The organism is Massilia sp. YIM B02763, from assembly GCF_030412015.1.
In the GTDB taxonomy this organism is placed as follows: domain Bacteria; phylum Pseudomonadota; class Gammaproteobacteria; order Burkholderiales; family Burkholderiaceae_D; genus Telluria.
Genome location: NZ_JASNRD010000001.1, coordinates 1 through 114190, shown reverse-complemented (window position 1 = coordinate 114190; position 114190 = coordinate 1). Strand labels below are relative to the sequence as shown.

General features: G+C 68.1%; 98 protein-coding genes and 1 pseudogene (1 of these 99 cut by a window edge). 53 read left to right on the top strand and 46 right to left on the bottom strand.

All coding sequences use genetic code 11. From position 1 onward, the window contains the following. Positions 1 to 144, top strand: partial view of a phosphoethanolamine transferase gene (locus QPK32_RS00500; protein ID WP_290410824.1) — the 3' end only. It extends 1584 nt beyond the left edge of the window; the window shows 144 of its 1728 coding nt (coding positions 1585–1728); its start codon lies beyond the left edge, outside the window; it ends in the stop codon at positions 142 to 144. A gap of 77 nt (positions 145 to 221) precedes the next feature. Here the strand turns inward: QPK32_RS00500 and QPK32_RS00495 are convergent, their stop codons facing one another. Further along, on the bottom strand, positions 222 to 827 hold the full coding sequence (locus tag QPK32_RS00495) for a response regulator transcription factor (RefSeq protein WP_290410823.1): 606 nt from the start codon (positions 825 to 827) through the stop codon (positions 222 to 224). A gap of 202 nt (positions 828 to 1029) precedes the next feature. Here QPK32_RS00495 and QPK32_RS00490 point away from each other — a divergent pair, with 202 nt between their 5' ends. Further along, positions 1030 to 1422 carry a hypothetical protein gene (locus tag QPK32_RS00490; protein WP_290410822.1) on the top strand — a complete coding sequence of 131 codons (393 nt, stop codon included), beginning with the start codon at positions 1030 to 1032 and terminating at the stop codon, positions 1420 to 1422. Between the two features lie 97 nt (positions 1423 to 1519). Here QPK32_RS00490 and QPK32_RS00485 read toward each other — a convergent pair whose 3' ends face one another. The 3 genes from QPK32_RS00485 to QPK32_RS26625 all read right to left on the bottom strand — a co-directional run bounded on the left by QPK32_RS00485 (position 1520) and on the right by QPK32_RS26625 (position 3908). Beyond that, complete coding sequence (locus QPK32_RS00485) at positions 1520 to 2152, bottom strand: response regulator transcription factor (RefSeq protein ID WP_290410821.1); 633 nt, start codon at positions 2150 to 2152, stop codon at positions 1520 to 1522. Beyond that, positions 2145 to 2927, bottom strand: coding sequence for a sensor histidine kinase (locus QPK32_RS00480; RefSeq protein ID WP_290410820.1), 783 nt, complete (start codon positions 2925 to 2927; stop codon positions 2145 to 2147). The genes QPK32_RS00485 and QPK32_RS00480 overlap by 8 nt, the downstream gene beginning before the upstream one ends. Positions 2928 to 3125: 198 nt before the next feature. Further along, complete coding sequence (locus tag QPK32_RS26625) at positions 3126 to 3908, bottom strand: VPLPA-CTERM sorting domain-containing protein (RefSeq protein ID WP_290410819.1); 783 nt, start codon at positions 3906 to 3908, stop codon at positions 3126 to 3128. Positions 3909 to 4146: 238 nt separating this feature from the next. On the opposite strand from QPK32_RS26625, the gene prsT reads away from it, so the two are divergent. From prsT to QPK32_RS00455, 4 genes are all read left to right on the top strand, one after another. Further along, a complete protein-coding gene (gene prsT / locus QPK32_RS00470) occupies positions 4147 to 6930 on the top strand; it encodes an XrtA/PEP-CTERM system TPR-repeat protein PrsT (protein ID WP_290410818.1) in 2784 nt (927 codons plus the stop codon). Positions 6931 to 7063: 133 nt separating this feature from the next. Next, complete coding sequence (locus QPK32_RS00465) at positions 7064 to 7576, top strand: hypothetical protein (RefSeq protein ID WP_290410817.1); 513 nt, start codon at positions 7064 to 7066, stop codon at positions 7574 to 7576. A 267-nt stretch (positions 7577 to 7843) separates the two neighbouring features. Then, the gene (locus QPK32_RS00460; protein WP_290410816.1) at positions 7844 to 8284 is read left to right on the top strand and encodes a hypothetical protein; all 441 of its coding nucleotides are present in this window, start codon (positions 7844 to 7846) and stop codon (positions 8282 to 8284) included. Between the two features lie 709 nt (positions 8285 to 8993). Then, complete coding sequence (locus QPK32_RS00455) at positions 8994 to 9293, top strand: hypothetical protein (RefSeq protein WP_290410815.1); 300 nt, start codon at positions 8994 to 8996, stop codon at positions 9291 to 9293. A gap of 419 nt (positions 9294 to 9712) precedes the next feature. On the opposite strand, the gene QPK32_RS00445 is transcribed toward QPK32_RS00455, so the two are convergent. Next, a complete protein-coding gene (locus QPK32_RS00445; protein ID WP_290411397.1) occupies positions 9713 to 10273 on the bottom strand; it encodes a hypothetical protein in 561 nt (186 codons plus the stop codon). A gap of 151 nt (positions 10274 to 10424) precedes the next feature. On the opposite strand from QPK32_RS00445, the gene QPK32_RS00440 reads away from it, so the two are divergent. Beyond that, the gene (locus QPK32_RS00440; protein ID WP_290410814.1) at positions 10425 to 12002 is read left to right on the top strand and encodes an FAD-dependent monooxygenase; all 1578 of its coding nucleotides are present in this window, start codon (positions 10425 to 10427) and stop codon (positions 12000 to 12002) included. On the opposite strand, the gene QPK32_RS00435 is transcribed toward QPK32_RS00440, so the two are convergent. From QPK32_RS00435 to metE, 5 genes are all read right to left on the bottom strand, one after another. Continuing rightward, the gene (locus tag QPK32_RS00435) at positions 11979 to 12356 is read right to left on the bottom strand and encodes an ATP-binding cassette domain-containing protein (protein WP_290410813.1); all 378 of its coding nucleotides are present in this window, start codon (positions 12354 to 12356) and stop codon (positions 11979 to 11981) included. The genes QPK32_RS00440 and QPK32_RS00435 overlap by 24 nt on opposite strands. Beyond that, a complete protein-coding gene (locus QPK32_RS00430) occupies positions 12353 to 13453 on the bottom strand; it encodes an acyl-CoA dehydrogenase family protein (protein WP_290410812.1) in 1101 nt (366 codons plus the stop codon). Before QPK32_RS00430 ends, QPK32_RS00435 begins: the two co-directional genes overlap by 4 nt. Then, complete coding sequence (locus QPK32_RS00425; RefSeq protein WP_290410811.1) at positions 13453 to 14007, bottom strand: carboxymuconolactone decarboxylase family protein; 555 nt, start codon at positions 14005 to 14007, stop codon at positions 13453 to 13455. Before QPK32_RS00425 ends, QPK32_RS00430 begins: the two co-directional genes overlap by 1 nt. 31 nt (positions 14008 to 14038) lie before the next feature. Continuing rightward, entirely contained in the window at positions 14039 to 15073 is a 1035-nt protein-coding gene (locus QPK32_RS00420) for an AraC family transcriptional regulator (protein WP_290410810.1), read from the bottom strand. A 69-nt stretch (positions 15074 to 15142) separates the two neighbouring features. Next, positions 15143 to 17485 (bottom strand): 5-methyltetrahydropteroyltriglutamate--homocysteine S-methyltransferase, encoded by a 2343-nt coding sequence (metE, locus tag QPK32_RS00415; protein WP_290410809.1) that lies wholly within the window; start codon positions 17483 to 17485, stop codon positions 15143 to 15145. 96 nt (positions 17486 to 17581) lie between these two features. On the opposite strand from metE, the pseudogene QPK32_RS00410 reads away from it, so the two are divergent. From QPK32_RS00410 to QPK32_RS00400, 3 genes and pseudogenes are all read left to right on the top strand, one after another. After that, positions 17582 to 18508: pseudogene (locus tag QPK32_RS00410) on the top strand (LysR family transcriptional regulator). Between the two features lie 82 nt (positions 18509 to 18590). Beyond that, the gene (locus QPK32_RS00405; RefSeq protein ID WP_290410808.1) at positions 18591 to 19487 is read left to right on the top strand and encodes a protein phosphatase 2C domain-containing protein; all 897 of its coding nucleotides are present in this window, start codon (positions 18591 to 18593) and stop codon (positions 19485 to 19487) included. Further along, the gene (locus QPK32_RS00400) at positions 19484 to 19867 is read left to right on the top strand and encodes a nuclear transport factor 2 family protein (RefSeq protein WP_290410807.1); all 384 of its coding nucleotides are present in this window, start codon (positions 19484 to 19486) and stop codon (positions 19865 to 19867) included. Before QPK32_RS00405 ends, QPK32_RS00400 begins: the two co-directional genes overlap by 4 nt. On the opposite strand, the gene QPK32_RS00395 is transcribed toward QPK32_RS00400, so the two are convergent. Further along, the gene (locus QPK32_RS00395; protein WP_290410806.1) at positions 19802 to 22744 is read right to left on the bottom strand and encodes a PAS domain-containing protein; all 2943 of its coding nucleotides are present in this window, start codon (positions 22742 to 22744) and stop codon (positions 19802 to 19804) included. The genes QPK32_RS00400 and QPK32_RS00395 overlap by 66 nt on opposite strands. 234 nt (positions 22745 to 22978) lie before the next feature. Here QPK32_RS00395 and QPK32_RS00390 point away from each other — a divergent pair, with 234 nt between their 5' ends. Continuing rightward, entirely contained in the window at positions 22979 to 23137 is a 159-nt protein-coding gene (locus QPK32_RS00390) for a hypothetical protein (RefSeq protein ID WP_290410805.1), read from the top strand. A 135-nt stretch (positions 23138 to 23272) separates the two neighbouring features. On the opposite strand, the gene QPK32_RS00385 is transcribed toward QPK32_RS00390, so the two are convergent. The 6 genes from QPK32_RS00385 to QPK32_RS00360 all read right to left on the bottom strand — a co-directional run bounded on the left by QPK32_RS00385 (position 23273) and on the right by QPK32_RS00360 (position 29222). Next, positions 23273 to 23818 (bottom strand): hypothetical protein, encoded by a 546-nt coding sequence (locus QPK32_RS00385; protein ID WP_290410804.1) that lies wholly within the window; start codon positions 23816 to 23818, stop codon positions 23273 to 23275. 162 nt (positions 23819 to 23980) lie between these two features. Next, complete coding sequence (locus QPK32_RS00380) at positions 23981 to 24472, bottom strand: MSHA biogenesis protein MshP (RefSeq protein WP_290410803.1); 492 nt, start codon at positions 24470 to 24472, stop codon at positions 23981 to 23983. After that, on the bottom strand, positions 24469 to 25320 hold the full coding sequence (locus QPK32_RS00375) for a type II secretion system protein (RefSeq protein WP_290410802.1): 852 nt from the start codon (positions 25318 to 25320) through the stop codon (positions 24469 to 24471). The genes QPK32_RS00380 and QPK32_RS00375 overlap by 4 nt, the downstream gene beginning before the upstream one ends. Beyond that, the gene (locus tag QPK32_RS00370) at positions 25317 to 25802 is read right to left on the bottom strand and encodes a prepilin-type N-terminal cleavage/methylation domain-containing protein (protein ID WP_290410801.1); all 486 of its coding nucleotides are present in this window, start codon (positions 25800 to 25802) and stop codon (positions 25317 to 25319) included. Before QPK32_RS00370 ends, QPK32_RS00375 begins: the two co-directional genes overlap by 4 nt. Beyond that, entirely contained in the window at positions 25792 to 26277 is a 486-nt protein-coding gene (locus QPK32_RS00365; RefSeq protein ID WP_290410800.1) for a Tfp pilus assembly protein FimT/FimU, read from the bottom strand. The genes QPK32_RS00370 and QPK32_RS00365 overlap by 11 nt, the downstream gene beginning before the upstream one ends. After that, positions 26274 to 29222, bottom strand: coding sequence for a polymer-forming cytoskeletal protein (locus QPK32_RS00360; protein WP_290410799.1), 2949 nt, complete (start codon positions 29220 to 29222; stop codon positions 26274 to 26276). Before QPK32_RS00360 ends, QPK32_RS00365 begins: the two co-directional genes overlap by 4 nt. Before the next feature lie 173 nt (positions 29223 to 29395). On the opposite strand from QPK32_RS00360, the gene QPK32_RS00355 reads away from it, so the two are divergent. Continuing rightward, positions 29396 to 30079, top strand: a complete 684-nt coding sequence (locus tag QPK32_RS00355; protein WP_290410798.1) for a TetR/AcrR family transcriptional regulator — start codon at positions 29396 to 29398, stop codon at positions 30077 to 30079. A gap of 14 nt (positions 30080 to 30093) precedes the next feature. Here QPK32_RS00355 and QPK32_RS00350 read toward each other — a convergent pair whose 3' ends face one another. After that, complete coding sequence (locus QPK32_RS00350) at positions 30094 to 31533, bottom strand: hypothetical protein (protein WP_290410797.1); 1440 nt, start codon at positions 31531 to 31533, stop codon at positions 30094 to 30096. Between the two features lie 233 nt (positions 31534 to 31766). On the opposite strand from QPK32_RS00350, the gene QPK32_RS00345 reads away from it, so the two are divergent. After that, positions 31767 to 32165, top strand: coding sequence for a hypothetical protein (locus tag QPK32_RS00345; RefSeq protein ID WP_290410796.1), 399 nt, complete (start codon positions 31767 to 31769; stop codon positions 32163 to 32165). A gap of 73 nt (positions 32166 to 32238) precedes the next feature. After that, positions 32239 to 33177 carry an RNA polymerase sigma-70 factor gene (locus tag QPK32_RS00340; RefSeq protein WP_308632406.1) on the top strand — a complete coding sequence of 313 codons (939 nt, stop codon included), beginning with the start codon at positions 32239 to 32241 and terminating at the stop codon, positions 33175 to 33177. 16 nt (positions 33178 to 33193) lie between these two features. Here the strand turns inward: QPK32_RS00340 and QPK32_RS00335 are convergent, their stop codons facing one another. After that, positions 33194 to 34093, bottom strand: a complete 900-nt coding sequence (locus tag QPK32_RS00335; RefSeq protein ID WP_290410795.1) for a LysR family transcriptional regulator — start codon at positions 34091 to 34093, stop codon at positions 33194 to 33196. A 180-nt stretch (positions 34094 to 34273) separates the two neighbouring features. Here QPK32_RS00335 and QPK32_RS00330 point away from each other — a divergent pair, with 180 nt between their 5' ends. Both QPK32_RS00330 and nfsB read left to right on the top strand, forming a co-directional pair. Beyond that, positions 34274 to 35425 carry an L-dopachrome tautomerase-related protein gene (locus QPK32_RS00330; RefSeq protein ID WP_290410794.1) on the top strand — a complete coding sequence of 384 codons (1152 nt, stop codon included), beginning with the start codon at positions 34274 to 34276 and terminating at the stop codon, positions 35423 to 35425. 35 nt (positions 35426 to 35460) lie between these two features. Beyond that, on the top strand, positions 35461 to 36114 hold the full coding sequence (nfsB, locus tag QPK32_RS00325; RefSeq protein WP_290410793.1) for an oxygen-insensitive NAD(P)H nitroreductase: 654 nt from the start codon (positions 35461 to 35463) through the stop codon (positions 36112 to 36114). Positions 36115 to 36243: 129 nt separating this feature from the next. Here nfsB and QPK32_RS00320 read toward each other — a convergent pair whose 3' ends face one another. From QPK32_RS00320 to QPK32_RS00310, 3 genes are read right to left on the bottom strand one after another with little or no spacing between them, the layout of a single operon-like run. Then, a complete protein-coding gene (locus tag QPK32_RS00320; protein WP_290410792.1) occupies positions 36244 to 36609 on the bottom strand; it encodes a DUF3325 domain-containing protein in 366 nt (121 codons plus the stop codon). Beyond that, on the bottom strand, positions 36606 to 38204 hold the full coding sequence (locus tag QPK32_RS00315; protein WP_290410791.1) for a PepSY domain-containing protein: 1599 nt from the start codon (positions 38202 to 38204) through the stop codon (positions 36606 to 36608). Before QPK32_RS00315 ends, QPK32_RS00320 begins: the two co-directional genes overlap by 4 nt. After that, a complete protein-coding gene (locus tag QPK32_RS00310; RefSeq protein ID WP_290410790.1) occupies positions 38201 to 38539 on the bottom strand; it encodes a DUF3649 domain-containing protein in 339 nt (112 codons plus the stop codon). The genes QPK32_RS00315 and QPK32_RS00310 overlap by 4 nt, the downstream gene beginning before the upstream one ends. A gap of 227 nt (positions 38540 to 38766) precedes the next feature. Between QPK32_RS00310 and QPK32_RS00305 the strand changes: the two genes are divergently transcribed. From QPK32_RS00305 to QPK32_RS00295, 3 genes are all read left to right on the top strand, one after another. Then, positions 38767 to 41025 carry a TonB-dependent siderophore receptor gene (locus tag QPK32_RS00305; RefSeq protein ID WP_290410789.1) on the top strand — a complete coding sequence of 753 codons (2259 nt, stop codon included), beginning with the start codon at positions 38767 to 38769 and terminating at the stop codon, positions 41023 to 41025. Between the two features lie 198 nt (positions 41026 to 41223). Continuing rightward, positions 41224 to 42693, top strand: a complete 1470-nt coding sequence (locus tag QPK32_RS00300; protein ID WP_290410788.1) for a sodium:alanine symporter family protein — start codon at positions 41224 to 41226, stop codon at positions 42691 to 42693. A gap of 175 nt (positions 42694 to 42868) precedes the next feature. Continuing rightward, complete coding sequence (locus tag QPK32_RS00295) at positions 42869 to 44200, top strand: diguanylate cyclase (RefSeq protein WP_290410787.1); 1332 nt, start codon at positions 42869 to 42871, stop codon at positions 44198 to 44200. Between the two features lie 12 nt (positions 44201 to 44212). On the opposite strand, the gene QPK32_RS00290 is transcribed toward QPK32_RS00295, so the two are convergent. Then, complete coding sequence (locus QPK32_RS00290) at positions 44213 to 45058, bottom strand: hypothetical protein (RefSeq protein ID WP_290410786.1); 846 nt, start codon at positions 45056 to 45058, stop codon at positions 44213 to 44215. A gap of 167 nt (positions 45059 to 45225) precedes the next feature. Between QPK32_RS00290 and QPK32_RS00285 the strand changes: the two genes are divergently transcribed. Both QPK32_RS00285 and map read left to right on the top strand, forming a co-directional pair. Next, on the top strand, positions 45226 to 45450 hold the full coding sequence (locus QPK32_RS00285) for a ParD-like family protein (RefSeq protein WP_290411372.1): 225 nt from the start codon (positions 45226 to 45228) through the stop codon (positions 45448 to 45450). Further along, entirely contained in the window at positions 45447 to 46214 is a 768-nt protein-coding gene (map, locus tag QPK32_RS00280; RefSeq protein ID WP_290410785.1) for a type I methionyl aminopeptidase, read from the top strand. The genes QPK32_RS00285 and map overlap by 4 nt, the downstream gene beginning before the upstream one ends. Positions 46215 to 46248: 34 nt before the next feature. On the opposite strand, the gene QPK32_RS00275 is transcribed toward map, so the two are convergent. After that, positions 46249 to 46719, bottom strand: coding sequence for an Lrp/AsnC family transcriptional regulator (locus QPK32_RS00275; protein ID WP_290410784.1), 471 nt, complete (start codon positions 46717 to 46719; stop codon positions 46249 to 46251). Positions 46720 to 47021: 302 nt separating this feature from the next. Here QPK32_RS00275 and QPK32_RS00270 point away from each other — a divergent pair, with 302 nt between their 5' ends. Next, positions 47022 to 47888: a DMT family transporter gene (locus QPK32_RS00270; protein WP_290410783.1), complete on the top strand. Its 867-nt coding sequence runs from the start codon at positions 47022 to 47024 to the stop codon at positions 47886 to 47888. A gap of 7 nt (positions 47889 to 47895) precedes the next feature. Here QPK32_RS00270 and QPK32_RS00265 read toward each other — a convergent pair whose 3' ends face one another. After that, positions 47896 to 48897 carry an NADP-dependent oxidoreductase gene (locus QPK32_RS00265; RefSeq protein WP_290410782.1) on the bottom strand — a complete coding sequence of 334 codons (1002 nt, stop codon included), beginning with the start codon at positions 48895 to 48897 and terminating at the stop codon, positions 47896 to 47898. 156 nt (positions 48898 to 49053) lie between these two features. On the opposite strand from QPK32_RS00265, the gene QPK32_RS00260 reads away from it, so the two are divergent. Next, complete coding sequence (locus tag QPK32_RS00260; protein ID WP_290410781.1) at positions 49054 to 49626, top strand: TetR/AcrR family transcriptional regulator; 573 nt, start codon at positions 49054 to 49056, stop codon at positions 49624 to 49626. A gap of 38 nt (positions 49627 to 49664) precedes the next feature. Here QPK32_RS00260 and QPK32_RS00255 read toward each other — a convergent pair whose 3' ends face one another. Next, positions 49665 to 51962, bottom strand: a complete 2298-nt coding sequence (locus QPK32_RS00255; protein WP_290410780.1) for a GH92 family glycosyl hydrolase — start codon at positions 51960 to 51962, stop codon at positions 49665 to 49667. Next, positions 51962 to 54322 (bottom strand): GH92 family glycosyl hydrolase, encoded by a 2361-nt coding sequence (locus QPK32_RS00250; RefSeq protein WP_290410779.1) that lies wholly within the window; start codon positions 54320 to 54322, stop codon positions 51962 to 51964. Before QPK32_RS00250 ends, QPK32_RS00255 begins: the two co-directional genes overlap by 1 nt. Positions 54323 to 54488: 166 nt before the next feature. Here QPK32_RS00250 and QPK32_RS00245 point away from each other — a divergent pair, with 166 nt between their 5' ends. The 7 genes from QPK32_RS00245 (at position 54489) to QPK32_RS00215 (ending at position 63133) form a co-directional block, all read left to right on the top strand. Continuing rightward, positions 54489 to 55004, top strand: a complete 516-nt coding sequence (locus QPK32_RS00245; RefSeq protein WP_290410778.1) for a GNAT family N-acetyltransferase — start codon at positions 54489 to 54491, stop codon at positions 55002 to 55004. Between the two features lie 191 nt (positions 55005 to 55195). Beyond that, a complete protein-coding gene (locus QPK32_RS00240; protein WP_290410777.1) occupies positions 55196 to 55654 on the top strand; it encodes a type IV pilin protein in 459 nt (152 codons plus the stop codon). Beyond that, positions 55642 to 56268, top strand: coding sequence for a GspH/FimT family pseudopilin (locus QPK32_RS00235; RefSeq protein ID WP_290410776.1), 627 nt, complete (start codon positions 55642 to 55644; stop codon positions 56266 to 56268). The genes QPK32_RS00240 and QPK32_RS00235 overlap by 13 nt, the downstream gene beginning before the upstream one ends. Before the next feature lie 83 nt (positions 56269 to 56351). Then, a complete protein-coding gene (locus QPK32_RS00230) occupies positions 56352 to 56705 on the top strand; it encodes a hypothetical protein (protein WP_290410775.1) in 354 nt (117 codons plus the stop codon). Further along, positions 56702 to 57877, top strand: coding sequence for a PilW family protein (locus QPK32_RS00225; protein WP_290410774.1), 1176 nt, complete (start codon positions 56702 to 56704; stop codon positions 57875 to 57877). Before QPK32_RS00230 ends, QPK32_RS00225 begins: the two co-directional genes overlap by 4 nt. After that, on the top strand, positions 57874 to 58479 hold the full coding sequence (locus QPK32_RS00220; RefSeq protein WP_290410773.1) for a hypothetical protein: 606 nt from the start codon (positions 57874 to 57876) through the stop codon (positions 58477 to 58479). Before QPK32_RS00225 ends, QPK32_RS00220 begins: the two co-directional genes overlap by 4 nt. Before the next feature lie 7 nt (positions 58480 to 58486). Continuing rightward, positions 58487 to 63133 carry a pilus assembly protein gene (locus tag QPK32_RS00215; RefSeq protein ID WP_290410772.1) on the top strand — a complete coding sequence of 1549 codons (4647 nt, stop codon included), beginning with the start codon at positions 58487 to 58489 and terminating at the stop codon, positions 63131 to 63133. 5 nt (positions 63134 to 63138) lie between these two features. Here the strand turns inward: QPK32_RS00215 and QPK32_RS26620 are convergent, their stop codons facing one another. Next, positions 63139 to 63783 (bottom strand): DUF3108 domain-containing protein, encoded by a 645-nt coding sequence (locus QPK32_RS26620; RefSeq protein ID WP_374046675.1) that lies wholly within the window; start codon positions 63781 to 63783, stop codon positions 63139 to 63141. Positions 63784 to 64266: 483 nt separating this feature from the next. Here QPK32_RS26620 and QPK32_RS00205 point away from each other — a divergent pair, with 483 nt between their 5' ends. Further along, the gene (locus QPK32_RS00205) at positions 64267 to 64818 is read left to right on the top strand and encodes a flavin reductase family protein (protein ID WP_290410770.1); all 552 of its coding nucleotides are present in this window, start codon (positions 64267 to 64269) and stop codon (positions 64816 to 64818) included. 36 nt (positions 64819 to 64854) lie between these two features. Here the strand turns inward: QPK32_RS00205 and QPK32_RS00200 are convergent, their stop codons facing one another. Then, the gene (locus tag QPK32_RS00200) at positions 64855 to 65310 is read right to left on the bottom strand and encodes a hypothetical protein (RefSeq protein ID WP_290410769.1); all 456 of its coding nucleotides are present in this window, start codon (positions 65308 to 65310) and stop codon (positions 64855 to 64857) included. 333 nt (positions 65311 to 65643) lie between these two features. On the opposite strand from QPK32_RS00200, the gene QPK32_RS00195 reads away from it, so the two are divergent. Beyond that, entirely contained in the window at positions 65644 to 65949 is a 306-nt protein-coding gene (locus QPK32_RS00195) for a putative quinol monooxygenase (RefSeq protein WP_290410768.1), read from the top strand. Positions 65950 to 65957: 8 nt separating this feature from the next. On the opposite strand, the gene QPK32_RS00190 is transcribed toward QPK32_RS00195, so the two are convergent. The 4 genes from QPK32_RS00190 to QPK32_RS00175 all read right to left on the bottom strand — a co-directional run bounded on the left by QPK32_RS00190 (position 65958) and on the right by QPK32_RS00175 (position 68294). Beyond that, on the bottom strand, positions 65958 to 66395 hold the full coding sequence (locus QPK32_RS00190; RefSeq protein ID WP_290410767.1) for a universal stress protein: 438 nt from the start codon (positions 66393 to 66395) through the stop codon (positions 65958 to 65960). Between the two features lie 15 nt (positions 66396 to 66410). Further along, a complete protein-coding gene (locus tag QPK32_RS00185; RefSeq protein WP_290410766.1) occupies positions 66411 to 66872 on the bottom strand; it encodes a universal stress protein in 462 nt (153 codons plus the stop codon). A gap of 25 nt (positions 66873 to 66897) precedes the next feature. Beyond that, complete coding sequence (locus QPK32_RS00180; protein ID WP_290410765.1) at positions 66898 to 67335, bottom strand: universal stress protein; 438 nt, start codon at positions 67333 to 67335, stop codon at positions 66898 to 66900. A 119-nt stretch (positions 67336 to 67454) separates the two neighbouring features. Beyond that, the gene (locus QPK32_RS00175) at positions 67455 to 68294 is read right to left on the bottom strand and encodes a MaoC family dehydratase (RefSeq protein WP_290410764.1); all 840 of its coding nucleotides are present in this window, start codon (positions 68292 to 68294) and stop codon (positions 67455 to 67457) included. A 135-nt stretch (positions 68295 to 68429) separates the two neighbouring features. Between QPK32_RS00175 and QPK32_RS00170 the strand changes: the two genes are divergently transcribed. Beyond that, positions 68430 to 69557: a branched-chain amino acid ABC transporter substrate-binding protein gene (locus QPK32_RS00170; protein ID WP_290410763.1), complete on the top strand. Its 1128-nt coding sequence runs from the start codon at positions 68430 to 68432 to the stop codon at positions 69555 to 69557. Positions 69558 to 69584: 27 nt separating this feature from the next. On the opposite strand, the gene QPK32_RS00165 is transcribed toward QPK32_RS00170, so the two are convergent. Then, positions 69585 to 70226 carry a TetR/AcrR family transcriptional regulator gene (locus QPK32_RS00165; RefSeq protein ID WP_290410762.1) on the bottom strand — a complete coding sequence of 214 codons (642 nt, stop codon included), beginning with the start codon at positions 70224 to 70226 and terminating at the stop codon, positions 69585 to 69587. Positions 70227 to 70584: 358 nt separating this feature from the next. On the opposite strand from QPK32_RS00165, the gene QPK32_RS00160 reads away from it, so the two are divergent. Further along, positions 70585 to 71583 (top strand): diacylglycerol kinase family protein, encoded by a 999-nt coding sequence (locus QPK32_RS00160; protein ID WP_290410761.1) that lies wholly within the window; start codon positions 70585 to 70587, stop codon positions 71581 to 71583. Between the two features lie 7 nt (positions 71584 to 71590). Here the strand turns inward: QPK32_RS00160 and QPK32_RS00155 are convergent, their stop codons facing one another. Further along, a complete protein-coding gene (locus tag QPK32_RS00155; RefSeq protein ID WP_290410760.1) occupies positions 71591 to 74350 on the bottom strand; it encodes an EAL domain-containing protein in 2760 nt (919 codons plus the stop codon). A 171-nt stretch (positions 74351 to 74521) separates the two neighbouring features. Next, positions 74522 to 74827 carry a hypothetical protein gene (locus QPK32_RS00150; RefSeq protein ID WP_290410759.1) on the bottom strand — a complete coding sequence of 102 codons (306 nt, stop codon included), beginning with the start codon at positions 74825 to 74827 and terminating at the stop codon, positions 74522 to 74524. A 203-nt stretch (positions 74828 to 75030) separates the two neighbouring features. Between QPK32_RS00150 and QPK32_RS00145 the strand changes: the two genes are divergently transcribed. The 5 genes from QPK32_RS00145 to QPK32_RS00125 all read left to right on the top strand — a co-directional run bounded on the left by QPK32_RS00145 (position 75031) and on the right by QPK32_RS00125 (position 82378). After that, entirely contained in the window at positions 75031 to 76059 is a 1029-nt protein-coding gene (locus QPK32_RS00145; protein ID WP_290410758.1) for a LacI family DNA-binding transcriptional regulator, read from the top strand. 119 nt (positions 76060 to 76178) lie between these two features. Continuing rightward, positions 76179 to 78926, top strand: a complete 2748-nt coding sequence (locus tag QPK32_RS00140) for a type VI secretion system Vgr family protein (RefSeq protein ID WP_290410757.1) — start codon at positions 76179 to 76181, stop codon at positions 78924 to 78926. Between the two features lie 18 nt (positions 78927 to 78944). Next, positions 78945 to 80693 carry a triacylglycerol lipase gene (locus QPK32_RS00135; protein ID WP_290410756.1) on the top strand — a complete coding sequence of 583 codons (1749 nt, stop codon included), beginning with the start codon at positions 78945 to 78947 and terminating at the stop codon, positions 80691 to 80693. Then, entirely contained in the window at positions 80681 to 82108 is a 1428-nt protein-coding gene (locus QPK32_RS00130; protein WP_290410755.1) for a T6SS immunity protein Tli4 family protein, read from the top strand. The genes QPK32_RS00135 and QPK32_RS00130 overlap by 13 nt, the downstream gene beginning before the upstream one ends. A gap of 3 nt (positions 82109 to 82111) precedes the next feature. Then, positions 82112 to 82378 (top strand): PAAR domain-containing protein, encoded by a 267-nt coding sequence (locus QPK32_RS00125; protein WP_290410754.1) that lies wholly within the window; start codon positions 82112 to 82114, stop codon positions 82376 to 82378. A 23-nt stretch (positions 82379 to 82401) separates the two neighbouring features. Here the strand turns inward: QPK32_RS00125 and QPK32_RS00120 are convergent, their stop codons facing one another. From QPK32_RS00120 to QPK32_RS00110, 3 genes are all read right to left on the bottom strand, one after another. Then, positions 82402 to 84798, bottom strand: coding sequence for a GH36-type glycosyl hydrolase domain-containing protein (locus QPK32_RS00120; RefSeq protein WP_290410753.1), 2397 nt, complete (start codon positions 84796 to 84798; stop codon positions 82402 to 82404). Further along, entirely contained in the window at positions 84795 to 86222 is a 1428-nt protein-coding gene (locus QPK32_RS00115; protein ID WP_290410752.1) for an MFS transporter, read from the bottom strand. The genes QPK32_RS00120 and QPK32_RS00115 overlap by 4 nt, the downstream gene beginning before the upstream one ends. A gap of 117 nt (positions 86223 to 86339) precedes the next feature. Next, entirely contained in the window at positions 86340 to 87323 is a 984-nt protein-coding gene (locus QPK32_RS00110) for a Gfo/Idh/MocA family protein (RefSeq protein WP_290410751.1), read from the bottom strand. Between the two features lie 173 nt (positions 87324 to 87496). On the opposite strand from QPK32_RS00110, the gene wrbA reads away from it, so the two are divergent. From wrbA to mntP, 12 genes are all read left to right on the top strand, one after another. Next, positions 87497 to 88096, top strand: a complete 600-nt coding sequence (gene wrbA / locus QPK32_RS00105; RefSeq protein WP_290410750.1) for an NAD(P)H:quinone oxidoreductase — start codon at positions 87497 to 87499, stop codon at positions 88094 to 88096. Between the two features lie 83 nt (positions 88097 to 88179). Further along, entirely contained in the window at positions 88180 to 88875 is a 696-nt protein-coding gene (gene kdpE, locus QPK32_RS00100; protein ID WP_290410749.1) for a two-component system response regulator KdpE, read from the top strand. Between the two features lie 209 nt (positions 88876 to 89084). Beyond that, on the top strand, positions 89085 to 90329 hold the full coding sequence (locus QPK32_RS00095) for an ABC transporter substrate-binding protein (protein WP_290410748.1): 1245 nt from the start codon (positions 89085 to 89087) through the stop codon (positions 90327 to 90329). A gap of 1 nt (position 90330) precedes the next feature. Further along, complete coding sequence (locus tag QPK32_RS00090; protein ID WP_290410747.1) at positions 90331 to 91218, top strand: carbohydrate ABC transporter permease; 888 nt, start codon at positions 90331 to 90333, stop codon at positions 91216 to 91218. 38 nt (positions 91219 to 91256) lie between these two features. Further along, on the top strand, positions 91257 to 92195 hold the full coding sequence (locus tag QPK32_RS00085; RefSeq protein ID WP_374046674.1) for a carbohydrate ABC transporter permease: 939 nt from the start codon (positions 91257 to 91259) through the stop codon (positions 92193 to 92195). A 5-nt stretch (positions 92196 to 92200) separates the two neighbouring features. After that, positions 92201 to 93271: an ABC transporter ATP-binding protein gene (locus QPK32_RS00080; protein WP_290410746.1), complete on the top strand. Its 1071-nt coding sequence runs from the start codon at positions 92201 to 92203 to the stop codon at positions 93269 to 93271. A 99-nt stretch (positions 93272 to 93370) separates the two neighbouring features. After that, the gene (locus QPK32_RS00075; RefSeq protein ID WP_290410745.1) at positions 93371 to 94399 is read left to right on the top strand and encodes a LacI family DNA-binding transcriptional regulator; all 1029 of its coding nucleotides are present in this window, start codon (positions 93371 to 93373) and stop codon (positions 94397 to 94399) included. A 95-nt stretch (positions 94400 to 94494) separates the two neighbouring features. Then, on the top strand, positions 94495 to 95868 hold the full coding sequence (locus QPK32_RS00070) for a GH1 family beta-glucosidase (RefSeq protein ID WP_290410744.1): 1374 nt from the start codon (positions 94495 to 94497) through the stop codon (positions 95866 to 95868). Positions 95869 to 95954: 86 nt separating this feature from the next. Next, complete coding sequence (locus tag QPK32_RS00065) at positions 95955 to 98510, top strand: glycoside hydrolase family 3 protein (RefSeq protein ID WP_290410743.1); 2556 nt, start codon at positions 95955 to 95957, stop codon at positions 98508 to 98510. Beyond that, a complete protein-coding gene (locus QPK32_RS00060; protein ID WP_290410742.1) occupies positions 98507 to 99496 on the top strand; it encodes a glucokinase in 990 nt (329 codons plus the stop codon). Before QPK32_RS00065 ends, QPK32_RS00060 begins: the two co-directional genes overlap by 4 nt. Before the next feature lie 11 nt (positions 99497 to 99507). After that, the gene (locus tag QPK32_RS00055) at positions 99508 to 100782 is read left to right on the top strand and encodes a sugar MFS transporter (RefSeq protein WP_290410741.1); all 1275 of its coding nucleotides are present in this window, start codon (positions 99508 to 99510) and stop codon (positions 100780 to 100782) included. Between the two features lie 265 nt (positions 100783 to 101047). Then, a complete protein-coding gene (gene mntP / locus QPK32_RS00050; protein WP_290410740.1) occupies positions 101048 to 101617 on the top strand; it encodes a manganese efflux pump MntP in 570 nt (189 codons plus the stop codon). Positions 101618 to 101653: 36 nt separating this feature from the next. On the opposite strand, the gene QPK32_RS00045 is transcribed toward mntP, so the two are convergent. The 7 genes from QPK32_RS00045 to QPK32_RS00015 all read right to left on the bottom strand — a co-directional run bounded on the left by QPK32_RS00045 (position 101654) and on the right by QPK32_RS00015 (position 111623). Continuing rightward, positions 101654 to 102448: a 2OG-Fe(II) oxygenase gene (locus QPK32_RS00045; RefSeq protein WP_290410739.1), complete on the bottom strand. Its 795-nt coding sequence runs from the start codon at positions 102446 to 102448 to the stop codon at positions 101654 to 101656. Positions 102449 to 102501: 53 nt separating this feature from the next. After that, positions 102502 to 103653: an acyltransferase gene (locus QPK32_RS00040; RefSeq protein WP_290410738.1), complete on the bottom strand. Its 1152-nt coding sequence runs from the start codon at positions 103651 to 103653 to the stop codon at positions 102502 to 102504. Next, entirely contained in the window at positions 103650 to 105161 is a 1512-nt protein-coding gene (locus QPK32_RS00035) for a tryptophan halogenase family protein (RefSeq protein ID WP_290410737.1), read from the bottom strand. The genes QPK32_RS00040 and QPK32_RS00035 overlap by 4 nt, the downstream gene beginning before the upstream one ends. Before the next feature lie 19 nt (positions 105162 to 105180). Further along, positions 105181 to 106191, bottom strand: coding sequence for a cupin-like domain-containing protein (locus QPK32_RS00030; protein WP_290410736.1), 1011 nt, complete (start codon positions 106189 to 106191; stop codon positions 105181 to 105183). After that, a complete protein-coding gene (locus QPK32_RS00025; protein WP_290410735.1) occupies positions 106175 to 106930 on the bottom strand; it encodes a SapC family protein in 756 nt (251 codons plus the stop codon). The genes QPK32_RS00030 and QPK32_RS00025 overlap by 17 nt, the downstream gene beginning before the upstream one ends. A 49-nt stretch (positions 106931 to 106979) precedes the next feature. After that, entirely contained in the window at positions 106980 to 108518 is a 1539-nt protein-coding gene (locus tag QPK32_RS00020) for a tryptophan halogenase family protein (RefSeq protein WP_290410734.1), read from the bottom strand. 144 nt (positions 108519 to 108662) lie between these two features. Further along, the gene (locus QPK32_RS00015; protein ID WP_290410733.1) at positions 108663 to 111623 is read right to left on the bottom strand and encodes a TonB-dependent receptor; all 2961 of its coding nucleotides are present in this window, start codon (positions 111621 to 111623) and stop codon (positions 108663 to 108665) included. Between the two features lie 402 nt (positions 111624 to 112025). On the opposite strand from QPK32_RS00015, the gene QPK32_RS00010 reads away from it, so the two are divergent. Both QPK32_RS00010 and QPK32_RS00005 read left to right on the top strand, forming a co-directional pair. After that, the gene (locus tag QPK32_RS00010) at positions 112026 to 112853 is read left to right on the top strand and encodes a polysaccharide deacetylase family protein (RefSeq protein ID WP_290410732.1); all 828 of its coding nucleotides are present in this window, start codon (positions 112026 to 112028) and stop codon (positions 112851 to 112853) included. An 88-nt stretch (positions 112854 to 112941) separates the two neighbouring features. Further along, positions 112942 to 114099 carry a serine hydrolase gene (locus QPK32_RS00005; RefSeq protein WP_290410731.1) on the top strand — a complete coding sequence of 386 codons (1158 nt, stop codon included), beginning with the start codon at positions 112942 to 112944 and terminating at the stop codon, positions 114097 to 114099. Positions 114100 to 114190: the final 91 nt, after the last annotated feature.

Below are 114190 nucleotides of genomic sequence, written 5' to 3'. Positions count from 1 at the left end.
CTCGACCACACGCTGTACGGCCTGCTCGACATCCGGGCGGGCGGCTACCGCGCCGAGGACGACCTGTTGAGTGGCCAGTTCGCCCAGCGGGAGTCGGCATCGCTGGCCCAGCCGCTGGTGCAGGCGGCGGTTCTGCACCGCTGACGCCCGCCGGCCCGCACCGGTCCTTCCCGGGGCCGATCAGCGCCCCGCGCGGGCGCGTCCTGACGGCACTTCGTCCTTCACAGGTCGATGAAGCCGCGCTGCACCGCCAGCTTGACGAGGATGGTACTCATGTGGGTCTTGACCGTGGTCTCGCCGATCGACAGGGCCGTGCCGATCTCGCGGTTCGAGTGTCCGCTGGCGGCCAGGCGCAGCACGTCCAGTTCGCGCGGCGACAGCGCGTCGCCCGCATTGTGGATCGCGACTTCGCGCCGCAGCGCCTGGGACAGCACGTGCGAGCCCTCGTGCACTTCGCGCACGGCAGCCGCCAGGTCGCGCCCTGGCACGTTCTTGAGCAGGTAGGCCGACGCGCCGGCCCGGAGGGCGGCGGCGATGCGGGCGTCGCCGTCATAGGTGGTCAGGACGATCAGGCGCGCCTCGGGGTGGAGGCTGCGGATTGCGCGGATCGCTTCCAGTCCGTCCTTGCCGGGCATTTGCAGGTCGACCAGGGCGACGTCGGGGCGTTGGGCGCAGAAGCAGCGGATCGCCTCGTCGCCGTCCCTGGCCTGGGCGACGATCTCGATGTCGCCATGGGCGGTCAGCGTGGCCGCGATCCCCTCGCGCATCATGGGGTGGTCGTCGGCGATCATCACGCGGATGGGCGTGCCGGAAGTGGCTCTTGTCATGCTAAACAACTTTTCAGGCCATAAACACTGAAAATCATACAACATCCTGACCCTCTCCGCGGACCTGTTTTCGATCCGCCGTGGAAGGGTCCCTGTCCAATGGGATATGCGCGGCGCACGGCGCTTCGCTAGTATCGAAGAAAGTCGCCGTAGATCTTCATCCATCGAACCGGCATCCATCCACCGCCACCGGGAGCCCGCCATGACCATCCAAGCCCTCGCTGCCAGCTGCGCGGCCGAACCGATCGACGTGGTCCGCATCCGCCTGACCCGCTCCACCCGCGCCACGGTCGTGGTAAGCGAGTTCCGCATGGCCAACCGCGTGCTGGCCGACTGGGCCGACCAGGCCGCGCAGGCCGCGCCGGTGGCAGAACGCCAGCGCGACCTGCAGGTCGACTACGAAGTGCTGTTCTACGACGGCTACCGCCTGCGCGGGTGCCACGAGCTGCTGCGCAAGGGGCGCTGCCACGTGTCGCTCAGCCGCGTGGTGCGGCGCCTGTTCAAGTCGATGGCGCAGGGCGCCGCTGCGCTGGCGCCGAACGCCGTGCCGGGGCTGCCGCAGTCGGAGCTGTCGCGCTACCTGGTCGACGGTTGATGCGGCCGGGACGCGCGACTGCGCCGCCGGGCTTCCCGTGCCGCTTGCCGCCCGGCGGACCCGGTCGTGCGGTGCGTGTGGCGCTTGCCGGCGGCCGTCAGTGGTGGTGGATCAGTCCGCGCCGCAGGGCCACGCAGGCCGCCTCGGTGCGGCAGGAGACGTTCAGCTTGGACAGGATGTTGTTGACGTGGTATTTGACGGTGCCCACGCCGATGTTCTCGGCGCGCGCGATCATCTTGTTCGACAGGCCGGAGCTCAGGTGCGTCAGGATTTCCAGCTCGCGCCGCGACAGCCGGTTGGCCGGCACGCGCGCCGCCAGCTTCTCGGCCAGGCCCGGCGCCAGGTAGCGGCGGTTGGCGGCCACCTGGCGCACGCAGTGCACAACCTGTTCCAGCGTCGACTGCTTGAGCAGGTAGGCGCTGGCGCCGGCCAGCAGGCCGCGGTGCACGTCCTCGTCGCCTTCCCAGGTGGTCAGGATCACGATGCGGGCGTCCGGCACGGCCGCCCGCACCCGGCGGATCGCCTCGACCCCGCCGCCGCCCGGCATGTTCAGGTCGATCAGCATCACGTCCGGGCGCAGGCGCAGGTATTGTTCGACGGCGGAGGGGCCGTCGGCGGCCTGGCCGGCCAGCGCGAGGCCGGGCTCCTCGCGGATCATCGCGGCCAGGCCGGCCAGGATCAGCGGGTGGTCGTCGGCGATCAGCAGCGAGATCGGGCGTTCGTCAATCATGGCAGGCCTCCAGGCTAAGGTGGTCGGTGGCGCGCGCGTCGGGACGCGCGGCGCCGCAGGGCAGGGCGAAGCGCGCCGCGCATCCCTGCTCGGGCGCGGCTTCGAGCCAGATGCGGCCGCCGTGCGCCGCGACGATCGCGCGGCAGATCGCCAGTCCCAGGCCCATGCCGTGCGCCTTGGTGCTGAACATGGGGTCGAAGGCACGGCGCGCTTGTTCGGGATCCATGCCGCTGCCCGTGTCCTCGACGGTCACGGCCAGCATGCCGGCGCCGTCCAGCGCCGCGGCGATGCGCAGCCGGCGACGGCCGGCCGGAGCGTCGGCGAGGGCGTCGAGCGCATTGGCCACCAGGTTGCGCAGCAGCTGGCGCAGCTGCACGGGACTGGCCGCCACGCGCCGCGCCGGACGGGCGATCGCGACCTCCACCGTCACGCCCAGGCGTGCGATGGCATCCGCATGCGCGCCCAGCACCTCGTCGACGGCGAGGTCGATGCGGCAGTCGCTGCGCGCGTCCTGCAGCCCGCCCTGGCCGGCCAGCGAACGCATGCTGCGCACGATGTCGCTGGCGCGCGCCGACGCTTCCAGCACCGCGCGCAAGGCATTGCCGACCTGGGCCTGGACCGGCGCCTGCGCACGCTCGATGGCGCGCAGCGCGGCCTGGGCGTGCAGCGCGATCGCCGCCAGCGGCTGGTCGACCTCGTGCGCGACCGAGGCTGCGAACTGGCCGAGCGCCATGGGCGCGGGGGCGGGGACGAAGGGTGTGGAATGGCTGCTCATGTGGGCTCCTCGTGCATTGAAACCGTGTCCGCGCCGGCCGGACGGCCGTATGCGTCATGGTTGCATTGTCGGGAAAGCAGCGTTGACAGTCTAGTTATACAAACGGATAGCGACTCATACCTAAGCATGATGGCGCTGCAAATGACAACGCCCGCGGACCTGGCAGGCCGGCGGGCGTCGTGAGGCAGGAGCCGGGAATCAGCCGCGCCGGCGGCGCATGGCGGCGAAGGAACCGAGGCCCAGCAGCACGAGCGCCAGGCTGGCCGGCTCCGGCACCTTGACCGAGGTGATGCCTTCGATGATGTCGTTCGCGCAGGTCTCGCCCCAGTGCATCGCGAACGAGTCCCAGTTCAGCAGTTCCGAGCCCGACAGGTCGATCTTGAAGGTCAGCGAATCGTCCTTGGCGACGCTCCAGGTGCCGGTCAGCCCGGTCGACTTGACGGTGCTGGAGGCGGTATTGGCTGCCACCGCGGCGCCGTCGCGGTAGGTGCAGTTCCAGTCGAGCGTGCACTTGTTCAGGTAGCTGCTCGGGGTCAGTATGTCGCGCGTGTTGGTGCCGTCCAGCGACAGCAGCTGGAAGGTGCCGCCCTTGTTGTTGTAGCGGTTGTCCAGCGACAGCGCGTAGTCCCAGTTGGTGCCGTTGGACGCCTTGTCGTTCTGGTGGTGGGCATCGCTGCCGTACGGGTTCCACACGTCCGACAGGAACACGTCGCCGTAGCCGATGCCCTTGGTCGAGACGATGCCGGCGTCGGCACCGGCGTGGCCGGCGAAATTCGTGTTGACGACGATCGTCAGGACCGACCCCACGCGCGTGATGGTTGCGCTCTGGATGTCGTAGGTGCTGCTGCCGATGACATCGGCGCCGTAGCCCTTGCCGCCCCAATAGGCGTTGGCGCCGGTGTCTCTGATTTCGCCGGCGCTGGCCTGGCCGATGCCCAGCGCCAGCGCGGCTGCCGCCACAAGCCTGGTGAATGGTTTCACGGGAACCCCTTTTGGACGAATAGTTCTTTTAACTTCTAGTGTTAAGTACTTGTGTTTGCGCGGAATCATGCCATGAATAAACGTAACTTGTAAATCAATTATTTAACCGCAGGTTTCCTGTCGTTTTTTCGTGCGCGTCGTCGGCCTTGGTCGGGAGGCCCGTCCTGTTGGCGACATTCCACTTGCAGATTTGCTATTGCCAACTGAAAATGTCGCATTCCTTTCAGCGATGCGCCTCATGTCCTTCCCGTCCTTCCTGCGTTCCCGTCCCGTCGCCTCGCGCCTCCTTGCCGCCTGCCTGGCCGGGGCGCTGGCCGCCTGCAGCCAGCAATCGCCCGAGGCCGCGCGCGCCCAGGCCGCGGAGATGCAGCGCAAGGGCGAGTTCCGGGAGGCGCTGATCGTGCTGAAGAACGCGGCCCAGGCGGCGCCGGACGATGCGCAGACCCGCTACCTGCTGGCGCGCACCCATCTCGATCTCGGCGACAGCATCACGGCGGAAAAGGAGGCGCGCCAGGCGCTGCGCCTGGGCTACCCGCCGGCCGCCGCCATGCCGCTGCTGGCGGCCAGCCTGGTGCTGCAGGGCCAGCACCAGAAGGCGCTGGACGACACGGTCATGAGCAACCCGCCGCCGGCCTTGCTGGCCGCGCGCGGCGACGCGCTGCTGGCGCTGGGCCGGCGCGACGAGGCGCGGGCCGCCTACCAGGCCGCGCTGCGGGCCGCGCCGGCCCAGGCCGAGGCGACCATCGGCCTGGGCCGCCTGGCCTATGTCCAGGGCGATGCCGCGGCGGCGGCCGAGTACGCGGCGCGCGTGCTGGAGAAGGATCCGCGCAATACCGACGCGTTGATGTTCAAGGCCGACCTGGCCCGCGCCGGCGCCCACCCGGAAGAGTCGCTGGCGCTGTACGACCAGGTGCTCGCGATCAGCCCCCAGCACCGCACCGCGCGGGTCGAGAAAGCCTATCTCGCCATCGGGCTGCGACGGTATGCCGAAGCCCAGGCGGAACTGGACCGGGCGGCCAAGGCCCAGCCGGGCAGCCTGCTGGTGCTGTACACGCAGGCGCTGCTGGACTATTCGCGCAACAAACCGGAAGCCGCGCGCGACGGGCTGTACCGGCTGCTCAAGGCCGCGCCCAACCACATGCCCAGCGTGCTGCTGGCGGGCGCCGTCGACCTGCGCCTGGAGAACTACTACCTGGCCGAGCACCACCTGCGCCACTACCTGGAGCGCAATCCGGACAACCTCCACGCGCGCAAGATGCTGGCGTCTGCGCTGCTGGGCACGGGCCACGCGGACGAGGCGCGCGAAGTCATCGGCGCCCAGCTGGAAGCGGGCAGCGACGACCCGCAGGTGCTGGCGCTGGCGGCCGAGGCGAACATGCGCGCGCGCCGCTTCGCCGAGGCGGCCGACCTGTACGCGAAGGCGAGCGCGCTCGACACCGGTTCCGCCTCGCTGCGTACTGCGCTGGGCCTGTCGCGCCTGCAGACAGGGGCCACCGGTCAGGCGTTGCGCGAACTGGAGGCGGCCGCCGCGCTCGAAAAGACCACGACCGATGCCGGCGAAGCGCTGGTGCGCGCCCAGCTCAAGCTCGGCAACGTGGACGCCGCGATGAAGGCCGTGCAGGACCTGGAGCGGCGCCATGCGGACAATGCGCGCGTCGAGACGCTCAAGGGCCGCGTGCTGGCCGCCGGCGGCAAGGAGGAGGCCGCGCGCGCCGCGTTCGAGCGGGCGCTGGCCCTGGATGCGCGCAGCTTCGAGGCCGCCGCCGGCCTGGTCGACCTGGAACTGCGGGCCGGCCACCAGGACCGCGCGCGCCAGCACATGCTGGACTTTGCCAGCCACAACAAGAACAGCGTGTCGGGCCTGTCGGCGCTGGCCACGCTGGCCGAGCACCAGGGCGACAGCGCCGGCGCCACGCGCTGGCTGGAACAGGCCGCCGCCATCGACCCGCAGGCGATCGGCCCCAACGTCAACCTGAGCGCCCAGTACCTGCGCACGGGCCAGAAGGAAAAGGCGCTGAACCTGGCGAGGAAGCTGCAGGTGGCCCATCCCGACAACATCGACCTGCTCGACCTGCTCGGCAAGGCGCAGCTGGCCAGTGGCGACATGGACGGTGCGCTGGAAAGCTACAAGAGCCTGTCCGCGGCGCTGCCGCGTTCGGCGCAGGCGCTGATGCAGGTGGCGGCGCTGCGCGTGCTGATGAAGAATCCCATTCAGGCCGAGGCCGACCTGAAGGGCGTGCTGGCGATGCAGCCGGACTTCCCCGCGGCCCAGTTGCAACTGGCGGAACTCTACGTGCGCAAGGGGTCGTACGACCTGGCGCTGATGCAGGCCGAGCGCATGCAGCGCCTGCATCCGAAGGGTTCCGCGGGCTACCACCTGCAGGGCGACATCCTGATGGCCAAGCGCCAGCCGGCCGCCGCGCTGGCCGCCTTCGAACGCGCCGCAGCGCTGGCGCCGACGAGCGAACTGGCGATCAAGATCGACCATGCGCTGCGCCTGACGGGCCGCGAGGCCGAGGCGGAGAAGCGCCTGGCGGCCTGGCTGGCTGCCCATCCGGACGACCAGCGGGCGCTGGCCTACCGCGCCCAGACCTGGTCGGCCGCCGGCGACGTCAAGCGCGCCGCCGGCCAGCTGGAGGCGCTGGTCCAGCGCGCGCCCGATAATGTGGTGGCGCTGAACAACCTGGCGCTCGCCTACCAGAAGCTGGGCGACGCGCGCGCGCTGCCGACCGCGGAGGCGGCCTACAAGCTGGCGCAGGCGCAGCCGAACGTGATCGATACGCTGGCCTGGATCCTCGTCGACCAGGGCCAGGCCGCGCGCGCCGTGGGGTTGTTGCGCAAGGCCCAGGCAATGGCGCCGGACGCCCAGGCGATCCGCTACCACCTGGCTGCCGCGCTGGCCGCGTCCGGCCAGCGCGACGCGGCGCGCAAGGAGCTCGATGCGGTGCTGGCGGGCGACATGCAGTTCGCGCAGGCGGAGGAGGCGCGCCGGTTGAGCGACAAGCTGAAAGCGGGGGGCTGAGAATGCCTGAGCGAAGCGTCTAGCTGCTGTGAAGGCAGCAGCCGGTCAAACTGAGCCGTGCTGAACGTCAAGCATCGGCCAAAAGGGGTCGTTGATGAAGTAGGCTGTGCATCATTCGATAAAAGGACAAGCGATGCTGGAACTGAGTAGTCCACGGTGGGGTGAGCTGCGCGATGCGTACGGCAGTGCTGCTAAGATTCCTGATCTTCTTCGGCAGCTCTCGGTCTTACCCGGCGATGATGGTAGTTCCGAACCGTGGTTCAGCCTATGGAGTGCCCTTGCTCATCAAGGCGACGTGTACTCGGCTTCATTCGCAGCGGTTCCACACGTTATCGAGGCCATTGCTAGCTCGCCAGACCGTGTAACCGATGTGTATTTTCATTTCGCTGCGTGGATCGAAATCTGCCGACACAAAAATAGCATCGACGTTCCCGATGAGCTAGCTGCAGGTTACTTCGATGCGTTAAAACGCATTCCCGCACTGGTGACAAGTGCAGCAGAAAAGCAGTGGAACATTGCTTTTACGGCCTGTGCCTTGTCTGCTATCGCCGCCGCAAAGGGTCAGCACGAGTTTGCAGAGGCATTGCTGGAGCTGACCTCGCAGGACACGGTCGGCGAGTTCTTGGAATGGTCCTACGACCGCTAAGGGTCGGTTGCGGCCGATGGTGACACTTCGTTAGTTTTGCTCGACGTCACTCCGCTATGCTTTCGCAAACGGCCGGGTTCGGCCAGCAGCGGTCGGTCGTCGAAAACCCGATCAAACCTAATGCAGCCCCGTGTAGCTCAGCCATCTTTGACCGAAAGAGCAACATTTGGTGAGAGTTGACCGCACCGGTTCGCTATAAAATTTGTCCGCATGCCCGATGCTTACTAGCGTTCGGACACCACAGACAACTCAGCTAAGGATGATGCGATGACAGTCAAAAGTATTCTACTCATTGGGCTTTTTTTAGCTGGTTGTGCTAGCCAGACACCTTCTCCACAAGCTGCAAACAGCCCACAGCAAGTCATATCAATGGCTGCAGAATCAGCACCTCAACCAGTATTCGCAACGGTAGCCCTGCAGGTGCGGGCGGTCGGGAACCAGCATGACGTCACTTATCTCAACTCCGAGTCCGACTACCGCGACCAAAGGAACGTTTCGATTGCGATCTCTCCAGCGGCACGGAGAAAGGTTGAAGCAGTATTTGGTGGAGACCTTTCGAAGGTCGCCACTGGCAAGCATATCTTGGTAAAGGGACGTGCTCAACGGGTGACTATCTGGTTCTTCGATAACAATGGTCAGCGTAGTGATAAGTATTATTATCAGACACAAATTCTCGTATCAGATCCAGCTCAGATCCAGATTATCTAAGTGATGAGGCGATGATCGCCTGCTGTCTCGAGCTAATTCCGGCTCCGGCGCTTAGGGATGGCGGCACTCGGCCAGAAGCGGACGGCTTCTGATGCACGTGCACGAGCCGTCTAATTTCGCAAAGAGATCAGCGACGAGGCCATCAATGCTCCTAGTTTCGCGAAAGCGTCCACAAATCGGTGACGTCATTGAGATTGCTACCTCTCGTGGACTGACGTACGCCCAGTTCACTCACAAACACTCGTTATACGGAGCGCTACTACGAGTTATGCCTGGGTTCCATTCTTCGAGGCCCGAAGACCTGAGCGCAATCATTCTCGCCGAGCCACAGTTCAGTACTTTCTTTCCTCTGGCTACGGCTTGCAGTAAGGGGATTGTGCACGTTGTAGCAAATAAAGCGATTTCTGAATCTTTAAGAATGTTTCCGACGTTTCGAGCATCGGTAAAGGGGCAAGACGGTCGATAGGGCCCGTGGTGGTTATGGGATGGAGAGAAGGAATGGAAGATTGGTGAGCTGCAGCCTGGGATGGAAGCACTGCCGGTGCGTGGAGTCATTAACGATAACTTGCTAGTCGAGCGAATAGTCAGCGGTTGGCGCCATGAGAACTGGTCATAAATAATAATCCGTGGCTCAGTCCTCTCAACGTCTGCTTTGGGTCGATTTCGGTCAACTAGGGCAGCCACATTCACTCACCAGACGAAGAACAAAATGCTCAAGCACGTTAAGCGTCACTGGAATGAGACGCGCGGTGACCAACATGATGGATGGGGTACGTCGTGGTGGTATTTTGAAGTCGCCAACGACGGCCAAGTCGTTCGACATCTTGAACAGTACCAGTCCGGTGAGTTGCTGCACTACGACCTTCAACACGATAGTGATACCTACGGCGGCCTTGCCAAGGACACGTTAGACCTTTCCGAAGCGGCGTACCTCTACATCTCGGCGGAGGAGTTCGAACAAGTATGGGAACGAGCAATACAGGCGAGATGCCGAACATCTCACAGCTGAACGGCGGCAATGGGTCGATAGCTGACGTACACCGCAGTAGTTCGGCAGCCAAATGTTCTTCAAACGTCTGATGCCATGGCCCAAACGCTTTTCCAGTACACGTCTCGTCGCTCGCAGCAGCTCATCTCCCAACGAATCGTAGGTAGACGAACTGCGAACGGCCACTTACGAAATCGCGTCTGGCTGCGCAGTGAATGAATCGCAGTATGTATCGCACGATAGGTATCGAGTCGGATGAAAGGCCCGGCCGATGGTGTTCGGCCGTCGAGCGCACCCTGGTTTGGCTTCAACGCTTTCGCAGATTGCGCATCCGGCAGGAGCGACAAGCACACATCCATCAACGGCTCCATTCGCTTGCCTGCTCGCTCATCTATTGGCGGTACGTCGAATGGCTTTTCCAACCGTTCCAAGCTTCGCAATCAGCCCTGCGGCGTCCACCCCAGCCGCTCCTCGAACACGCGGCGGTACAGTGTGTCGATTTCCTTCGGAATCTTGCGCACGTATTGCTCCGCATGCGCGCGCACTTCGCCCTGCAGCCCGGCCAGGTAGGCGACCGCCTCGTGCGGGCTGGGCGCGCGTTCGCTGACCTTGGCGAACTTGGCAGGCAATGCCGTCCAGACGGCGGCATCGATGCCCCGGTCGGACATCCAGGCGGACACGCGCATGTCGACGGGGCCGTGCGGATTCGGGATGCTGCCGACCCATTGCGGATATTCGAGACGGATCTTCTCGCGCTGGCGCAGCATTTCGCGGGCCGCGTCCAGGTCGGTCGTGTCGAGCAGCGCCCACCAGGTTGGCATGGGCGGCGCCGGTTCGTGCAGCACCAGCGCCAGCTCGTCGCTGTCGTCGCTGTCGCGCACGAACTCGAGCGGCAGCAGTGGTCCGTCCGGCCGCCAGCCGGAGGCAAGCTTCAGCGGACCCGGTTCCCACAGCAGCGAGCCCCAGGCAATACAGGCGATCTTCACGGCGGTTCCTTTCATCGAATTCGGCAATTCCATTCTACAGATCGGCAGGCAAGGCCGCCTTTCCCAAGCGTGCGCCATCAATACGTCGTCTGCGCCATCAATACGCCATGAACTTGGCCCCGCCGCCGCGGTCAACCGGTGGGGCGGCACGACGGGCGAGGCCCGCATGGATGAGACCGAGGTAGTGATCGCGGGCGCCGGCCCGACGGGGCTGGTGCTGGCATTGTGGCTGGCGCGCCAGGGCGTGGCGGTGCGCATCGTCGACCGTAACGCGCAGCCGGGCAGCGGCTCGCGGGCCATGGCGGTGCAGGCGCGCACGCTGGAGCTCTACCGCCAGCTCGGGCTGGCCGACGAGGTGGCAGCGGCGGGGCTGCGGAACCCGGCCCTGAACGTCTGGGTCCGGGGCCGGCGCCGTGCGCGCCTGGCGTTCGGCGATGCCGGCCGCGCGCTGACGCCGTTTCCCTTCGTGCTCATCTATCCTCAGGACCACCACGAGCGCCTGCTGGTCCACCATCTTGAACGGGCCGGCGTGCGCGTCGAGCGCGGCACGGAGCTGATCGGCGTCGAGGCGGGCGACGGGGGCGTGCGCGCCTGCCTGCGCGGACCGGACGGGCGCGAGTGGCCCGTCGACGGCGCCTGGCTGGTCGGATGCGACGGCGCCCATTCGAAGGTGCGCCACTTGCTGGGCACGGACTTCGCGGGCGGCACCTACGACCAGACCTTCTATGTCGCCGACGTCGAGGTGTCCGGGCCGCCTGCGGACGGCGAGATCCACGCCTCGTTCGAACGCGCCGACTTCGTGCTGCTGCTGGCCTACACCCGTCCGGAAGACGGCCGCGCGATGGCGCGCCTGATCGGCGCCGTCAAGCAGGACGGGGCGGCGGAGGCCGTGCCGGAGCACGCGCTGCAGTTCGAGGACGTGCGCCGGCGCGCCATCGAGGCGCTGGGCGTCGAGATCCGCGGCGTCAACTGGTTCTCCACCTACCGCGTGCACCACCGGGTCAGCAGCCGTTACCGGGTCGGACGCGTGCTGCTGGCCGGCGACGCCGCCCACGTGCACAGCCCGGCCGGCGGCCAGGGCATGAACACGGGCATCGGCGACGCCGTCAACCTGGCCTGGAAGCTGGCCGCCGTGGTGCAAGGGCGCGCGCCCGCGGCGCTGCTGGACAGCTATGAACGGGAGCGCATGGCCTTCGCGCGCAAGCTCGTCGAGACCACCGACCGCGTGTTCTCCGTCGTGACGGCCGAGGGCAACCTGGCCGACGTCGTGCGCACCCGGATCGCGCCGCTGGTCGCCGCGCTCGCCTACGGCATCGAGCCGGTGCGCGCGACGCTGTTCCGCGTACTGTCGCAGACCGGCATCCACTACCGCGACAGCATCCTGAGCGAAGGCCAGGCGGGACGCGTGCACGGGGGCGACCGGCTGCCCTGGACCGGGTACGAGGGGCCGGACAACCACGCGACCTTCGACGGCGTCGCCTGGCAGGCGCACGTGTACGGCGAGCCGAAGCCGGGATTCGAGGCCTGGTGCTTCGATGCCGGCGTGATGGCGCGCCGCTTCGACTGGCACGCCGCCTGCGGCGCGGCGGGATTGGCGCGCGACGCCGTCTACCTGGTGCGCCCGGACGGTCACGTGGCGCTGGCCGAGCCGGACGGCGACCCGGCCGCGCTGCAGGCGTATTTCGCCGCGCGCGACATCAAGCCGGCGCCGGTGGCCGCATCAGTCCGGCGCGCGGGCGGGTGATGCGTGCAGCCAGCGGGCATGCAGCCAGCGCGCCAGCCAGTCGAGCGCGTAGCCCACATTGCCGCGCACGTCCAGCCAGGGCAGCAGGCTCGCCTGCTGGAACACGAGGGCGGCGCGCGGATGGGGCGCCGTCGAGGGTTCGCCCAGGAAGCGCACCGTGCCGGCCTGCAGCGGTTCGAGCCCGGCCAGGCCGCGCAGCAGCGTGGACTTGCCGCAGCCGCTGCCGCCCGGCGGGCAGACGACTTCCCGCCTGGCGATGGCGAGGGAGATCCCGTCGACGATCGCGTGGCCGCCGTAGCCGATGGAGAGGTCCTGCGCGGCCAGCGCGCTCGTGTCGGTAGGGACCGCCGTCATGCCGCGCCGAGCTTGTCCAGCGCCGCCTGCAACTGCGTCAGGCTCGGGGTGACGATTGGGATGAACGCCGCTTCGCGCCAGCGCCGCGCGAAACCGCCGCCCTGCTGCTGCAGGTAGGCCTTGCCGCCGCTGGCCTGCAGCTCGAGCATGACGGCTCCCTGCACGCTGGCGGCCAGCGCGATGCGCAGCCGGAACATGTCCGGCGCCGCCGACTTGAAGCGGCCGTCCAGCACGCCCTCGGCGAGCGCCGCCGCCTGGGCTTCCAGCGCGGCGCGCGCCTCTTCGATGCGTGCCGGCAGCGGGCCGCGCACGGTGCCCGCCAGCGCCTGGGCGGCGTCGAGGGAGGCCCTTGCCAGGCCGATCGACAGGCCGCATTGCATGCCGAGGAAGGCGGGGCGCACGCCGGGCAGCCAGGCGCGCGCGTCCGCCGCGATCACGTCGGCATTGTCGATGCGTACGCCGGACAGCTTGATCGCGGCCGTATTGCTGCCGCGTAGGGCCAGCAGGTCGAGGTTCGGGCTGCGCACGGCGCCGGAAGCATCGTGCGTGAACGCGATCACGGCGGGCGGCGCGCCGTCCGGCATGTTCACGGCCGCGGCGGCGATGAAGCCTTCCTTGCGCAGGTTGGTGATCCAGGCCAGGCCGCCGTCCAGGCGCCAGCCATCGTTTTCGCGCTTGTCGTCGCGCACCGCGTCGATCTGCAGCGACTCGATCCCGGACAGGAATTTCATGGCGTTGGACAGGCCCGTCGCCCCGGCCTGGCGGCCCGCCACCAGGTCCGCCGTCCAGCGCGCGCGCAAGGCGTCGTTCTCGCCCTGCAGCAGGTATTCGATGAAGGTGCGCTGGCCCCAGAACACGAAGGCGGCCGTCACCGATCGTTCGGCCACCGCTGCGATGGCCGCGATGGCGTCGACGGCCGTACCGTCCGATCCGCCGTACTGCGCGGGTACGCCGATGCCGAACAGGCCCGCGTCCGCAAGCCGCGGCACGACTTCCGGCGCCAGCGAGGCGTCCGTGTCGAGCCGGTCCGCATGGGTGTCGAGCCAGGCCGCGAGGCTGGCCGGCAGGAGCGCCGTGCCGTCGGCGGCGGCCCTCATCAGATCGCCCCGCTGGCGAACGGTTGCAGCTCCGGGTTGATGGCGCTGCCGGCCAGCGTGTTGGCGAAGTTGCACAGCGTGGCCAGGCTGATGCCCAGCACGACTTCCAGCGCCTGGCGTTCGCCGTAGCCGGCCGCCAGGAAGGCCTGGTAGGCGGCGTCGTCGACGGCGCCGCGGCGCGCGATCACGGCTTCGGCGAAGGCACGCACGGCATCCAGTTTCGCGTCGCCCGTGTCCTTGCCCTGCTGCAGGGCGCGCACGCCCTCGACGGGCAGCTGCGCCTTCTTCAATGCGACGGCCGTGTGGCCGGCGATGCAGAAGTCGCAGCCGTGCTGGCGCGCCGCCGTGATCTGGACGACTTCGCGCTCGGCCAGCGTGAGGCTGGTCTCGGCATTGATGCCGGACACGGTCATATAGGTCTGCAGCGCCTGCGGCGAATTGGCCAGCACGCCGATCAGGTTGGGCAGGAAGCCGTTGTTGGCGATCGCCTTCTCGACGAAGGGACGGGAAGCTTCCGGGGCGCTGTCTTTCGTATGGACGGTGAGGCGGGACATGGTCTTTGCTCGCTGAAGGAATCGATGATCGTTATTGTAGGCGGCTGCCCGCGGATGGTTGGGCTCTCGCGTCTCGATTTTTTGCTCGTTCGTCCAGCTCGCGTACGGCGCCTGCCGGTTCCGGGGCGTTTCGGGCATGGGCCGCGTGGGCGCGCCGGCGGAACGCTCCCGGTTGTTCGCCGATGACCTTCTTGAAGGCCCGAGAGAACGCGGCATACGACCCGTAGCCGACCTGCTCGGCGACGCGCTCCACGGACTCGCCGCCGTGCAGGCGCTGGGCGGCGATGCGCGTGCGCAGCGCCAGCAGGAATTGCGCGGGCGCCTGGCCGCTCGCCTCGCTGAAGTGCTTGTAGAAACTGGAACGCGACATGTGCGCGGTCCGGGCCATCGCCGCCGTCGACCAGTCCTCGCCCGGCGCATGCACCATGCGTTCGACCAGCGGCGCGAATCCGGGCAGGCGCGCGAGCGCGAGCAGGCCCGACGCGATGTCGGCGCGGCGCGCGGCATGGCGCACGACATAGAAGAACATCAGCTCCGCGAGGCGGGCGATCAGCGGGGACGGCGTGTCCGGCGTCGGCGGATGCTCGGCCTGCACCAGGTCGAACAGGCTGGCGACGGCCGCCAGCGCCGGGTCGCCCGCGCGCAGCACGAGGTAGTCGGGAAGCGAGCCCACCACCAGCGACGCCAGCGCGCCGTGGAAGCGGAAGAAGCCGCAGGCCAGGCCCGTGGCCCCGGGGGCAGGATCGCCCAGCGGCGCCATCGCGCTGCCCGGGACGGCGTCGGGAATGGCGTCGGGCCCCAGGCGATGGGGCACGTCGCGCAGCATGAAGACGCCGTCGCGCGCCTCCAGCCGCAGCGGCTGCTGGCCGGCGACGTGCAGCCAGCAGCCGCCGTGCAGCACGAGGTGGAACCCGCCCAGCGCGCGGCCGGCGGTGGAAGCGGTCCAGCGGCCGCAGTACTGGCCGACGTGGAAAGTGGTGGCGTCTAGCTGCACGCCGTCGATCAGCGATTGCACCAGGACGTCGACATCGCCGGACCCGGCAGATGAAGTAACGAGCTTGTTCATGCCGCCATCATCGCCCGGCCGGCGCCGCAGCGACCGAATGAACGGGCATATCGACATGCGCAAACCTTCTTAGGCAGCCTCCGCGCGCAACAGCCTTGCCGCCTCCACCATATTGCGCAGGGCCGCGCGGGTCTCCGGCCAGGCGCGGGTCTTGAGTCCGCAGTCCGGGTTGACCCATAGCTGTCCTGGAGGGATCACGGCGCGCGCCTTGCGCAGCAGGTCCAGCATGGCGCCGGCATCCGGCACGCGCGGCGAGTGGATGTCGTAGACGCCGGGACCGATCCCGTTCGGATAGGCGAAGTCGCCGAAGCCGCGCAGCAGCTCCATGCCCGAGCGGCTGGTCTCGATGGTGATCACGTCGGCGTCCAGCGCGGCGATGGCGGGCAGGATGTCGTTGAATTCGGCGTAGCACATATGCGTGTGCACTTGCGTGTTGTCGGCCACGCCGGCGGCGGCGATGCGGAAGGCGCGGCCGGCCCAGGCCAGGTAGGCGTCCCAGCCCGCGCGCCGCAGGGGCAGGCCTTCGCGCAGCGCGGGCTCGTCGATCTGGATGATGCCGATGCCGGCCGCCTCCAGGTCCAGCACCTCGTCCCGGATCGCGAGCGCGAGCTGGGCGCAGCTGGCGGCGCGCGGCTGGTCGTCGCGCACGAACGACCATTGCAGGATCGTGACGGGGCCCGTCAGCATGCCCTTCAGCGGCCGCCGCGTGAGGCTCTGGGCGTAGGCGGTCCAGGCCACCGTCATCGGCGCGGGTCGGGCGACGTCGCCGTACAGGATCGGTGGCTTGACGCAGCGCGAGCCGTAGGACTGGTTCCAGCCGCCGGCCGTGAACGCGAAGCCGACCAGCTGTTCGCCGAAGTACTCGACCATGTCGTTGCGTTCGGCCTCGCCGTGCACGAGGACGTCGATGCCCAGTTCTTCCTGCTGGCGCACGGCGTGTTCGATCTCGGCGCGCATGACGGCGGCGTAGGCGTTCGCATCCAGTTCGCCGCGCCGGCGGGCGGCGCGCGCGGCGCGGATCGCAGGCGTCTGCGGGAAGGAACCGATCGTCGTCGTCGGGTAGGCCGGCAGTTTCAGGCGCGCCTGCTGGCGTTCGCTGCGGATGGAGAAGGGCGAGGCACGGCGGTCGGCGTCCGCGGACAGGGCCGCGAGGCGCTGCGCGACCTCGGGACGGCGCACGCGCGGGCTGGCGCGGCGGGCGGCCACGGCGGCGCGGGCGGCCGCGAGTTCGGCGGCCACGGCCTGTTCTCCTTCGGCCAGGGCGCGCTGCAGCGTGCGGACCTCGGCCAGCTTTTCGACGGCGCCGGCCAGCCAGGGCCGTACTTCCGGATCGACGGCGCCGTCCTGCGCCAGCGTCAGCGGCACGTGCAGCAGCGAGCAGGACGGCGCGAGCCACAGCGCGCCGGGGCGGCGCGCGAGCAGGGGCGAGAGGCGCGCCAGGCAGGCGTCGAGGTCGGCGCGCCAGACGTTGCGGCCGTCGACGATGCCGACCGACAGCACCTTGTGGTCCGGCAGCCAGTCGGCCACGGGCACCAGCTCCTCGGGGGCGCGCACGGCGTCCACGTGCAGGCCCGCGACGGGCAGCTTGCAGGCCATGCTCAGGTGTTCCTGCAGGGGCGAGAAATAGGTCGCCAGCAGGATCGGCAGGCCGGCCGCGTGCAGCAGGTGGTAGGCGCGTTCGTAGGCCAGCGCCCACGGTGCCGGCAGGTCCAGGCCCAGGATCGGCTCGTCCAGCTGCACCCATTCGGCGCCCGCGTCCTTCAACCGTCCCAGCAGCGTGGCGTAGTGCGGCAGCAGGGCGTCGAGCAGGGACAGCCGGTCGAAGCCCGACGACTGCGCCTTGCCCAGCCACAGGAAGCTCAAGGGGCCGAGCAGCGCCACCTTGACCGGATGCCGCAGCGCGCGGGCCTCGCCCACCTGGCACAGCAGCCGCTCCGGGTCCAGCGCGAAACGGGTGGCGGCATCGAATTCCGGCACCAGGTAGTGATAATTGGTGTCGAACCACTTGGTCATTTCCAGCGCCGGCTCGCCGCTGGCGCTGCCGCTGTGCGCGTGGCCGCAGCCGCAGGCGGCCGCCGTGGCCGCGTCCGCGCCGGCCTCGCTCGCCACGCCGCGCGCCAGCGTGAAGGTGCGCGCGAGCGCCGTCTCGGCGCCGTCGAATCCGAAGCGCGCCGGTGCGCAGCCGAACAGCAGCACGTGGTCGGCGACCTGGTCGTAGAACGAAAAATCGCCCACGCTGATGTAGTCCAGGCCCGCGTCCCGTTGCTCGGCCCAGTGGCGCGCGCGCAGCGTGGCGCCCACGGCTTCCAGCGCGCCGGCGTCGATCTCGCCGCGCCAATGCCGTTCCAGGGCGAACTTGAGTTCGCGCTGGGCGCCGATGCGGGGATAGCCGAGAGTATGAGATTTGATCATGATGATTCTAGTTCTTGATGAAAGATACTTGTAATCATCGGCAGCCATCGTTGATAATTCAAACGAATTATTTTTCTGATCAGATGAATTTTCCTCATGAGCACCTCGATCCTCGAAGTACGGCACCTGCGCACGCTGCTGGCGCTCCAGGAAGCGGGTAGCGTCTCGCGTGCCGCGGCGCTGCTGAACGTGACCCAGTCGGCGCTGTCGCACCAGCTCAAGACGCTGGAAGAGTTCTAAGGCATGACCCTGTTCGAACGCAAGTCGGCGCCGGTGGCGTTTTCCGCCGCGGGACGGCGCCTGCTGGCGCTGGCCGCCGCCACCATCCCGGCCGTGGAGCAGGCCGAGCGCGACGTCGCGCGCCTGGCCGGCCATGGCGGCGGCAAGCTGCGCATCGCCGTCGAATGCCATACCTGCTTCGACTGGCTGATGCCGTCGATGGACGCGCTGCGCCTGCGCTGGCCGGATGTCGAGCAGGACATCGTGTCCGGTTTCCAGTCCGACCCGGTGGGCCTGCTGCACCAGGACCGGGCCGACGTGGCCATCGTGTCCGACGTCGACGAGGACGAGACGGACGTCGTGTTCCACCCGCTGTTCGGCTTCGAGATCGTGGCGATCCTGCCGCGCGGGCACGCGTTGCTGGACAAGCCATACATGGAGGCGCGCGATTTCGCCGGCCACACCCTGATCACCTATCCGGTGCCGGACGAGATGCTCGACCTGGTGCGCCAGGTGCTGCGCCCGGCCGGCGTCGAACCGCCGCGCCGCACGACGGAGCTGACGGTGGCCATGCTGCAGCTGGTGGCGAGCGGGCGCGGGTTCGCGGCGCTGCCGCTGTGGGCCGTGCACACCTACCTGGAACGCGGCTACGTGGCGCGCCAGCGCATCGGCGCCGGCGGCCTGACGGGAAGGCTGTACGCCGCCATCCGCAAGCGCCATGCCGGCGACAGCCATCTCGCCGACTTCGTGCAGGTGATGCGCGAGACGTCGCTGCGCACGCTGCCCGGCATCGACCTGCTGTAGGAATCGGCATTGCGCCGCATCTCGCCACTTTGCGCCGCGCCCGGGTTATAGTAGTCGACGACTTCTCGACAAGGAGGGCGTAGTGCGTTACAGCCTCGTGACATCGGCCGGCAAGGGCCACATCAACGAAGACCTGGTCGCCGTGCACGAACGGCACGGGGTCGTCGACATCATCGTGATGGACGGCGCCACGCCGCTGTCCCCGCAGCGCCACGTGCGCGCCGGCGCCAGCGATCCGTCCTGGTTCGTGCAGCAATTCGCCGCCGACCTGGCGGCCGTGCTGCACCGCGCCGGCAGCCAGGAAAGCCTGGTGGCCCAGGCGCTGGTCGGCACCCGGGCTGCGTACCGCGCGGTGGCGGCCGCGACGAACGTCCCGCCGCACGACTGGCCGGTGGCGACGCTGTCCTGGGTGCGCGTGCGCCAGGGGCGCGTGCAAGCGGAAGGCATGGCACCGGCCCGGCTGGAACTGTACTGCCTGGGGGACAGCAAGCTCCTGCTGCAGGACGGCGACGGCGTGCGCGACCTGGACCCGTTCGACAACCCGGCGGAGCGCGAAGTGCAGGCGGCGGTGGCCGCCCTCGTGGCCGAAGGCGTGACCGACGCCGCCGCGCGCTGGGAGCGGCTGCTGCCGATGCTGCAGGCGCGCCGCCATGCCCAGAACACGGCCGCCCACCCGCAGGTATTGTGCCTGGAGCCGCGCGGCCCGTTCGCGGCGCGCACCAGGACGCTGGACGCGCCGGCGCAGGGCCAGCTGCTCGCCATGACGGACGGCTTCTACCGCCTGGTCGACACCTACGGCCTGTACGACGACGCGGCACTGGCCGCCGCCGCCCTGGAACGGGGCCTCGATGCGCTCGTGGACGAGTTGAGGGCGTTCGAGGCGGGCGCGGTGGCGGCCGCCGGCATCACCGCCAAGCGCGCCGACGATGCGTCGGCCGTGGCCTGGCGCTTCGGCTCGTCACGGAAGGAGGCGGCATGAACGACAGCCTGCGGCGCGACCTGGTCGCGCGCTACATCGACGCCTATAATGCCTTCGATATCGACGGCATGCTTGCCCCGCTCGCGCCCGACGTGCGCTTCGAGAACTGGGCTGGCGGCCAGATGACGGCGTCGTCCGAGGGCATCGACGCCTTCCGCGGCCTGGCGGAACAGGCGAAGGGCATGTTCTCGCAGCGCGAGCAGCGCATCGCCAGCCTTGCCGCGCACGGTGACGGTCTGCTGGCGCGCATCGACTGGCGCGGCACGCTTGCCGTCGACATTCCGGACGGGCCGCAGGCAGGGACCGAGCTCGCGCTAAGCGGGGAATCGGAATTCGGTTTCGCCGGCGGACGCATTGTCCGCATCGTCGACCGCAGCTGAGCGCGGCTGGGGGACGGCGCGCTGGCGCAGCAATCCGAGCAGCTCGTCCGCATCGACCGGCTTCACCAGGTGATGGTCGAAGCCGGCCTGGCGCGACAGCTCGCGGTCGTGCGGCTGGCCGTAGCCCGTCAGGGCAATGTACATGGCAGTTCCGAGGGGAGCTTCGCGGCGCAGGCGGCGCGCCAGTTCGTGGCCGTCCATGCCCGGCATGCCGATGTCGAGGATGAAGGCGTCGGGCGGATCGGCGAGCGCGGCCGCCACGGCCTGGGCCGGGTCGGCGATGGCGGCGACGCGGTGGCCGCCCGCGTGCAGCAGCGCCGCGAGCGTGGCGGCGGCATCGGCGTTGTCGTCGACCAGCACGATGTTCAGCGGCGTGGCGATGGCGGCGGCTGCGCCGGCGGGCCTGGGCGCGTCGGCCTCCCGTTGCAGCGACAGCGGCAGCGTCACGGTGAAACAGCTGCCCAGGCCCGGGCCCGCGCTGTCGGCGGCGATGCTGCCGTCATGGGCCGCGACGATGGTGCGCGCCAGCGCCAGGCCCAGTCCCAGGCCGCCCTGGGCGCGGTCCGGCGTGCGCTTGCCCTGGGTGAAGAGTTCGAAGATGTGCGGCAGCAGCCCCGCCTCGATGCCGCTGCCGTCGTCGCGCACGCGGATGGTCGCGGCATCCGGCTCGACCGTCATGTCGAGCGCGATGCTGCCGCCCGGCGGCGTGTACTTGGCGGCGTTGGCGAGCAGGTTGGCCACGACCTGGACCAGGCGCGCGCGGTCGCCCCACACGAGCACGGGGACCGTGGATGCCCCGGCGTCGATGGACAGCGCGTGGCGGCTGGCCTCGACCAGCGGCTGTACCTGTTCGGCGGCGCTGGCGACGACGCTGCGCAGGTCGACCAGCGTCTTGTCGAACTGCACCATGCCGCGGGTGACGCGCGAGACGTCCAGCAGGTCGTTGACGAGCGCCGTCATGTGGCTGACCTGGCGCCCGATCAGTTCCGCGTAGTTGCGCACCTTGGCCGGATCGTTCGGCGCGATGCGCAGCACCTGGGCGGCCGCGCTGATCGGCGCCAGCGGATTGCGCAGCTCGTGCGCCAGCATGGCCAGGAATTCGTCCTTGCGGCGGTTGGCCGCCTGCAGCGCATCCTCGGCCAGCTTGTTGGCGTGGATGTCGGTGTCCGTGCCGAGCCACTGGACGATGGCGCCGGCGTCGTCGCGCAGCGGCAGGGCGCGCGCCAGGATCCAGCGGTAGTCGCCGGACGCGAGCCGCAGGCGGTAGGTCATCTCGTAGGGCGCGCCGGTGGCGATGCTGCGTGCCCAGGCCGTGCGGGCGCCGGCGCGGTCGTCCGGGTGCAGCGCCCGCTCGGCCCAGTCCAGGCCCTCGGCCTCGCCCGGCGCCAGGCCTGCGAAGCGGTAGAACTGGGCATTGTGGTAATCGATGCTGCCGTCCGGGCGCGCGGTCCAGACCATCTGCGGCATCGCATTGGTGATGGTGCGGAAGCGCCGTTCGCTTTCGCGCAGCGCCGCCTCCACACGCACCCGCTCGGTGATGTCGGTCTGGGCCACGACGGCGCCCGTGATGGCGCCCGTCCCGTCGCGCACGGCGGTCGCGCGCAGCAGGAGGCGGCGGCGCGCGGCCTCCGGCGTGAATGGTTCGATCTCGACCAGGTCGCCGTCCACGTCCTCGCCGGCCAGCGCGCGTACCAGGGCCCATTCTTGCGCCGCGATCGGCTGGCCGTCGCGCGCGGAACCGTCGGCCCACCAGCCGCGCGCGGCGCGCGTGTCGCTCTGCGGCTGTTTGCCCCACAGCTCGCGGGTCGCGGCGTTCACCAGCACGACCTTGCCGTCGGCGTCGCAGTACGCGATGCCGACGGGGACGGCCTGCAGGAATGCGTCCAGGCGCTGGCGCTCGGCCTCGGCGGCGCGCGCGGCCGCCAGCGCGTCCTGGCGGCTGGCCCGCAGCGCGTCCTCGGCCTGCTTGATCTCCGTGACGTCGCGCGTGGTGCCGGCGATCGCCTCCACTTCGCCGTCCGGTCCGATCACGGGCGTGAAGATGTAGTCGTAGTAGCGCAGGCCGAAGGCGCCGTCGAATGGCACCACGCCGCGGATCGGCTTGCGCGTGGCCTTGACCTGCTCGATCTCGCGGCCATGCATGGCCGCGTGCCAGTCCGGATAGCCCAGCTCCAGGCAGTTCTTGCCGATCGCCTCGTCCCAGGTCCGGCCCCACATCTGCAGCAGCACGGCGTTCGCGTAGGTGAAGCGGTGGTCCAGGTCGAACACGTAGACGAGGTCCGGCGTGGTGCCCAGCACGGCCTCGTACAGCCGGCGGCGGCGGTCGGCCTCGGCCTGGATGCGGGCATTCCGTTGTTCGCGCAGGTGGCGTTCGATCACGAGCGCGGCCATGTCGGCGAAGTAGCCCAGGTCGGCGCACATGCCGGCATCGGGACTGCACGGATGGCCGTGGTAGAAGGCGAGGGTGCCCAGCACGTGGCCATCCGGCGCATGCAGCGGAAACGACCAGCAGGCGCGCACGCCGTAGTCGCGCGCCAGGCCGAGGTAGGGCGCCATGCGCGGCTCGGCCAGCACGTCGGGCACCACCACGGTGGCGCGCAGCGCCGCCGCGCGGCCGCAGGCTGCCTGTCCGGCATCGACCGGCACTGTGCGCAGCGCCTCCATGAAGCCCGGCGCCAGGCCGGCGGCGGCGCTCAGGTGCAGCAGCGCGCCGGCATCGTCGGCCACGTAGATCGCGGCCTGGGTATCCGGGCCGGTGAGCGCGTGGGCCGCCTGCAGCAGGCCGGACAGCAGGTCGTCGAACGGCGCGCCGCGTACCGCGCGGGACAGGACGTCCTTGAGGCTATCGAATTTCAGGCGTTCCTGCGGGGTGGGCATGGTGGGATACCGGTAAGGCGTTGAAAAAAACAGACGTTTTCGACAAAACTTGCCAAGCCCTGATTGTAGCGCATGGATTTGTCAAGAGGCCGGGTGTACCCTGATACTTTCCATGCGTAAAGATTAGAGCCGGCACGCATGGCGTCCGGTTCATTCGTGTCGTCGTTTCCCGGCCCGCCATATTATGATTGGCCTATTCATCTCACATAATCACCACAAGTAAGCGAGGCTTCCATGAAACATGATGCAGGAATCCGTATTTCGCGCCTGGCCGAACAGAAACAGCGCGCCCGCCGCGTACGCATCGGCGTCATGCTGGTGCTGTGCGCCTTGCCCGTCGCCGTGGCGCTCGCCAAGGCCGGCGACGCCATGGCACGCGTCACGCCCATGTGACCTTCCGCGCGCACTGCCGCACGCCGGGCGGGAGCGCGCGTTCCTTCAGAAAATCCTCGCCGCAGCCATCGCCGCAAGCGCGCCGGAACGTAATGACCGGCGCGCCCGTGCGCAGTACTGGTTGGTGCGCGGCTCTCAATGGTGGATGGCATGGCGGCGCGCATGCGCGCAGCCGAACACCTCCGTGCTCAATGCGGCAATGCCGTCGTCGATGCCGACGCCCGGCCCGGCCAGCAAGGCGCGCCGATCCAGCACCGTCGCGGCCACGTGGCCGGACATGACTTCCGCGGCATAGGCACGCACGGCATGCACGCCGTCCGCCGCCGCGCCCTCGCCATCCGGGGTCGCGACGAACAGCACCCGCAATCCCGGATTGAACATGCGCGCCGCGTTCAGACGCGCGATCAGCGCGTAATGGCGCGCCGCATCCGCTTCTTCCGGCGCGATGGGCACCAGCGCCACCTGGGCCGCGGCCAGCGCCGAGCGGCATTCCTCCGACCCGCAGTCGCCGGCGGCCACCAGCACGTCGTCGAAGCAATCGGCGGCGCAGTCGAGGCGCTGCCCGCACGCCGCGTCGACGACGAGCACGCGGCAGCCGTCGCGGCGGCGCAGGTCGGCAAGGGTCTTTCCGAGCAGTCCGTGGAGCGGATCGGGATGTCCGCCGGCGATGGCGACGATCATCGTACACCTCCGGCAACGGACGGATGCGAAGGAAGGGGGAGCGGGACGGGGTCGGGGTGCATGGGATTCCTTGGGCTGTTGGAACCCGGCCAGTTTAGGCGCGGCGCGGCAAAGACCGCATAAAAAGCAGGCGCGCCGCCGTAAACGGGATGTAGCTGCCGGCTAGCAGTCCGCCACGTTCCCCTCGATGCCGCACAGCGACACCGAACGCTTGCGCTCGACGTAGTCGCGCGCCGTCACGCTGCCCGCATCCGGGCAGCTCGCACCCGTTCCGTTGCACGCGGTGGCCGTCAGTTCGAAGATGTTTTTCTTCTGCGCCTGCGGCGTTCCCCCGTTGTAGTCGAGCCCCTCGTTGTAGGTGGCGGCCGCGCAGGTGACGGTGACCTTGAAGCCCGTGTCGGTCACGAAGTCGTTCAGGGTGCGCGTGGCGATGGCGGTGCAGGACTGGGCCTTGCTGTCGCGGATCTGGTAGAGCGCCCATTCGAGGCCGCCGCGCGCGGCCTGGTCGGCGCGCATGCCGAGCACGCTGCCGTCGATGGTCGCCTGCTGCGCACCCTGCAGGCGCAGCGCGGCCAGCGCGAACGCGGCCAGCACCAGCAGGAAGACGATGGCGGCGATGTAGGCGAAGCCGCTTTGCTGCGGTGCGCGCTTCATGGCACGTTCTCCACGTGGGCGCCCGCCGTCAAGGACACGGACTCGTCGCCGTTCGCAAGGCCGAGGCGCAATTGCAGGTAGCCGCTCTGTTGCGTGGCGCCTTCGTTTTCGCGATAGACGAAGCCGCAGTCCGCCACCTTGCTGGCGACGACGGCCGGCGCGCCGGCGGTGGGGCAGTTTCCGGGATCGGTGAGCTTGCGGACGGTACGCAGCAGCGTGCCCCTGCCATCGCCGCCGGCAAGGCGGCCGTTGCCGCCCGCGCACAGGTAGCCCACGACCTGCTCGTTCTGCGGCACGACGACGAAGCGGGCGCCATCGTCGCGCGCGGAAAACGGGGCGCTGTTTTCGAGTGCGAGGCGCACCACGCCGATGCCGGCGGGTGGCGCGCTGATTGCCTTGATGGGGGCCATATTGCTCCTCGACTGGTACAGATCGTCGGTACTCTGGTTGCCGATCACGACGATGTCTCCGCGCGCGGCGTTCGGCAGCGCGGTCAGCACATCGAAGACCTTGTCCGTCGCGCCGGGATCGTAGGCACGGCTGTCATCCGGCCTTGTCGTATCCGGTTCGACGCGGTAGCGGCCACCGGCCACGGTCGGCACCATCTCCATGCAGATGCCCGCCGGCGTCGGCGTCATGTTCAGCGAGTTCGGCACGGCCGAGCGCACGTCCGTCACCATGCGGTGGAGGGCCGTATCGGCCTGGTTGACCAGGCTGGCGCGGCGGGCGACGAACTGGTAGGACTGCAGCGCCGGCTTGATCTGCAGGGTCAGGATGGCGCCGACGATCCCCACCAGGGCGATGGTGACGATCATCTCGACGAGGGTGAATCCACGGTTGCGCTTCACGGTTTGGTCCTCCAGCCGGTCAGCTTGAAAGGATCGGTAACGCCGTCGTAACGCACCGTGATGACGATTTTCCAGGTGTCGTCGCCGGGAACGTTCGTCAGCAATTCGCCGGCCAGCGGATGACGCACCTCGACCAATACCCCATAGTGTTCCAGTCCAGGCACGGCGACGCCTTCGACGTCGACGATGCCTTTCTTGTCCTTGCCGTAGTTGTTATAGTCCGCGACCTTGGCGAAATCGATCCGTTGCGCCGGCGCCGCCGCCGCATCGTTGGAGAAGGGCTTGAGGAGGATCTCCTCCATCAAGCCGTCGGCAATGGTGGCCATTTGGCGCACGATCACGGGATCGACGCTGGCGCGGTCCGTCCGCGTGAACGCGGCGACGGCGCCCGCGAGGGCGACGGCGACGATGACGATGGCGACGATCAGTTCGACGAGGGTGACGCCCCCGTTGCGCGTGTGCTGCATACGCTTATTCCACATGACCGGTGGCTCCGAACAGCTGGATGGTGCGGGCGGCGAACCCGTCGACCTCGATCGTGACGGCGCCGTTCAGGATCGCGCCGGCGGCATCGGTGATCGTGCCGTCGGGCTGGAAGTAAATGTGCCTGGGCTGCCCATTCGCCAGGCCCGCCAGTCCGCCGCTGACGACGGTGTCGGCGCTGCTGCGGTAATCGTCGTCGGCGACGCCGGCCAGCGCGGCGTCGCACACGTTTGCGCCCGGCGCCGTCGCCATCCTCAGCACCATGGCGTCGGGGCCGGCGCCGACGCAGACCAGGCGGCGATGCGCGACGGCCGTGGCGCGGGCCAGGCGCAGCGCGCTCACGACCTGATCGCCGTAGGACAGCGCCGCGCCGTCGCTGCGGTTGGCCAGGCGCGGCACCGCAACGGCCGCCATCACGCCGATCAGCAGCAGCACGGTGATCAGTTCGACCAGGGTGAACCCGCCGCGCCTCATCGGAACACCTCGCGCATGTGGATGACGCGGCGGCGCTCCGGCGCAAAGATGCCGAAGGTGGCCCGCGCCGAAGGGTCGCGCAGGTCGGTGTCGCAAGACGGATCGACGGCACGCAGGAACTCGCTCTTCGCGCCCGGCGCGTTGGCCTTGTCGGCACGGCAGGAATGCGTCGCGCCGGTACTGCCCAGGTTCAAGGCGACGTCGACGAATCCTGGTCCCGAACCGGCCGGCGGTTGCAGGGCGAGGGTGCCCGCTCCCTTCTTGACGGGTGTAAAGGTCGGCGTCGTATTGTTCAGGGCCTGGCTGGTCAGCGCGAAAGCCGCCTGCGTGAACAAGGACGTGCTGTCCTCGACGTTGCGCAGCCAGGCGTTGCCGCTCCAGTATTCGACACTCACCGGCATCGTGAGCGGCTTGTTGGCGCTCCCGTAGACGTTCGACAGGCGCACCCGGCCGGTGCGGATGACGACTTGCGGCTCCGGCGCGTGCGCGGACGAGCTCACGGGATCGGCGGCAACGGCCTCGGTCGCGCGCAGCCTCGCGGTCAGCGGCGCCGATTTTTGCGCCGCGAACCGATAGCCGCCATTCCAGCTGGCGCTTCCGGCGTCGAACCGCTCGGCGCAGACCATGGAAGGCGAATCGGGCTTGGACGAACATGCCGCCTGTGCGCTGACGAGGTTTCCCAATGACGCGGCGACGAGGCTGCCCTTCTCGTCGAGGACACTCAGTGCCACGTTGTGGGCGAGGTCCTTGGCGTAGTTCGTGGTCTTCTGGTCGCGCAGGTTCATCGCCGTCACCTTCAGCTGGATGCCGCGCTCGTCCGAATAATACTGGTTCATTTTGACGCCGTCCTGCAGGGTCGTGCGTGCCCATGACGGTGTGAAATCGATCTGGAAATACGCCGGGATGAACGTGGCGATGGCGCACGATGGGGCGTCGCCCGTAGTGCCGGCGATCGTACGCTTGTCGAGATAGGCGTCCACGCCGGCAGCCAGGTTGGCGCCGCCCGCTTCGTCCATGCGCAGCGCGAACGTCTGCACGCCCGCTTTGTTCATGGTGGGCTTCAGGGGAGGCGCATTGGCTCCCGGCTCTGGTTTAACGACCGCGCTGCCGTCGGCCGCGACCTTCAACCCGTGCGCGCCGTCGATCGGGTTGCACTTCTTCCCGTCCAGCCAAGGGATCACCGCTTGGGCCTCCGCGCCGAAGTTCGGCGTGGTGTCGCCGTCGGCGTTCTTGGCCGTAGCCGTCGCCGTGATGGGGCTGCCCGCGATCTTCTTTGCCGGCAGGATCACGGCGACATCGAACCGGGCAGGGACCGCGACGGCCGTGACGCTGCCTTTCGCCTGCGATTCCTGTCCCGTATAGGACGCCACCAGCGTGAGCCGCCCGGCATCGGCGTAGGCCAGCGACGGCTTCGCAATGCCGTCGACGTCGAAGGACAGGCTGATCGCCTGCGGCTGGGCCGTCAGCTTTTTGCCGGCGACGATGGGAGCGACGGTTCCCGACCCCGGATTGTCGTAGGCGAAAGACAGGTTGATGTCGCGGTTGGTATTGCTGAATAGGGGTTTGCACGCCTTCCCGTCATAGCGCAGCGCGCTGATGGTCAGGCGGCTGCGGGTAGCGATGTTGTCCTGGCTCGCGACGAAGGCATTGTCCGAGCCAACTGCCAGCGACAGCCCGATATCGCTGACCTGGACGCCGCAATTCGATGTGGCGCCCGTTCCGTTGACGCGGCAGGACGCGGGCTGGCGCACGCCATTGCTGGCCAGCGAGAGCGTGATGTTCCCGACCGGCTGCATCATGACGTCCGCGGTGGCGCTGCCGCTACCGTCGATGGCGATCGGCTGGTTCATCGGCTGCAGCGTGACGTTGGCGCCGCCGGTGTAGGTGCTGCTGCAGCTCGCGTTCGCGCAGGCGGTGATCGTGACGCTGGACGGCGCGCACACGCTGGCGTCCTGGGCGTGGCTGATTACGAAATGGTCCAGCGCCGGCGCCGGCTGCGCCTTTCCTTCGCAATAGGGCCCGTCCGCCTTGCTGTTGGCATTCTTGCGGATGTCGTAGCCGCTCTGGTTGGTCACGCAATCGCACTGGCCCGGCGCGGTGCCGCCGGTGCATACGATCGTGTCCGTCACGCGGCCGTGCCAGTTCAGCGTGGCGTGGTTGACGGTGGCGCTGCCGTTGATGATCGCCTCCGAGGCGTCGAGCGTCAGTTCGCCGGTCGTGACATTGCCCTTGACGGAACTTCCGGACGCGATCTGGAAGCTCTGTTTCGCGGTGACGTTGCCCTCGACCGTGATCGGCGAACCCGACGTGATGACGGGCGCGACGATGTTCCCCTTGATCGTGCTGTAGGACGCGAGGGACAGCGACGTGGTCGCCGTCACATCCCCCGTCAGCGTCACCGGCGAATTGGTGACGATCGTCGTGCCGCTCACCGGCCCGACGATGGTCGTGTACGACGCGATGTTCACGGGCCCGCTCGAGACGACCTTGCCGGTAATCTTGGTTTGCGAGCCGGTGCCGAGGTTCATCGAGGCCGCCGTGATATCCGCCACGATGGTCTGCACCTGCGCGCCGATAGAGAAGGTCTTGCCGGCGACAAGCGTGGCGCCGTTCACCTGCAGTAGCGAAGTGCGGATGTTGCCGATGTCGAGGTTGCCGCTGATCTTGAGGGTGCCGCCGCCGCTGATGGACAGGCCCTGGTCGTAGCCGAAATTGACGTCGCCGTTGGCGGTGACGGTGTAGCCGCCCGAGATCACGACCCGGTCGTCCCAATTCGGCAGCGGCAGGGCCGGGCACGTATAGGTTTTGCCGGACAGCGTGCAGCCCGTCACGGGATTGCCGGCAAACGTGTACGTGTCGCCGGCGCGCGCCGCCGTGCCCACCGCGCACAGCAGCAGGAACAGGAACAGGGACAGCAGCACGAAAAGCGGGCGGCGCAACGGCATGGGGGCGGCAGCGGGTGTCGTCGATGGAATGCGCCGATTATAGCTTGACGGTTAGCAATCTTGCGTAAAATCAAGTGTCCTTGCCATTATCCGGGGGCGGAGAGGCGCGTGGCTGTCTCGCGCCGCCAACGGGTAGAATCGCCCCGAGGCCGCAGGGAGACGGCGAACGCAGTATGGGAGAGCATATGGAGGAGCAGTACACGTCCGGCGAGGCGAGGGCGGACAGGGGGCAGGGCGGTGGACAGGAAGCGAAAACGGCGCGCAACATGCCCGAGCTGATCGTCGCGACATTCCTGGACCTGACCCGGGAGCGCCATCCGAGCGCGATCACGTTCCGCGACATCGCCGCGGCGGCCGGCATCTCGCACATGGCGCCCTACCGCCATTTCAAGTCCAAGCAGGCGATGCTGAACCGGATCGCCGACATCGGATTCGGCATGCTGGCTGCGGCGCTGGAAGAGGTGGCGGCGCGCCACCCGGAGGAGCCGCGGCGCCAGATCTTCGACGCCTGCGCCTGCTATTACCGCTTCGCCGCCGGCCATCCGGCCCATGCCCAGGTCATGTTCGGCACCGACCGCGAGCTGTGGGACAAGGCCGAGCCGCTGCCGGCGCTGGAGCAGACGCGCGCGATCCTGCTGCGCATCATCGACCGCTGCCGCCAGGCCGGCGTCCTTCCGCCGGAGATCGACGAAAAGAAGGTCCTGGGCCTGTTATGGGCCCACGTCCACGGCTTTACCCTGCTCGCCGCCAACCGCGTGCTGACGGAGCGCGAGGTGGGGGCGCCAGAGGCCTTCATCGCGGCCGGCGTGCGCGTGATCCTGGCCGGCCTGGCCGGGCTGGACGCGCCCGCGGCCTGATCGTCGGACGAGCCTCAGCGGCCCAGGCGGAATGCGTAGCGGTCGTCGATCACCGTGATGGGGCCCACCGGCAGCTTGGCCGGATGCGGGTCCGCCAGCTTCTCGAAGCGCACGTCCGCCGCATGCACCTTGCGCAGGAAGTCCTGGACGAAGCCGATCGTGAACAGCTCGCCGGGGCAGCGGCGGTAGCCGAAGCCGAACGGCGCGTAGCCGGGCGTGTCCGGCACCGGATAGGTGACGCCGTCCACGACCGCGTAGACGGCGCCGTAGCCGCTGTTCTCGATCGTGCCGTCGCGGCCGTCGCGCAGGGCGCGCGCCTTCCTGGCGAACGGGCAGCCCCGCAGGCCAGCCTGCTGCGCCGCGGCTTCGTCGTGCTGCGAGGTGAGCGGCGCGTCGAGGTAGCGGTCCGGGTTGAACGCGTCGGGGTCGGGCCAGTGCAGGGGATTGCGGTTCGAGGTCGGGTGCAGCGTCAGCACGCCGTTGTAGCCCTGGCCGCTGATGCTCTGGCGCGCGTTCGACAGCGAATAGCTGCCGCCGTTCGGGGAAATGACGCGGAACAGCTCCATCGCGAAGCGGTCGAGCGGCGTGAACGGGGAGGCGTCGCGCCGGTCCGGGTCGGCCATCGTGCGGGCGAACCAGTCCTTGACGGCCGGGTCGCCATCGTCGTCGGACAGGCGCGCCACGATGTTGAACAGCGTGTTGCCCCATTGGCTGAAGGCGAGGAAGTTGTGGAAGCATTCGAACACGATGTCCTTGCGCCGGAAGTGCTCCTTCAGTTCCCCGTTCTTGATCCAGCTGTGCACGATGGTCTTGTCATAGCCGGGCGTGCGGCCCTGCAGGATGTCCTCGACGCGGGCGTCGACCCAGTCGCGCAGGAAGGGACGCAGCTTGCGCACCTTCATATAGCTCTGGTAGACGAGGTCCGAAGTCGGGAACCAGAAGCCGATCACGGTATTGAAGGCCTTGCCGATCTCGCGGATCTCGTCGGGGATCTGCTCTCCCGAGACGCCCAGGTGCAGGTCCCAGTACAGGTCGAAGTAGCTGCCGTAATAGGCCTGCATCAGCGGCTTGCCGGCGTGCTCCGGCACGAACAGCTTGTCCATGAAGGCAGCCATCTTGGGCTGGTACCGGGCCGGGTACAGGTCGGGGGTGAAGGCCGTGTAGTAGATGCGCTTGCGCTCGTTGTCCGGGCCGCGGTTCTCGTAGCCCTGCAGGAAGACGGACAGGCCTTCCTCGTCCATGTTCGGGGTCCAGTCCTCGTACAGCATGCCGAAGATATGCGGCGGGATCGCCTTTTCCTTGGTCAGCTCCGTGTCGATGAGGGGCAGCAGCGGCTTCTCTCCGGTGATGATGGAACCGGCCATGAACGGCTTGACGGCATGCTCGACGTAGTCGGGATCGAAATACGGGGGCAGGAAATTGATAGCGTGTTCGTCGGTCCTGGGTACAAACATGGATGCACTCCTTGGCGGTTGTGGATGAGGCGCCGCGCTCGGCGGCCCGGCAAGGCGGCGGCGCGGCGGTGTTACAAGAGTAACAGCCGATTTTTTGCCTGTAAATTGATTAAGGGTATCGTGCGCTGCCAGCGTCCAAGCATGCATATACCTGAGGAAACAAGTGTTCCAGCCGTTACTGCGTGAAACAATTTCGAAGCGTGCTCATCCATTGCTGACGTTAGCATCGCTGCATGAACTTCACATTCTCGTCACCACTGCACGGCACCTGCATCGTCAAGCTCTGGGCGACCGGACGCTATGGTTTTTCGCTGCCGAAGCGCGTCGACATCGCCACGCCCGAAGGCACCGTGCACAGCTACCTGTATTTCAACCGCAAGGTGCAACTGAAGGCCGAACTGCCGAACCGCGCCATCGTGCGGATCGCCGTCGCCCGGTTCCTGTCGGTCGTGGACGACGGTATCGTCGAGATCGATGCGGAGATGCCGTCCTACGACGGCGCGCTGACGCCGACGCGCACCAATACCCCGCGCGCGCCGCTGCGGGTGCGGCCGGGCCGTTCGCACGGCAGGATCAAGCCGGGGATGGATGTCGGGGCGCTTGTCGCCGATTTACGCTGCGAAACGGCGTAAGGCCGTAGAATCGGGTGTGGCCGGCAGCGTTTTTTGCCGGCGCCTGTCACGCAACGGCCGCGCATACCGTCTCATGGACATGGACACCTCAATTCTTCCCAGCGGCGACGCGGTCGCCAACACTGTTGCCAACCCCGTCGCCGTCTTCACGCGCCTGCGCCCGCGCCTGTTCGGCATCGCCTACCGCATGCTCGGCATCCGCGCGGATGCCGAGGACATCGTCCAGGAAGCCTGGCTGCGCTGGCAGGGCGGCGGCAGCGTGGACGCAAGAAACCCCGAGGCCTGGCTGGTCACCGTGGTCACGCGCCTGTCGATCGACCGCCTGCGCGGCGCCATCGCCGAGCGCGAACGCTATTTCGGGGCGTGGCTGCCCGAACCCCTGCTGGGCGACGCCGTCGAAGCGGCCGTGGAGTCGCCGGAACACGCGCTGGAGGCGGCCGGCGACATCTCGACCGCCTTCCTCGTGATGATGGAGCGGCTGGCGCCGGAAGAACGCGCCGTGTTCCTGCTGCACCAGGTATTCGAATTCGACCACGCGCAGGTGGCGGCCATGGTGGGAAAAAGCGAGGCGGCCTGCCGCAAGACGCTGCAGCGGGCCCGCGAGCGGGTGCGCGCCGAGCGCCCGCGCTTCGCCGTCGACCGCGAGGCGCACCTGGCGCTGCTGGCGCGCTTCATCGACGCCAGCCGCTCCGGCGACTTGGCCAAGGTCCAGGCGCTGCTGGCGCACGACGCCACCTTCACGGGCGACGGCGGCGGCAAGGCGACCACCGTCGTGCGCACCGTGATCGGGGCCGGCCGCATCGCCCGCCTCGTCATCGGCATCGAGCGCAAGTGGGGGATCGACGTGCGGCGCGACATCGTGGACGTCAACGGCGAGCCGGGCATCCTCACCTGGATCGGCGGCGTGCCGGATTCCGTGACGTCCTTCCTGGTCGAGGACGGTCGCATCGCCGCCGTTTACATCGTGCGCAATCCGGACAAGTTGGGGGCGCTGCGCCGCTTGATCCCGTAGGGTGGGGCAGCCGGCATCATGGAGAGAGCGCTGCGCAGCGCTCGGCCAGCAGCGCATGCAGCTGGCGCACGGCCGGCGAGAACTGGCGCCGGTGCGGGCATACCATGTTCAGCGGCGCGGGTTCGCCCGGCTGGTCCGGCAGCACGACGGCCAGGCGGCCCGCGCGCACGTCCGTGCCCACGTCCAGCCAGGAGCGGTAGGCGATGCCTTCGCCGGCCAGCACCCAGCGCCGCACCACGTCGGAGTCGTCGCACACGAGCGCGCCCTTCACCTGGACGATGCGGCGCGCCTTGCCGATCGGGAAGACCCATTTGTCGTAGACGCGTCCCTGCAACTGCCACAGCAGGCAGCTGTGGTGCTGCAGGTCGTCCAGCGAGGCGGGGGCGCCGCATTGTTCCAGGTAGGCGGGCGAGGCGACCAGCACACGCCGGTTGTCCGGCGCCAGCGGTAGGGCGACGAAGCTGGCATCCTCGGGCTGGCCATAGCGCAGCGCGATGTCGACGCGGTCGCGGAACACGTCCGTCACCTGGTCCGACAGCTGCAGGCGCACTTCCAGGCGCGGGTGGCGGCGGCGGAACTCGCCGATCCACGGCAGCAGCAGGTTGCGGCCGAAGTCGGACGGCGCGGCCAGCAGCAGGGTGCCCGTCAGCTCGGCGTCGTCGCGGCGCAGCACTTCGCGTCCGCTGTGCAGCAGCTCGATGACTTCCCTGGCATACGGCAGGTAGCGTTCTCCCTCGTCCGTCAGGCGCAGGCTGCGCGTGGAGCGGGCGAACAGGCGCAGTTCGAGGTCGCGCTCCAGGCGCATGATGGCCGCGCTGACCTGGCCGGGCAGCAGGTTCGCTTCGCGCGCCGCCTTGGAGAAGCTGCCGCAGGCCGCCGTGCGGACGAACAGGTCGAGATCTTCGAAGCGGACCATTTTCACTCCGCGAGTGAAAGTGCTAACCGATTCCACCAGTTTTTCATCAGCTCGGCACTTCCTATCATGGGACCCATCTCCTTCGTGTGACGTAAGCAACAAAGCAGCAGTCTACACGCGGGAGCCACCGTACAACAAAACAACGCTTCACCCCATCCATATAGATAGAAGGAGTCCACCATGAAACGCTTGAAGATCTCCGCCCTCGTCGCCGGCGCCGTGTTCGCCGCCTCCGGCATCGGTCATGCGTTCGCCGCGGACGCGAAGCCGGCCGCCGCCGTCGAGCGCGTGGCCGAGTTCACCGGCGCGATGCCGACCGGCGTGACCGTCACGGAGACGGGCCGCATCTTCGTCAACTTCCCGAAATGGGGCGACGACGTCAAGTTCAGCGTGGCCGAAGTCGTGAACGGCAAGACGGTCGCCTATCCGGACGCCGCCTTCAACCAGGAAAACGCCGATCCGGCCAAGGGCCTGATCAGCGTGCAGAGCGTCGTCGCGGACGGCCAGGGCCGCGTGTGGATCCTCGACACGGCCGCGCCGGGCTTCGGCGAGCCGAAAGCCGGCGGCGCCAAGCTGGTGGCGGTGGACCTGAAGACCAACAAGGTCGTCAAGACCGTCGTGTTCCCGGCCGACGTGATCCTGCCGACCACCTACGTCAACGACATGCGTTTCGACTTCCGCGTCGGCAGCGAAGGCGTGGCCTACGTCACGGACTCGTCCATCAAGGGTCCGGGCGGCCTGATCGTGCTCGACCTGGGCACCGGCAAGGCGCTGCGACGCCTGAGCGGCAGCCCGCTCACGTCCCCGGAAAAGGGTTTCGCGGCGCGTGTGGAAGGCAAGCCGCTCGCATCGACCGGCCCCGACGGCAAGTCCCAGCCGTTCAACGTGGCATCCGACGGCATCGCGCTGTCGGGCGACGGCAAGACGCTGTACTTCTCGGCGCTGTCCGCGCGCACGCTCTACTCGGTGCCGACCGCGCTGCTGCGCGACCCGGCCGTCACCGACGCCCAGATCGCCAAGGCCGTGAAGAACCTGGGCAAGAAGGGCGCTTCGGACGGCCTCGAGGCGGACGCCGCCGGCAACGTCTATGGCGGCGACTACGAACACAATGCGATCCGCAAGCTGTCGGCGGACGGCAAGTGGAGCACCATCGCCCAGGGTCCGGACATCGTGTGGCCCGACACGCTGTCGATCGGTCCGGACGGCTACCTGTACTTCACCGCCAACCAGCTGAACCGCCAGGCCGGCTTCAACAACGGCAAGGACTTGCGCCAGCAACCCTACCGCCTGCTGCGCGTGAAGATCGGCACGGCACCGGCCCCCACCAAGTAATCAAGCACGCAAACGAGCACACGAAGGAGAACACCATGGATATCGTCCAAGTCGCGCGCGAGCGCCGTACCGTCAAGGCCTACGACAGCGCGCGCCGCATCCCGGCCGGCATCGTCGAGCGCCTGCGCGAACTGCTGCGCCTGGCCCCGTCGTCGGTGAATTCCCAGCCCTGGCACTTCGTCATGGCGTCGACCCCGGAAGGCAAGGAGCGCATCGCCAAGGCGGCCGACGCCGGCTACCAGTACAACGCGCCGAAGATCCGCGACGCCTCGCACGTGGTCGTGCTGGCCAGCCGCGTCGAGCCCGACGCCTCCCACCTGCAGGCGGTGCTGGCGCAGGAAGAGCGCGATGGCCGCTTCATCAACGATGCGGCCAGGACCTCCCAGGACGGCTCGCGCAAGTCGTACACGAACCTGCACCGCTTCGAGCGCAAGGACGTGGCGCACTGGCACGAAAAACAGACCTACCTGGCCCTGGGTACGCTGCTGCTGGGCGCCGCGGCCCTCGAAGTCGGCGCGACGCCGATGGAAGGTTTCGATGCGGCCGTGCTGGACCGCGAGCTGGGGCTGCGCGAGAAGGGCTACACGGCGACGGTGATCGTGTCGTTCGGCTATGGCGGGAATGACGACTTCAATGCGAAGCTGCCGAAGTCGCGCCTGGCGGAGGATGTGCTGTTCACCGACATCTGAACGCCGGTCCGCGGCTGAAGAGCGTCGTCCCTGCGCAGGCAGGGACCCAATCTCATGTGCGCAGCAGCGATGCTCGCAAGATTGGATTCCGCCTGCGCGTGGATGAAGTGTGCCGCCTGCGCGCCGATGTCAGGTCGCCGCCGTTCCGATCAAGGATAGCAGCGACACCGCCGCGGCTCCCATCCCCAGTCTCGCCACGCCGCGCGTCGCGTACGTCAGCATCATGGCCAGCGCCCCCGCGGCCACCGTCAGCATCCCCGCCCACGCCACCCAGCCCTGTCCCGCGCCGCGCAGGGCGATGCAGGCCAGCAGCGATACGGCCAGGCCCGCGATCCCGCCCACGTGCAGCCAGCGTTTCGACGCGGGCCGCGGTTCCGAGCCCCGCCCGTGCAGCTGTTCCCAGTGACGGTCCATCGCGAGGCTGAGGGAGACGAAACCGGCCATCGCGGCGCCGAGACCCGCCAGCGCCAGCAGGAAGTCATGCATGCCGCTCATGCCGTGCGCTCCGCCAGGCGCGGCGCCGCCGCGGTGCGTGCGCGCAGCCGGTACGCGGCCGCCAGCAGCAGCACGCCCAGCAGCAGGCTCACGAGGTCGAAGCCCGCGATGGCCCACAGGCCCTGCGACAGGCTCGTCGCCAGGCCGGCGCCGCCGGTGGCGGCGTTCAGTACCGGCAGCAGGGCGAACAGCGCGCCGCCCACGGCCAGCTGCAGGCGCCACATCCAGCGCGTCGGAAAGGCCAGGCCGGATACGGCGGCGACGGCCCAGGCGCCGAAGAACCAGGCGATTTCCACGTCCGCTCGCCCGGCGCCGCCCACCGGGACCAGGCGGTTGGCCCAGAAGAACACGGGCATGGCGGCCAGCAGGCCGGCGATGCCGGCCACGTTCAGGCCGTCGACGAGGCGCAGACCGAAGCCGATGCTGCCGTCCTTGCGTACCTTGAGGTGCCTGGGGCGCTCCTTCACGGCCCACATCAGCAGGCCCGTGGCGACCATCGCGCAGCCGGCCAGGCCGGAAACGAAGAACAGCGCGCGCACGAACGGGTCGGCGAAGCGGCCCACGTGCAGGCCGTACAGTACGCCGCGCGTCTGCACCGCGCCGCCGCTCGCGTGCGCCGGGTCGGAGAGCAGCTTGCCGGTGGCGCCGTCGAAGACGAGGTTGGGCAGGTCCTGCGTCATGTCGCGGCCCTCCTGCAGCACGAGGTTGACGGTGGCGTTGGCATGGCCGGGGTTGGTGACCGTGATCCGTCCCACGGGCGCGCCCTGCCACAGGCGGCTCGCCTCGGCCACCATCGGGCCCAGCGGCGCGAGGGGCGCCAGTTCCTTCGAGGGCTTCGTGGTGCCGGCCGGCCCGCCGTTCAGGTCCGCGTAAAAGGCCTCGGACCGGTCGTGGTAGACGGCCTGCACACCGGCCGGCAGGTACATGAACATCAGGGTCACGAGGCCCGTGTACGTGATCATCAGGTGGTAGGGCAGGGCCAGCACGGCGCTGACGTTGTGGGCGTCGAGCCAGGAGCGCTGGCCCTTGCCCGGCCGGAAGGTGAAGAAATCCTTGAAGATGTGCTTGTGGGTGACGATGCCGGACAGGATGGCCACCAGCATGAACATGGCGCAGAAGCCGACGATCCAGCGTCCCCACAAGGCCGACATGTAGTGCAGGTCGAAGTGCAGGCGGAAGAAGAAGTCGCCGCCGCGGGTCGCGCGTGCCTTGGCCAGTTCCTGGCCGGTTGCCGGGTCGATCGTCACGCTGCCGAAGCTGCGGCGCTTCGGCCGCGCGTCCGGGGCGGCGCCCTTGGGCGGCGCCGGGATCCAGCCCGCTTCCAGCGCCGGGTTGCGGCGCGTAGGCATCGTGATGAACCAGCGCCGGCTGGTGCCGGCCTTGGCCTCCAGCGTCTTGCGGGCGAGGTCGATGGCGGCGGCCTGCGGCACGCGGGCCGGCGCGGCCGCGTGCAGCTCCGGCTTCATCCACAGCGTCATCTCGTCGCGGAAGTAGCTGGCAGTGCCGGCCGCGAACACCATGAACAGGATCCAGCCGACCAGCAGGCCCGACCAGGTGTGCAGCCATGCCATCGATTGGCGGAAGCCTTCCTTCATGCGCCACCTCCGGCGGCGCGCAGCGCCTGCGCCGCGATGGCTGCCAGCGCGCAGGCGCCGCCCAGTCCCAGCCAGGCGCGCGTGGCGCTCGCCGCCGCGAACGCCCACATTGCCGCGACGGCATAGATGGCCAGCCCGGCGAGCGTCGCCGCGACCACGTTGTCGACCGGAGCCATGGACAGGCCAAGGGTGAGGGCACGCGTGCACAGGCTGGCCAGCAGATAGCCGCCGCAGATCGCTGCAACGGCGCGCGACGCGACGGCCGCCCGGTAGCGCAGGCCGTGGGCCGGAAGCGTTCGCGCGGGGCGCGCTTCCTCGGATGAAGTGGAGTGCATGGTGGTCGAGTTCGGAACGGAATGAGAATGATTCTCATTATAGTCACGTGTTCAACATGTTGGAAAGCCTTGCAAGGCGGGTGTGGCCAAGTAAGGAAATATTCTTGCGAAATAATGAAAAGCATGGACATGTCGGAATGTTATGGCTATAGTTGCGAGCAATTCTCATTTGCGAATGATTCCCATTAGCGTTCGCAATCGTTTCTACCGCCTATTCGAGGAGTCCCATGACGTTCCGCCCGCAGGCCGAGGCCGCCGCTCCCTTCCATCCCTTCCCCCTGCGCGGCACTGCCCGGGCCGCGATGCTGCGTGCCGCCCTCGGCTGCGCCACCGCCTTCGCCGTGCATGCCGCCCATGCGGGCGACGCCGCGCCGGCAAGTGCGCCCGCGCCGGAAGAGACGGACCGTCCGGTATCGACCGTCACCATCACGGGCAGCACGGAAAAGGAGGACGGTTTCGCGGCCAGGAAGGCCTCGGTGTTCAAGGGCATCGACGATATCCGCGAAGTGCCGCAGCCCGTCACGGTGCTGACACGCCAGTTCCTCGACGACCGCCTGCTGCCCGACCTGCACGACGTGATGCGCAATATTCCCGGCGTGACCGTCGATTACACGGACAGTGAGCGCGTGAACTATTACTCTCGCGGCTACCAGATCGACGCGCTGCAGATCGACGGCATGACCATGACCCAGGGCGGCACGATGTTCATCCAGCCCGATACGGCCGTGCTGGACCGCATCGAAGTACTGCGCGGCGCCTCAGGCATGCTGCGCGGATCGGGCAATCCGTCGGCGGCCGTGAACCTGGTGCGCAAGCGCCCGACGAAGGACTTCCAGGCCAGCGCCTCGGCCATCGTGGGCAGCTGGGACCGCCGCCGCGTCGAGGCCGACGTGTCCAGCCCCTTGAACGCGGCCGGTACGATGCGCGGCCGCGTCGTCGCCGTGAAGGACAAGAAGGACTTCTTCCAGGACGCGCGCAAGGAAGACCGCGAAGTCCTGTACGCCGTCGTCGACGCGGACCTGACGCCGGACACGACGCTCACCGCCAGCCTGCAGCACACCGACCTGGACGCGACGGGCGCCTGGGGCAACCTGCCGGTGAACCTGGACGGCAGCCCGTTGAACTTCCCGCGCTCGACCTACCTGGGCACGGACTGGAACCGCTGGAACCGCTACAACGACCAGGCGATGCTGGAACTGAACCACCGGTTCGCGAACGGCTGGAACGTCCGGGCCGGCGCCCAGTACACGGGCCTGAAGATCAAGCCGTGGGGCTTCCTCCAGTCCTATTTCACCCGTCCGGCGGGCGCCACCAACCCCTATCTGTTCAACGTCAGCACCTCGGCGTACACGGGCGACACCAGCAACCAGCGCGTCTATTCGTTCACCGCGGACGGCCCGTTCGAGGCGTTCGGCCGCAAGCACACGCTCGTCGTCGGCGCCGAGAAGGTGGACTACGACACCATCGGCACCTCGGGCGTCTTCAACCTGGGTCCCATGGCCAATGTCGACATCCGCACCTGGAACCCCCATACGAGCTACGCGCAGCCGGCCATCACCACCGTCGGTACCACGCCGTATTCCGCGCCGGGCAACAAGACGAGCCAGAAGGGCGTGTACGCCACCACGCGCCTGTCGATCACGGACCCGCTCGCGGTGCTGGCGGGCGCGCGCCTGAGCTGGTGGGAATACGTCGTACCGACCGCGCCGAGCGGCAACTACAAGATCGACCGCCAGACCACGCCCTACGCCGGCATCACCTATGACATCAACCGCAACGTCAGCGCCTACGCCAGCTATACGGAGATCTTCACGCCGCAGAACTACAAGGACGCCTGCGGCGGCATCCTGAAGCCGGTGACCGGCAAGGACTACGAAGCGGGCCTGAAGGGAGAATTCTTCGGCGGCCGCCTGACGGGATCGCTGTCGCTGTTCCGCATCGATAACGAGGGCAAGGCCACCCAGGACCTGGCCGGCGGCAACCCGTGCCTGCCGTGGTACCCGACCGGTTACTGCTACGTCGACGGGGGCAAGCAGCGCAGCCAGGGCTGGGAACTGGAAGTGTCCGGCGAGGTGTGGCCGGGCGTCGAGCTGCAGGGCGGCTACACCAATACCCGCACCAAGTACCTGAGCGACAGCACGGCGTCCAACGTCGGCCAGCCGCTGCGCAGCATCGATCCGAAGCACCAGCTGCGCGTGTTCGCCACCTGGCGTCCGGACGGCATGCTGTCCGGCTGGACGTTCGGCGGCGGCGTGCAGGCCCAGGGCGACAGCTACGTCCGCGCCGGCGCGCTGACGGCGAGCCAGGGCGGCTACACCGTGGCCAACGCGATGGCGGCCTACCGCTTCAACCCGACCTGGTCGCTGCAGGCGAACGTGAACAACCTGTTCGACAAGGTGTACTACGCCAAGTACAGCCCGAACACGATCGGCAACTACTACGGCGACCCGCGCAACGTGCTGGTGTCGCTGCGGGCGAAGTTCTGACGGCAGCGGCGGGTGCGCCGCGGCGGTGCATTCCGGCGTCGCCGCGGTGCGCCGCAGGGCCATCCGCGTGCATCGGCGGCGGCCGTGTTCCGGGACGTCCGTTTTTGGTGAATTTCGGATAGATATATTGCAACGTCTCAGGTATCTTACCGGTTTTGCGGACGGCATCCCGCCGGCCGCACAGCATGGGAAGAGACGATGGAAGAGCTGGTCGGCAGTATCAACGGGATCATCTGGAGCCCGGCCCTGATTGCCCTGTGCCTTGGCGTGGGCCTGTATTTTTCGCTGCGTTCGCGCTTCCTGCAGGTGCGGCATTTCCGCGAAATGCTGCGCCTGATGATGGAAGGGAAGAGTTCGGAGCAGGGCGTGTCCTCGTTCCAGGCGCTGGCCATGACGCTGGCCGGCCGCGTCGGCACCGGCAACATCGCCGGCGTGGCGACGGCCATCACCTTCGGCGGCCCCGGCTCCGTGTTCTGGATGTGGGCCGTGGCCTTCCTGGGCGCCAGCTCCGCCTTCGTCGAGTCCACGCTGGGCCAGGTCTACAAGGAGCAGATCGGCAAGGAATACCGCGGCGGCCCCGCGTTCTACATCGAGAAGGGCCTGGGCATGAAGTGGTACGCATGGACCTTCGCCATCGCCACCATCCTCGCCACCGGCGTGCTGCTGCCCGGCGTGCAGGCCAATTCCATCGCCGAGAGCCTGAAGACGGCCACCGGCATCGACCCGAACGTCACGGCCGCCCTGCTGGCGATCGCGCTGGGCTTCATCATCTTCGGCGGCATCAAGCGCATCGCGCAGTTCGCCGAAATCGTCGTCCCCTTCATGGCGCTGGCCTACATCATCGTCGCCTGCGTCATCGTGTTCCTCAACATCGGCCAGCTGCCCGGCGTCGTCAAGCTGATCTTCAGCTCCGCCTTCGGCATGGACGCGGCCTTCGGCGCCATCGTCGGCATGGCGGTGCAGTGGGGCGTCAAGCGCGGCGTCTATTCCAACGAGGCGGGCCAGGGCACCGGCCCGCACGCCTCGTCCGCGGCGGAGGTGAGCCATCCCGTCAAGCAGGGCCTCGTGCAGGGCTTCTCGGTGTACATCGACACGCTGTTCGTCTGCTCGGCCACGGCCTTCATGCTGCTGATCACGGGCCAGTACAACGTCGAACGCGCCGACGGCTCGCCCATCTACACGGGCGTGCACGGCGTGGCCGCGGGACCGGGCTACGTGCAGACTGCGCTGGAAAACGTGATGCCCGGCTTCGGTTCGCTGTTCGTGGCGCTGGCGCTGCTGTTCTTCGCGTTCACGACCATCGTCGCGTATTACTACATCGCCGAAACCAATATCGCCTACATCAACCGCGCCGCCCACCGTCCGTGGATGAGCTTCGTGCTCAAGCTGTGCATGATGGCCGCCACCGTGTACGGCTGCATCAAGACGGCCGACGTGGCGTGGGCGCTGGGCGACATCGGCGTGGGCCTGATGGCATGGCTGAACATCGTCGCCATCGTCCTGCTGCACAACGTCGCCTTCAAGTGCCTGCGCGACTACGAGGCGCAGAAGAAGGCGGGCAAGGAGCCGGAATTCGATCCGGCCACGCTCGGCATCGCCAACGCCGCCTACTGGGAAGGGCGCGCGGCGGCGCGTGCGCGCGAGGAAAGGGCCGTGCACGAGCAGTGAAGTGCATGCGCGCGACATGAACCTGTCATGTGCGCACCCTATCATGTCGGCCTCGCCGGATGGGCCGGCGGGGCCGCAGCCCGGATCCTTGTCGATCCGGGTTGCGGCGCCGGCGCGGCGACGGTAATGTGAAAGCGCAAGTCGGCAACCATCTGATACGGACATCGGCGGAACCATGAAAAGCGGCACACCGTTATACAAGAACCACGTATTGATGCTGTCGCAGAGCTTCTTCATCAAGGACAACCAGGCCGAGCTCCAGCTCCACGCGCACAAGTACGACTTCGACATCCGCTTCTTCCACGAGGCGCGCGCCTTCGTGGCGGCGGTGGCCGCCGAAGAGGGCAACAGCCTGTTCGTGATCGACCTGGACGCCATCCACAACATGCAGGCCGACCAGGGCGACGGCCGCCGCACGCTGATGCTGGGCGAGCTGCTGCAAAGCCTGCCGCCCGACCACGACTACATCTACCTGCAGAGCGCGCGCCAGGGCGGCCGCTTCCTGCTGCAGCAGCGCCTGGTGGACACGCACTGCCTGGCGTACGCCGAAAAGCCGATCGCCAACGACGTCCTCGTCGACAAGCTGTTCAACCTGTTCGTCCAGAAGAAGCACGGCGAGATCGTGGACGCGATCCTGCTCGGTGCGCTGCCGGCCTGGGACGAGGACCTGCTGCGCGCACGCCGCGTGCAGGTCGCCCACCACGCCGACCCGCTGACGCTGCACCTGCAGGTGAAGGAGCGCCAGCCCTGCATCGTGCTGGTCACGGACGCCGAATATGCGCGCACCGAGGCGCTCGTGCGCGTACTCAAGAAGGATATGGAAGCCGATCCCGTGCGCGAGATCATCCTGCTGCAGGGGCGCGACGACCCGGCGCTGGCGCGGCGCGCGCTCGACAGCGGCTTCGACGCGATCCTGGCCGGCGGCGATCCCGCGCTGCTGGCCGGGCAACTCGTGCGGCGCGCCGACAAGATCCGCATCAACCGCGACCTGATCAGCAAGGACCGCGCCACCGGACTGTTGAACAAGGTCGGCCTGCAGCGCAGGACCCAGGCACTCGTGGCCCAGGCCGCGCGCCAGGGGCGGCCGTTCGCCTACGGCGTCATCGACATCGACAAGTTCAAGACCATCAACGATACCTGGGGCCACAGCTTCGGCGACATCGTCATCAAGCGCCTGTCGCTGGTGCTGCAGGCGCACCTGGGCGAGGGCGACCTGCTGAGCCGCTTCGGCGGCGAGGAATTCGTCGTCGTCTTCGATGGCTGCGGCCTGGACGAAGGGTGCCGGCGCCTGGACGCGCTGCGCCAGGCGTTCGGCGCCATCCCGTTCGAGGTGGCGCCGGGCGACGTGCGGCATTTTTCGTTCAGCGCCGGCGTCGCGGCCTTCCCCGAGCAGAAAAGCGAGAACGAACTGTTCCTGCGCGCCGACGCCATGCTCTACAAGGCCAAGCAGGACGGGCGCAACCGGGTGTGCGGCGGCGCCCTGGCCGGGCGCCGCCTGTCGGCCTGACGCGCCGGGCCGCTACCCTCGCGTTGCGCGCAGCCGTCGGCGCCGCAGCGCGCCCAGTCCGGCCAGCAGTGCGGTGCCGGCACCGAACAGCGCGGCCGGGGCGGGTTCGGGAATCGGCGTGACCGAGACCGCCGATCCGGCCAGGCTCATCTCCACCGTTCCCATGGCCGCGGCATCGGCCGGATTGGCCATGGACGCCAGCAGGATGGCCGTATCGTCCAGCACCGGACGGTACTGGTCGGCCCTCAGCTCGGCGTCGGCCAGGTCGGACGACCACCATCCCTCCGGCTGTTCGATGAGCAGCTTGAGCTGGCCATGGGCACTGAAGCTGTTGCTGCCGTCGGCGATCTGCGTGCCCGTGTCCACGCTTCCCGTGGCGGCCAGCGTGGCGTAGAAGGTGACGGCGGTGTGCGGCGTCACGAAGAAGGCCAGGTGGTCGCTGTCCACGTCCTGGGTGGCGATCCGCGTGCGCGCCCCGACGGGCATGCGGGTGTCGATGCTCAGCACCTGCTGCAAGGGATCGTCGCGCCGGGCCAGCGCGGCGCCGATGGCGGCTTGCTGCCAGCCGTACGCCAGCGCGAGCGGACGGCTGTCCTGGCTCGTGCGCAGGTCGGCGTAGGACACGACGTCGGCGCCGCCAGGCAAGCGTTCGGAATAGGTCATGTACACCGAACCCGCGTGCGGCGCCCAGGGATCCGGCATGAAGGTCAGTCCGGGTGCGATGCCGTCGCCGGGAGCGAGGTCGGCCAGCATGAAGCCGAGGCTGGCGAGCTGCGCCTTCCCGTCGACGTCGGCGGCGGCGGGCCCGCAGCAGGCGAAGCCGACGAGCGGTGCCGCGAGGGTGCGTCCTTTGTCCATGGCTGCCTCCTGTTCCACTACCAGCATAGCACCGCCGCCTGCGCTGTCCATCCAAATCGTCCCGCGCCTCCCGTCGCGTCGGCGCAGCGCGACACCATGCACGACAGCTTGTGCAAGTCGGCATTTCGAATATGTACTTCGGATATGGATTGTATATGGAGCGTATGATGGGTATCGTGAATATCGAAGAAGAACTGCACGACCAGATCCGCAAGGCGAGCACGGTGTCCTACCGGTCGATCAATGCCCAGGCCGCGTTCTGGATCCGCATCGGCATGCTGTGCGAGATGAATCCCACGCTCGGCTTCAACGAGATCGTCGCGCGCGAATTGCGGGCCGCGGGCGTCGGGACGGAGGGCCCCGTGCCGCACGGATTGAAAGTCGCGTCATGACCAAGCGCCCGGAAGAAATCGTGCTGATGGCCGAGGCGGGCCGGCTGCTCGCGAGCGTGTTCGGCCGCCTGGACAAGCTCGACCTGGTCGGCATGTCGACCATGCAGGTCAACGACCTCGTGGACGGCCTGATCGTGGGCGAGCTGCGGGCGCGCCCGGCCAGCAAGGGCCAGTACGGCTATGCGTATGCGCTGAACGCCTCGCGCAACGCGGTGGTCTGCCACGGCGTGCCGTCGGACGCGGACATCCTGCGCAGCGGCGACATCGTCAACTTCGACATCACGCTGGAAAAGAACGGCTACATCGCCGATTCCAGCAAGACCTACCTGGTGGGCGCCGTGGCGCCGGCCGCGAAACGGCTGGTGCAGGTGACCTACGAGGCGATGTGGAAGGGCATCAAGGCGGTGCGCCCCGGCGCCCGGCTGGGCGACGTGGGCCACGCGATCGAGCGCCATGCGCGCCGCCACGGCTATTCGGTGGTGCGCGAATACTGCGGCCACGGCATCGGAAGGGAGATGCACGAGCCGCCGCAGGTGCTGCACTGGGGCCGGCCGCAGACCGGCCTGGTGCTGCGCGAAGGCATGGTCTTCACCATCGAGCCGATGCTCAACCAGGGGCGTCACGCGGTGCGCACCGAGGACGACGGCTGGACCGTCGTCACCTGCGACGGGCAGCTGTCCGCCCAGTTCGAGCACACGGTGGCCGTGACGCGCCACGGCGTGCGCGTGCTGACCCTGCGCGCGGACGAGCGCGTCCCGCAGTAACGCCCGGGCGGGCGCGCCGCGAGCGCGCTGCGCGCTAGGACGGCGTCACCGAGGGCGCGCGCTTCAGGCAGCGCAGCGTGAACGTCGACCGGGTATGCTTCACGCCCGGCAGCTTGTACAGCTTCTGGCGCAGGAAGCGTTCGTAGCCTTCCGTTCCCGACACGGCCACCTTGATCAGGTAGTCGTATTCCCCGGACAGCAGGTAGGCCTCCATCACTTCGGGCAGCTCGGCCAGCGCGTCCGAGAACGCCTTGAAGATCTCGTCGTCGTGGCGGTCCACCGTGACCTCGATGATCACCGTGTCCGGCATCCCCAGCGCGCGCTGGTCGAGCAGCGCCGCATAGCCCGTGATGTAGTCCGCTTCCTCCAGCGCCTTCACGCGGTGCCAGCAAGGCGTGGGCGACAGGTGCACCGTCTCGGCCAGCTTCTGGTTGCTGATTCTTCCATCCCTTGCCATCGCGCGTAGGATCTGGCGGTCGATCTCGTCGAGCTGGCCGTCTTTCATGTCAAGCCTTCCATCTTTATTGCCCAGGTTACGTAGAGGATCCTTCTTCATTATAGGTCATGTGAAGAGGATTCTTCGAAAATTGGCGCTGTTATCGCTATCAAACAAAAGCCTATTCTGCGCCGCATCATTTAACATCGCAGCTCGCTGATCAAGCGACCCCGCCCCGGTCGCGCCGTCCCCATTCAGGACGGCTTCATGCCGGGCTTGCCGCATTCATTACAGGAGTTCTCGTGTCGGAAGCAGTTTCACGATCCGGAGTAGGCGTTTCGAGCGATGTCTTGAATGCCGAGTTGCCGCTGATGCTCGTAACGCCCGCGCTGTTCGCCGCCAACCTGGTGGTGGCGCGCTGGGCCCAGGGCGCCGACATTCCTCCCGTGTTCCTCGCCTTCGGCCGCTGGGCGCTCGCGTTCCTGATCCTGGTCCCGACCGTCGGCCCGCGCCTGTGGGCCCAGCGCCACCTGCTGGCCGCCAACTGGCGGCGCCTGTTCCTGCTGGCCGGCCTGGGCATGGGCGTTGCCGTCGCCCCGCAATACGTGGGTGCCCGCCATACGGGCGCGGCCAACGTGGCGATCATCTTCGCGGCCTGCCCGGCGCTCGTCACCATGATTGAGACGCTGGTGTGGAAGGCGCCGCTGTCGCGCCGCCAGGCCGGCGGCATGTTCCTCGCGATCCTGGGCGTGCTGGTCGTGCTGTCCAAGGGCGACGTGACCGCACTGGGCCAGCTCCAGTTCGGCAGCGGCGACCTGTGGGTGGTGCTGGCCGCCACCGGCTGGTCGCTGTACACGGTGTTCAACAAGCGCCTGCCGCTGCCCCCGCTCCCCGGCACCGTCAAGCTGGCTGCGATGATCCTCGGCGGCGCCCTCGTGCTGGCGCCGTTCGCCGCCCTGGAGGCAGCGACCGGGAACGTCCCGAACTTCGGCGACGTGCGCGTGTACATCGCGCTGGCCTTCCTGGCCGTGGTGCCGAGCCTGGGCGCCTACTTCTGCTTCGACCGCCTGGTCGCCATCGCCGGCCCGGCGCGCGCCAGCATGTCGGTCTACCTGATCCCGCTGTTCGCCACGCTGGCCGCCTGGCCGCTGCTGAAGGAGGCGCCGCACCTGTACCACGCGGCCGGCTTCGGCATCATCCTGGCGGGCGTCGCCTTGTCGAGCATGCGCAAGCGCTGATCCGCGCCTACGCCACGTCGATCACCACCTTGCCCTTGGAGCGGCCGCGGTCGACGTAGGCCAGGGCTTCCGCGGTCTGTTCGAGCGGGAAGCTGCGGTCGATCACCGGCCGGATCGCGCCCAGCTCGACCAGGGCCGCCAGCTTGTCGAGTTGCGCCCCGTCCGCACGCATGAACAGGAACGTGTAGGTCACGCCGCGCCGTTTCGCCTGCGCGCGGATGCGCCGGCTCATCAGGCGTACGCCGAGGCGCATCGGCCACGAGAGGCCTTGCCGCGCGGCGAAGTCGGGCGTCGGCGGCCCCGAGATCGACACCAGGTGGCCGCCCGGCTTGAGAACCTGCAGCGATTTTTCCAGCACCTCCTTGCCCTGGCTGTTCAGCACGACGTCGTAGCCTTCCAGCCGCGTGGCGAAATCTTCCTTGCGGTAGTCGATCACGACGTCAGCGCCCAGGTCCTTCACCCAGCCGACGTTGTCGGTGCCCGTCGTCGTCGCGACGAAGGCGCCCAGGTACTTGGCGAGCTGGATGGCGATGGTGCCGACGCCGCCCGACCCCGCATGGATCAGCACCCGCTGGCCCGCCTGCAGGCGGGCGATCTCCACCAGCGCCTGCCAGGCCGTCAGGCCCACCAGCGGCAGGGCCGCTGCCTCCTTCATGTCGAGGTTGGCGGGCTTGCGCGCCAGCGCTTCCTGGCGCACGACGGCGTATTCCGCGAACGTGCCGATGCGCTCCGCGCCGAGCCGCGCATAGACTGCTGCGCCGGCCTGGAAGCGCTGCGCGCGGGCGCCGGCCGCCACCACCGTCCCGGCGCAATCGTTGCCGAGCACGAGGGGCAGCGGATACGGCAGGATCTTCTTGAACGCGCCGCTCCGGATCCTGTTGTCGAGCACGTTGACGCTGGCCGCGTGGACGCGCACCAGCACCTCGTCCTCCCTGAGTCGCGGCTGCAAGATGTCCGCCAGCCGGCCCGGACTATCCTTGCTGTAGCGGTCGATGACGAAAGCCTTCATGTTTCTTCACTCCTCCCTGGTCGTAGTCGGGCCGCCGCGCAGCGCAGCCGCTCGATTTAATGATGATATGCATCATCAATGGTGTCAAGATTTTTGATGATGGTTATCATCGCCGTATAATCCGGCTTGAATGGTTGGTTCCGGCGGAGGCGGGGTATGAAAATCAGCAAGGCGCAGGTGGAGGCGAACCGGGCGCGCATCGTGGACACGGCATCGACGCTGTTTCGCACCCGTGGTTACGACGGGGTGGGGGTGGCCGACCTGATGGGGGCGGCCGGCTTCACGCATGGCGGCTTCTACCGCCACTTCGATTCGAAGACGGACCTGATGGCGGAAGCGGCTTGCGCGGGATTCGCCCAACTGGCCGACAAGGCGGTGGCCGTCGACGCGGCCGCGTTCGTGGAGGCCTACCTGTCGCGCAGCCATCGCGATGCGCCCGGCGACGGCTGTACGATGGCCGCCCTGGCCGGCGACACGGCGCGCCAGCCGGAGGCCGTGAAGCGGGAGTTCGCCGACGGCATCGAGCGCCTGCTGGCGGCGCTGGCCGCGGCGGACGGTGCGGAAGGCGCCTCTGCGGCGGCGGCGCGCGCGCGGCGCATCGCGACGATGTCGCAGATCGTGGGGGCCATGGTGCTGTCGCGCGCGTGTCCGGACGATGCGGCGCTGGCGGACGAGATACTGGAGGTCAGCAGGCAGGCGGTGCTGCCGCGGCTGCGCGCGGAAAAGTAGGGCGGGCACCCGGTGCCCGCCCTCGCCGAGCGATCCGGTCAGGGTGCCGGCGGCGCCGCCGGATCCGTCGACATCGAATACGGCGCCGATTCCGGCTTGACGCCGCGCTGCATGTTCGGCTGGGCCGACATGCGGAAGTCGAGCTTCGCGCCCTGCATCAGTTCCTTGTGGCCCAGCCAGTTGCGGTCCACCGCCGCGCCGTTCACGCGCAGCTGGTCGACGTAGCGCCTGTCGTCGCTCGCGCCCGGCGCGTCGATCGTCACGGTGCGGCCGTTCTCCAGGTGCAGGCGCGCCTGCGGGAACAGCGGGGCGCCCAGCGCGTACTGGTCCTTTGCCGGCGTCACCGGATAGAAGCCCAGCGCGGAGAACACGTACCAGGCCGAGGTCTGGCCGTTGTCCTCGTCGCCGCAGTAGCCGTCCGGCGTGGCGCGGTACAGGCGGTTCATCACCTCGCGCGTCCAGTACTGTGCCTTCCACGGCGCGCCCGCGTAATCGTACAGGTAGATCATGTGCTGGATCGGCTGGTTGCCATGGGCGTACTGCCCCATGCCGGCGATCTGCATTTCGCGGATCTCGTGGATGACTTCCTTGTAGTAGCTCTCGTCGAAGATGGGCGGCATCGTGAAGACGCTATCGAGCTTGGCGACGAACTGGTCGCGCCCGCCCATCAGGCGGATCAGGCCTTCGACGTCGTGGAACACGGACCAGGTGTAGTGCCAGCTGTTCCCCTCCGTGAACGCGTCGCCCCACTTGAACGGATTGAACGGCGACTGGAAGCTGCCGTCCTTGTTCTTCCCGCGCATCAGGCCCGTTTCCGGGTCGAACAGCGTGCGGTAGTTGCGGGCGCGGCGCGCGAAGACGTCGGTTTCCGACTTCGGCTTGCCCAGTGCCACGCCGAGCTGCCAGATGGCGAAATCGTCGTACGCGTATTCCAGCGTGCGCGCGGCGCTCTCGTTGATGCCCACGTCGTAGGGCACGTAGCCAAGTTTGTTGTAGTGCTCGACGCCGGCGCGGCCCACGGCTTCCATCGGCCCCGCGTTGTTGGCGCCGTGGACGAGCGCCTGCCACAGTGTCTCGATGTCGTAGCCGCGCAAGCCTTTCAGCCAGGACTCCGACACGACCGAGGCCGAGTTGTTGCCGACCATGACGTTCGCATAGCCGGGGCTCGACCACTCGGGCAGCCAGCCGCCTTCCTTGAAGTCGTTGGCCAGGCCTTCCTGCATCTCGCGGTTGATCGCCGGGTACACCAGGTTCAGGAACGGGTACAGCGCGCGGAAGGTATCCCAGAAGCCGGTGCCGGCGAACATGGTGCCGGGCAGCGCCCGGCCGTTGTACGGGCTCCAGTGGACGTTCCTGCCGCCGGCATCGACCTCGTACAGCTTGTTCGGGAACAGCACCATGCGGTACAGGCTCGAATAGAAGGTGCGCTGCTGGTCGATGCTGCCGCCCGCGACTTCCACGCGGCCCAGCACCTCGTTCCAGCGCTTCGCGGCCTTGGTCCGGGTGGCGTCGAAATCGTCCGTGCCGATCTCGCGCTGCAGGTTCAGCTCCGCCTGCTCCAGGCTGATGAAGGACGAGGCCACGCGCATGCGCACCTGTTCCCCTTTGGCCGTGGCGAAGCCCACGATGGCGCCGGCGTGGCCGGCCTGCAGCTCCCGCACGGCGGCGGCCTGCAGCTTGTCGCCGTCCCACAGCTCGGCCGACTTGAACGGCTTGTCGAACGCGATCACGAACCAGTTGCGGAAGTTCTTCGGCAGGGGGCCGCGCGCATAACGGGTCGAGTAGCCGACGATCTTGTTCTGGTCCGGCAGCACCTTGACGTAGGAGCCGCGGTCGAACGCGTCGATCACGACCCAGGCCTGGTCCGTCTTCGGGAAGGTGAAGCGGAACTGGGCCGCCCGTTCGGTGGGCGCGATCTCGGTGGTGACGTCGCTGTCGGCCAGGTAGACCTTGTAGTAGTCGGGACGCGCGACTTCCGCCTTGTGCGAGAACCAGCTGGCGCGGGCGTCCTGGGTGAAGCGCTTCTCGCCCGTGACGGGCATGACGGCGAACTGGCCGTAGTCGTTCATCCACGGCGAGGGCTGGTGGGTCTGCTTGAAGCCGCGGATCTTGTCGGCGTCGTAGGTGTAGGCCCAGCCGTTGCCCATCTTGCCCGTCTGCGGCGTCCAGTAGTTCATGCCCCAGGGGACGCCGATGGTCGGGTAGGTGTTCCCGTTCGACAGCTCGACCTTGCTCTGCGTGCCCATCAGCGTGTTCACGTGGTCGAGCGGCGCCGGTTTGTCGGCGGCGCTGGCCGCGCTGGCGGCCAGCATCATGAAGAAGGCGAGGGCGCGCATCAGTAGGCCGTCTGGGTGTACGGGCGCGCGCCGCGCTCCTTGCCCCAGTCCTTGTTCGGCGTCGCCTGCATGCGGAACACCAGTTCGCCGCCGGCCATGATTTCCTCGTGGCGGATGAAGCTCTTCGCCAGCGGCTTGCCGTTGAGCGTGACGGCGCCGACGTAGCCGTTGGCGTCCGACAGGTTCTCGGCGCGCACGGTGAAGCGCTTGCCGTTCGGGAGGTTCAGCGTCGCGCGCTCGACGAAGGGGCGGCCGAGCACATACTCGTTGCTGCCCGGCGCAACCGGGTAGAAGCCCATCGACGTGAACGCGAGCCAGGCCGAGGTCTGGCCCAGGTCGTCGTTGCCGGCCAGGCCGTCCGGCGCGTCTTTATATTGGCTGTCGACGATCTGCTTCAGGCGCTGTTGCGTCTTCCACGGCGCGCCGGCGAAGTTGTACAGGTAGCCGACGTGGTGGGACGGCTCGTTGCCGTGGGCGTAGTGGCCGATCAGGCCCGAGATGTCTTCCATGTGGGCGTAGACGTTCTCGTCGACCTTGGCGTCGAACACCTGGTCGATCTTGTTGATCAGGCCAGCATCGCCGCCCAGCATCTTCACGAGGCCCGCGTTATCGTGCGGCATGTACCAGGAATACTGCCAGGCGCTGCCTTCCGTGTAGTCGCTGCCGAAGTTCGATTGCACGGGGTTGAACGGGGTGCGGAATTCGCCGTTCGACTTCTTGGCGCGCACGAAGCCCGTCTTCGGGTCGAACACGTTGCGCCAGTTCTGGGCGCGCTTGAAGTATCGGTCCGCCACGTCCTTGCGGCCCATCTTCTCGGCCATGCGGGCGATGGTCCAGTCGTCGAACGCATACTCGACGGTCTTGGAGGCCGCTTCCGGTTCCAGGTCGATCGGCACGTAGCCCAGCTTCATGTAGTGCTGCAGGCCGCCGTAGGGGCCGTACTCGGCGCTGGCCGTCATCGCGCGCAGCGCCTCGTCGGCATTGAACTTCAGGCCCTTCATGTAGGCGTCGGCGATGACGGGGACGGCGTGGTAGCCGATCATGCACCAGGTCTCCAGGCCGGCGAACTGCCACACGGGCAGGATGCCGTACGGGCTTTCCTTCTGCGATTCGATCAGCGAGCGCACGAAGTCGACATTCTGCTGCTCCGGCTGGATCAGCGTCAGCAGCGGGTGCAGGGCGCGGTAGGTGTCCCACAGCGAGAACGTGGAGTGGAAGCGGAAGCCGTCGGCGCGGTGCACCTGGTTGTCCGGGCCGCGGTACTGGCCGTCGCGGTCCATGAACAGCGTCGGCGCCAGCAGCGCGTGATACAGGCTCGTGTACACCATGCGCTTCATCGGCTGGGGTGCCTCGATTTCCACGGCGGACAGCGCCTTTTCCCAGGCGTCGTGCGCGTTCCTGCGTTCGGCGTCGAAGTCCCAGCCCGGCATCTCGGCCAGGTTGGCCAGGGCATTGTCCTCGCTGACCGGAGAAATGGCGACCTTCACGAGGATCGTATTATCGGCCGGCTTGCCGAAATCGAAGGTGGCTTCCAGCGCCTTGCCTTCGACCAGCACCTTCTCGCGCGGGTTCTTGCCGGGCGAGGCGAAGCCGCGGTACTCGACGCCTTCCTCGCGGTTGATCAGCTGGTGCTCGGCGAACGGGCGCGAGAACTGCACGGCGAAATACAGCTGGCGGCCCGGCGCCCAGCCGCGCGTCTCGCGCATGCCGGTAATGGTGTCCTTGCCCCTGAGGCGCAGGCGCGACCACAGGTTCTTGCTGGCGTAGTCGTAGATGCTCTGGCGCAGGTCGAGGATGACCTTCGCGTCGGAACCCGGCTTGAAGCGGTAGCGGTGCAGGCCCACGCGCTCGCTGGCGGTGAGCTCCACGTCGACGTCGTTGTCGAGCAGCTTGACGGCGTAGTAGCCCGGCTCGGCCTTTTCCTGCTGGTGCGAGAAGCGCGAGCGGTAGCCGCTGAACGGGCGCTCGGGATAGCCGGGGTCCAGCTTCAGTTCGTCGCTGGTGGGCATCAGGAGAATGTCGCCGAGGTCGGAGTGGCCGGCGCCGGAGAAGTGCGTGTGCGAGAAGCCAAGGATCGAATTGTCGTCGTAACGGTAGCCGGCCGCCCACGGGTAGCTCTGCTTGAAGTGGCGCACCTGGGTGTCCGGGCTCACCTGCACCATGCCGAACGGCCGCGTGGCGCCGGGGAAGGTGTGGCCGTCGCCGCCCGTGCCGATGAAGACGTTCACTTCGGCGGTCTTGGCGCCGGCGGGCGCCGTGGCCTGGGCCACGGTCTGGGCCACGGTCTGGGCCAATGAGGCGCCGTTGCACAGGATACCCGCGGCGAGCGCCGCGGCGGTGAGGGGGGTACGAAAACGCATTCTGTCTCCTGCTGATGATGCTGTTGGTAACGAACATGAAACATAGCGCGAAATTTTCTGGCTCGGCAATATAAATGCTCCGGCCACCCCATGTTTAGTAAGACAGCTAAACAGGCGCCGCCGTTTAGCGGATAATGCGGGCCGAATTCCTCCATCCCGCCATCCGATGACCGACCGAGCTCCATCCTTCCTGCTGCGCGCCATGCGCGACGACGACCTCGACGCCGTGCTGGCCGTGCAGGCCGCATGCTATCCGGCGGCGATGCAGGAAGGAGCGGACGTCGTGCTGGCGCGGCGGCGCGCGGCGCCCGCCACGGCCCTCGTCGCCTGCGACGGCAGCGGCGTGTGCGGCTACCTGTTCGCCTATCCTTCGCTGCGCGGCAAGGTGACGCCGCTCGGTGGCGCGTTCAGGGTGCCCGAGGTGGCGGACACGCTGTACCTGCACGACCTGGCGGTGGCGCCGCGTGCGCTGGGGAAGGGACTGGCGAGGCGCCTGGTGCAGCGCATGCACGACGCCGGCGCGCAGCTGGGCCTGGCCCATGCGGCGCTGGTATCGGTGCAGGACTCCCGCTGCTTCTGGGAAGGGTTCGGCTATGTTGCGGCGCAGGGGGACGCCGCGGCGCTGGCGAGCTATCCGCCCGGCGCGCTCTACATGTTGCGCAGCGCGGGCGAGGCACGCTGATGGCAAGTTGATCTCGACATTGCTTTGCAACTAATGGTTGTTATCTTCTTGAGCATGTATCTCGTAGTCTGAAGGGCAAGCCGGTCCGATTTCGACTTGGGCCCGCCCGCAAAACGTGAGGTTTCGTGGTTTTTTTACGACCAAAAATCCATCCGTTGCGGTAATATTGACGTGCGGAAACTATTCATTCCATGTTCATGAACTTCACCACGCCCAGCCCGCGGCGCGCGCGCGGCTTCACGCTGATCGAGCTGCTCATCGTCGTCGCGATCGTCGGCATCCTGTCGGCCATCGCCGTGCCGCAGTACCGCGACTACGTGATCCGGGCGCGCCTGACGGAAGCCTTCACGGGGCTGGGCAGCGTGCAGACGGCGGCGGAAGAGTTCTGGAACAACAATCACACCTACGAGCACCTCGACCAGGGCACGCCGAGCCGCATGCCCAGCGCCGAGAACTTCGACTTCACGCTGGTCAGCGCCAGCGATTCGGCCTTCGTCGTCAAGGCCACCGGCAAGAACCAGATGGTGGGCTTCAGCTACACCATCGACCAGAACGGCAACCGCAAGACCCTGGGCACCTTCAACGCCAACGCCTGGGGCACCAGCGATAGCTGCTGGATCGACCGCAAGGGGAGCACGTGCGTCCAGTGAGGCGCGCGCGCGGCGCGGGCTTCACGCTGGTGGAGGCGGCGGTCGTGGTCGCCGTCATGGGCATCCTGCTGGCCGTCGGGATGCCCTCGATGTCGAACCTGATCCTGGGCCGCAAGGCCGCGGCGGCGGCCGCATTCTACCAGGAAGGCCTGACGCTGGCGCGCAACCAGGCCATCGCGCGCAATATCAACACCCGGCTGGTGCTCACCGAGAATGCGGCGAACGGCCAGATGGACTGGCGGGTGGACCTGTGCAAGCCGGTCGACGGCGACCCGTGCGATGCCGACAATGGCGCATGGTCGGGCACGGAGACGCCGCCCGCCGCGGCCGCGGATCCGACCTTCACGTCCGTGCAGCGCAGCGCCGTGGCGATGCCGGGTTCCGACGAGATCACCCAGGGCCTCGCGCCATCCGGCGCCACCAGCATCTACTTCACGCCGCTCGGCTGGGTCGACGCGCGCATCCCCGCGCGCTTGCAGCGGCTGACGATCTCGCCGGGTCCGGGCCGGCGCGGCGCCTTCAAGACGCTGACGGTCGCCGTGACCCTGTCCGGCGTGGCCACCGTGTGCGACGCCGATGCCGCCGCCCACGTGGCACGCGGGTGCCCGCCATGAGGGCGCGCGCACCAGCGGTCCGCGGCCAGCGTGGCATCGCCCTCGTCGAGGTCCTGGTCGCCGCCGTCCTGCTCGCGATCGGCGTGTTGGGTGCGCTCGGCCTGCAGGCCCGTTCGCAGGGTGCGCTCGCGGACGCGGGCATGCGCGCCGAGGCCGTCGTCGCCGCCAACAAGCTGCTGGGTATCATGGCGCTCGACCAGGCCAACCTGGCCGCGTACGAGATCGCTGCAGGCGGCGCGCCCGGCGAGCGGCTCGCTCCGTGGTACAACGAGACCCGCAGCCGCGCGCACATCCCCGGGGCGCAGGTGACCGTGGCGGTCGCCCCCGACGCCGCCGCCGGCCGTACCGAAGTCTCCGTTACGATCTCGTGGACGCGCAAGAGCGGCATGGCCGCGAACTCGCATACCGTCTCCGCCTGGCTGGCGCCGTCGACATGAAACGACTTGGCGCGCGCCCGGCCGGCGGCTTCTCCCTCGTCGAACTGATGGTCAGCGTGGTCGTCGGCCTGCTGGCGCTGCTGTTCGCGCTGCGCCTGTTCACGAGCAACGAGGCCGTGCGCCAGTCCGCGCTGGGCGGTTCCGACTCGATGCAGAACGGAATGGTCGCGCTGTTCTCGCTGAGCAGCGATGCCGAGCAGGCCGGATTCGGCCTGAACGATCCGATCATCGCCGGCTGCAACACGGAATTCAGCGATACCGAGGCATTCGCGCTCGCGGGCGCGACGCGCGCCGGCGCCGCGATCACGCCGCTGGCGCCGGTTGTCATCGCGGCGAACGGGACGGCTCCCGACCGCGTGAGCTTCTATTCGGGCAGCGCGCTGGCGGGTACCGGCACGCTGCGCCTGACCGCCGACTACGCCGGTGGCACGTCCATCCGGGTAGATCGCTTTCCCTGGGGCTTCGCCGTGGGCGACGTCATCGTCGTCGCTCCCGAACAGCCGGGCGGCCGCTGCGCGCTGGCCCAGGTCAGCGGGGCGAGCGCGATGAACGATGCGGAGCCGTCGCTGAGGATTGCCCAAAGCGAAGGCCTGCGCTACAACAGCGGGCAGCTCGGCGCGAATTTCACGGGCGCCGCCTCGCGCGTGTTCGACCTGGGGCCGGCGGCCTCGCTGTCCTTCCACACGTGGTCCGTGGCCGACGGCTACCTGCAGCTGCGCGCCACCGGCGACGGCGGTTCGTCCGCGAGCGCCGCGGCGGTCGCCGACAACATCGTGTCCCTGAAGGCCCAGTACGGATTCGACATGCGCGCCGGCGGCGCGTTCCAGCCGGACGGCGGGCTGCAGGTCGGCCAGTGGTCCGCCACGATGGTCGACGCCGACGGTTCCGGCGTGAACGGCGACGCCGGCGACTGGCAGCGCATCGCGGCGGTGCGCCTGGCCGTGGTCGCGCGCAGCAAGGCGGCCGAGCATCCCGGCCAGGGCAGCGCCTGCACGGCGACGACGGTGCAGCCCACCGTGTTCGCTGGCCAGGTCCCGCAGGGCGTGGCGGCCGTGCCGGTCACGCTGGACGTGGCCGTGGCCGGCGACCCCGTCGACTGGCGCTGCTACCGCTACCGCGTGTTCGAAACCGTTGTCACCCTGCGCAACGCCGGCTGGAGGCCGCCGCAATGATGTCCACCCTCCTGCCCGCGCGCCTCCGGCGCCATGCCGGCATCGCGCTGCCCGTCGTGCTGGTGATCCTGGCCCTGATGCTGATCGGCGGGATCTACCTGCTGAAGTCCGTGCACTCGACGGGCCTTACCACCGGCAACCTGGCCTACGACGCGACGCTCGGCCGCGCGGCCGACCGTGGCCTGCTTGACGGCTTCCAGTGGCTCAGCGCCACCGCGGCCAGCAACCGCACGGCGCTCGAGAAGGACATCCCGACCCAGGGCTACCATGCCGGGCTGGCCATCGGCCTGACGCCGCGCGACACCAACTTCTGGGCCGACAAGAAGGTCGTCACGGACACCGACACCGGCGCGACGATCGAGTACGTGATCCATCGCCTGTGCAGCAAGGAAGGCGCCTACGACGCGCAGGGCACCTTCTGTACGCAGACCGCCGCCAACACCGCAACGCTCGGCAACACGACGCCCCTGGGCACCAGCCTGGCCACCGACACCGCCCAGTACGCGGGCGCGCCGCGCATCCATTACGTGATCACGTCGCGCATCACGGGCGGCCGCGGCGCCAGCGTGACGAACCAGATGGTCGTGCTGATCGGGGCATGAGAACGACATGATGAAGAAAATCCTCGCATTCCTGCTGCTGGCCGGCGCCGCCGGCGCGGCGCTGGCGCAATTGACCGGCATCGCCCAGCTGCCGCTGCTGAACCTGAACGGCACCGGCAACGTCAAGCCCAACCTGATGCTCCTGTACGATAACTCGGGGTCGATGGCGTCCACGTTCACGCCCGACTACATCGACGACAGCAGTACCTGCCGCTCGCGCGCGACGATGTACAACGAATCGACCAGGAAGACCACGACGACCGGCTGCAAGGTCGGCCATCCGCCGTTCAACAGCGCCGATTTCAACCGCCAGTACTACGATCCCAAGGTGCGCTACGCGCCGCCGGTGCAGTACGACGGCACGCCGTATCCGTCGATGACGCGCGAGGCCACGACCAACTGGACCACCGTGACGACGGACGGCTTCAACATCAACAAGACGGACCTGCTGGGCCAGAGCGGTACCCGGACCAACCTGGCGGCAGGCTTTCCCGACCTGCGCTGGTGCGATACCGAGGGCAGGAACTGCGTCTACAACACGGCGACCTATTCGTATCCGAACGATACCCGCTACACGTCCGACGTCATCACGGCCAATCCGTACTACTACACGATCAACGTCGCCGAATATTGCACGGACAGTACGCTGACCACCTGCGTGCAGGCCGCCGTCGGGGCCCCCGCGCCGGCCAATTACCCGGTGGCGGCCAAGGTGCGCTGGTGCGATTCGTCGAAGCTGACCAACTGCCAGGCCAAGTTCGTCGGCAACTTCAAGTACCCGCGCTTCGGCAACCCGAACGGCAGCGTGGTGGGCGCCTACGGCACCATCACGATCAACGCGTCTGCGACGGCGGCATCGATGAACATCGCCAGCGTCACGGTGACGGAGCCCGCCGGTGCCGTCACCATCACGAGCGGCGCGGTGAATGCGCCCAGCGGCACCAACACGAGCTCGCGCCAGGTGGCGCTCGCTGGCGCCCTGGCCGCCTCGATCATCAACAGGACGGGCCTGGCGAACCAGTACCTGGCCTGCATGAAGACGGCGCAGGGGGCCGTGCCCGCCTGCTCGACGTACGGCATCGCGCTGGCGACCGAGAACGTGGTCGCCGTGATCCCGATCGATTGCGCGCCGGGGACGACGGCCAAGACCATCGGCGTTTGTTCGCTGGTGGCCGACAACAGCCGCAGCGGCTGGGCGCTGACGGTCAACGCCAGCGCTTCGCAGTCGCAGGCCGCGCAACCGGCAACGGGGCTGATCGCCGTGAGCGGCACGGGCGCGGGGGGAGGCTGGTTCTCGACGACCCAGACGACGCTGAAGGCCAGCACCAAGCTGAACGCCACGACGATCATCGGTACCGACCTGACGTTCGTGCGTGGCGCCAGCAACACGACGATCGCGGCGGCGATCCGCGACGCCATCAATGCGCGCGCAAGCGTGGTGGCCTACACCGGCGGCAATGCCATCTCCGACACCTGCAAGGCGGCCAGCGCCAACGTCGTGTGCGTCGTCGACACGGCGGCCAGCGCGGGCGGCGCCAGTATCGCCATGGGAGCGCTGATCAACGCCAACACGGTGTCGTTCTCGACGACCGCCACCAGGGCACCGGTCGCCGCCGCGTTCGACGCCATCCCGACCGCGACTACGCCGCTGGGCAGCGGCGCCGCCGTGTTCGTACGCACCGACATCGTCCCCGCGGTAAACAGCTATCCCAAGGCGACGGGCCGCACCGATTGCGCCGGCGCCACCTGCACCTACGACGAGGAAATGACCAACTTCGCCAACTGGTATGCCTACTACAAGACGCGCAACCAGATGATGAAGACGGCCGTCGGCCAGGCTTTCCAGGCGCTGAACTCGAACTACAAGGTGGGCATCGTATCCTTGTCGACCGCCGCCGTGCAGGGCACGATGACGGCGCCGGCCGAATTCTCCGGCACCAACCGCAGCGCGTGGTACACGTCGCTGTACGCGATGAACGGCAGCCAGTCGACGCCGATCCGCAGGGCGCTGCATGCGATCGGCAAGATGTATGCGAACCAGAGCCCCTACGTCGCCAAGGCGGGCCAGGAAGTGGTGGAGTACGCGTGCCAGCAGAACTTCACCTTCGTGACGACCGACGGCTACTGGAACGGCGATCCGGCCGACGACGTCGTCAGCAATGACCAGGCCGAGAACGTCTCGCGCTTCTGCACCCGGGCCAAGGGCTGCGTCGATCCTTCCGTGCAGAGCGCCAATTCGCTGGCCGACGTCGCGCTGTACTGGTACAACGGCGGCTCCAATACCGGCACCTCGTCGCTGCGTCCTTCGCTCGAGAACTGGAACAAGCCGGGCCTCGTGCGCGGCAGGGCTGGCGACAACCAGCGCCTGCACATGAGCACCTATACGCTGGGCCTGGGCGTGGACGGCATCATGACGTACACGCCGGACTACGATACCGATCCGAAGGGCGACTTCTACAACCTCACGACGGGCATGCAGAGCGGCTGCCCCTGGAACAACAACGGTCCCTATGTGTGGCCGGATCCGAAGACGGGCGATGCGAGCGGTTCGGTCGCCTACCAGTCGCGCGTGGACGACCTGTGGCATACCGCGATCAACGGCCACGGCAAGTACTTCAGCGCCTCCGACCCGAAGCAGGTGGTGGCCGGCCTGTCGGAGGCGCTGTCGGCGATCGAGACGCGCACCGGGGCCGCGTCCGCCGCGGCGACCTCGACGCCGAACATCACCATGCAGGACAACGACGTGTTCTCGTCCACCTTCACCACCGTCAAGTGGTACGGCGAGCTGGCCGACCGCAAGATCTCGACGTCGGACGGCAGCGTGGCGGCGGAGGCTCGCTGGACGACGATGAAAACGATGGTCGGCAGCGTGGGCCCCAGCAGCGATACGCGCACGATCTGGATGCTGGACACCGCGACCAATGCGCTCAAGTCCTTCTCCTACGGGGCCATGACGGCGACCGAGAAGGCCTGGTTCGACAACAAGTGCAGCGACCTGGCGCAGTGCCCGACCTTGTCGCCCGAGAACCGCGCCATCGTCAATGGCGGCGCCAACATCGTCAACTGGCTGCGCGGCCAGCAGCAGCATGCGGACGACAACGTCATGCGCGCCTACGCCCGCGTGGTGCCCGACCCGGCCAAGCCGACCGAAAGCTACCTCGTCGTGCTGGGCGACATCGCCACGTCGAAGCCGGCCTACCTGCGCGACCCGCGCAAGAGCTACACGCTGGACGGCTACGCGACGTACAAGTCGAACAATGCTTCGCGCCGGGCGACGATCCTCGTCGGCGCCAACGACGGCATGATGCACGCCTTCGACGCGGCCGACGGCTCCGAGCTGTGGGCATACGCGCCGCGCATCACCATGAAGAAGCTGTATCGCCAGGCCGGGACCACGTACGGCACCAACCACCAGTACACGGTCGACGGCGCGCCCGAGCTCGGGGACGTCCAGATCGGCGGACAGTGGCGCTCCGTCGTGGTGGGCGGCCTGAATGCGGGCGGACGCGGCTACTATGCGCTGGACGTCACCGATCCCGCCAATCCGAAGGCCTTGTGGGAGCTGTGCGCCGATGCCAGCGTCTGCAGCGGCGCGAACTACGATGCCGACATCGGCCTGAGCTTCGGCAACCCGCAGTTCGGTACCTGGCGCAGCGCGGCCGGCACGACGTACTGGGTCGTGTTCCTGACTTCGGGCTACAACAACGTCCCGGGCATCGAAAACGGCAACGGCGGCGACGGCAAGGGTTACCTGTACGTGGTCGACGTCGCCACCGGACGCGTGCTCAGCAAGACCGGCACCACGAACGGCACGACGGCGACGCCGTCCGGCCTGGCCCGCATCACGGCGATCACGGCCAATCCGCAGACGGATCCGCTCGTGACCTATGTGTACGGCGGCGACAACCAGGGCAAGATGTGGCGCTTCGACTTCACGGCCGGCGGCGATCCCGCCGTGCTGCAGATGGGCGACGCCGGCACGGCCCAGCCGATCACCGCGCGTCCCGAAGTGACGCTGTGCCGCGTGGATACCCGCGACGCGCAGGGCAACGTCACGGCGGGCGTGAGCCGGATCGTCGCGTTCGGGACCGGGCGCCTGCTGGACGTGCCCGACGTGTCCGACCCGGCCATGCAGAGCGTGTACGTGCTCAAGGACAGCGGGACGGGCATCTCGCCGGCCAACTGGCGCAACGACTCGACGATGACGAAGCGGGCGCTGACCAAGGTCGCCAGCGACGCCGGCGACACCTACACGATGGACGCCGCGCGCGTCGACCTGTCCACGCACGCGGGCTGGTATTTCGACCTCGACCGCAACACCGGCGAGCGCGTCAACCTCGATCCGAAGGTGGTCGCCGGCACGCTCGACGTGGTCACGAACCTGCCGTCGGCATCCGACGCCTGTACGGTAGGCGGGCGCAGCAATCTGTACCTGCTGGATGCCTGCACGGGCACGCCGCTGCAGGCCGACGGCGTGGCGGGTACCACGCTGTCGAGCGCTTCGGCGGCCGTCGGTTCGCTCGTCGTGCAGCTGCCGGGCGGTACCTTCGTGCAGATCTCGACGCTGGCCGACGGCGCCCTGAAGCCGACCAAGTTCCCGCCGGCCCAGTCGAGCGCGGCGCGCAAGTCCGGCTGGCGCCGCGTGCGCGAGTAAGCGGCCTAGCGCGGAGGATCGAGCGCCGTCAGCGTCTCGGTCGCCGTGCTGCCATCCGGGCTGCTGAGGCGGATCCGCACGGGCAGCCAGCCGTGTCCGGGTGACAGCCACACATCCAGGCGCGGCTGGCCCGGCGCCGCCACCTGGGCCAGCCGCACGGCCGCAATGGTGCCGAGGCCCGTGTCGATGTCCTCCGTTTCCATCACCTGGAAACGCGCGACCCGGGCCTGCGCGCTGTCCGCCACCACCACGTCGATGCGGTCCTGGACCTGGTCCGGCTCGCCGAGTCCGATGCCTGCCAGTTGCAGCAGCAGCGACGCCGGATCCTGGATGCCCACGCTGCCGGGCGCTTCGCGACCGCTCGCGCGGAACAGCACCCGGTTGCCGTCGTCATCGAACTCCGTGACGAGCACCGCGCGCCCCCGCGTTTCCACGGCGCGGCGCGGCACGATGCCGGCATCGCCCACGGTTCCCTCGCTGTGCAGGCGCCCGAGGACGCCGTCCATGTCGATCCGGTACTGCCGGCCGTCCGTGCGCCAGTCGAGGCGTGCGGTGCCGGCCGCGGCCGGGACCATGCCCGGCCGCTCGACCGACCGTGCATAGGCGAGGACGGCGGCGTCCGGGATGCGCACGCGATAGCGACCGGGCATCTGGACCGGAGGCGGGGCCGGCATGTCCGCTGCGGGTGACCCTGCCGCCGTGCCGGCAGCGGCGCTGGCTACCGGAGGCGGCGCGTCCGGCAGTGTCGCTACCTGGCCCCGGATCGCCGCACGGGCGGGAGCCGGTGCCCCGGCCGTGGCGGCAGGCGGTGGTGCCGTGGACGCTGGCCGCGCAGGGGCTGGCGGGACCGGCGCGGGCAGCGGCAGCGGCGCCAACCGCAGCACGAGGTCGCCGCCCGGCGTCGCCAGGCGCGCGGGCGCGCCCGTACCGTGGCGCGCGACGAGTTCGAGCAGCGCAAGGTGCAGCAAGGCGGATCCGGCACACAGCGCCAGCAGGCGGCGGTGCCGGACGGGAACGGCAATCTTCATGGCGCTAGTGTAGCGTCCCGGCCCCGGCGCGGGGAAGCGCAGGCGGACGCCGCCCTGGCGGCAGCCCGGCCATAATGGGGCCAAGGCATCGACCAGGAGACCCGCATGACCCGCCACGCGCGCAAGCAGCCCGTGCCGCTGCACCAGGTGCGGCGCTTTCTCGAACCCGGCCCCGTCGTCCTCGTCTCCTCGGCCTGGCGGGGCGAACGCGACGTCATGGTGATGGGCTGGCACACGGTGATCGAATTCGCGCCCTCGCTGGTCGGCTGCGTGATCTCGTCGGCCAACCACAGCTTCGAACTGATCCGTGCGAGCGGCGAGTGCGTGATCAACCTGCCGACGACGGCGCTGACGGAACAGGTGCTGGGCGTCGGCTCCACGACGGGCGCCGACATCGACAAGTTCGCCACCTTCGGCCTGACGCCGGATCCGTCGGAACGGGTCGCGGCGCCGTCGATCCGCGAATGCCACGCGCAGTTCGAATGCCGGCTGCACGACGACAGCCTGGCCGACAAGTACAACTTCTTCATCTGGGAAGTGGTGGCCGCGCGCGCGGCGGCCACGCCCAGGCATCCGGAGACGTTGCACTACAAGGGCGACGGCACGTTCATGGTGTCGGGCAAGGTCATCCACCGCCGCCGGGAAGGGCTCAAATGAGGAGGCACCCCCGGAATCGAGCAGGCCCGTGCGCCCTCAATGCACCTGGCGGCGCTGGTTCGGCACGTGCAGGGTCGTAAGCGCGGCGTGCCCGTGCGCGCGCTGCCTGCGCGTATGGGGCGCGACCGCCAGCGCGAGGTCGGTGCTCAGCCGGTGCAGGGCGATCACGTCGCGCAGGGCCGTGGCGACCTGGCGCCCAAGCGCGCAATCGCCGCCCTCGACCTGGGGCATGACCCGGTGCAGGGCCGCGAGGATCACGGCATTTTCCTCGCGGTGTTCGTGCAGGCGCTCGTAGCCCAGGGTCTCCATGATCAGTTCCTCGTGGCGGAACACCGATTCCACGGCGGCCACGGTGGCGCCGAAGGCATAGGTGAATCGATCGTCCGGCTGGGCGCAGGTGTCGTCCAGGCGCCGGCACAATGTCTTGCGGGAGTGGCGAATGGCCGCGCACATCGCAAGCGGGTTCGTCGGGTGTAGCTGGTGCGGCATCATGGTGCACTCTCCTCCTGATTCGATACCTTGCAGTTTCTCTGGGTGCTGCGTCCGAGTATTTGATCGAAGTCAAGATGCACCAAGATCGACCATCGATTTGCGGCCAGGTGCGCCGGTGGCACCTGAGGCGTCGTCGGGTGCCCGGGGCGCGGCGAATGAGCGTTGGACGCCCGCGTCCTGCGACAGTTCTGGCGCGGCGCGCTTTTTCCTGCTGCGGCGCAAAAGAGAGGGAGGCACCACGCCGCCGCCGCGATTCGTCTACACTGTCGGACCCGCCTGACGATCCCGCAGGCAGGAACCAATGCGGCAATGCCGCTTCGAGAAAGGAAACATATGGCCAAGGTCACCGTCATCGCCACGCTGCGCGCGAAGCCGGGCAAGGAAAACGAACTGAAGGACTACATGACGACGCTGGTGGGCTACACCCGCGCCGAGATGGGTTGCCTCGACTACGACCTGCACCAGCTGCAGGCCGATCCGTCCGTCTTCGTGATGTACGAGAACTGGACCGACCAGAGCGAACTCGACAAGCACCTCGCGATGCCCTACATGGTCGACTTCATGCGCGCGGCGCAGGACATGCTCGTCAGCCCGCCGGAGTTGCAACTGCTGGACATGGTCAGCACGCCCAAGCGCTGAGCGGCCACTCAGCGCACCACCAGCACGGGGATCGCGCTGTGGGTGAGCACCTTCTGGGTCTCGCTGCCGAGCAGGCGGGCCACGAGTCCCTTCTGGCCATGGGCCGCCATCACGATCAGGTCGCAGCCATGGTCGCGCGCGGCCTGGATGACGGCCTCCCAGGGGCGGTCCAGGCGGCTCAGTTCGGTCGATGCGGGCACCGACTCTTCCTGCGCGCGGCGCATGACGTAGGCCAGCGCATCGTGCGCCAGTTGGGCGCGCTCGCGCCGCCAGGCGCCGCGCGACGGATCTTCCACGACGGCCGGGTCGGGCGCGAGGATCATCGGCGCGCACGCATGCACGCCGACGATGCTACCGCCGCCCAGCCCGGCCAGGCGCAGCGCCGTCTCGAGCGCCAGCGCCGACCGTTCAGTGCCGTCGGTGGGCACCAGGATGCGCTTGTACATGGCAGGCTCCCTGTGCTAGGCCGGCGCGGCGGCGTCTTGCGGGCGGAGCACCAGCACCGGTACCGTGGACGCCGCCAGCACGTCCTGGGTGACGCTGCCCAGCAGCAGGCGGGTCAGGCCGCGTCGCCCGTGCGTGGCCATGAAGATCAGGTCGCAGCCGTGCTTGGCGGCGTGCTCCAGGATCGCCTGGCTGGCGGAGTGGGCGATCGTGGTGACGGCCGTGCAGGCGACGCCGGCGGCGCGCGCCGCCGCCGCGACGCGCTCGACGTGGCGGTTGGCTTCCAGCAGCAGCGTCTCGGCCTCGATGGCGGGGTCGATGGCGACGGCGCCATCCACCGCCGCGGTCGGCAGGTAGGGCTGGCCGACCGCCAGCGCGACGATGGCGCTGCCGTTGGCGCGGGCAAAGTCGATGGCGGCCCGTTCGGCCGCGATGGAAAGTTCGGAGCCGTCGGTCGGCACCAGGATGCGTCGGTACATGAGGGGCTTCTCCTGCATGGTGTGCTCAACGATGCACCAGCACCGGGATGGTGCTGTGCACGAGCACTTTCTGGGTTTGGCTGCCGAGCAGCAGCCCGGCGATGCCGCGCCGGCCGTGCGAGGCCATGACGATCAGGTCGCAGCCGAGGCGCCCGGCCGTGTCGATGATCGCCGACCACGGCTCGTCGGATTCGATGTGTTCCAGCCTGCACGCCACGCCGGCGGCATGCGCGGCGGCGCCGATTGCCCCCAGCAGCTTGCGCGCGCGTTCGCGGCTGGCCGCGGCATATTGCTCGGACGTATCCTCGAGCATCTCGGCATCGGTGCTGAAGATACGGAACGGCGGGGTGGCGTTCAGGGCGACGACGTCGGCGCCCAGTTCGCGGGCAAAGGCCACGCCGGCCTCGGCCGCGCGGCTGGAGGCCTCCGATCCATCGGTCGGTAACAGGATGCGTTTGTACATGGTTGCTCTCCGGCGGCCGTGTGGTAACGGCCCCTAGGATCGCGAAAATGCACTGCGCATTCCTTGATGTGAATCAAAAACGCCCAGGGTGGACGCGCCGCGCCCGCCCCGCGGGATGGTCAGGCGAAGCGGAAGCTGCCTTCCGCCACCGGCCGGCCGCCGGCGCCCACGCTGAAGTGGCGCGCGCCGAGGTCGGCGGCCAGCACCAGCTCGCTGCCCAGCGGCGCCGGCGCCTTGAATCGGCCATCGAGGCTGACGATGCGCCCGCCGCCGCTGGCCTGCTCCAGCTCGGCGCAGGCGCGCGCCAGCGTGTGCATGCCGTGGATGATGGGGCGCTTCATGCCCATCAGCCGCGCCGACCAGCCCCACAGGTGGATGGGGTTCCAGTCGCCCGAGACGGACGCGTACTCGCGGCCGCTCTTCCTGCCCAGCTGCCAGCTCGCCACCTGGGGCAGCGGCGCATCGCCGCCGCGCGGCTGCTTGCGAGGACCGCGCTGGCCGCGCACCACCAGGTAGGTGCTGCGGCAGGTGAACACGTCCGCGTCCCGCTGGCGCGCGACGGTGTCGAGTTCGGCATAGACGGCGCCGTTGTCCGCCGGCGGCCTGATGTGCACGCTGGTGGCGAGCAGCAAGGGCGCGTCGCGCCTGGCGTCGCCATGCACCTGCAGGCTGTTGGCCGTGTGCACGGTGCCCGGCAGGCGGAACGGGAACGCGTCGTCCAGCATGGTCGCCACCTGGGCCCGCTGCGCCAGCAGGTACCAGTAGGTCAGGGGGATGCCCTCGTCGCGGAAACCGAGCGCCTGGCGGTAGCGCCGCAACTGGTTGCCGTCGATCTGGTCGAGGGTGTAGCTGGTGCGCGGCGTACGTACGCCGGCAAGGCGGCGCGGGTGCCGGAACAGGGCGCGCAGCATGGTGGCGCCGTTCAGCGGAGGCAAGGGATGGGGACTGTCAGCGGTCATGGTCGAAAAAACATGGGACTGCGAAAACTGCATTGTGCCTGAAAGAAGATGTTGCTTTGCGATACCTGTTCTTGGGACTATACTCTACACCCTGGTATTTTTGCATAAAGAATGACTTTTTTAGATGAGGATGGAATGAAGAAGCAGGCGTTGTTGATGGTGGCGCTGTCGGCTGCCGGGTTGGCATCGGCACAGGAAACGGTGCGCATCGGCCACGTGGCCGCGATGACCGGTCCGGTGGCCCACTTCGGCAAGGACAGCGAAAACGGTGCGCGCATGGCGATCGATGCGCTCAATGCGCGCGGCGCCACGATCGGCGGCAGGAAGGTGAAATGGGCGCTGGTGCCGGAAGACGACTCCGGCGACCCGAAACAGGCGACGGCAGCCGCACAGAAGCTGGCCGATGCCCGCGTGAACGGCGTGATCGGCCACGAGACCTCGGGCACGACGATCCCGGCCTCGAAGATCTACTACGACGCGGGCATCCCGCAGATCTCGGCCTCCGCGACCAATCCGAAGTACACGTTGCAGGGTTTTAATACCACGTTCCGCGTCGTCGCGAACGATACCCAGCTGGGCCGCGGCCTGGCGCGCTACGCCGTCAAGAACATGGGCGCCAAGCGCATCGCGGTCGTCGACGACCGAACCGCCTACGGCCAGGGCCTGGTCGCGGAATTCTCGAACGGCCTGCGCCAGCAGGGCGTGAACGTGGTGGCGCGCGAGTTCACCAACGACAAGGCGACCGATTTCGCGGCGATCCTGACCAAGATCCGCGCCAGCAACCCGGACCTGGTGTTCTTCGGCGGCATGAATGCGGTGGCCGGACCGATGCTGCGCCAGATGAAGCAGCTCGGCATCCAGGCGAAGATGATGGGCGGCGACGGGATCTGCTCGGATGCGATGCAGCCGCTGTCGGGCAACACGATGAGCGACGGCCAGGTCGTCTGCGCCGAGGCGGGCGGGGTCGAGGAATCGGGCAAGGCCGGCATGGAACGCTTCCGTGCCGACTACCGCAAGCGCTACGGCATCGACGTGCAGATCATCGCGCCGTATTCGTACGACGCCGTGCTGGCGATCGCCGCGGCGATGGACCGCGCCGGCTCCTCGGCGCCGGCGAAGTACCTGCCGGAGCTGGCCAAGAGCAACTACAAGGGCGTCACCGGCACCATCGCCTTCGACAAGAACGGCGACATCCGCGACGGCGTCCTGACGCTGTACACCTTCAAGGGCGGCCACCGCACGCCGATCGCCGTCACCAAGTAGTCGCCGACCGGCAAGCAGGGACGCCGCTCAGGAAGGCCGCGGCGCCCGTCCGGCCTCGTGGCCGGGCGCGGCCGCCGGATGCGGCGGGGCCAGCATCAGCTCGTCGATCATTGCACGGGCTGCCTTGAGGACCTGTTCCGAGATCTGGGGATTGCCTTTGGCGGCGCCGCGCGCGACGGCGATGCTGCCGATCATCGTGGAGACGACGACCATGGCGCGGGCGAGCGCGTCCGAGCCCGGTTCGTTGTCGGCGATCCGGCGCTCGAACGCGCGCACCATCACCATGTAGCCTTCGGCAAAACGCGCACTGGTCGCCTTGTCCTGGCGGCCGATCTCGCTGGCGGAGGCGGACATCGGGCAGCGGCTGGCATAGTCGTACAAGGCATCGGACGCGAGGTAGTCGTCGAGATAGCTGCCGAGGTCCGGCATGCCGTTGATCGTGCTCGAATACATGCGCGACGCGGTCTGGTCGAGGCCGTACGACAGCGCCTCCAGCGCCAGCTCTTCCTTCGAGCGAAAGTGCGCATACAAGGCGCCGTGAGTGAGTCCGGCTTCCTTGCTGATCTCCGCTACCCCGACGCCATCGATGCCGCGCTCGCGAAAGAGCTTGCTCGCTGCACGGATCAGGGCGGCACGATTTTCGGCCGCCTTTTCTTTGCTGATTCTCATGGCTTTGCCTATTGTGGTGGATTCGGCGTCCGCATGTGCGAGTCGGCTGCACCGTGGGCAGGGGCGCGCCGCGAGCGGATCGTTATGATTGTGAGCGTTAGTATATCTGTTCGCCGTTTACCCGCGGGTAGCGAAAATATTGACAGACGCTGCCTCGTCGTTGACTGCTGCGCCAAGGCACAGCGCCAGGTCAAGCGTTTTACATTATACGTATAATTTACGGCTGACCGGGAGCGACCTTTGGTTACCGGGCGCGCCGTCCATACGTACCGCCGTCCGCGCCGAAAACTGCTATGCTCGGGGCGCGATGCCGTCGGCATCGCGGCTCCGATCAACCTGAAGCAGGAAAGCGACAGCAATGCCGACGACCGACCCGCGCCCGGATGCGCCGTTCCACGTGGTACTCAATGCCGGCTCCGGCCATGCGGAGACGGAATTGCGCTGTTCGACGATCCGCGACGTGCTCCGCGACGCCGGCCGCCGCTGCGAACTCGAGGTCGTGCGCGACGCCGCCCAGCTCGGCGACGTGGCCCGGCGCATGGCGGCCAGGGCCGCGGCGGAGGGCGGCATCCTGGTCGCCGCCGGCGGCGACGGCACCTTGAACTCGGTCGCCCAGGAGGCGGTGCGGCAGGGCTGCGTGTTCGGCGTGCTGCCCCAGGGAACGTTCAATTATTTCGGCCGCACCCACGGCATTCCCGAAGACCTTGCGGAGGCCGTGCGGGCACTGCTGCGCGCGCGCGTGCGCCCGGTGCAGATCGGCATGGTCAACGAGCGCATCTTCCTCGTCAACGCCAGCGTCGGCCTGTATCCGCGCCTGCTCGAGGAACGCGAGCACGACAAGCGCCAGTACGGCCGCTCGCGCGTGGTCGCGATCCTGTCGGCGCTGAAGACGGCGCTGGGGCGCCACCGCAACCTGCGCATCACGCTCGAACTGGATGGCCAGGTGCGGCACCTGCGCACCCCGACGCTTTTCGTCGGCAACAACCGCCTGCAGATGGAGCAGGTGGGCATGGGGCCGCTGGAGGAAGCGCTGGACGGCGGCCGCCTGGCGGCCATCGCGCCCAAGCCCGTGGGCAAGCTGCGCATGCTGGGCCTGCTGCTGCGTGGCGCGCTGGGCAGGCTGGGCGACGCCGACGACGTCGTCGCCTTCGCCTTCAAGTCGATGACCGTGCGCGCGCCGCTGCTGTCGCGGCGCCGGCGCATGAAGGTCGCCACCGACGGCGAGGTCGACAAGCTGGCGCTGCCGCTGCGTTTCCAGGTCATCGAAGACCGCCTGGCGCTACTGGTGCCGGATGCGGCGCCGCAGCCCGGCCAGTCCGCCGCAGCGTCGGAGGGCAGCGCCGCCAGCCCGGCCTGAGGCGCCTTCAGCGGCGTGCAAGCAACGCGTGCACGTCGGCGAGCGGCATCGGCTGCGCCAGCAGGTAGCCCTGGGCCTCGTCGCAGTCGGCGGCGCGCAGGAAGTCCAGCACCTCGGCCGTCTCCACGCCCTCGGCGACCACCGACATCCGCAGCGCATGCGCCATGTCGACGAAGGCTTTCACGAAGTCGAAGGCGCTGATGCGGCCGTCGTCCTGGAGCACGAAGGAGCGGTCCAGCTTGAGCACGTCGATCGGGAAGCGACGCAGGTAGGCCAGGCCCGAGTAGCCGGTGCCGAAGTCGTCCACCGCCACCTTCACGCCCAGCCCTTGCAGCTCGCCCAGCATGGCGGCGGTGCGGTCCATGTCCTCGATCAGGGCGCTTTCCGTCAGTTCCAGCTCCAGGCAGTGGGGCGCCAGGCCGCTGGCCGCGAGTTCCGCGCGCACGTCCTCGACGAAGCCCGGTTGGGCGAGCTGGCGCGCGGAGACGTTGACCGAGACGCGCACCTCGCGGCCGTGCTCCTGCACCAGGCGCCGGGTCTGGCGGCAGGCTTCGCCCAGCACCCAGCGTCCGATCGGCACGATCAGGCCCGTCTCCTCGGCGATGCCGATGAATTCCCCGGGCGCCACGCGCCCCATCCGTGGATGGTTCCAGCGCAGTAGCGCTTCCAGGCCGACCACCGCCATCGTGCGCAGGTCGACGCGGGGCTGGTAGTGCAGCTCGAACTCGCCGCGCGCCAGCGCCGGCCGCAGCGCCAGTTCCAGCGCCATGCGCGCCTGCGTCGCCACCGTCATGCCGCGCTCGAAGAAGCACAGGCGGTTGCGGCCCGCGCTCTTGGCGCGGTACATCGCCGTATCCGCGGCCTGGAACAGCAGCTCGCGCGTGCCGGCATCGTGCGGATACATCGCGATGCCGATCGAGGCGCCGATGATCACGTCCTGGCTGCCCACGCGCACCGGCGCCGTGAGCGTTTCCAGCAGGCGTGCGGCGAGGGCACCGGCGCGTTCGCGTCCGCAACGCGCCGCCACCACGAACTCGTCCCCGCCCAGGCGCGCGATGACGTCGTCCGCGCCCAACACGGCACGCAGGCGCGCCGCCACTTCGCACAGCAGCACGTCGCCCAGCTCGTGGCCGAAGGAGTCGTTGACTTCCTTGAAGCGGTCCAGGTCGAGGAACATCACGGCCAGCTCGGTGCCTTCCCCGCCGGCGGGCGCGCCCGCGTCCATGATGCGCTGCACGCTGTCCTGCAGCAGGGCGCGGTTGGGCAGGCCCGTCAGGGTGTCGTGCGTTGCGAGCTGCTGCAGGCGGTCCTCGGCCCGCTTGCGCGCGCTGATGTCGATCATGAGGCCCGTCACGAGGAGCGGTTCGCCGGCATCGTCGCGCCGCACGTTGCCGTTGAAGAGCACGTGCAGGGGTTCGCCGTCCGCGCGCCGCAGCACGGCCTCGACGCCGCGCACCGTCGTGTTGCCGTCGCCGTCGGCCTCCAGGCCGTCCCAGGGCAGGCGCTCGAACAATTCGACCAGCGGCAGGCCGATCAGGGCCTCGCGCGTGCGCCCCGACAGGCGGCACAGCGAGGGATTCGCATCGAGCAGGACGCCGCCCGCGCCGGCGCGCACGTAGCCCGAGGGCGTCATCTCGATCAATTCGCGGAAGCGCCGCTCGCTCTCGCGCAGTTGGCGCTCCGCTGCCTCGCGCTCGGTCAGGTCGCGGACGATGGCCTGGAAGTACTCCTGGCCGCCGTCCTCGAACAGCGAGACGTGCACCTCGGCCGGGAAGGTGCTGCCGTCCTTGCGGCGCTTGACGACGCGCAGCAGCCGGGTCTCGCCGCGGCGCAGGCTGTCCAGCAAGCCGGGACGGTAGGCGAAGCCGCTGTCGATGGCGCTGACCGGCAACCCGATGAACTCGTGTTCCGCATAGCCGAAGTTGGCACAGGCGCGGCCGTTGACGGCGACCACGCGCAGCGTACCGTCGACGATCAGGATGCTGTCGCCGGCTTGCTGGAACAGGATGCGGAAGCGCTGTTCGCTGCGGCGCATCGCTTCCGCGGCCTGGCGCTGCTCGCTGATGTCATGGAAATAGACGGACAGCCCGTCCACGGTCGGATACGCGCGCACCTCGATCCAGGTGGCGAGCGGCGCCCACCACGCCTCCACGACGAAGGACAGGCCGGTGGCCATCGCGTGGCGATAGCGCTCCAGCAGGGGCGTGCCTTCCAGCGCGGGGACGACGTCGAGAAGGGGGCGACCCAGGCCGGCGCCCAGCTCGACGCCGACGAAGTGCGCGGCCTTGCGGTTGGCGTAGATGACGCGCCAGTCGCGGTCGACGGCGAAGAACGCGTCGCCGATGCTCTCCAGCATGGCATTCATGCGCGCGCGCGATTGTGCGAGTTCCTCGCGCGCGAGGCGGTGCGCGGTCACGTCGCGCGCCGTCGCATACAGCACCTGGCCGTCCGGCGACCAGCGCCCGGACATGGCCAGGTAGACCACGTGGCCGTCGCGGTGCAGGTAGCGCAGTTCCTGCTCGCGGCAGGCCGCGACGTCGCGCAGCGCAAGGCCGATCGCCTCCAGCGCCGCGCGGTCGTCCGGATGCACGAACTCGCGCACGTGGCGGCCACGCATCTCGCAAGGCGCATAGCCGAGGATGTCGAAGGCGGCCGCGTTCACGCGCAGTACCTGGCCGCCTGCGTCGAGCAGGGCCATCAGGTCGAACGCATGGTCGATGTGGGCGAGGTGGTCGTCGATGGAAACGGGGAAGTCCGGCGCGTTCACGGTATCGGTTCTTTCTGGGGCGGTACGGCGCGGGGGCGGCATGCAGGCTGCATGGTGGGAGTTTATAACAATTCCGTACGGCAACAAAAGAGGGTGTCCGCAGGGCGATGCGAAAACCCCACACAAACGAAAGCGCCGCCCGAAGGCGGCGCGGTGTGGCGCAGCGAGGGCTCAGCGCTGCTCGTTGCCGCGCTGCGTATTGTCGCCCGGCCCGCTGGCAGGGGCGTCGCTCTGCCGGTTGCCCTGGCCGCGCCAGGAATCGCCCTGCGCCGGCGTGCCGCCGGGCTGGCCGTGCTGCACCGACTGCTGGTTGCCGCTGTCGGCCAGGTCCGGCGCGCCCACGCCACCGTCGCGACCGCCGTCGTTGAGATTGCCGACGGTGCCGGTCGTGCCTGCGCTGCTGGTGCCGACGCCGCTCGACTCGTCGTAATTACGCCCTTTGATGCCCTTTCCCTTGTATTCCTGGTTGCTCGGCATATTCATCTCCTTGGAAACGAGGTAAAGACTCCATGCTATGCCGACGGCGGAGACGGACAATCGGAGAAGGAGACAGGGTGCCGTAGGAAGTGTCGCACACGCCCGTCCGGATGCGCGTCCGGTGCCAAATATTGACAAAATTTCCAAACCATGGCGGAATCGGGAACCTGCCGGGAGACGGCCAGCATGAGACGACAACAAGAATGAGCAGAAACGGAGCAGGAAAGGCGAGGGGATCGGGACGCGCCACGCTGGAAGAGGTGGCGGGCCTGGCGGGCGTATCGATCATGACGGCGTCGCGCGCGCTGAGCCAGCCGCGGCTGGTATCGGACGCGACCCGGGCAAAGGTCGAGCAGGCCGTGGCCGAACTGGGCTATGTGCCGAACCGCGCCGCGCGCGCGCTGGCATCGAGCCAGTCGCGCGTGATCGTGGCGCTGGTGCCGTCGCTGTCCAACGTGGTGTTCACGGCGGTGCTGGACGGCATCCAGGATGCGATCGCCGAAGGCCAGTACCAGCTCCTGATCGGCAACACGCATTACTCGGACGCGGAAGAGGAAAAACTGCTGCGCACCTACCTGCAGTCGAATCCGGACGGCATCCTGCTGTCCAGCCTTGCCCACAGCCCGGAAGTGACGCGCATGCTGGACGGCTCGCGGATTCCCACGGTATCGATGATGGACCTGGCGGACGACACCGCGCGCCTGACGGTGGGCTTTTCCCAGCTCGACGCCGGCAGCGCGATGACGCGCCACCTGCTCGCGCGCGGCTACCGCCGCATCGCCTTCATCGGCGCGCAGCTGGACGAACGCACGCTGCGCCGCGCCGACGGCTACCGCCAGGCCATGCGCGCCGCCGGCCTGTACGATCCGGCCCTGGAAATCATGGTGCCGGACCCGTCGACGATCGCCCTCGGCGCCGAACTGATGCAGCGCGCCCTGGACACGCTGCCCGGCGTCGACGCCGTCTTCTGCTGCAACGACGACCTGGCCCATGGCGCCATCTATTACTGCCAGCGCCACGACGTCAAGGTCCCCGGCGACGTCGCCATCGCCGGCTTCAACGACCTGCCGGCGTCCGCCTGGATGGTGCCGTCGCTGACGACGATCGACACGCCGCGCTACCGCATCGGCTACGAGGCCGCGACCCTGCTGGTAGACCTGCTGGCGGGGCGGGAGCCAAGGGCGACGCGGGTGGATCTCGGGTTTACCTTGCGGGAGAGGGAGAGTACCTGAGGCGCGGCGCTGCTGACCAACAGGAAATTTACTTGGATCAAATAACCTAGGTCTTAGCGGCCATACCATTGATTCTTTCCGACGCGAGTGTTTGCTCGTTTTCCAAACAGGAAGAAACAATGGATTTCCAAGCGCTGGCAACTGCATTTGCGGGTCTCTCCGAACTGAACCGTCCAATCCGCCTGAGACTGTCGCAAGGCGGCGCGATATTCGACGACGCGCTACTCGTCAAGCACGTCAGCGGCAGCGAATCCCTGTGCGGGGGGCTCGAGTACCGACTCTTGTGCGTGTCGACGCGCGCCGATCTGCCCTTGAAGGGCTTCATTGCCCTTGCCGTCGAACTCCAGTTCGTCACGGACCGTGGCAGCCTACGCTCGGTGTGCGGCATCGTGGCGCAAGCCGCTGCGGGGCAAAGCGATGGGGGATTGGCCACTTACGAGCTGGTCGTGCGCGACGCGCTGGCGTTGATGGAGCATCGGACCAATACCCGTGTGTTCCGCAATCGAAGCGAATTGGACGTCACTGAAGTGATCGTCAGGGAATGGCGCAAGAATAATCCCGTCCTGGCCAAGGCGTTCGACGTGGATTGGTCGCGCATATCGGGCGCCTATCCGAGCCGCGAATTCACGATGCAGCACAACGAATCCGACGCGGCATTCCTGCGCCGGTTATGGAAGCGCCGGGGCATCGCATGGTTCATCGAACCGGGGCCAGCAAGCGATTCCCGCAGCGCTGATCTCCCGTCGCATCGGCTGGTGCTGTTCGACGACGCGTTCTCCCTCGCGCAAAACGCGGCTGGCACCGTACGCTATCACCGTGACGATGGTACCGAGCACGCGGATACTATCGTGGCCTGGAACCCGGTCCGCACGCTCGTGCCGGGGCGGGTCAGCCGGCACAGCGGCGACTACCTGCAGGGGCGAGCGCTGTCCACGTCCGTGTCGGCGCACGTGGATCAGGGCGCGACGGGCGGGCAGTTCGCGGCCAGTCTCGAGGACTACCTGGTCGACGTTCCGCACGCCGCGGAGGACGGCGACGACTACCGCCAGCTCGGCGAGTTGCGCATGAAGCGTCATGAATACGAGTCCAAGGTCTTTCACGGCGAGGGGAGTGTCCGAGACCTGTGTGTAGGCCAGTGGATTCGGCTGGCCGGGCATTACGACATCGACACCCATCCCGCTGACGAAATGGAATTTGTCATCACGGGCTTGGAGGTCTATGCGGAGAACAACTTGCCGAAGACCGTGGACGACCGTGTCCGGCGGCTGTTCCGGTTGAATCGCTGGAACACGTCGATGCCCGAAGCGGAGCTGCGGCAAGCCAGCGATGAGCGCGGCGTGCGATATACGAACCGATTTTCCTGCGTACGGCGCGGCATCCCGATCGTTCCCGCGTTCGACCCCCGGGTCGATTTGCCGCATCCACGCCTGCAGAGCGCATTCGTGGTCGGTCCAGATGGCGAAGAGGTGCATTGCGACGAACTCGGTCGAGTCAAGTTGCGGTTTCCGGGGACGCGCACCGAGGACCACATGCACGCGCAAGGCGCTGGCGCCAGCGACAGCGATCGCGACTCGGCCTGGGTCCGTGTCGCGAGCACCTGGGCCAGCAGCCGATGGGGTGCAATCACCTTGCCACGCGTCGGCGACGAAGTCATCGTCGACTTCCTTGGCGGGGATCCGGACAAGCCCATTATCGTCGGGCAGGTCTACAGCGGCACAGCAACGCCGCCATCGTTCAGCGCTACAGGTACGCTGCCGGGGAACAGGAACCTTGCGGGCATCAAGAGCAAGGAGGTGCAGGGCCTGCGCTACAACCAATTGCGGTTGGACGATACGCCCGGCCAGATCAACGCCCAGCTGTCCTCGCAGCACGGCCATAGCGAGCTGAACCTTGGCTGGCTTACGCACCCGCGCGTCGACGGGAAATCCGATGCGCGCGGGGAAGGTGCGGAACTGCGCAGCGACCATGCAGTGGCGGTACGCGGCGCGCAAGGGGTACTGATCAGTGCATCCGGCAGCAACAAAGCGAGTGGCGGATTGCTTGACCGCGCGGAGCTGATCGGCCTGGCGGAAGCGCTGCATGGCGTGCAGCAACAGCTTTCGGAGTTGGCGACGACGCACCACGCCGAGGGCGCTTCGGACAAGGAGCTCGCGCAATTGATCGGCTTCTTGAGGCAGTGGGAGGCGGGCAGTAATACGCAGAAGAGCAGCAACGGCGGCGGGAAACCCGTGGTGGCGCTGTCCGCACCGGCCGGCGTCGCGGTGGCCAGCCAGGACAATCTCGCCATCGGCGCCCAAACCCACGTCGATATGGTCAGCATCGGTAACACGCAGCTATCGGCGGGACGGAAGCTGTTTGCACGCGCTACCGAAAGCATCGGCCTGTTCGCGCACCGGCTCGGCATCAAACTGATTGCCGCCAGCGGCAAGATCGATGTGCAGACCCACGCCGATGACATCGAGCTCACGTCGGCCAAGCGTATCGTGCTGACCGCAGCGGACGAAATCGTACTGCAGGCACCCAAGGTGCGCTTCATCACGCAGGGGGCGCAGGTCGACATCGGCGGCGGGGCCATCACGCAGCAAAGCAGCGGGGCACATACGATCAAATCTTCCGAGTTTGCCCACCTCGGGCCGGGCAACGGTGCCCCTTTAGCCGCAAAGCTTGCCACTAGCGCGGTCGCGCACGACCAGCAAGCTGTCCTGCGCTGGATAGGAACGGATGAGCCGATGAAGGACCAGCGCTACCGGATCAGGACGGAGGATGGCCGAACGTTCGAGGGGCGCACTGATGCTTTAGGAATGACCGAGCGTTTTGCCAGTGCCGTCCCGTTCGGAAGCTATGTAATCGAAGCACTCGACGATTAACTTCACTAGGAGAAGACGATGGCTCGTGCAGAATACCCGCTCCCCGCGCAGCAGAATCCGGACGCAGCGCGTAAGGCGACAGGCTTTGTGACACCGAAGGAAGATCAAAAGCCGCAGTGCGCCAGAATGCTTCCGAAGCGGGTATTGCCAGTCATTTTCCTGCCGGGGATTATGGGATCGAACTTGCGGATGAGCGAGCAGCGCCGCAAGGAACTGAATAAAGAGGACAACATTGCGTGGCGTCCTGACAGTTTGAGCGCTTCAAATATCAAGCGCAGCGCAGGGAGTTCGCCGCGTGAGCGCCAGCTACAATTGGATCCTCTACAGACGGTTGTGGATATGTACGACCCGTCCGGGTTTCCGCAGATTAGCGGTGACATCCGACACAACAATGTGAAACTTGCCGAGAGCTTCCGCTCTCCAACGTTGGCCGATGACCCGCCGACTGCAAAGTGTGCTCGAAGCGCTGTTCAGAAAGCGAGGGCGAGAGGTTGGGGCGAGGTATATTTCAAAAGCTATGGCCGGCTGCTGCAACATATGGAGTCGCGCCTAAATAATACGTTTTCTCAGGGGATGCTTCGGCAAGAGTGGCGCGATGTCGTCGGCGTCGATCCGAAGCTGTGGCAGTCGGAACAAAGTTTGCCGCAGAAGCCGTTATTGGAAGATGAGCTCAAGAGCGTTGTTGACGGATGCTGGTTTCCCGTCTTCGCCTTCGGCTATAACTGGCTTCAGTCGAATGGCGATAGTGCAAAGATCATCGCCGAACGCATCAACAAGGTTATCGAAGAATTCAGTCAATCCGGCTATGAGTGCAACCAGGTCATCGTGGTCACGCACTCCATGGGAGGTTTGGTTGGCCGTGCGTTAATTCACCCAGCTTATGGCAACCTCCAAGACAGGGTGCTCGGTATCGTACACGGGGTCATGCCTGCGATCGGTGCTCCGGCAGCCTATAAACGCATGCGGGCAGGCTTCGAAGACCGCGGCATTTTGCTCGACGGTGAAGCAAGCCTTGGAGCGAAGGTAGCAGGAAACTTCGGAGATGAGGTAACGGCGGTGTTGGCTAACGCCCAGGGAGGCCTGCAGTTACTGCCGACGGAGGCCTATGGCAATGGTTGGTTGCGGGTTATGCATAGTGGGCGTGTATTGGAGGCTTGGCCGAAGCATGGGGATCCGTACAGCGAGATCTATGCAGTAGTTGGAAAATGGTATTCATTGTTTCGAGAAGAATGGATCAACCCTTCTGGCGAGCCAGCCCGCAATGGGGGTGGGACGCTTGCACGAACGCTCAATTATCTCGAAAGGGTAAAACATTTCCATCGGATGATCGTGGATACCTATCATTCAAACAGTTATGGTCATTATGGTGCCGACTCAAGGCGTCAAAGCTACACTGAAGTGACCTGGGAAATCAACAATAGCTGTGCGGATCCAACTGGATGGATGGAATGGCCAATACTTTCCGACACCCGGCGAGGCACGGTCGAACTCGTTCGTTGGGACGCATTGAAGACTGCTCGGGCTTTTCAGCCATATGCCGACGAGATGCCATCTCCAATATGCGCCACCATTCTGCCACCAGCTGGTCTAGGCGATCAGACGGTGCCAGCCAAGTCCGCCGATCACCAATTAAAAAGCGGAAAATTCCGAGGAATTTTTCGGCAGACTGGCTACGAGCATCAGTCCAGCTATCAGCACTCGAATGCTATCGCAGCAACCCTTTACTCCATCGTGCGAATTGCTCAGCATGGGAGATGGAAATGTTGAATGTGCCGTCTGCCTTGATCGTACAGATCGTGTATTTGCGCTACGCATTCTGCTTCCTTGCAGCTTTGATGCTCCTCTCATGTGATCGGAATCTGACCCAGAAAAGTGAGCCAAATATGATGCCGTTATCCTCGCGTGTAGCCCCAATGTTCAACAAGACGAAGACCGTTTGCTTCGGACGTTTCATGGTCGACGTGCCTGAGTCTACAACAGTCGTATGGGGAGATTCGATAGTGCCGTTGACGATAAGCATCTACGAGCATGGTAATCGTCAGGTGAATGCGCTTGCAGATGACTTTATCAAAGAGCTTCAATCGGGAAAGGCTATCTATCATGGCGATGTGCCACTATTGTTGTCTGTGAGCGAAGTAGAGAGTGTCGGCGGGCGAATAATTACAGGGTATGAAGATTTCGAATCAATCAATGACTTGCGAATTCAAGGCTATTTCGAATTGGGCGACGACGGTGTCATCATCAGGGCGCGGCCGCTACGCAGTGATGCAGCGGGAACCGTCGCGCTCATCAAAAGCATGGCAGCGCGTTTACGCCGCCGTGAGGTCGGTGAGGCTCCTTCCCAGCCGGGTAACTGCATTGAATACGCATTTATAGAAGATATGGATAATCCTGCCCCAGAAGATTTAATGGAGCATATTCGTATTGGGTTTCGCTTAAAAGAATTTCCAGATGCCCATTTCTCTATCTACGTCGCTCCTTCGAATCCCCATGATCCAGAGAGCGATTCGCTTGAAAGACAGTTCAAGCGGTTCAAGGAAAATCCTTCAACGCCTGAAGAGACACGAGTGCTAGCCAGAATTAAATATTTTCGCGAGGGTCCGCGCAGCATCCACGATTGGCAGGCCGGGTACGAAGTACTGATGCGTACACCCGTTGAGGAAGGCTCGCTGTCTCATCACGATTTCCAGATGAAGTTCACGGGCGTACCGCACGATCCGTATAAGCCCTATGCAGATATCCAGTTCCAAACTGGTGTTGTCGGTGACGCGGCTGGTGCAGGCGAGGCTAGTCTCACTGACGAAGAAGCCGTCGCGGTGTGGAACAGTATAACCAGCACGATCCGGGTGCGACCAATCGGCGTGGCTGTGAACAAGAGTCCTGCGGATAAGCTGCGGTCGCCGTTGGGAGAGCTAGCCGCGACCGGGCGCGTCTGTCCTCAAACGGGCTGGTGGAAATCCAGCGAAACAAATCTTCTCGATGGAACTGGTCGCCGCCATCTTAACGCCGGGGAACGAATGCCGCACGTAATGATCGTCTCGAATCTATCGTTATGGCAAAGGTTCAAGGGGGAGCGAGGCGTATATCGTGCCGCTACGATGTGGCAGCTTGTTGACTATGACGACGCACTGTCGCCTGTCCTCGCGATGGGTGAACCAGGGCCGCAGCCATACGAGAGGTGAGCGATGCCCAATGTGATTCGTCTCGGCGATCCCACTTCGCACGGCGGCAAGGTCGCCAGCGTCAGCGCAAGCCACTTCAAGGTCGATGGCATCGCGGTTGCCCGCGTCGGCGATATGTGCACCTGTCCCATCAAGGGACATGAGGGCTGCACCATCGCCGAAGGCGACCCCCACCACACCATCGACGATATCGCCGTCGCCTATGATGGTCACAAGACCTCGTGCGGTGCGGCCTTGATCGCGACGGTCGGAAACTTCAGCGGGCAGTGATTCCCTGATCTTGGCGACTGAAATCAGGGAACCACGACCTCCAGCAGGTAAGTGCGACCAGGCTCGATGCCATCGATGCGCGCCGTGTCGCACCGTACACCGTCGGCATGCACCGTGACGCTGTCGACCGGCCCGCGTTTGACGGTCACATCGAACCGCGCCCCACGAAACTCGCGCACGATCCGCATCCCCGGCCAGCCCGCCGGCAATTGCGGATGCACGGTCAGCCCGTCGGCATCCCCCTTCAGCCCGCACAGGCCCTCGATGATCGAGCGGTACACCCACGACACGGTGCCCGTGTTGAACAGCTGGCTCGAGCGGCCTGCCGTGCGCGGGTATTCCTTCCAGGCGCCGCGGTAGTAGTTGGGGATGAAGACGGGCAGCTGGCCGCGCTGCAGGTAGTCGGCTTCGGCGGGGCCGGGGATCATCTTGTGCAGCGCGTTCCAGGCGCGGTCGGTTTCGCCGATCGTGTACAGGCTGTAGATGTAGAAGACGGACGCGTGGTTGTAGACGGCGCCGTTCTCGGCCGATCCCGGGTGCTTCTGCGTGACGCGGCCGACGTCCTCGCGCATGGCGCTGTAGGGCGGGGCGAACATCTGCACGCCGTAGGGGGTATCGAGCTGGGCGTCGACCTGGGCCAGCATGCGCGCGCGCTGTGTCTCGTCCGCGGTGCCGGCCAGGAAGGCCCAGCTCTGCGGGTTCAGGTAGATGCGGCCTTCCTTGTCGGCGGCCACGCCGAACTTGACGTCGTCGTCGGTGATGCCGCGCGCGTACCAGTCGCCGTCCCACAGGTGGCGGTTGGCGGAGGCGTTCATGTCGGCGGCGCCGGCGCGGAAGTGGTCCGCGCGCACGGTGTCGCCGCGCGCCGCGCAGACGTCGGCCCACAGGTTCAGCGCGTAGGCGGCGGCCACCGTCAGCCAGCCGGACACGCCGCGCCCCTTCCAGCCGACCATGTTCATCGGGTCGCACCAGTCGCCTTGCTCGATATAGGACAGGCCGCGCTCGTCGCGCTTGTGCAGCAGCCAGTCCATCGCCCGCGAGATGCGCTCGAACGCGCTCAGGGTCGTGCCGTCGTGGGTGGCGACGGGCGCGTCCAGGATCGCCATGTCGCCCGTCTCGTCGAGGTAGGCGCGCAGGCAGACGGGCAGCCAGACGCAGTGGTCGGTGTGCGGGATCTGGTTGATGTACTTGAGTTCCGCGCCTTCGAACAGCAGGATCCCGTCCGGCATGGCGCCGCTGGCTTCCTGCTGGGACAGCGCGTGCAGGAAGGCCGCGCGCGCCACCGCGGGCTTGACGAAGGCCATGCCCATATTGTCCTGCAGGTAGTTGCGGGTCTGCGGGTCGGTGCTGAGGCGGTTGACGTCGCCGTGGTAGAACACCTGGCGCGCCAGCCAGTGGTTGACGAAGTTGTCGAATTCCGCATCGGGGGTCTCGACGCGGATGCAGCCGGCCCCCTGCGCCACGTAGGCCGCGTAGTCGCGCGCGGCGCTCGCAAAGCCTTCCTCGCTCAGGTAGCGGGTGCGCATGGCCGCGATCTCGGCATCGTCCTTCGCGGGGCCGAACAGGAAGCGGCGCGTCGCGGACTGCGCCGGGGCCAGCTCCAGGCGGTACTGCACTGCGGCCACCGGCGTCTCGTAGCGCGCGTCGCCGCCGGCCAGCAGCGGGGCGCGTACGCCGTCCGGCGCGTGCAGGCCGCCTTCGCCCTCGAAGTGCGCCTGGCAGGCTTCCCAGGCGTCCGGCGCCGTCTCGCACAGCAAATAGGTCTTGTCCTTCAGGTCCTTGTTCTTGAAGTAGTCCTGCAGCTTCTGGTAGGGGGTGACGCTGGACGCGACGATGCCGCCCAGGTCGGCGCGGTACTCGGCCGACTGGTTCATCCACGACATGTAGCCGACCGTGAAGTAGGGATAGACGCTGATGCGGCGCGGGCGGTCGGACAGGTTGTCGACGGCGAGCGTCCACAGCTCGGCCACGTCGTCGGTGGGCAGCGCCAGGCGCAGCGCGATGCGGATGCCCAGCTTCTCGACGGTCCACGCGATGTCGGCCTGGCCCACGGAGAACGCGAAGCGGTCCGGCTGGGCGCGCACCGGCTCGTGCGGCGCCGAGAAGATCTCGCCCGTGTCCTCGTCCTTCACGTAGAAGAAGCGGCCCGGGTGGTGGGCGTAGTATGCCTGCTCCGGCTGCATGAAGCTCTTCGCCTCGAGGTTCGGCGCGTGCGCATACTTGGCCGGCTCGGGCTGCATGAACTGGGCGGTCGCGTAGCCGCGGCAGGTCAGCTGGATCATCATGCGGCGGTTCCACAGGAAGCCGCCGGCCTGGGGCATCGCGGTCGGGCTGGCGAGTTCGTAGCGGGTGCCGTCGTCGGTCGGTCGGAGCATCGGGTTTCCTTCGTTCGTATCGGTGTTGGTGATGATGGCGGTCATGCGGATGGATCCTTGCGCGCGGCCAGCTCGGCCTGCATGCGCGCGATGCCGGGGGCGTCGAGGTTGTACAGGCACATCACGAGCACGGCGACGAGGGCGAAGCCGGCCGGGATCAGGGACATCAGCCAGACGATGCCGGCCTGCGAGCCGCCGCTCTGGACGGCGTTCGGCACGTAGCCGAGGGCCGTGAAGACGGAGCCGATGGTGGCCACCGCCATCGCCGTGCCCAGCTTCTGGGCGAAGGTGGCGGCGGCGAAGGTCATGGCGGTGGCGCGGCGGCCCGTGCGCCATTCGTTGTAGTCGGCGGTGTCGGCCAGCATGGCGAAGGCCAGCGGCGACTTCGGCCCCAGCACGAGGCCCAGCAGCGCCTGCAGCGCGAACATCAGCTGCACCTGGTCGGCGGGGACGACGTAGAACGCCGCCGACAGCAGCGCCGTCAGCGACATCAGCGCGATCATCAGCGTCTTCTTGTCGGCGAAGCGCGTGAGCAGCGGCGTGCAGGCGGCGCCGATCGCGGCGGCGATCATGTAGGTCGGCACGAAGGCCGCCATCAGCTCGGGGCGGCCGACGACGTACTTGAAATAGTAGGCGGCGCTGGCCGTGCGCAGCGTGATCGTCACCATGATCACCAGGGACAGCACGAACAGCACGATCCACGGGCGGTTGACGGCCAGGTCGCGCACGTCGCGCAGCACGTTCGAGCGCTGGCCCGGCGGCGGCGCCACGCGTTCGCGGGTGCCGCCGAAGGTCAGCAGGAACAGCACGGTGGCGGCCAGGCCCCAGGCCAGCATCGCCAGCTGCCAGCCGCGCGCATCGTCGCCGCCGCCCAGCAGGCGCACCAGGGAGGGCGTCGCGGCCGTCACGAGGGTGCTGCCGGCGAAGGCGAAGATGAAGCGCAGGCCGTTGATCGTCGAGCGCTCCTGCGGGTCGGCCGACATCACGCCGGACAGCGCGTTGTAGGGGATGTTGACGCAGGTGTAGCACACCATCATCAGCAGATAGGTGCCGTAGGCCCAGGCCAGCTTGGCGTCGCCCTCCAGGTTGGGCGTCGTGTAGGTGAGGACGGCGGCGCCGGCCAGCGGAATGCTCATCCACACGAGCCAGGGGCGGAACTTGCCGAAGCGCGTCGCCGTGCGGTCGGCCGCGGCGCCGATCATCGGGTCGGTGAAGGCGTTGACGATCTTCACCGTCGACATCATCGCCGCGGCGGCGGCGGCCGAGATGCCGAAGGTATCCGTATAGAAGATCAGCAGGAAGGTCGCGACATTGGTCCAGTAAAAATTGAAGCCCATGTCGGCCACGCCGTAGGCGAGCTTTTCGCGCCAGCGCAGCGGTGCGGCCGCGTCCCGTCCGGCCGCCGTGTCGGCGGCGGAGGCGGGCCCGCGGATGGGTGCGGCGGCGCCGCGGATCCGGTGTTCGAGCATGCGAGTCTCCTGATATGTATGTTGCGCACGGCTTCTGCGAGCGTGGTTGATAGCGCTAACACTTCGGGCGAGTATGCCCCGGGACGAGGGCCATGTCAACGCGCTGGCCGCGCACGCTCAGTCTCCCGGATAGTGCACGCCCACCTGGCGCCGGATCTCGTCCAGCACGCCCATCAGCGCCAGCGTCTGCGCATGCGGCATCAGCGGGCTCTCGATCTCCCCCGCGAGCCAGCAGCGCTGGGCCTCGATCGCCTCGTGCACGTAGCCGTTGCCGAGGTAGGGCGTGTCGAGCGTGCGGGGGTTGCCATCGGCGTCCGTCAGCGTCAGGGTGGGCGGGCGGTGGAACGGGGCGTCCAGGCGCAGGCGGCCCCGCTCGCCGGACAGCGTCATCAGGCCGGGCGTGCGCGCCTTGAGGGAACAGGCGCCGGTGGACAGGGCGCCGTCCGCGTGGCGCAGCGTGAAGACGGTCTGCAGGTCGACCCCTGTCGGGCCGATCTCGGACTGCGCCTGCACGGCCGCCACGGGGCCGAGCAGGAAGGCGGCCAGGGACAGCGGATAGATGCCGACGTCGAGCAGCGCGCCGCCGCCCAGCCGCGGATTGAACAGGCGCGCCTCGGGGTCGTAGGCCGCGGCGAAGCCGAAGTCGGCGTGGGCCTGGGACACGGTACCCAGTTCGCCCGATGCGACGATGCGGCGCGCCTCCAGCAAGCCCGGCATGAAGCGCGACCACATCGCCTCCATCAGGAACAGCTTGCGCGCGCGCGCGCTGGCCACGACCCGCTCGGCCTGCGCGCGGTTCAGGGCGAACGGCTTCTCGCACAGCACGCCCTTGCCGCCGGCCAGCATGGCAAGGGCGTTTTCCGCGTGCAGCGAATGCGGGGTCGCGATATACACCAGGTCGACGTCGGCGCAGGCGGCCAGCGCCTCGTAGCTGGGGAGGCGCAGGGGGATGCCGAACTCCTCGCCGAAGGCATCGGCGCCGTCCTGGCTGCGCGAGGCCACGGCGGCGAGGACGGCGCACGGAGTGTCGCGCAAGCCGTTGGCGAAGTCGCGGGCAATGCGGCCGGTGCCGAGGATGCCCCAGCGGACGGTGTCGTTCATGCGTGTCTCCTGTCGTGGTTGGTGCGGGGATTCTGGCCGATCGGATACGGGCCGCCCAGCTGTTCATCCTGACAGGGTAGCAGACGAACCCGCCGGAAGGCGGATGCCGGCGCACTGCGGATTGGTTTAGCATGGCCTTTTCTTGTCGAACGACTCACTGAAAGGGGAACAGCATGGCGAAGGTACTGGTTCTGTATTACTCCACCTATGGCCACGTCGAGCAGATGGCGAATGCCGTCGCCGAGGGCGCGCGCGGCGCCGGCGCCACCGTCGCGGTCAAGCGCGTGCCGGAGACGGTGCCGGAGGAGATCGCGAAGAACGGCCACTTCAAGCTGGACCAGCAGGCGCCCATCGCCACCGTCGACGAGCTGGCGGACTACGACGCCATCGTGATCGGCGCGCCGACCCGCTACGGCCGCATGCCGTCGCAGATGGCGGCCTTCCTCGACCAGACCGGTGGCCTGTGGGCGCGCGGCGCCCTGAACGGCAAGGTCGGCGCCGCCTTCACGTCGACGGCCACGCAGCATGGCGGCCAGGAAGCGACGCTGTTCTCGATCATCACCAACCTGCTGCACTTCGGGATGGTCGTCGTCGGCCTGCCGTACAGCTTCGCCGGCCAGATGACGCTGGACGAAGTGGCCGGCGGCGCACCCTACGGCGCCACCACCATCGCCGGCGGCCAGGGCCAGCGCCAGCCGAGCGCCCTCGACCTGGACGGCGCGCGCCACCAGGGCGAAATCGTCGCGAAGACGGCCGCCAAGCTGTTCGGCTGATCCGGCGCAGGCCAAACGCCCGCCGCGGACGCCGGCGGGCTTTTTTTACGCCGCTTTTACGCCCGATCGCTTACCATCCCGGCATGAACCGTGATGTCGCTCCCGTTGCGCTCCTCGTCGAGGACGAACCGCAGATCCGCCGCTTCGTGCGCATGGCGCTGGAAGGCGAGGGCTGGACCGTGCACCAGTCCGAGAACCTGAAACGCGGCGTCATCGACGCCGGCACGCGCACTCCCGATCTCATTATCCTGGACCTGGGCCTGCCGGACGGCGACGGCGTCGACTTGATCCGCACCGTGCGCGCGTGGAGTCCCGTGCCGATCATCGTGCTGTCGGCGCGCGTGGACGAAGCCGACAAGATCACGGCGCTCGACGCCGGTGCGGACGACTACCTCACCAAACCCTTTGGCACGGGCGAATTGCTGGCGCGCGTGCGCGCGGCGCTGCGGCGCCAGCACAAGGCGGCGGGCGAGCCGTCGTCGACCGTCGCCTTCGGCAACGTCGCCGTCGACCTGCAGAAACGCCAGGTCACCCGCGCCGGCGAGCCGGTGCGCCTGACCCCCACGGAATACCGGCTGCTGTCCGTGCTCGTCGCCCACCTGGGGAAGGTCGTCACGGCCCCGCAGCTGCTGCGCGAGGTCTGGGGGCCGGCCAACCGCGAGAATGGCCACTACGTGCGCATCTACATGGGCCACCTGCGCCAGAAGCTGGAAGACGATCCGGCCCAGCCGCGCCACCTGCTGACCGAGACGGCCGTCGGCTACCGCCTGCGACCCTAGTGTTGTCATATGGCGATGCCGGCGCCGCACGATTGCCGGAATCCCACCTGCTCGGCTGTTTTTGTAGGAAAATCCACCGGATATTTTCTATTTGACACTAATTTCGGCCCGGTGCTATAGTCCGGCAAAAGTCATGGGAGCGTTTCCAACCCCGCCCCCCAAATGACAGCCGAAGGACCGCCATCGATGGCGGCCGCATGGAGACAACGATGGTCCGAATCCGCAAGGCCTTGCTGGCCGGCGCGTGGCTGTGCGCCGCCGCGCCGGGTGCGCACGCCGCGGCGCCGCTGCCGGCGCAGGCCGAAGTCATCCACTGGTGGACGTCGGGTGGCGAATCGGCGGCCGTCAAGGAGGTGGCCGCGGCCTACCGCGGCGCGGGCGGCGCCTGGATCGATTCCGCGATCGCCGGCGGCGACCAGTCGCGCGCCGTCACCATCAACCGCATCATCGGCGGCAATCCGCCCACGGCGGCCCAGTTCAACACGTCCAAGCAGTTCCTCGACATCATCGAGGAAGACATGCTCAATCCCGTCGACGACGTGGCGCGCCGCGACGACTGGGACCGGGTGCTGCCGCAGCCCATCGTGGACGCCATCAAGCACCGCGGCCATTACTATGCCGTCCCGATGAACATCCACATGCAGACGTGGATCTGGTACTCGAAGGCGGCCTTCGCCCGCGCCGGCATCGCGCGCGAACCGCGGGACGTCGACGAACTGTTCGCGGCGCTGGACAAGCTCAAGGCCGCCGGCCTCGTGCCGCTGGCGCACGGCGGCCAGGCCTGGCAGGAGACGATCCTGTTCTCGCTGATGCTGTCCAACCTGGGCGGGCGCGAGCTCTATCTGCGCGTGATGCGCGACCGCGACCAGGCGGCGATCCGCTCGGCGGCATTCCGCCGCGTGCTGGTCGCCTACAAGCGCCTGCAGGCCTATGTCGATCCCGCTTCGCCGGGACGCAACTGGAACGACGCGACGGCCCTCGTGATCGCGGGGCGGGCCGGCATGCAGATCATGGGCGACTGGGCCAAGGGAGAGTTCACGGCGGCCGGCCAGCGCCCGGGCCGCGAGTTCGGCTGCCTGCCCGGGCTCGGCCCGGACAGCCCCTACCTGATCCAGGGCGACGTGTTCGTGTTCCCCAGGACGGGCAAGCCGGACGCGCTGCGCGCCCAGAAGCTGATCGCCGACGTCGTCGAGCGGCCCGACGTGCAGGTGGCGTTCAACCGCCTGAAGGGCTCCATTCCCGTGCGCACGGACGCCGACCCGTCTGCCTTCGACGAGTGCGCGCGCAAGGGCATGGCGATCCTGCGCGACCGCGCCCGTCCCGTCGGCGTGGCGGAGGTGTACCTGACCCCGGACCAGAACGGCGCGCTGCAGGACGTGCTGACCGCCTACTGGAATACCCCGATGCCCGTCGAGCGGGCCCAGAACAGCATCGCCTCGGCGCTACGCTACTGACATGCGGCCAACCGCTTCCTCCAAGTTCCTGCCCTGGCTGGCGCCGCGCGCGGCGCTGCTGCCCATGGCCCTCGTGGCGCTGGTCGGCTACGTCGGCGCCGCCTGCTGGACGCTGTGGATCTCGATGACGGGCTCGCGCACCTTCCCGAGCGGCAGCTTCATCGGCCTGGCCCAGTACCAGCGCCTGTTCGACAACGAGCGCTGGATGCTGTCGCTGCACAACCTGGCCGTGTACGGCGTCCTCTTCGTCGCCGCCTGCGTCGTGATCGGCTTCCTGCTGGCCGTGTTCATCGACCAGGACGTGCGCGGCGAAGGCGCCTTGCGCACGATCTTTTTGTATCCGTACGCGATGTCCTTCGTCGCCACCGGCCTCGTCTGGCAATGGCTCTTGACCCCGGGCGACGGCATCGACGGCGCCATCCGCGCGCTCGGCTTCCCGGGCTTCAGGCTCGACTGGATCGTGTCGCAGGACATGGCGATCGTCGCCGTCGTGCTGGCGACGGTGTGGCAGGCGTCCGGCCTCGTCATGGCGCTGGTGCTGGCGGGCCTGCGCGGCATCGACCCGGAAATCTGGAAGGCGGCGCGCCTGGACGGCATCCCGGCCTGGCGCGTGTACCTGCAGATCGTCGTGCCGATGCTCTGGCCCAGCTTCGCCACCGTGCTGCTGTTGCTGGCCACGTCGGTGGCGAAGCTGTACGACGCCGTCGTCGCGATGACGCAGGGCGGCCCCGGCATCGCCAGCGAAGTGCCGGCCAAGTTCATCATGGATCACCTGTTCCTGCGCTCGAACGTGGGCCTGGCGTCGGCCGGCGCCGTCGTGCTGCTGGTGCCGGTGCTGGCGCTGCTCGCGCCGTACGCGTACGCCCGCAGCCGCAAGGCGGCCGCCTGAATGTCACCTGAGGAAGACCATCCCGTGAAGGATACCCGATGAGCCGCCAATCGATCGCCCGCCCGCTGCCGCTGCAGGGGGCTTCCACGCAGGGCGCCGCCAGGCCGAAGGCGCGTGCGCGCCGGCGCCGCCTGACCCCGGCACGCGTCGGCGTCTACGCCTTCCTGCTGTGCGCGGCGGCATTCTTCCTGCTGCCGCTGTACGTCATGCTGGTCACCTCCGTGAAGCCGATGGACGAGATCCGCCAGGGCGGCATCTTCGCGCTGCCGCACGCGTTTACGTTGGAACCTTGGCGCCAGGCCTGGAGCGGCGTCTGCACGGGCGCGGCCTGCGACGGCATCCGCACGGGTTTCCGCAATTCCGTCGCCATCGCGATCCCCAGCACGATCCTGCCGATCCTGCTGGGCGCCATCAACGGCTACGCGCTGTCCTTCTGGCGCCCGCGCGGCGCCAACCTGCTGTTCGGCATCCTGCTGGCCGGGGCCTTCGTGCCGGTGCAGGTGATGATCTATCCGCTGGTGCGGGTGCTGGCGCTGGCCGGCATCTTCGGCTCGCTGCCCGCGATCGTGCTGGTGCACACCGTGTTCGGCCTGCCCGTGATGACGCTGCTGTTCCGGAATTACTACTGCAACGTGCCGCACGAGCTGTTCCAGGCCGCGCGCATCGACGGCGGCGGATTCTGGCGCATCTTCTTCCAGGTGATGCTGCCGATGTCGCTGCCGATCGTCGTGGTCGCCGCCATCATGCAGGTGACGGGCGTGTGGAACGACTATATCCTGGGCCTCGTGTTCGCGGGGAGGGAGAACCTGCCCATGACGGTGCAGCTGAACAACGTGATCAATACCACCACCGGCACGCGCCTGTACAACGTCAATATGGCGGCGACGATCCTGACGGCGCTGGTGCCGCTGGCGCTGTACTTCGTGTCCGGGCGCTGGTTCGTGCGCGGCATCGCGGCCGGCGCCGTGAAAGGATAGGCACCATGTCGAACGTCACACTGCGCAAGCTCTCGATCACGCTGGGCGGCAAGGACATCATCCGCGACCTCGACCTGCACGTGGAGCCGGGCGAATTCCTCGTGCTGCTGGGACCTTCCGGCTGCGGCAAGTCGACGCTGTTGCACAGCATCGCGGGCCTCGTGGACACGAGCGGCGGCCTGGTGGAGATCGGCGGGCGCGACATGACGGACGCCGATCCCAGCGAGCGGGGCATCGGCATGGTGTTCCAGTCGTATGCGTTGTATCCCACCATGACCGTCGAGGACAATATGTCGTTCGGCCTGCGGATCGCGGGCACGCCCAGGCCCGAGATCAGGAAGCGCGTGCGCCAGGCCGCCGAGATGCTGCAGCTGGACGCGCTGCTGTCGAGGAAGCCGTCGCAGCTATCCGGCGGCCAGCGCCAGCGCGTGGCGATCGGGCGCGCCCTCGTGCGCCAGGCGCGCGTGCTGCTGTTCGACGAGCCGCTCTCGAACCTGGACGCCAAGCTGCGCGCGGAGCTGCGCCGCGAGCTGAAGCTGCTGCACCGTAACCTGGGCTCGACGATGATCTACGTGACCCACGACCAGGTGGAAGCCATGACGCTGGCCAGCCGCATCGTCGTCATGCGCGGCGGCGAGATCCAGCAGGTCGGCTCGCCGGTCGACGTGTACGAGCGGCCGGCGAACCGCTTCGTGGCCGGTTTCCTGGGTGCGCCCGCGATGACCTTCGTCGATGGGCGGCTGGAAGACGACGGCGGATTCGCCGCGGACGGCATCGCCTTGCGTCCCGGCCCTGGCTGCGTGGCCGGCAACCCGGGCGCGCGGCCGGCGGTGCTGGGCGTGCGCGCCGAACACGTGCGCCTCGCCGACCCCGGGGCCCCCGGCAGCCTGCGCGCCGAGGTGGCGCTGGTCGAGCCGATGGGGAGCCACCAGGTGGTCTGGGTGAAGGCGGGACGGGCCACGCTGCCCGCCCTCGTGCACGCGCCGCGCGCCGTCGTGCCGGGAGACGCGGTCGGCGTGGTCATCGACCCGGCCCGGGTGTCCCTGTTCGACCCCGAAACGGGTGCGCGCCTGTAAGGCAGGCATGCAAGTTCGTGCAAAGGAAGGTGCGGGAGAGGGGTGTCCTGCGGTATCCTTCGGGTTGGCGGCAACGCCTGTCTACATGAGGATCAGTTTGTGGCAACTATCAAGGACGTAGCGAAACTGGCCGGCGTCGGCCTCGGAACGGCGTCGCGCGTGGTCAGCGGCAAGGGCTCGGTGTCGCCCGCCACGCTGGCGCGCGTGAAGAAGGCGATCGACGAGCTGGGCTTCCGGCCCTCGCACGCGGCGCGCGCGCTGCTGTCCGGGTCCAGCCGCATGGTGGGCGTCTACATTCCCGTCCTGTCGGGCACCTTCTATACGCCGATCCTGCAGATCATCGATACGGAGCTGCGCGCCGCCGGCGTGCACATGGTGCTCGCGTTCGGCGTCGGACTCGGCGACGAGCGCCGCCAGGCCATCGAGGGCGTCGAATTCCTGATCGAGCGCGGCTGCGACGGCCTGGTCGTCATGACCAGCGCGTTGCTGGAGGAAGACATCGCGGCGCTGGGCCTGAAGGCGGGCCAGCTGGTCGCGCTGAACCACAGCTTCGCCGCGATTCCCGATCAATGCTTCACGGTCGACCACGTGCTGGGCGGCCGCCTGGCGGCGCGCGCGCTGCTGGACCACAAGCACCGCAAGATCGCCGTCATCGAGGGCCCGCGCCGCCTCGCCGACAACGTGGCGCGCGTCGAGGGTTTCATGAGCGAGCTGGCCGAGCAGGGCATCGATCCGGCCAAGGTGTGGCGCATGGAGAGCGACTTCTCGCCGGCCGGGGGCTGGGCGGCGGCCAAGCAGCTGCTCGATTCGGATTACGGCTGCACGGCGCTGTTCTGTGCCAACGACGAGATGGCCGTGGGCGCGCTGTCCTACTTCCAGGAGGCGGGCATCCGCGTGCCGCACGACCTGTCCGTGATCGGCTACGACGACACGCCCAGCGCCGCCTTCTCGGCGCCGCGCCTGACCTCCGTGCACATGCCGTGGCGCGAGATGACGCAGAACGGCGTGAATGCCCTGCTGAACCTGTGCTACGACGTGCGCCGCACCGTCACGCGCGACTTCCCCGTGAGCGTGACGCTGCGCGCCTCACTCGCGACGGCCGCCGGAGGCAAGCGCAAGGCCGCGTGAGCGGGCCGTCCGGCGACCCGGCGTGCCGACCGCGAGCTTTTTTTTGAACGAAGGCTGGAAAGCTTTCCAATCACATGACGACAAGAACGGAGACCATGAGCACACCATCCAGCGAACCCGGCCTGCCACGGCGCGGCGACTTCCCGCAGGACTTCCTGTGGGGTTGCGCGACGTCCTCCTACCAGATCGAAGGCGCGGCCGACGCCGGCGGCCGGGTCGAATCGATCTGGGACCGCTTCGCCGCCACGCCGGGCCGCATCCGCGACGGCTCCAGCGGCGCCGTCGCCTGCGACCACTACCACCGCTGGCCGCAGGACCTCGACATCGCGCGCGACCTCGGGCTGAACGCCTACCGCTTCTCGATCGCCTGGCCGCGCATCTTCGGGCAGGCCGGCGGCGAGCCGAACGCCAGGGGCCTGGACTTCTACGAGCGCCTGGTCGACGGCATGCTGGAGCGGGGACTGCAGCCCTGGGCCACGCTGTACCACTGGGACCTGCCGCAATACCTGCAGGAGGGAGGCGGCTGGGCCGCGCGCGCGACCGTGCACGCCTTCCTCGAGCTGGCCGAGGCCATGACGCGCCGCCTGGGCGACCGCGTCAAGCACTGGATCACGCACAACGAGCCCTGGTGCACGGCCATCATCGGCAATTACGAGGGCTGGCATGCGCCGGGTAACACGGACCTGGGAACGGCGCTGCAGGTATGCCACCACGTGCTGCTGTCGCATGGCCTGGCGGTGCCGCTGATCCGCGCCAACGTGCCCGACGCCCGCGTCGGCATCGCGCTGAGCCTGCACCCGCTGCGCGCCGCCAGCACGGATCCGCGCGACGTCGCCGCCATGGAGCGGCACGACGGCCTGCGCTACCGCTGGTTCCTCGACCCGCTGCATGGCCGCGGCTATCCGGCGCAAACGCTGGACCTGGTCGGCGCCAGCGCTCCGCGCGTGGAGGCGGGCGACATGGAAGCGATCGCCGTGTCCACGGACTTCCTCGGCGTGAACTACTACTTCCCGGAGACCATCGTCGACGATCCGGCGCACGGCCCCCTTGGCGCCCGCGTGCTGGAACCGCAGGCGGGCGAGGGACGCGAGATCACGGCGATGGGATGGCCCGTGGAGCCGGCCGGCCTGGCGGAGCTGCTGGCGCGCGTGCAGCGCGACTATGCGCCCGGCCCCATCTACGTGACGGAGAACGGCTCCTGCTACGACGACACGGTCGATGCCGACGGCGCCATCCGCGACGGGGCGCGCACGCGCTACCTGCAGCGCCACCTGGCCGCCTTGCGCGCCGCCCGGCGCGACGGCGTCGACGTGCGCGGCTATTTCGCCTGGAGCCTGCTCGACAACTTCGAATGGGCGGAAGGCTATCTGCGGCGCTTCGGCCTCGTGCACGTCGACTATGCGACGCAGCAGCGGCGCCTGAAGGACAGCGGCAAGTGGTACCGCGATTTCCTGCATGGCGGCGATTGACAGGGCTGCCGTTTCCATTCAATATTGGCAAGGTCGATTGGAATCGTTTCCAATCGCCTGACAATACCAAGAATGGGAGACAAGGCATGAACAAGCACCGCGCCGTGGCGCATCTGGTTCCGCACGCCCTGGCGCTGGCCGTGGCGCTGACCCTGCCGGTGGTGGCCGGCGCGCAGCAGGCCGCCTGGCCCCAGGCGAAGAGCGCGATCGCGAAGGACCCGGCCATCGAGGCACGCGTTGCCGCCATCGTGGCGAAGATGACGCTGGCGCAGAAGGTCGGCCAGATCACGCAGGCCGAGATCAAGACCGTCACGCCCGACGACGTGCGCAAGTACTACCTCGGCTCGGTGCTGAACGGCGGCGGCAGCTGGCCGGGCAACGACAAGCATGCGCGCGCCGCCGACTGGCTCAGGATGGCCGATGCCTACTACGAGGCGTCGATGCGTACCGACATGGCCGTCAAGGTGCCCATGATCTGGGGCACGGACGCCGTCCACGGCCACAACAACGTCTACGGCGCGACCATGTTCCCCCACAATATCGGCCTGGGCGCCTCACGCGATGCGGCGCTGGTCGGGGAGATCGGGGCCGCCACGGGCAAGGCGGTGCGCGCGACGGGCATCCTGTGGGCCTTCGGCCCCACGGTGGCCGTGGTGCGCGACGACCGCTGGGGACGCACCTACGAGAGCTTCTCGGAAGATCCGAAGCTGGTCGGCGACATGTCGGGCGTGTACGTGAAGGGCATGCAGGGCGCGTTCAAGGACGACGCCAACGTCATCGCCAGCATCAAGCACTACATGGGCGACGGCGGCACGGAGCACGGCATCAATACGGGCGTGACGAAGGCGAGCGAGCGCGACATGCTCGCCATCCACGCACCGGGCTACGTGACAGGCCTGCAGGCGGGCGCGCAGACCGTCATGGCCTCGTTCAACAGCTGGGACGACGTCGCCACCGGCGCGAAGCACGGCAAGCTGCACGGCAGCCGGCGCGCGTTGACGGGCATCCTGAAGGACGAGATGGGCTTCGACGGCTTCGTCGTCAGCGACTGGAACGGCATCGGCGAAGTGGCCGGCTGCACCAACGACCATTGCGCCCAGGCGATCAACGCCGGCATCGACATGGCCATGGTGCCGAACGACTGGAAGGCCTTCATCGCGAATACGATGAAGGACGTCGAGGAAGGCCGCATCCCGATGGCGCGCCTGGACGATGCCGTCAGCCGCATCGTCCGCGTCAAGCTGCGCGCCGGCGTGTTCGACCGCAAGCCCTCGCAGAACGCCTATGCCGGCAAGGACGATGCGCTGCAGGCACGCGAACTGGCGCGCCGCGCCGTGCGCGAATCGCTGGTGCTGCTGAAGAACGAGGGACCGGCGCTGCCGCTGGCCCCGGGCAAGCGGATCCTCGTCGTCGGCAAGGCCGCCGACAGCATGGCCAACCAGACGGGCGGCTGGGCGCTGACCTGGCAGGGCACGGCCAACACGAATGCCGATTTTCCAGCGGCCGACACGATCCTGGCCGGCCTGAAGGCGGCCGGAGCGCAGGTCACGTACAGCGCGGATGCCAAGGGCGTGGACCCGTCCCGCTTCGACGCCGTGGTCGCCGTCATCGGCGAAGCGCCGTATGCGGAAGGCGACGGCGACATCGTGCCGTCCGGGACGCTGCGCCATTCGAGCCGCTATCCGGAAGACCTTGCCGTGCTGCAGGCCGTGCGCGGCAAGGGCAAGCCCGTCGTCACCGTGTTCCTGTCCGGCCGTCCGCTGTGGGTCAACGACCTGATGAACCTGTCGGACACCTTCGTCGCCGCTTGGCTGCCGGGCACCGAGGGCAAGGGCGTGTCCGACCTGCTGGTCGCGCCGGCGGGCGGCAAACCCTACGAATTCCAGGGCAAGTTGTCGTTCTCCTGGCCGAAGGGCGTATGCCAGACGCCGCTCAACGTGGGCGACAAGGACTACGCGCCGCTGTTCGCCTTCGGCTACGGCCTGCGCCGCGGCGAGCGCTCGACGCTGGGCCGGCTCGATGAGCGCTATCCGGCCGGCGGCTGCATCCCCTCCAACAGCTGGCCCCTGTTCGGACCGGCCGACCGCGCCAGCTTCCCGCTGCGGGTCAAGAGCGGCGCCAGGGTCCAGGCGCTGGGCCAGGACCTGAACGCCACGACGACGCTGCCGGGCATTTCGGCGGCCGTCGCCCAGATCAATACGCAGCAGGATGCGCGCCTCGTCACCTGGACGGGCCCGGCCACCTACGAAGCGCACGGCACCCGCCCGCTGGCGCTGCCGGCGGCGCTGGCGAACGGCGGAGCCTTGCGCTTCGATACGATGGTCCAGTCTGCGCCCACCGGCAAGGTCACGGTCGCCATGGCCTGCGACGGCGGCAGCGCTTGCGGCGCGCCGCTGGACGCGACGAAGCTGTTCGCGCGCCTGGCCGGCAAGGGCCGCCAGTCCGTGCGCATCCCGCTGGCCTGCTTCACTGCCAAGGGCGTCCGTCTCGACGCGGTGACGACGCCGTTCAGAGTGACGAGCAGTGGCCCGTTCGCGGCCGCCTTCGGCAATATCGACGTGCTGGGCAGCGCCAGGGACGCGCAGGCGCCGTCGCCGCAGGCAGCACCGGCCGTGGACGTCGCCTGCGGAGAGCTGCAATGACGCTGCGCCTGCTTGCCGACATCGGCGGAACGAACGCGCGTTTCGCGCTGCAGGCGCCGGGCGGCGGTTTCGCCGACCTCGAGGTGCTCCCTTGCTGCGAACACGCGACGATCGGCGCGGCGATGGACGACTACCTGGCCCGCGCAGCCGCGCGTGGGGTCGACACGGCCGGCGTGCGCGCGGCGGCGCTGGCGATCGCCAATCCCGTGGAGGGCGATGCGGTCGCGATGACGAACCACCACTGGCGCTTCTCGATCGAGGCGCTGCGGCGCGAGCGCGGCCTGGACACGTTGCTGGTCGTGAACGACTTCGCGGCGTTGGCGATGGCGTTGCCGCACCTGGGCGACGAAGGGCGCATGCGCGTCGGCGACGGCGAGTTCGCCCCCGTCCCGGGCCGGCCCATCGGCCTGGTCGGTCCCGGTACGGGCCTGGGCGTGTCCGGCATCGTCCGCTGCAACGGTCGCTGGATGGCGCTGCCGGGAGAAGGCGGCCATGCCAGCTTCGCACCCGTCACGCGCCAGGAGATCCGCATCCTGGAAGCGCTGTGGGACGAGCTCGGGCAGCAGGAAGGGCATGTGTCGGCCGAGCGGCTGCTGTCCGGCATGGGCCTGGAGGCGATCCACCGCGCGCTCAACGGTCCGCTTGGCGGCGAGCGCCTGGCCGCGGCCGACATCACGGCGCGGGCGCTGGACGGCAGCTGCCCCGCCTGCCGCGCCACGGTGGACGCGTTCTGCGCGATCCTCGGAAGCGTGGCCGGCAACGTGGCGCTGACGCTGGGCGCCACGGGCGGCATGTATATCGGCGGCGGCATCGTCCCGCGCCTGGGGCCCCAGTTCAACGCCTCCGGTTTCCGCCGCCGCTTCGAGGACAAGGGGCGCCTGCGCGGCTACCTGCAGAAGATCCCGACCTGGGTCGTCACGGAACCGTATCCGGCCCTGCGCGGCGTGGCCGCGCTGCTGGACGAACACGCGGCCGCCGCCGCCTGAGGAGAGAGACCATGGAACATACCGCGTCGAACCGGCCGCTGGCCGCGACATCCAGTACGGGCAGCACGACGGCGCCGCTCGTGATCGTGACGATCCTGTTCTTCATGTGGGGGCTGCTGACGTCGCTGAACGACGTCTTGATCCCGCACCTGAAGGCCATCTACACCCTCAGCTACGTGCAGGCGATGCTGGTGCAGTTCTGCTTCTTCGGCGCCTACTTCATCGTGTCGCTGCCGGCGGGCGCGCTGATCCGGCGGGTCGGCTACCAGGCCGGCGCCGTCATCGGCCTGGCGATTGCCGCCTGCGGCTGCGCGCTGTTCTCCCCGGCCGCCACCAGCGGCTACGGCCTGTTCCTGTTCGCCTTCTTCGTGCTGGCGAGCGGCATCACGATCCTGCAGGTGGCGGCCAACCCTTACGTGACCGTGCTGGGGCCGGCCGCCACGGCGTCGAGCCGCCTCACGCTGACCCAGGCGTTCAATTCGCTCGGCACCACCGTCGGCCCGGCCCTGGGCGGCATGCTGATCCTGTCCGGCGCGGCCGTCGGCGCCGACCGGATCGCCTCCCGTGCGCAGGAAGCGGCCGCCGTGCAGGGCCCGTACCTTGCGCTGGCGGCCGCGCTGGCGATCCTGGCCGTGCTGTTCGCACTGGCGCGGCTGCCGAAGATCGTGCACGGGGACGACCCGGCCGTCGCGGCTGCCGGCGCGAAGGGCTCCGCGCTGGAACACCGCCACCTCGTGCTGGGCGCCGTCGCCATCTTCCTGTACGTGGGCGGCGAGGTCAGCATCGGCAGCTTCCTCGTGAACTTCCTGGGCGAGCCCGGCATCGCTGGCCTGGCGCCCGCCACGGCCGCGCACTACGTCAGCCTGTACTGGGGCGGCGCGCTGGTCGGCCGCTTCATCGGCTTTGCCGTGATGCGCACGGTCAGCCCGGGCAAGGCGCTCGCCTTCAACGCGGTGCTGGCCATCGCCCTCGTGCTGTGCGCGATGCTTGCCAGCGGCGGCGTGGCCATGTGGGCGATCCTGGTCGTCGGCCTGTTCAATTCCATCATGTTCCCCACGATCTTCAGCATGGCGCTGCACGGCCTGGGACGGCACACGGGCCAGGGCTCCGGCATCCTGTGCATGGCCATCGTGGGCGGCGCCGTGGTGCCGTTCGCGCAGGGCTACCTGGCCGACACGGTCGGCCTGCAGGCGTCATTCCTCGTGCCGGCGCTGTGCTACGGCTTCATCCTGTATTTCGGCCTGAAGTACGCCAACCTTTATCGGCTGGAGACCGGCGCGGCCTGACGACCGGGCAAGTCTCCTTTGCCGGCGCGGGGCAGCCTTGCCCGCGCCGGCTTTTTTCTTTGTGGCGGATGGTGTACCATGCCGCATCCCATCGGGGAGTAGCCTGCTTCCGTTCCCCGGAAGTTCCCGCATCAACATGCTCGGCAGCCAGCGGCGGCCGTGGTGCGGGCGCCGTCAAGGTTGGCAAGACCGTTGGTATGCCTGCGCGCAGTGTCGGGCCGCGCGGGCATGCCTTCGTCCATGCCCGGCCGGAAAAAGAATCTCCATGAATTTCATCGCCACCGCCGCGCTGGCCCTCGCCATGTCCACCGACGCCTTCGCCGTCGCCATCGGGAAGGGGGCTGCCCTGCAGCGGCCGCAATGGCGCGAGGCGCTGCGTACCGGTGCGATCTTCGGCGTCATCGAAGGCTGCACGCCGCTGGTCGGCTGGGCGCTGGGCCAGGCGGCCGCGCCCTATGTCGAGGCCTGGGACCACTGGATCGCCTTCATGCTGCTCGGCTTTCTCGGCCTGCGCATGCTGCGCGAGGGCTGGCTGGGCGACGACGACGGCGAGGACGACAAGCCGCAGAGCCACTCCTTCTGGCTGCTCGCGCTGACGGGTTTCGCCACCAGCATCGACGCGATGGCCGTCGGCGTGGGACTCGCGTTCATGGATGCGGACATCCTCGGCACGGCCGGCGCGATCGGCTTCTGCACCTTCATGATGGTCACGCTGGGCGTGATGCTGGGCCGCGGCCTGGGGAAGGTGGCGGGAAAACGCGCGGAACTGGCCGGCGGCGTGGTGCTGATCGCGATCGGATCGACGATCCTGCACCAGCACCTGTCGGCCGGCTGAGCGGCACCGGCCGGGACCGTTCGTTCGCTGCCGGCGTCAGTCCGCGTCGTACAGCACGTTGATGCGGGCGACGTACTTCGGCGCGCGGCCCTTGACCGGCAGGCCCGCATGCATGACGGAGCCGATCTCGAAGCCATGCTGGAAGAACAGCGCCGATCCGGCGCGCGGCTGCACGTCCACCGTGGCGCCGTTGCGGCCCCACAGCCGCGTGGCGCCGCCTTCCACGCCATCGTCGGCATCGTTCAGGTACAACAGCATCGACAGGCGCGACTGGCTGCCCGGCCAGGTGTCGATGGCGTCGCCGCTCGCGTTCACGCCATAGCCGGGCCAGGTGCCGTCGATGTGGCGGCGGAATTCGTCGCCCTCGCGGTACTTGTACATGTCGATGCGCTCGGACAGGCGCGGCCACAGCGCCTTGCCGTTCAAGGTGGCGGGAAGGTGCGGCGCCAGCGCGCGGAAGATCGTGTCCATCAGGGTGCGGTCGGCCATCCAGTGCAGCGCCAGGTTCATGCGCATGCCCGGCGGCGTGGCGATGCCCGGGGCTTCCGGCCGAAAGCCGAAGTGCTCGGCGATCTCGATCAGCGCCTGCGCGCCTTCCCGGCTGACGACGTTGTCGACCACGAAGGCCAGTTGCGGGCCGAGGTCGATGTCGGTACGGGCCGACGGGGCCGAGGCGGGCAGCGACGCATGCAGGCCATCGGGCCAGGCGTCGAGCGCGTAGACGGGCGTGTCCTGGACGGTACCGCCCATGGGCAGGGAACCCGGCTGCGTCTCGACGACGTAGCCGGAATACGGGGTTGCGGTGGCGCGGGCGAGGGCGCTTGTCGGCATGGTGACTCCCAGCAGTGTGAACAGGACTGGGATCATACGCCGCCCGGCGCCGCTTATTTTCGCGCGAAAGCGAGAACTGTTTTCGCCGGATCCGAGGTAATCCGCCGCCCCAGCCATCTCCGCACGGGGATGTCGTACCAGACGAGCAGCGCCCAGGCCAGCAGGATCGACCCCAGCAGCGTCGCCGCCGCCACCGGCGCTCCCTGGGCCAGGGTGATCTTGTTGTTCGCCACCCAGGCGGTATAGGTGTAGACGAACGGGTAGTGGACGATATACAGCGGATACGATATCGCGCCGAGGAAGCCGCAGGCGCGTGCCATCGCACCGGATCCGGCGTCGCCGCTGGCGCCGAGCCAGACGAGCAGCGGGAACAGCAGCACGATCGCCGCGGTTTCGTACAGGCCGTTCATCCACAGTGTGTCCGGCCCGCCGAAGCGCGGCACCGCGAGCGCCGCCGCCAGCAGGACGGCGCACAAGGGAAACGCGTGGCGCACGCGGCCCGGCCGCGCGACGCGCGACAGCAGCAGCCCGGCGAAGAAGGGGTACATCAGGCGCGTGAAGCCCAGTTGCAGCTGCGCGGGATCCAGCGACCAGCCGCCGATCACGTCGCCGTTCGGGCCGAACACCGTGTGGTGCGCGAGCGCGCAGCCGGCCAGGAAGACCAGCAATGCCAGCAGGCCGTTCGAGAAGCGGCGCACGACCAGCGCGTACAGGATGTTGGCGACATATTCGAAGAACAGCGACCAGGCGGGACCGTTCAGCGCATGCATCTCGCCCCAGCCGCGCAGGTCCATCGACGGCGGCAGCGGCAGCAGCGTCATCCCGACGGCCATCACCAGCAGCAGCTGCCACAGCGGCGTGTCGGCGATCTTCGGGAAGATGGGGCCGGCCTGGAAGTCGAACATCAGCGCGCCGACGATCATGGCGACGACGATCATCGGATGCAGGCGCACGAGGCGGCGGCGGAAGAAGTCGCCCGTCGACATGCGGTCCCAGCGGTCGTCGTAGGCATAGCCGATCACGAAGCCGGACAGCACGAAGAAGAAGTCCACGGCCAGGTAGCCGTGGTTGATCAGCTGTTCGAAGCGGCTGGCCGCATGCGCCTCGAACAGGTGGAAGGCCACGACCAGCACGGCGGCCACGCCGCGCAGGCCGTCCAGGATCGGGTAGTGGCGCTTGCTGTCGGCGAACGCGCCCGCCGTCACGGCTTGCCCGCCGGGCAGTACTTGCGCACGTAGGTCTCGTGCTGCGGCAGCCGGGCCACCGTCTGCGCGACGCCGCGGCGGATGTTCTCGAGGAAGCCGCGCAACTCCTCGTCGCCCATCAGGTCCGCGCTGCGGTGGTGCTGTTCGGGGTGGATGCCCTGGCCCAGCATCACCTGCACCCAGGAGTTCTCGGCGAACAGCTCGTTGGCGATGCGGAAGACCTGGCCCGTCTCGCGGAACAGGGCGATGCGGTGGCGCAGCGCCTCCGGCACGTCCATCGCGGACGCGTCGCGCCAGTACGGCGTATCGCGGCGGTTGGTAACCTTGTAGTGGGCGATGATGAAGTCGCGGATCTGGCGGATGTCGGCATCGGCCTGGCCGTTGAATTCGTCGACGTCGGCCTGGCTGATGCCGTCGGTCGGGAAGGTCTGCAGCAGGCGCACCAGCGCGCGCTGGATCAGGTGGATGCTGGTCGATTCGATCGGTTCCAGGAAGCCGCTGGCCAGGCCCAGCGCCACGCAGTTCCTGGCCCAGACCTGCTTGCGCTGGCCAGGCGTGAAGCGGATCACGCGGGGCTCCGTCAGCACGCGGCCCTCGACGTTGGCCAGCAGCGCGGCGCGTGCCGTGGCGTCGTCGACGTAGCGGCTGGAGAACACGATGCCGTTGCCCGTGCGGTGCTGCAGCGGGATGCGCCACTGCCAGCCCCAGTCGTGCGCGATCGAGCGGGTGTAGGGCACGGCCGGCCCGACGGACTCGGTCTGCACGGCGATGGCGCTGTCGTTGAACAGCCACTGCGACCAGTCCTCGTACCCGACGCCCAGGGCCTGGCCCAGCAGCAGCGAGCGGAATCCCGTGCAGTCGAGGAACAGGTCGCCCTCGATGCGGGTGCCGGAATCGAGCACCAGCGCGGCGATGTCGCCGCCGGCGTCCTTGTCGACGGAGGCGATCTTGGCCTCGATGCGCTCGACGCCGAAGTGCTCGGAGAAACGGCGCAGGTAGCGCGCGTAGCGGGTCGCGTCCAGGTGGTAGGCGTAGTTCAGGCCCTCGTTCGGCAGGTGGCCGAAGCGGTTGTCGCGCGCCGCCGCCAGTTCCAGGCAGTAGTCGCCATAGTCGCCGGCCAGGCCGCGCTCGCGGCCCTTGTGCCAGAAGTGCTGGAAGCCGGCCGTCCAGTGGTCGGTCCCGGTCATGCCGAACGAGTGGATGTAATCCTCGCCGCGCTGGCGCCAGCCCTCGAAGGCGATGCCCAGCTTGAACGTGGCCTGGGTCGCGGCCATGAATTCCTGCTCGTCGATGTCGAGCAGGCGGTGGAAGTGCACGAGGCTGGGGATGGTCGCCTCGCCCACGCCCACGGTGCCGATCTCGTCGGACTCCACCAGCTTGATGTCCAGCACCTTGCCCAGCGTGCGCGAGAGCGCGGCGGCGGCCATCCAGCCGGCCGTGCCGCCGCCGGCGATCACGATGCGGCGCACCGGACGGTTGCCGCCTTGTCGTTCCTTGTTCGTCTCCATGGTCTCCTCGGAGGTGTTCTTATCGGTTGATGCGTTTCAGGACCTGGCCGCGCAGGATGCGGGCGCCGTCCTCGTCCAGCGGCGCCAGCGCGTAGCGGCGCTGCGCCGGCATGTGGGCAAGGTTCGCCTCGTCCGGTTCGAAGATGTAGTGGCGGAAGATCTCCTGCCAGGCGCGCCGCTGCGCCGGCGGCAGCTCGCGCATCGTCAGCAGGGCGAGCATCAGCGAATTGGTGGGCGTGTCCATCCAGTCCGGCGACTGGCGCCACCAGTAGTTGACGAGGATGTTGAAGCGGTCCAGCGCCTCCACGTGGTGCCACCACATCGACGGGATGAACAGCGCGTCGCCGGGCCCAAGTCCCGCCACCTGCGCGTGCTCCAGCGCCGTGCGGAAGCGGGGGAAGCGTTCCCAGTCGGGCGCGTGGAAGTCGACCATGCTGATCGGCTGGCCGGCCGGGGTGAAGTCGATGGGCCCCACGTACAGGTTGGCCAGCTGCTCGGGCGGGAACAGCGTGAAGCGCCGGTGCCCGGCCGCGACCACGGCGATATTGTCCGGCAGGTCGTAGTGGGCGGCGATGCGGGTGCGGTTGCCGATCCAGATGCTGGCCAGCGCATCCCGCCCGCCCAGGTCGACGTCGTTCTCGGCGCGCAGGCCGGGCAGGGCCGTATCGATGGTGGTCGAGCCCACGTAGATGGCGCCCGGGCGTTCCTGCGTCGCCTGGACCTTCAGCTCGTCGAGGATGCCGTCCAGGCGCGCCCGCACGGACTGGTAGTTGAAGCCGTCCAGCGCCTCGTTGTAGAAGAAGCGGCCCGCGATGGCCGGGTGGCCCAGCAGCGCGTGGACGGTGGCGTCGCCGTAGAAGCGGCGCAGGTAGGCGTCCGCCGCGTCGTGCGAGCTGCGCGCGGCCCGTACCAGCGGCCAGTCGGCGGCGAGGCCGCGCACGATGTAGGGCGCGGTCGCGCGCAGCATCTCGTCCGGGATGGCGCCGTCGTGGACGGCAACCTCGCGCACGCGCTTATCGACCGGCAGCATGATGCAGGGCGGCTTGGACGCTTTGCGCATTCCGCGCGGCGTCGGCACGGTTGCGGCGCGCGATCAGGTTGCGGAACTGCGACAGCGACGCCACCTGCATGTAGATCGCCTGCAGGTAACCGGCGCGGTGCAGCGCGGCCAGCTGGTCCGGCGCCAGCGCCTGCAGGCGCTCCTCCGCCACCGTCCAGAAGCCTGCCAGCTGGTGGCGCGCGCCGTCGTCCAGCTCCACGTCGAGCACGAAGGATTCCAGCAGGTCCAGTTCGCGCAGCGCCGCGGTGAAGCCGCGCGACGCTTCCAGCCCTTCGTGGATGGTGCGCAGCACGGAGGAAATGCGTTCCAGGTATTCGCTGGTGCCGCCATAGGTCAGGAACACGGGTTCGCCTTCCGGCCCGCCGGTGCGCACGCGCGGGTGGTCCATGTCCACGTGCACCTGCAGCTCCTCGCCGCCGCGCCCGATCAGGAAGGGCTGGCGCTCGACGGTCAGCGGAATGACGGGCGCGTCCCAGCCGTCCGGGCCGAGGAACAGGTTTTCCCCTTGCTCGAAGCCGAGCAGCGCGAGCGGCGTGAAACTGCCGTCGTCGTCGCGCGCGAACACGATCGGGTAGCAGGCCTGCAGGTCGCGGAATTCGGCCGGGAAGGTCAGGGCGGACATGACGGCGTCGCCGTACTCCGCGCCGCGCGCCGTGACGATGCGCAGGTGCTTGTGGTCGACGTTGTTGAGGATTGCGTGATTGGCCATGGTGTCTGTGTCTCTGTCGTTGTCGTTGTCGTTATGTGGGTGGAACGGGCTAGCCCGGCGGCAGGCCGTGGGTGCGGATATGGTCGAGCAGCTCGCGGTTGGACGGCAGCAGCGCGGCCATGCGGGCGCCCAGGCGCGCGGCCTCGCGGAACTGCGCCTCGGCCAGCGCCGGCAGGTCGGAGCCGCGTGCGGGCATCTCGGGCCGGAAGCCCATGCCGTACAGGATGTACTGGTAGCTCGCCGAGGGGAAGACTTCCTCGATGCGGTAGAAGTCGCGGTGCATCGGCGGCCGGGTGCGCCATAGCGCCAGCAGCTCGCGCAGGCGTTCGGGAATCGTTTCCTGGCGCCGGTGGTCGTCCCAGTAGCCGCCCGTGCGCCGCGACAGCACGTAGTGCAGCTTGAGGAAGTCGATGACCCGTTCCCAGCGATAGGTGAACGCTTCGTTGAAGCGGCGCGCGACGATGTCCATGTGGGCGCGGGTGGCCGGCATGTCGTCGGCGAGCCAGGCGACCGACAGCTCGACGAGGGCCAGCGCCGACGCTTCCAGCGGTTCGATGAAGCCGGACGACAGGCCGATCGCCACGCAGTTGCGTTCCCAGAAGCGGGCGCGGTAGCCCGGTTCGAACGCCAGTTTCCGCGCCGCCGGAGGATCGGCCGGTCCGCCGCTCGCCGCGACGTAGGCGCGCAGCAGCCGCTCCGCGTCCTCGTCCGCCATGTGGGCGCTGGAATACACGTGGCCGATGCCGCGCCGGGTGGGCAGCCCGATGTCCCAGATCCAGCCCGCTTGCTGCGCGGTGGACGTGGTCTGCGAGGCGATGGGGCTGTCCGCGGCAGCGTAGGGCACCTGCACGGCCAGCGCGCGGTCGTTGAACAGCACGTCCCGCTGCGGCACGAGCGGCACGCCGTAGTGCCCGCCCAGCAGCAGCGACGCCATGCCCGTGCAGTCGACGAACAGGTCGCCCTCGACGAGGCCGTGTTCGCGCGTGCGCAGGGCGGCGATGTCGCCGGCCCGCTCGCCATCCTTCACGGTCACCACCTCCTCGACGTGGGCCAGCAGGTGGCGAACGCCCAGCCGTTCGGTGCAGTGGCGCTGCAGGAACAGGCCGAACTTGCCGGCGTCCAGGTGGTAGCCGTAGTTGGCGACGGCGGCGAATTCCGGCGTCTGCGGCTGCTTCGGCGCGCGGCCCTCCAGGCACAGCAGCGGCTGGGCGCTGACCAGTTCCGCGAACGGCACGTCGCGATGCTTATCCGTCCAAGCGGCGGCCAGGTTGGCGTCGCCGTGGCCCTGCGGCAGGCTGAATGGGTGGAAATAGCGGTCGGCATCGCCGCCGTCGACCCAGCGGTCGAAGCGCGAGCCCTGCTTGAAGGCGGCGTCGCATTCGCGCAGGAAGTCGGATTCGGCCACGCCCATGCGGCGCAGCGTGTCGCGCATCGACGGCCAGGTGCCTTCGCCGACGCCGATGGGCGCGATGCCGGGCGATTCGACGAGGGTGATGCGCAGGCGGTGCTCGGCGGCGAGCACGCCGGCGACCAGCCAACCGGCGGAACCGCCGCCGACCACCACGATGTGTTCGATGGGCTTACTCATTGCTGCTTCCTGTCACGCAAAACCCGGACCGGTCGAGTCTACCCGAAAAAGCTGTTTTTGGAACAACTTTTTGGGGGCTCCGATGTGCGAACGACGGGCGCGCCCGGAAAGCGCGCCCGCCGTCGTGGTGCCGACGCTACGCCGTCAGAACTTGTAGCGGGCGCCCAGCGAGTAGCGCGGACCAGACTGGGTCACGTACAGCGCCTGTTCCTTGCGGCGGCCATGCACGCGGGCCGTCTCGTCGGTCAGGTTGATCGCCTCGAACTGCACGCTCAGCTTGTCCGTGATGTTGTAGCCCACGCTCAGGTCCAGCTGGCCGTACGGCTCCACGTACTGCGGGTTCGGGCCGGCCGAGTCGAAGGTCGAGGACAGGAACTCGTCGCGCCAGTTGTAGGCGGCGCGCACGCTCCACTTGGCGTCCTCGTAGATGCCGACCAGGTTGGCGGAGTTCGACAGGCCGACCAGCGCGAACTGCTCGCCGACCGACGCGTTGTCGTACTTCAGGCCCGAGTGCACCCAGGTGTAGTTGGCCGAGACGCCGAAGCCGGAATTGCCGAACATGTGTTGCAGGTTCAGTTCCGCGCCCTTCAGGCTCGCCTTCTTCTGGTTCGAGAAGGAAGTGATCCGGAAGTTGGCGACCGGGTCGCCCGGCTGGCCCACGATGGAGCCGGTGGCGTTGCCGCTGGCGTCGTCAGGGCCGCGGGTCACGCCCTGGCTGCCGGCGTGGTTGCGGAAGATGTAGTTGCGGATGCAGGTGGTGTCGGCGTTCGCGCAGCCGTTGGCGAGCGCCTCGTTCCACAGCGCGCCGCCGACGGGGGTGTGCAGGTTGAACGGGGTCTCGACGACCTGCGACTGGCCCGCGTAGTTCTCCAGGTCCTTGTGGAACATATTGACCGAGAAGAAGCTCTGCTTCGCGTAATACCATTCCCACGACAGGTCGAGGTTCTTCGACTTGACGGGCTTCAGCGCCGGGTTGCCCTGCGAGCCGGTGCCGCCTTCGACGCGCGCCAGCTGGTTCAGGATCTGGCCGCCGGCGATCTGGTCGTAGCGCGGGCGGCCGATGGTTTCGCCATAGCTCGCGCGCACCTTCATGTCCGAGCGGATGTCCATGTCCCAGTCCACGCTCGGCAGCAGGTTATGGTATTTGCCGGTCAGGGTGGTGAAGGTCGGCGCGCCCTGGATCACCGTGAACTCGTTCTGCGAGCCCCAGCTGATCGCGGTCGATGCCGGCACCAGTGCCGTCGAGACGACGTCGGTCTTCTCGTAGCGCACGCCGATCGACGTATGCATCGGCAGCGCCGTGTCCCAGTCCGTGTTCAGCTGCAGGTACAGGTGCTTGGACTTTTCCTCGGTGCGCTGGTCGGTGTCGAAGGTGGTCTTCGGCACGTACAGGCCCGGCAGGCCGGACGCGGCGGCCACGGTCTGGCGCACCTGGTCGAAGTTGAAGGTGTAGAAATTGTTGAACAGGGCCGGATTGCCGCTGCCGTCGATCTGGTCGAAGTACTGGCGCACGGTGGCCGGGTGGAACAGGGAGGCCGGATAGTCGGACGGCTTGGTCGCGCCGCCCCAGCTGTCGCGCTGGTTGTTCGACAGTGCCGAGCGGTTGTCGACCTTGATGGCGCCGAGGCCGAAGTTCAGGTTCGACGATTCCAGCATGCGCAGGCGGCCCTTGATCTGCTCCTGCTCGATCTTGCCCTTCATGTAGCCGTTCTGGAAGTTCGAGCCCGTCACCTGCTGCGGCGCGCGGTTGTAGTCGGCGCCCTGGATGCTCAGCACGGGGAAGTCCTGCGAGAAGTCGACCGAGGTGTCGCCGCGCGAGAAGCTCGCGGTGCCCAGCGTGTTGAACGAGCCGAACGGGCTGTCGGCCATGGACTCGGCGGTCGAGTGGTGGGCGTCGAACTCGAGCTTCAGGTCCGCCGTGGCGCGCCACTGGGCATTGAAGCCCAGCGACTTGTTCTCGGTCTTGGTGGCGAAGTCGCCGGCGCCCATTGCGATGTCGCCGGTGCCGGCCGGGAGCTGCTCCGTATAGACGAGCGGCGCGGCGACGGGGCCGTTGGTCCAGGTCGAGGTCGAGGGGCCGAAGTTGAACCAGGCCGAGACGTCGTTGCGCTTGGTGTGCAGCTTGTTCTCGGAATAGGTGTAGTCCAGCGTGGTGGTCAGTTCCTTGGTCGGCGCGAACTGGAACACGAGCTGGCTGTTGGTGCGCTGGCGCTTGACGCCCGTGAAGCTGTAGTTCAGGTTCTGCGGCACCTGGTAGACGTCGCTGCCGTCCGGCCGGTTGACGGCGCCCGTCTGCGGGATCGTGCCGTAGCCGCTTTCGTCGGCGCGATACGGGCCTTTCCAGCCGCTCGACACGGAAGCCTGGGCGTAGCCGAGGTTGCGCTCCTGGTAGCTGGCGGAGACGCCGAAGCCGAAGCGGCCGTCCTTCGAAGTGGTGCTGTAGATACCGGAGAATTCCGGCGTGGTCGACTTGCCGGTACGGTCGTCGCCCGGCACGTTGCTGGCGGAGGTGTCGTGCACCGCCTTGACGCCGATGCTGGAGAAGGTGCCCAGCTTGTCGAGCGGGCGCGCCGTCATCACGTTGACGGTGGCGCCGATGCCGCCGGTCGGGGTCTCGGCGCGGCTGGTCTTGTACACCTGGAGCTGGGAGATGGCTTCCGAGGCCAGGTTCGAGAAGTCGAAGGCGCGGCCGTTCAGGTCGCCCAGGTTCGACGTCGGCATCTGGCGGCCGTTCAGCAGCACCATGTTGAAGTCGGGGCCGACGCCGCGCACGGTGATCTTCTGGCCTTCGCCGTTCTGGCGGTCGATCGACACGCCGGAGATGCGCTGCAGCGATTCGGCCAGGTTGGTGTCCGGGAACTTGCCGATGTCCTCGGCCACGATGCCGTCGACGATGCCGTCGGAATTGCGCTTCAGGTTCAGCGACGACGCCATCGACTGGCGGATGCCGCTGACGACGACCTGCTGCACGGCGCCGGTCGGCACCACCGTGTCGGACGGACTGTTGTTGCCGGTGTCCTGGGCGTAGGCGGGAATGACGAAGGCGGCGCAGGCGCTTGCCACGGCCAGGCTGATGCGTTTCGGGTTCGACTTGGGATGATGCATTCGGGTCTCCTGTTTTTCTTTACTTGTTGTTCATCGCGTCGGTACTGCTCGGGGCATGCCCGCCCCGTGGTGCTCCTCGATGTACCGGCCGCGGCGCGAGGGGTGCTGCCGGTGTGTTTTCCTGGCCTTCCCGCCATCGGCACTGGGGCTGGAAACGTTTCCATACGATGTCGAGGGAATCTTATGTTCAAGAAAATCAGTTGTCAACCGAATACTCATGCTTGCCTGGTTTTGGTGCGCAAAGCGCGGGGTGGACGCAACACTCTCCGGGCGTGAAGGGCCGGCGCGCCGGGCGTGGCACGTTTCCCGTGCATTTGACGACCCAAAAATGGCGGTGCTATATTTTTGGAAATTCCCTGGAAGCGTTTCCAAACAAGGCGTCCAATCGACGGAGGAGACCCGATGCATAGCCTGATGCCCAGAGCCTGGCGGCTGGCCGCGATGTCGTTCGTGCTGCTGTTCTCGGCGGCGCGGCAGGTACCCGCCGCCGACGCATTCCGCTGGCCCGAGGGCGTGCGCGCCGCCGTCAGCCTTTCCTACGACGACGCACTCGACTCCCAGCTCGACCATGCGATTCCGGCGCTCGACCGCGCAGGCCTGAGAGGCAGTTTCTACCTGCAGTTGTCCAATCCCTCGGTGCGCGCGCGCATGGCCGAATGGCGCGCCGCGGCCGCGCGCGGCCATGAACTGGGCAACCATTCGCTGTTCCACCAGTGTTCGGGCAGCAGCCCGGGCCATGCCTGGGTGCAGCCGGAGCGGGACCTCGACACGACCAGCGCGGCCCAGATGCGCGACCAGGTCGTGGTGGCCAACACCATGCTCGCGGCGATCGACGGCGCGAAAGAGCGAACCTATACGGTGCCGTGCGGCGACCGCCTGGCCGCGGGCCGGGACTACCTGCCGGGCATCGCCGGCGAGTTCGTCGGCATCAAGGTCGGCGGCGGCGACGGCGTGATCCCGTCGATGGCCACGCTCGATCCGCTGGCCGTGCCGGTGCTGGCACCCGAGGGCCTGAGCGGGAAGGAACTGATCGCCATCGTCGAGCGGGCCGGCGCGCGCGGCACCATGGTCAACTTCACCTTCCATGGCGTGGGCGGCGACTACCTGCAGACGTCGGAAGCGGCCCACCGCGAGCTGCTGGACTACCTCGCCGCCCACCGCAAGGAATACTGGACGGGCACCTTCGTGGAGCTGATGCGCTGGGTACGCGCTCACCAGCGCTCCCGTTGAGCTGCGTGCAGGCGTCCATACGCCGTCCGTGGCATCATGGCGGGCTGTGGCGCCCCATGGTGGCGGCGCCGGGTACATGGAGGCGGCAATGAGGATTCGGGCGGCGATGGGAACGGCCGTGGCGGCGGTGGTGGCGGCTTCGCAGCTGGCGGGATGTACGCCGCCATTGCGGCCCGCGCGCACGCTGGACGACGGCGAAGTCCTGCGCGTGATGAAGCGCGAGCAGGTGCAGGGCCTGGCCATCGCCACCGTCGAGAACGGCAAGGTGGGCAAGGTGCGCGCCTTCGGCATGCGCAACGCGGCCATCGGCGCGCCGCTGACGCCGGATACCGTGATGTACGGCGCCTCGCTGACCAAGACCGCCTTCGTCTACATGCTGCTGCAGATGGCGGACGAAGGCCTGCTGGACCTCGATGCGCCGGTGACGAAGCTGTTGCCGCAACCCTTGACCAGCTACCGCGTGAAACCGTTCGACTTTTCCGACCTGGCCGACGACCCCCGCTGGAAGACGATCACGCCGCGCATGCTGATGCTGCATGCGGGCGGCTTCGCCAACTTCCGCTGGCTGGAGCCGGACGAGCGCCTGCGCATCCACTTCGACCCGGGCACGCGCTACGCCTATTCCGGCGAGGGTTTCTACATCCTGCAGCTCATCGTCGAGCAGGGCCTGGGGCTGGACATCACGGAGGAGATGCAGCGGCGCGTGTTCGACCGCTTCGGCATGAAGCGCACCAGCATGACGTGGCGCCCGGAATTCGCCGAGAACGTGGCGGACGGCTATGCCTTCGACGGCACGGTGCAGGCGCACGACCGCCGCTTCCGCCCGCGCGCCGCCGGTTCGATGGACACGACGATCGCCGACCAGGCGCGCCTGTGGGCCGCCATCATGCGCGGGGACGGCCTGCGCCCCGACACGCGCGCGGCCATGACGACGGCCTGGCTGCCGATCACGTCGACCCGCCAGTTCCCCACGCTGGGCGCCGCAGAGACGGACTGGCCGCAGAAACTGGCGGCCGGCCTGGGCGTGGTCACCTTCGAGGACCGCAACGGCACCGCCTACTTCAAGGGCGGCCACGACGAGTGGACGGCGAACCTGGTGTTCTGCCAGGAGACGGGGCAGCGCTGCGTGATCCTGCTGTCGAACGACGTGCGCGCGGAGAAGCTGTATCCGGAGCTGGTGCAGCTGGCCCTGGGGCAGACGGACATGCCGTGGACGTGGGAGTACAGCTGGTTCGGGGTGGAGTGAAGAGGGACGCCGGATCTGTCGGCGAACCATAACGACGTCGTCCCCGCCTGGGCGCACTGCTGTCCGGGATAATAATGTTGTGTTGGTCATC

Bases quoted from the DNA above. Each gene is read 5' to 3' on its own strand.
- QPK32_RS00495 (WP_290410823.1), bottom strand. From the start codon at position 827: ATGACAAGAGCCACTTCCGGCACGCCCATCCGCGTGATGATCGCCGAC.
- QPK32_RS00490 (WP_290410822.1), top strand. From the start codon at position 1,030: ATGACCATCCAAGCCCTCGCTGCCAGCTGCGCGGCCGAACCGATCGAC.
- QPK32_RS00485 (WP_290410821.1), bottom strand. From the start codon at position 2,152: ATGATTGACGAACGCCCGATCTCGCTGCTGATCGCCGACGACCACCCG.
- QPK32_RS00480 (WP_290410820.1), bottom strand. From the start codon at position 2,927: ATGAGCAGCCATTCCACACCCTTCGTCCCCGCCCCCGCGCCCATGGCG.
- prsT (WP_290410818.1), top strand. From the start codon at position 4,147: ATGTCCTTCCCGTCCTTCCTGCGTTCCCGTCCCGTCGCCTCGCGCCTC.
- QPK32_RS00465 (WP_290410817.1), top strand. From the start codon at position 7,064: ATGCTGGAACTGAGTAGTCCACGGTGGGGTGAGCTGCGCGATGCGTAC.
- QPK32_RS00460 (WP_290410816.1), top strand. From the start codon at position 7,844: ATGACAGTCAAAAGTATTCTACTCATTGGGCTTTTTTTAGCTGGTTGT.
- QPK32_RS00455 (WP_290410815.1), top strand. From the start codon at position 8,994: ATGCTCAAGCACGTTAAGCGTCACTGGAATGAGACGCGCGGTGACCAA.
- QPK32_RS00445 (WP_290411397.1), bottom strand. From the start codon at position 10,273: ATGAAAGGAACCGCCGTGAAGATCGCCTGTATTGCCTGGGGCTCGCTG.
- QPK32_RS00440 (WP_290410814.1), top strand. From the start codon at position 10,425: ATGGATGAGACCGAGGTAGTGATCGCGGGCGCCGGCCCGACGGGGCTG.
- QPK32_RS00435 (WP_290410813.1), bottom strand. From the start codon at position 12,356: ATGACGGCGGTCCCTACCGACACGAGCGCGCTGGCCGCGCAGGACCTC.
- QPK32_RS00430 (WP_290410812.1), bottom strand. From the start codon at position 13,453: ATGAGGGCCGCCGCCGACGGCACGGCGCTCCTGCCGGCCAGCCTCGCG.
- QPK32_RS00425 (WP_290410811.1), bottom strand. From the start codon at position 14,007: ATGTCCCGCCTCACCGTCCATACGAAAGACAGCGCCCCGGAAGCTTCC.
- QPK32_RS00420 (WP_290410810.1), bottom strand. From the start codon at position 15,073: ATGAACAAGCTCGTTACTTCATCTGCCGGGTCCGGCGATGTCGACGTC.
- metE (WP_290410809.1), bottom strand. From the start codon at position 17,485: ATGATCAAATCTCATACTCTCGGCTATCCCCGCATCGGCGCCCAGCGC.
- QPK32_RS00400 (WP_290410807.1), top strand. From the start codon at position 19,484: ATGAACGACAGCCTGCGGCGCGACCTGGTCGCGCGCTACATCGACGCC.
- QPK32_RS00395 (WP_290410806.1), bottom strand. From the start codon at position 22,744: ATGCCCACCCCGCAGGAACGCCTGAAATTCGATAGCCTCAAGGACGTC.
- QPK32_RS00390 (WP_290410805.1), top strand. From the start codon at position 22,979: ATGAAACATGATGCAGGAATCCGTATTTCGCGCCTGGCCGAACAGAAA.
- QPK32_RS00385 (WP_290410804.1), bottom strand. From the start codon at position 23,818: ATGATCGTCGCCATCGCCGGCGGACATCCCGATCCGCTCCACGGACTG.
- QPK32_RS00380 (WP_290410803.1), bottom strand. From the start codon at position 24,472: ATGAAGCGCGCACCGCAGCAAAGCGGCTTCGCCTACATCGCCGCCATC.
- QPK32_RS00370 (WP_290410801.1), bottom strand. From the start codon at position 25,802: ATGTGGAATAAGCGTATGCAGCACACGCGCAACGGGGGCGTCACCCTC.
- QPK32_RS00365 (WP_290410800.1), bottom strand. From the start codon at position 26,277: ATGAGGCGCGGCGGGTTCACCCTGGTCGAACTGATCACCGTGCTGCTG.
- QPK32_RS00360 (WP_290410799.1), bottom strand. From the start codon at position 29,222: ATGCCGTTGCGCCGCCCGCTTTTCGTGCTGCTGTCCCTGTTCCTGTTC.
- QPK32_RS00355 (WP_290410798.1), top strand. From the start codon at position 29,396: ATGGGAGAGCATATGGAGGAGCAGTACACGTCCGGCGAGGCGAGGGCG.
- QPK32_RS00350 (WP_290410797.1), bottom strand. From the start codon at position 31,533: ATGTTTGTACCCAGGACCGACGAACACGCTATCAATTTCCTGCCCCCG.
- QPK32_RS00345 (WP_290410796.1), top strand. From the start codon at position 31,767: ATGAACTTCACATTCTCGTCACCACTGCACGGCACCTGCATCGTCAAG.
- QPK32_RS00340 (WP_308632406.1), top strand. From the start codon at position 32,239: ATGGACATGGACACCTCAATTCTTCCCAGCGGCGACGCGGTCGCCAAC.
- QPK32_RS00335 (WP_290410795.1), bottom strand. From the start codon at position 34,093: ATGGTCCGCTTCGAAGATCTCGACCTGTTCGTCCGCACGGCGGCCTGC.
- QPK32_RS00330 (WP_290410794.1), top strand. From the start codon at position 34,274: ATGAAACGCTTGAAGATCTCCGCCCTCGTCGCCGGCGCCGTGTTCGCC.
- nfsB (WP_290410793.1), top strand. From the start codon at position 35,461: ATGGATATCGTCCAAGTCGCGCGCGAGCGCCGTACCGTCAAGGCCTAC.
- QPK32_RS00320 (WP_290410792.1), bottom strand. From the start codon at position 36,609: ATGAGCGGCATGCATGACTTCCTGCTGGCGCTGGCGGGTCTCGGCGCC.
- QPK32_RS00315 (WP_290410791.1), bottom strand. From the start codon at position 38,204: ATGAAGGAAGGCTTCCGCCAATCGATGGCATGGCTGCACACCTGGTCG.
- QPK32_RS00310 (WP_290410790.1), bottom strand. From the start codon at position 38,539: ATGCACTCCACTTCATCCGAGGAAGCGCGCCCCGCGCGAACGCTTCCG.
- QPK32_RS00305 (WP_290410789.1), top strand. From the start codon at position 38,767: ATGACGTTCCGCCCGCAGGCCGAGGCCGCCGCTCCCTTCCATCCCTTC.
- QPK32_RS00300 (WP_290410788.1), top strand. From the start codon at position 41,224: ATGGAAGAGCTGGTCGGCAGTATCAACGGGATCATCTGGAGCCCGGCC.
- QPK32_RS00295 (WP_290410787.1), top strand. From the start codon at position 42,869: ATGAAAAGCGGCACACCGTTATACAAGAACCACGTATTGATGCTGTCG.
- QPK32_RS00290 (WP_290410786.1), bottom strand. From the start codon at position 45,058: ATGGACAAAGGACGCACCCTCGCGGCACCGCTCGTCGGCTTCGCCTGC.
- QPK32_RS00285 (WP_290411372.1), top strand. From the start codon at position 45,226: ATGGGTATCGTGAATATCGAAGAAGAACTGCACGACCAGATCCGCAAG.
- map (WP_290410785.1), top strand. From the start codon at position 45,447: ATGACCAAGCGCCCGGAAGAAATCGTGCTGATGGCCGAGGCGGGCCGG.
- QPK32_RS00275 (WP_290410784.1), bottom strand. From the start codon at position 46,719: ATGAAAGACGGCCAGCTCGACGAGATCGACCGCCAGATCCTACGCGCG.
- QPK32_RS00270 (WP_290410783.1), top strand. From the start codon at position 47,022: ATGCTCGTAACGCCCGCGCTGTTCGCCGCCAACCTGGTGGTGGCGCGC.
- QPK32_RS00265 (WP_290410782.1), bottom strand. From the start codon at position 48,897: ATGAAGGCTTTCGTCATCGACCGCTACAGCAAGGATAGTCCGGGCCGG.
- QPK32_RS00260 (WP_290410781.1), top strand. From the start codon at position 49,054: ATGAAAATCAGCAAGGCGCAGGTGGAGGCGAACCGGGCGCGCATCGTG.
- QPK32_RS00255 (WP_290410780.1), bottom strand. From the start codon at position 51,962: ATGCGCGCCCTCGCCTTCTTCATGATGCTGGCCGCCAGCGCGGCCAGC.
- QPK32_RS00250 (WP_290410779.1), bottom strand. From the start codon at position 54,322: ATGCGTTTTCGTACCCCCCTCACCGCCGCGGCGCTCGCCGCGGGTATC.
- QPK32_RS00245 (WP_290410778.1), top strand. From the start codon at position 54,489: ATGACCGACCGAGCTCCATCCTTCCTGCTGCGCGCCATGCGCGACGAC.
- QPK32_RS00240 (WP_290410777.1), top strand. From the start codon at position 55,196: ATGTTCATGAACTTCACCACGCCCAGCCCGCGGCGCGCGCGCGGCTTC.
- QPK32_RS00225 (WP_290410774.1), top strand. From the start codon at position 56,702: ATGAAACGACTTGGCGCGCGCCCGGCCGGCGGCTTCTCCCTCGTCGAA.
- QPK32_RS00220 (WP_290410773.1), top strand. From the start codon at position 57,874: ATGATGTCCACCCTCCTGCCCGCGCGCCTCCGGCGCCATGCCGGCATC.
- QPK32_RS00215 (WP_290410772.1), top strand. From the start codon at position 58,487: ATGATGAAGAAAATCCTCGCATTCCTGCTGCTGGCCGGCGCCGCCGGC.
- QPK32_RS26620 (WP_374046675.1), bottom strand. From the start codon at position 63,783: ATGCCCGGTCGCTATCGCGTGCGCATCCCGGACGCCGCCGTCCTCGCC.
- QPK32_RS00205 (WP_290410770.1), top strand. From the start codon at position 64,267: ATGACCCGCCACGCGCGCAAGCAGCCCGTGCCGCTGCACCAGGTGCGG.
- QPK32_RS00200 (WP_290410769.1), bottom strand. From the start codon at position 65,310: ATGATGCCGCACCAGCTACACCCGACGAACCCGCTTGCGATGTGCGCG.
- QPK32_RS00195 (WP_290410768.1), top strand. From the start codon at position 65,644: ATGGCCAAGGTCACCGTCATCGCCACGCTGCGCGCGAAGCCGGGCAAG.
- QPK32_RS00190 (WP_290410767.1), bottom strand. From the start codon at position 66,395: ATGTACAAGCGCATCCTGGTGCCCACCGACGGCACTGAACGGTCGGCG.
- QPK32_RS00185 (WP_290410766.1), bottom strand. From the start codon at position 66,872: ATGTACCGACGCATCCTGGTGCCGACCGACGGCTCCGAACTTTCCATC.
- QPK32_RS00180 (WP_290410765.1), bottom strand. From the start codon at position 67,335: ATGTACAAACGCATCCTGTTACCGACCGATGGATCGGAGGCCTCCAGC.
- QPK32_RS00175 (WP_290410764.1), bottom strand. From the start codon at position 68,294: ATGACCGCTGACAGTCCCCATCCCTTGCCTCCGCTGAACGGCGCCACC.
- QPK32_RS00170 (WP_290410763.1), top strand. From the start codon at position 68,430: ATGAAGAAGCAGGCGTTGTTGATGGTGGCGCTGTCGGCTGCCGGGTTG.
- QPK32_RS00165 (WP_290410762.1), bottom strand. From the start codon at position 70,226: ATGAGAATCAGCAAAGAAAAGGCGGCCGAAAATCGTGCCGCCCTGATC.
- QPK32_RS00160 (WP_290410761.1), top strand. From the start codon at position 70,585: ATGCCGACGACCGACCCGCGCCCGGATGCGCCGTTCCACGTGGTACTC.
- QPK32_RS00150 (WP_290410759.1), bottom strand. From the start codon at position 74,827: ATGCCGAGCAACCAGGAATACAAGGGAAAGGGCATCAAAGGGCGTAAT.
- QPK32_RS00145 (WP_290410758.1), top strand. From the start codon at position 75,031: ATGAGCAGAAACGGAGCAGGAAAGGCGAGGGGATCGGGACGCGCCACG.
- QPK32_RS00140 (WP_290410757.1), top strand. From the start codon at position 76,179: ATGGATTTCCAAGCGCTGGCAACTGCATTTGCGGGTCTCTCCGAACTG.
- QPK32_RS00135 (WP_290410756.1), top strand. From the start codon at position 78,945: ATGGCTCGTGCAGAATACCCGCTCCCCGCGCAGCAGAATCCGGACGCA.
- QPK32_RS00130 (WP_290410755.1), top strand. From the start codon at position 80,681: ATGGAAATGTTGAATGTGCCGTCTGCCTTGATCGTACAGATCGTGTAT.
- QPK32_RS00125 (WP_290410754.1), top strand. From the start codon at position 82,112: ATGCCCAATGTGATTCGTCTCGGCGATCCCACTTCGCACGGCGGCAAG.
- QPK32_RS00120 (WP_290410753.1), bottom strand. From the start codon at position 84,798: ATGACCGCCATCATCACCAACACCGATACGAACGAAGGAAACCCGATG.
- QPK32_RS00115 (WP_290410752.1), bottom strand. From the start codon at position 86,222: ATGCTCGAACACCGGATCCGCGGCGCCGCCGCACCCATCCGCGGGCCC.
- QPK32_RS00110 (WP_290410751.1), bottom strand. From the start codon at position 87,323: ATGAACGACACCGTCCGCTGGGGCATCCTCGGCACCGGCCGCATTGCC.
- wrbA (WP_290410750.1), top strand. From the start codon at position 87,497: ATGGCGAAGGTACTGGTTCTGTATTACTCCACCTATGGCCACGTCGAG.
- kdpE (WP_290410749.1), top strand. From the start codon at position 88,180: ATGAACCGTGATGTCGCTCCCGTTGCGCTCCTCGTCGAGGACGAACCG.
- QPK32_RS00095 (WP_290410748.1), top strand. From the start codon at position 89,085: ATGGTCCGAATCCGCAAGGCCTTGCTGGCCGGCGCGTGGCTGTGCGCC.
- QPK32_RS00090 (WP_290410747.1), top strand. From the start codon at position 90,331: ATGCGGCCAACCGCTTCCTCCAAGTTCCTGCCCTGGCTGGCGCCGCGC.
- QPK32_RS00085 (WP_374046674.1), top strand. From the start codon at position 91,257: ATGAGCCGCCAATCGATCGCCCGCCCGCTGCCGCTGCAGGGGGCTTCC.
- QPK32_RS00080 (WP_290410746.1), top strand. From the start codon at position 92,201: ATGTCGAACGTCACACTGCGCAAGCTCTCGATCACGCTGGGCGGCAAG.
- QPK32_RS00070 (WP_290410744.1), top strand. From the start codon at position 94,495: ATGAGCACACCATCCAGCGAACCCGGCCTGCCACGGCGCGGCGACTTC.
- QPK32_RS00065 (WP_290410743.1), top strand. From the start codon at position 95,955: ATGAACAAGCACCGCGCCGTGGCGCATCTGGTTCCGCACGCCCTGGCG.
- QPK32_RS00060 (WP_290410742.1), top strand. From the start codon at position 98,507: ATGACGCTGCGCCTGCTTGCCGACATCGGCGGAACGAACGCGCGTTTC.
- QPK32_RS00055 (WP_290410741.1), top strand. From the start codon at position 99,508: ATGGAACATACCGCGTCGAACCGGCCGCTGGCCGCGACATCCAGTACG.
- mntP (WP_290410740.1), top strand. From the start codon at position 101,048: ATGAATTTCATCGCCACCGCCGCGCTGGCCCTCGCCATGTCCACCGAC.
- QPK32_RS00045 (WP_290410739.1), bottom strand. From the start codon at position 102,448: ATGCCGACAAGCGCCCTCGCCCGCGCCACCGCAACCCCGTATTCCGGC.
- QPK32_RS00035 (WP_290410737.1), bottom strand. From the start codon at position 105,161: ATGGAGACGAACAAGGAACGACAAGGCGGCAACCGTCCGGTGCGCCGC.
- QPK32_RS00030 (WP_290410736.1), bottom strand. From the start codon at position 106,191: ATGCTGCCGGTCGATAAGCGCGTGCGCGAGGTTGCCGTCCACGACGGC.
- QPK32_RS00025 (WP_290410735.1), bottom strand. From the start codon at position 106,930: ATGGCCAATCACGCAATCCTCAACAACGTCGACCACAAGCACCTGCGC.
- QPK32_RS00020 (WP_290410734.1), bottom strand. From the start codon at position 108,518: ATGAGTAAGCCCATCGAACACATCGTGGTGGTCGGCGGCGGTTCCGCC.
- QPK32_RS00015 (WP_290410733.1), bottom strand. From the start codon at position 111,623: ATGCATCATCCCAAGTCGAACCCGAAACGCATCAGCCTGGCCGTGGCA.
- QPK32_RS00010 (WP_290410732.1), top strand. From the start codon at position 112,026: ATGCATAGCCTGATGCCCAGAGCCTGGCGGCTGGCCGCGATGTCGTTC.
- QPK32_RS00005 (WP_290410731.1), top strand. From the start codon at position 112,942: ATGAGGATTCGGGCGGCGATGGGAACGGCCGTGGCGGCGGTGGTGGCG.